The following is a 111,902-nucleotide window of genomic DNA, read 5'->3' as shown; positions in this document are numbered from 1 at the left end:
GGCTGATCCTTGACATGATCTCCTCGAATGCTTTCGGCCTGGAAGGGTTTGATGTCGTCGAAAGCTCGGAGCAGGGGATGCTTGCCGAGGTGGAAAAGCACAACGGCGACGACAAGCCGATCATCTTCCTGGGCTGGGAGCCCCACCCGATGAACGCCAACTACAAGATGACCTATCTTGCGGGCGGCGACGACTGGTTCGGGCCGAACTTCGGCGGCGCCGAAGTCTACACCAATGTGCGCGCGGGCTATGTGGCCGAATGCCCGAACGTCGGAAAGCTGCTTGAGAACCTCGAATTCTCGCTTGCCATGGAAAACGAGATCATGGGGGCGATCCTGAACGAGGGCGAAGAGCCAGGCGACGCCGCGAAGGCATGGCTGGCCGCGAACCAGGACGCGCTGACGCCCTGGCTGGACGGCGTGACCGCCAAGGACGGCGGCGACGCGATGGCGGCCGTGACTTCGGCGATCCAGTAAGACCTGTCGGGCATAAACCCGCATGACCCAGTTGCGGCGGCCGTGGATGTCGCCGCAACCAGAACGCCATGAAAGCGCAATCGGGGGACACCCATGGAATGGCTGACGATGATATGGCTGGGGATCGTCACGGACGAAAAGATCCCCGTCGGCAAGCTGGCCAAGGCTATGTTCGACTGGATGAAGGCCAACCTCAAATGGCTGTTCGACGGGATGTCGGAGGCGATGGAGTGGCTCATCGCCGCGATCCTGTGGTGCCTTGAAGCGCCCCATCCCCTGATCCTGATCGCCCTTGCCGTGGCGCTGACCTGGTATCTTCAGCGGAAGTGGAAGACCTGCGTTCTGGTCGGACTGGGTTTCCTGTTCATCCTTGACCAGGGCTACTGGGACGAGACGATGGAAAGCCTTACGCTGATCCTGTCGTCCTGCGTGGTCTGCATGGGCGTCGGCGTTCCGATCGGAATTGCCGCCGCGCACCGGCCGCGTCTTTACGCGGCGATGCAACCGGTCCTTGACCTGATGCAGACCCTGCCGACCTTCGTCTACCTGATCCCCGCGATCGTGTTCTTCGGACTTGGGATGGTGCCCGGATTGATGGCGACGGTGATCTTCGTGGTGCCCGCGCCGATCCGGCTGACGCATCTGGGCGTTTCCAACACCCCCACCGCCCTGACCGAGGCGCTGACCGCGTTCGGCGCGACCAAGCGCCAGGTCCTGTTCAAGGCCGAACTTCCCTACGCCCTGCCTCAGATCATGGCCGGGCTGAACCAGACCATCATGCTGTCGCTTTCGATGGTGGTGATCGCCGCGCTGGTGGGTGCCGACGGCTTGGGCGTTCCCGTCGTGCGCGCGCTGAACTCGGTCAACACCGCGCTTGGTTTTGAATCCGGCTTCGTCATCGTGGTCGTCGCCATCGTGCTTGACCGCATGCTCCGCAAGGGAGGTTCGAAATGAGCGCGTCACCCGAAATTGCCGTCGAGTTCGACAAGGTCAACATCGTTTTCGGCGATCACCCCGAACGCGCCCTGCCCTTGATGGACCAGGGGCTTTCCCGGTCCGAGATCCAGGAAAAGACAGGTCAGATCCTTGGCGTTCACGACTGTTCCCTTTCCGTCGCCAAGGGCGAGATCCTGGTGCTGATGGGCCTGTCCGGGTCAGGAAAGTCGACGCTTCTGCGCGCGGTGAACGGGCTGAACCCGGTCTGCCGGGGCGCGGTCACGGTCCACGACAATGGCTGGAGCTGCGAAATCGGCAGCGCCGGGGGCGAAGACCTTCTGAGGGTTCGGCGGGAATGCGTCGCCATGGTATTCCAGCAGTTCGGCCTTCTGCCCTGGCGCAGTGTGCGCGAAAACGTGGGCCTGGGGCTGGAACTGGCCGGCATGGATCCCGCCAAGATCCGCGAAAGGGTCGATGCGCAGCTTGCGCTGGTCGGATTGGCGGAAAGGGCCGACGCCAAGGTCGGAGAGCTGTCGGGAGGGATGCAGCAGCGCGTGGGTCTGGCCCGCGCCTTCGTGACCGAGGCGCCTATCCTTCTGATGGACGAACCCTTCTCGGCCCTGGATCCGCTCATACGCACGCGCTTGCAGGACGAGCTGCTTGAGTTGCAGCAAAAGCTTCAACGCACGATCATCTTCGTGAGCCACGACCTGGACGAGGCGTTCAAGATCGGGAACCGGATCGCGCTGATGGAAGGCGGGCGGATCGTACAATGCGGCACTGCGCGAGAAATCATCGCGAACCCGGTTTCCGACTATGTCGCGGACTTCGTGAACCACATGAACCCCCTGTCGGTCCTGACGGCGCGCGACGCGATCGAAATCACGCCGAACACCATTCCGACCGCCGGCCAGACCGACATCGACACGCCGATCAAGGACGTCATGGCGCAGCTCAAGGATGAGACGCGCGCGCTTGAAGTGCTGGATCGGGGTCAGGTCGTCGGCCAGGTGTCGCGCAGAACGGTCATCGCGCGCCTTCTGGACCCGCGCGGATAGCTGGGGCCTGGGAACGGCATCGCGTCGTCAGATCTTGGCCGCTTCGGGCGCGGGGGTCGTGACCCGGCGCCTGAGCTGCGCTTCGCGCAACGTCATGTAGCTGATCGCCGCGATGATCATGCCGCCCCCGGCCAGAACGTAGGGATCCACCGGCTCTCCGAAGACAAGCGCCCCTAGCAGCGTCGCCCAGACCAGTTGCAGGAAGGTGACCGGCTGCGTCACGGTCAGCGGCGCCGCGGCGAAGGCGCGCATCATCGCGTAGTGGCCAAAGGTCGCGAAGGCCGCGACGATCGCCAGCCAGAAGGTCTGCTCTGCCGTCGGCGGGACCCAGACCGCCGCGGCGAAGGGCGCAAGCCCGACGGTGACCGTCAGCGACAGGAACGCCACCAGCGTCACCGGCCGCACCATCCCCGAAAGCCGCTTGGCGATCAGATAGGACAACCCGAAGAACAGGGCCGCGCCAAGCTGCGCGAAATGGCCCGGCAGGATCTCCCTCATGCCGGGGCGAAGTACGATGACCGCACCGACAAGCGCCACACCGATCGCCGTCATCCGCCTGAGCGCGATCTGTTCGCCCAGGAACAGCGCCGCTCCCGCCGTGACGACGATCGGGTTCAGGTAGCCGATCGCCGTGACCTCGGCCAAGGGAATGCGCGCCATGGCGAAGAACCACAGCATCACCGCCATCGTGTGCAATGCCCCCCGCCCCAGCACCAGCGGAATGGCGGCACGCGGCAACCCCGCTCGGAAGCCCAGCACCAGCGACGGCCCGAGGAACAGCAGGCCGAAGGCAAAGCGGATGAACGCGCTTTCCGCGGCAGGCAGGTCCGTGCCCAGATGCCGGACAGTCGCGTTCACCGCCACGAAACTGAGCCCGGTCACGAGCATCCAGGCGATCCCGCTCAAGGGGTTATTGTCGGGCTGTGGCAGCATGGCGCGAGATGACAGCAAAAGCGTCGACGCCGCAAGTCATCCGGTTGCAAGGCTCCATGCGATCGACCACATGACCAGCGCGATCGCAAGGTCCAGCACCCGCCATGCCGCTGGCCGCGCGAAGACCGGCTGCAAAAGGCGCGCGCCATAAGCCAGGGTGAAGAAGAATGCAAACGAGGCCGAGCCTGCGCCAAGCCCGAATGCGGCCGTTCGGCCCGGATACTGCGCCGAGATCGACCCGACCAACACCACCGTATCCAGCCAGACATGCGGGTTGAGCCAGGTCATCGCACCAACCATCAGCAGGGTAGGCCATAGCTTGGCATAGGCCCTGCCGCCTGCGCGCAAGACAGCGCCCCCTTGCAGCGCCTGCCAGGCGCAGCGGGCGCCATAGACCATGAGGAATGCCACGCCGCCCCAGAGCAGAACCGGACCAAGCCACGGCAAGGCGCGGCTTGCAATCGCGAAGCCCGAAACGCCCAGCGCGATCAGGACTGCGTCGGACACCGAGCAGAACAGGGCGACCGCGAAGACATGCGTTCCCTCAAGCCCCTGCCGCAGGACGAACGCATTCTGCGCCCCAATCGCAAGGATCAGTCCAAGTCCAAGCTGAAATCCTGAAACATAGGCCGTGTGCATCGTCCGCTCCTTCGACGCCTTGCCCCTAGCGCAAGCACGGAATTAATTACAGTTCATGATTCTTAACTTTGTTAAGGCTTGCTAATGTTCGACCCAGCGCGATTGCAGGCCCTGGCGGCGATTCTGCGCCATGGATCCTTCGAGGCCGCCGCTCAGAAGCTTGGAGTGACGCCTTCGGCGATTTCCCAGCGCATCCGGGCGCTGGAGGATCAGGTGGGCGCACCGCTGATCCAGCGCGGACAGCCTTGCCAGGCAACCCCGGCGGGCGCGCGACTGGCGCGCCATGCAGAAGACATGCGACTTCTTGAACGTTCGGTGGCGCAGGATATCGGGACGCCGCCGCCCGATGCCCGCCCGGTGGTGCGCCTGGCGGTGAACGCGGACAGCCTGGCAACATGGTTCGTGCCGGCACTTCGTGCCTTGCCCGACGTGCTTTTCGACCTGGTCGTCGAAGATGAGGACCATTCCGGCGACTGGCTGCGTCGCGGTCAGGTGCAGGCCGCCGTCACCAGCCATGGCACACCGATCGCCGGGTGCGACGCCTATCCGCTGGGCAGCCTGCGGTTCGTGGCGGCGGCAAGCCCCGAATTCGCCCGGCATTGGTTTGCCAGCGGCGTGAACGAGGAAACCCTGTCCCGCGCCCCCACGCTGACATTCAACCACAAGGACCGCCTTCAGGCAGAGTGGGCCTGCGCGCAGGCGGGCCGAAGGATCGAGCCGCCCACCCATTACCTGCCATTGACGCAAGGCTTCGTGGACGCGGCGCTGGCCGGTCTGGGATGGGCGCTGCATCCGGTGTCACTTGTTCGCGGCCATCTCGCTACGGGGCGTCTGGTGCCGCTCGTACCGGACGCGCCGCTTGACAGGGCGCTGACCTGGCAGGTGGGGCGCCTGACCGCTGGTGCGCTGGCGCCGCTGACGCAGGCGGTGCGAAAGGCTGCCGCCGCGACGCTTCAGGCCCCGAAATGAAACGGAGCCGTCACCGGCCCCGCAAGATCACGCCAGCTGTGCGACCACTTCGTCAGGTACATCGAAGTTGTGCGTGACAGTCTGCACGTCGTCGTCCTCTTCCAGCATGTCCACAAGACGCATGAGCTTCTGCGCGGTCTCGAGGTCGACCACGGTGCGGCTTTGCGGTTTCCAGATCAGCTTGGACTCGGTCGATTCGCCCAGGATTTCCTCAAGCTTGTCGGACACGTTCGAAAGGTCCTCGACCTTGCAGTAGATCCAGTGCCCGTCCTCGTCGGATTCGACGTCATCCGCGCCCGCATCAAGCGCGGCCATCATCACCGTATCGGCGTCACCCGCCGACGCGGGGTAGGAGATTTCGCCAACGCGGTCGAAGCTGTGGCTGACCGAGCCGGTCTGGCCAAGGTTGCCGCCGCACTTGGTGAAGTAGCTGCGAACGTTCGACGCGGTGCGGTTCAAGTTGTCTGTCATCGCCTCGACGATGATCGCGATCCCGTTGACGCCATACCCTTCGTAACGGATCTCGGTATAGTCCTCGGCGTCGCCGCCCAACGATTTCTTGATGGCGCGCTCGATCACGTCCTTGGGGCAGGACACGGCCTTGGCCGCCTTGACCGCCAGACGCAGACGCGGGTTCTTGTCGGGGTCCGGGTCGCCCATCTTCGCGGCGACGGTGATTTCCTTCGCCAGTTTCGAAAACAGTTTCGAACGTGCCGCATCCTGCCGCCCCTTGCGGTGCTGGATGTTGGCCCATTTTGAATGGCCAGCCATGACCTTCTCCGTCGGAATTTCTCGCGCGTCTCTATATGTCAGGCGCAAGGGGGGCCGCAACCCCGCTGCGCATGGTGGTTCTGCGGGGTTGCCCGCGCGGCCAAGCAAGGCTTGAATGGCCAAACGGAGGGCGCCCCATGTCGCGAGATCAGATCATCCTGTTCACTCTCTTCGCGCTGGTGTTCATCGCGCTTATCTCGGGGCGTTGGAGATATGACGCGGTCGCCTTCACCGCGCTGCTGGCGGGGGTCCTTCTGGGCGTCGTTCCGGCCGCCTCGGCGTTCGAGGGTTTCGGCCACCCCGCGACCCTGGTGGTCGCGCTTGTCCTGGTGGTCTCGGCAGGGCTGACGCGGGCGGGGGTCGTCCTTATGATCACCCGTCGCTTCATCAAGCCGGGGCGCGGGATGGGCGGCCATATCGTCATGATGGGCGCGATCGGAGGAGTGCTTTCCGCCTTCATGAACAACGTGGCGGCGCTGGCGATCCTGATGCCCGTCGACGTGTCCACCGCGCGGCAGCAGGGGCGCGCGCCGGGGCGCACGCTGATGCCGCTGTCCTTTGCGACGATCCTTGGCGGCATGGTCACGCTGATCGGCACGCCGCCCAACATCATCATCGCGGCAATCCGCCAGGATTCACTTGGCCAACCCTTTTCCATGTTCGATTTCGCGCCGGTCGGCGGTGTCGTGGCGCTGACCGGCCTGATCTTTGTCGCGCTGATCGGCTGGCGGCTGATCCCACAGCGCGAAGAGCAGGAGGCGCGGGCCGAAGTGGCCGCATTCGTCGCGGAGCTTGTCATCTCGGAAAGCTCGTCGATTGCGGGCAAGCCGATAAGCGCGTTCCTGGAAGAGGCGGATCGCGCCGGCGCATTCCTGGTGGCGGTCACCCGTGATGGCCGCACCCGGCAGACCCTTTCCAAGGACCTTGAAATGCAGCCCGGCGACGTCTTGCGCCTGGAAGCCGGGTCCGAAGCGCTGGATGCATTGCGGGCGGGGCTTGATCTCGATTTCGCGGATCAGCGTCGCAAGCACTACCTCGAAGCGGAAAAGGCGGGGCTTGTCCTGGTTCAGGCGGCGGTCCCCGCAGGAGCCCGGATCGTCGGCAAAAGCGCCGAATCGGTCGGGCTGATCTGGCGCCGCGGAACGGTGCTGATGGGCATTTCCCGACAGGGCCGCGTGGTCACAGGCCCATTGCGCAAGGCCGTGATCCACACCGGCGACGTGTTGCTTTTGCTGGCCCCGAACGACAGCGCCGCGCGCGTGATCAATTGGCTGGGGTGCCTGCCGATGGCAGAAGGGAACCTGCCCCTGACACGGCGCGACCACACCGCCGGCGCGATCACGATTTTCGTGCTTGCCGTCATCGCGGCCAGTTTCGGCCTGGTCGATCTTCCCGTTGCGCTCGGATGTGTGGTGGCGGGCTATGTCGGCTATCGGATCCTGCCGTTGGCCGAGGTCTATGACCAGATCGAGTGGCCGGTGATCGTGCTTCTGGGCTCGATGATACCCCTTGGCGCCGCGCTGGAAACCTCTGGCGGAACCAGCCTGATCGCCTCGGGCATCCTGACGCTTAGTGCTGGCGCGCCCGCATGGGTCGCGGTCGGGCTGTTGATGGTGGTCACCATGTCGCTGTCGGACGTCCTGAACAACACCGCCACCGCAATCGTCGCGGCACCGGTGGGGATCGCGATGGCCGACGCCTTAGGGGCATCGCCCGATCCGTTCCTGATGGCCGTCGCCGTCGCGGCTTCCTGCGCCTTCCTCACCCCGATCGGGCACAAGAACAACATGCTGATCCTGGGACCGGGCCAGTACCGTTTCGGGGACTACTGGCGCATGGGGCTGCCGCTGGAGGCGCTGGTCATCGCGACCGGCTTGCCCGCCATCCTTTTCTTCTGGCCCCTCTGATCAAGACTAGAAGTCGTAAAGCAGCGGCACGACGATCGTGCAGACCAGCGCCGAAATGATGTTCATCGGCAACCCGAACCGGACGAAGTCGGTAAAGCGGTAGCCGCCCGGACCGTAGACAAGCGTGTTCGTCTGATAGCCGATCGGCGTGGCGAAGGCCGCCGAGGCGCCAATCATCACGGTCACGATCAGCGGCCGCGGGTCGATTCCCATCGACTGCGCCAGCCCGATCACGACCGGCGTGACGATCACCGCGACTGCGTTGTTCGACACGATCTCGGTCAGGAAGGAGGTTCCTGCATAGACGCAGAACACCAGCATGTAGGGCGGCAGGTCCTGCAGCGCGGGCGAGGCCCAGGCCACGACCATGTCCACCGCGCCGGAATGTTCAAGCCCCGCGCCGACGCCCAGCATCCCGAACAGAAGCCCCATGAGCTGTCCGTCAACGGACGAAAATGCCTCTTCGGCATCGATGCAGCCGGTCAGAAGCACCACGGCCACGCCGACGAAGGCCAGAAGCTGAATCGGCGCGATTTCCAGTGCGGCCAGCAACACGACCCCGGCCAGGACCCCGATGACGATCGGGGCGTGTCCGCGACGGTAGGCGCGCTGCGTCGGGCGGCCGACGTCCACCAGTTCCATGTCAGAGGCCAGGCGCCCGATATCCTCGGACGCGCCTTCCAGCAGCAGCGTGTCCCCAACCTGAACGATGAGGTCATCCAGCTGCCGGCCGATGTTCTGGTTCCGCCTGTGCACAGCCAGGGGATAGACCCCGTAGCGGCGGCGCAGGCGCATCGATCCCAGCGACCGGCCGACCATATGGCAACCCTGGGTGATCAGCACCTCGACGGTTTCGGTCTGCACCGAGGACAGCTTGTCGACCATGCGGACCTGCTTGTTCGACTGCATCCCTAGGATTTCCGACATCGGCGTGCGCAGAACGACGCGATCGCCCGCCTGCAACTGGACCGAGGCCAGATCCCGCCGCAGCGAAACGTCGCCGCGCAGGACATCGACCACGCGGACACTGCCTCGCTTGAAGATATCGACCTCGTCCAGTGTCTTTCCCAAAAGCTCGGAATCCTCGGGGACCGCGACCTCGGTAAAGAACTTCATCTTCGACCGGTCGGCCAGCAGCGCCGACATCGAATCGCGCGTGGGCAGCAGCCGGCGGGAAAAGAGCCCGATGTAGGTCAGCCCCACCAGCGCCACGCAGATGCCGAGAGGCGTAATGTCGAAGATCCCGAAGGGTTCCAGCCCCCTGACCCGCGCCACGCCATCGACGACAAGGTTGGTCGAGGTGCCGATCATGGTGAGCGTGCCGCCAAGGATCGTCATGTAGCTGAGCGGGATCAGCATCTTGGATGGCGCGACCGACAGCTTCTTGGACAGGGTGATGAAGATCGGGATCATCACGACCACCAGCGGCGTGTTGTTCACGAAGGCCGACAGGCCGGTCACCAGAAGCCCGACCCCCACAAGCGTGCGGACCGGATGCTTTTCGACATTCTGCGCGGCCACCGTGCTGAGCGTTTCCAGCGCGCCGGTCCTGACCAGCGCGCCGACGATGATGAACATGGCCGCGATCGTCCAGGGCGCATTGTTCGACAGGACCGCCGCGACATCGTTGTGGGGAAGAATGCCAAGCACCAGCATCACCGCCGCGCCGCCGATCGCCACGACCTCGACCGGGTAGGTTTCCCGCACGAACATGACAAGCATCGTGGCCAGGATGCCAAGCGAAATGAACGCCTCGGCGGTTTGCGATAGGTCGAGGTCGAACATCATGTCTCCCGGTCGTATGGCATGAGCCATACAGAAACGCGGGGCCCAATCAAGCGCGACGCGTCCAAATCTCAGGGCCTGGCTTCTTCAAGACGCCCGCCAAGCCGGATCATGCGGATTTTTCGGGCAAGTCCGCTGCGATCGTCGGTTTCGACGTAGACACCCGACAGCGTCGCTTCGCCGTTCGCGGGGCTGAAGCGTTCCTTCACCATGCCCGTGACGAAGCGGCGCATGGGTTCCAGCTTCTCCATCCCGATGACCGAGTTGTAGTCCCCGCACATGCCTGCGTCGCTGAGGTAGCCGGTGCCGCCAAGCAGCACCTGCGCGTCGCCCGTCGGAACGTGGGTATGCGTGCCGACGACAAGGCTGGCCCTTCCGTCGCACCAATGCCCCATGCCCATCTTCTCGCTCGTCGCTTCGGCGTGGAAGTCAAGGATGGAGGCCTGCACCGCGCCGCCCAGCGTGTGCGCCCGCAAGAGCGAATCCACGGCTGAAAACGGATCGTCGAAAGGCCGCTTCATGAAGACCTGCCCCAGCGCCTGGGCGACCAGCACCTTTTGCCCGCCAGCGGCGGTGAAGACGCGCGCGCCCTTGCCCGGCGCGGTCTTGGCATAGTTCAGCGGTCGCAGGATGCGCGGTTCGGTTTCGATGAAGGACAGCATGTCCTTCTGGTCGAAGGCATGATCGCCAAGCGTCACGCAATCGGCGCCTGCAGCAAGCAGCGCCTTGGCGTGTTCAGGCGAAAGCCCCGCCCCCGAGGTCGCGTTTTCACCGTTGACCACGACGAAATCGAGGCCCCATTCATCCCGCAGCGCCTTCAGCCGCGCGGACACCGCAGCACGGCCCGAGCGGCCCACCACATCGCCAAGAAAAAGCAGTTTCATGCCCACTGCCTAAGGCCAGCGCGACGGAAGGGCAAGCGCGCACCTGATCCCGCAAGCCAAGAGATCAGCGCGAAGGAACGAAAACCTCGGACTCGGTCACGATCAGATCAAGCGGCTGGTCGGTGGCTTCGATCGGAACCTCGTCAACCTCCTGCGCCGCGAAGGCGAAACCGATCGCCGTGACCGGCCCCTTGGCGCGCAGCCCTTCCAGAGTCCGATCATAGAAGCCCCCGCCGTATCCCAGGCGGAATCCGCGCCGATCAAAGGACAGGAGCGGAACGATCAGGACCTCTGGCTCGACCCAGTCGCCCGTCTCGGGGATGAAGGCGCCGAACTCACCGGCGACCATGTTCGCGTGCGGATGCCACTGGCGGAACTTCAGGGGCCGACCGGCGCCCAGAATCACCGGCACACCCACGGGACCGCGATGCGCCGCCATGGAGGGCATGCAGTCGATTTCGGTCCGCATCGGCATGTAACCCGCCAGGGTCTTGCCGACATGTTCGGCAAGCACGCCGGTCAGCCGGTCTCCGTCGTCGGGCGACCGCGCAGCGAAGGCCGCCTTGCGGCGCGCAAAGGCTTCTGCCCGCGCCTCGCGCTTGATTTCAGTCAAAGTCACAGTAGCACCACCGCCGCCAGTCCGAGGAAGGCAAAGAACCCCACCACATCGGTCACCGTCGTCACGAAGGCGCCGGAGGCGAGCGCGGGGTCCACACCGATCTTCTCCAAGGTGACCGGAACCAGGATTCCGGCTAGCCCGGCAACGACCAAATTGACGACCATTGCGGCGGCCAGCACCGCGCCGATCCCGGCCGAGCCGAACCAGAACCAGCCAACAGCGCCCATCGCCGCCGCGAAGACGACGCCGTTGACCGCGCCGACCATCGCCTCGCGCCGGACGATCCGCCAAACGTTGGACCCGGTCAGGTCGCGCGTCGCGATCGCCCTCACCGCGACGGTCAGCGACTGGGTGCCGGCATTTCCGCCCATCGACGCGACGATCGGCATCAGTACGGCCAGCGCCACGATGCTGGCGATCACACCCTCGAACTGCGCGATGACGATCGAAGCGAGGATCGCGGTGATCAGGTTGACGCCGAGCCAGGGCAGGCGTTGCTTGGTCGTCTCGAAAACGCTGTCCGACAGCGAGCCTTCGCCGACACCGGCCAGGCGCAGGATGTCCTCCTCGTGTTCCTCGTCCAGGACCGCCATCGCGTCGTCGATGGTGATGACGCCGACAAGGCGCCCGTCGCCATCCACGACCGGGGCGGAGATCAGGTGGTACTGGTTGAAGGCATAGGCGACGTCGCCCTCCTCTTCCAGCACGTCCATGGTGCGGAAGCTGTCTTCCGCAAGCTCGAGCAGAGGCGTCGCGCGTTTCGAGGACAGGAGCTTGCCAAGCGTGACGTAACCCACCGGGTGCCAGCGCGGATCGATCAGGATGACGTGGTAGAACTGGTCGGGAAGTTCCTCGGCGTTGCGCAGGAAATCGATGGCGTCTCCGACCGTCCAGTGTTCCGGCGCGGTCACGACCTCGCGCTGCATCAGGCGGCCCGCGGAATATTCCGGATAGGTCAGCGACTGTTCGACGGCGGCGCGGTCGCTTTCCTCAAGCGCGCCCAGGATGCGTTCCTGCTGCGGCTCTTCCAGGTCTTCCAGAAGGTCGACGACGTCATCCGAGTCGAGTTCCCGGACAGCTTCGGTCAGGACCTCGGCCGGAAGCGCCTCGATCACTTCCTCTCGAATCGACTCGCTGAGTTCCGACAGGATCTCGCCGTCGATCCCCCGCGACCAAAGCGACAGCAGCGCGGCGCGTTCGTGGTACCCGATCTGTTCGAAAAGGTCGGCGATGTCGGCCGCATGAAGCGGCTCCATCAACGCGTCGATCCGGGCGGCGTCGCCGGCCTCTACCGCGTCAAGGATCGCGCTGACGACCTTGTAGTCCAGCGCATACTCATCCTCGTCGCGGTCAAGCTCGGTTTCTTGCGCGTCCGTCATTCAACTCCCCTCGCGATTAGCGCGACATTATCGGAAGCACTTTCAAAGAAACAGGGGCAAAGGGCGGATTTCCCCGCATCCCGCCAAGGCTTAGACTGCGCCTGCGACAGATCGATGACATCGGCGACATGACGGGGGAACAGGCGCGACATGGCGGACCTACTTCTTGGCCAGACCCTTCGCTTCGAGGGGAGCCCGACACTCGAGGGGCCGGGGGCGGCCCGGCATTCCGCGCGCGGCGGCGTGCTGATCGAGGATGGACGCATCGCGGCAGTCGGCGAGGCCGACGATCTGCGCCTCGCCCATCCCGGGGCACGCGTGACCGACTACGGCGACGCGCTTATCTCGGCGGGCTTCATCGACGCCCACGCGCATTATCCGCAGACTGCAATGATCGCGAGCTGGGGCAAGCGGTTGATCGACTGGCTGAACAGCTACACCTTCCCCGAGGAGATGCGGTTTTCCGATCCGGACTACGCGGCAGAAATCGCCCGGACCTATTTCGACCTGACCATCTCGAACGGCACCACCACCGTCTGTTCCTACTGCACGATCCATCCCGCAAGTGTAGACGCCTTCTTTTCCGAGGCGCGGCAGCGCGGGGTTCGCGCCTATGCCGGCAAGACCTGCATGGACCGCAACGCCCCAGAGGGCCTGCGCGACACCGCCCGATCGGCCTATGACGACAGCAAGCGGTTGCGCGACCGCTGGCATGGGACGGATCGCCTGAGCTACGTCATCACCCCGCGCTTCTCCCCCACCTCGACCGAAGAGCAGCTTGAGGCCCTGGGCGCGCTCTGGGCGGAAAGCCCCGGGCTCCTGATGCAGACGCACCTGTCGGAACAGACGGACGAGGTTGCATGGGTCCGCTCGCTCTTCCCGTCCCTTCGCGACTATCTGGATACTTATGAACGCTTCGGACTGCTGGGTTCCGGCGGCCTCTACGGCCACGCGATCTATCTTGAGCCACGCGAACATGCACGGCTGAAGGAGGTGGACGCAAGCCTGATCCACTGCCCCACGTCCAACACCTTCATCGGTTCGGGCCTGTTCGACATGGACGGAATGACGCGCGCGGACTACCGCGTCGGGCTTGCGACCGACACCGGCGGCGGCTCCAGCTTTTCCATGCTGCGCACCATGGCCGCCGCCTACGAGATCGCGCAGCTGCGCCACCGCGCGCTGCATCCGTCCGAGCTCTGGTGGCTGGCGACGCAAGGATCGGCACGCGCGCTGCATGCCGAGGACCGCATCGGCAACCTCGCCCTCGGCCTGGAAGCCGATATCGTCGTGATCGATCTTGCTTCGACCCCGTCCATCGCGCAGCGCTCCGCCCGTGCCAGCGACATTTGGGAGGCGCTTTTTCCAACGATCATGATGGGCGACGACCGCGCGACCAAGGCCGTCTGGATCGGCGGCAAGCCGGTCTGAAGCCGCGGAGCGCCTCGGTCCGATCCTGGATCGCCCAGGATCGCCGCGATGGAATAGCGTTTCAGCTGTCCCATCCCGCCTCAGCCCACTTCTTCTTTTCTCAAGTATCCTCGGGGGGCGCGGGGGGCAGACAGCCCCCCCCCCTAGCCTGCCAGCCGCGCGGCCATGCGGTTCTGGAGCTCGATCACCCGTGGCAGATCGATTGTCGTGACCTGGCCGTCGCGCACGACCTCTCGCCCTTCGACGAACAGATCACGCACGCGGGTCGGTCCGCAAAGAACCAGCGCCGCGACGGGATCCCAGGACCCCGCGGCCTCGATCCCGGTCATGTCCCAGATGGCGATGTCCGCGCGCTTGCCTTCCTCAAGCGCGCCGCAGTCGGCCCGGCCAAGCACCTGCGCCCCGCCGAGGGTCGCGATCTCAAGCGTTTCTCGCGCACTCATCGCGTCCGCGCCACGCGCCACACGCTGAAGCAGCAGAGCCTGGCGCGCCTCGGCAATCAGGTTGCCCGCGTCGTTCGAGGCCGAGCCGTCCACGCCAAGTCCGACCTTGACGCCCCGGTCACGCATCGCCCGGACCGGTGCAATCCCCGATCCCAGGCGGCAGTTCGAACAGGGACAATGCGCGACGCCCGTGCCGCTGCGCGCAAAAAGGTCGATCTCCTGACCGTCGAGCTTGACGCAATGCGCGTGCCAGACATCGTCGCCGGTCCAGCCCAAGTCCTCGGCATACTGGCCGGGACGGCAGCCGAACTGCGCGAGCGAATAGGCTATATCCTCGTCGTTTTCCGCCAGGTGGGTGTGCAGCATCACCCCCTTGTCGCGTGCCAGAACCGCCGCATCGCGCATCAGGTTGCGGCTGACCGAAAAGGGCGAACATGGCGCCAGGCCCACGCGCACCATCGCGCCGTCGGCAGGATCGTGGAACGCGTCCACGACCCGCTCCATGTCCTTCAGGATCGCCTGTTCCTGCTCAACCAGCGCGTCCGGGGGCAGGCCGCCCGCGCTTTCCCCGATCGACATGGCGCCGCGCGTCGGATGGAAGCGCATCCCGATTTCCCGGGCCGCGTCTATCGTGTCCTCAAGCCGTGCCCCGTTCGGGTACAGATAAAGGTGATCCGAGGTCAGCGTGCATCCCGACAGCGCCAATTCGGCCAGACCGGCCAGTGCCGAGACGCGCATCTCTTCGGGGCCGAATTTCGACCAGATCGGGTAAAGCGTCTTGAGCCAGCCGAACAGCAAGGCATCCTGTCCGCCCGGCACGGCGCGGGTAAGCGTCTGGTAAAGATGGTGATGGGTGTTCACCAGGCCCGGCGTGACCACGGCCCCCCGCGCCTCGATCACCTGTCCTGTCGTGGTCAGGCCCTGCCCCACGGCTGCGATCACGCCATTTCGGACCAGCACATCGCCACCCGCTATTTCGCGACGCGTGGCGTCCATCGTGACCACGGCATCTGCGTTTCGGATCAGGAATTCTGACATGCGTTCCCCCTTGCCTCCCCTTCGGCGGATCGGGAACGGCCGGGCGACAGAAGGGGCAAGGGCTCGTCCCGGCGCGGCCAGACTAGTTCATCGCGCCGCGGGCGGCTATCCCGCAACGGCGCAAATACTTTCACCCAACTCAAGAAGATCAGCCGCCAAGCAGGCACAATGCCTCGGCATGGACGTCGGCGTTCGCGGCGGCGATGACCTGCCCGCCGGCGTGCGCGGACCCGCCCTGCCAGTTGGTGACGATCCCGCCGGCGGCTTCGATGACCGCGATCGGCGCCTGGATGTCATAGGCGGAAAGCCCCGCCTCGATCACCAGGTCGATCTGCCCTGCCGCAAGCAGGGCGTAGGCGTAGCAGTCCATGCCGTAGCGGGTCAGGCGCGACCGTGCCGCGACCCGGCGGAAGGCTTCGCCCTCAAGCGCGGTGCCGACCTCCGGGAAGGTGGTGAAAAGCACCGACTCGGCCAGGGGGCGCGCGGACCGGCACTGCAGGGCGCTTCGCCCCATGGGGCCCGCAACTTCGGCCAGGCCCAGGCCGCCGATGAACCGTTCCCCGATGTAGGGCTGGTCGATCACGCCCAGGATCGGCCCCGAAGCATCCGAGACCGCAATGAGGACGCCCCAGGTCGGTGTTCCGGACATGTAGGCACGGGTTCCGTCGATCGGATCAAGCACCCATGTCAGCCCCGATGTGCCCGCCGTGCGCCCGAACTCTTCGCCGAATATGGCGTCATCCTGCCGCATCTCGGCCAGGACCGCGCGCATCGCAAGTTCCGCCGCGCGGTCGGCCTGGGTCACCGGGTCGAAGCCTGACGCGCCCTTGCTTTCGATGGACAAGACCGGAGAGCGGAAATGTGTCAGCGTCTCTGCGCGCGCGACATCGGCCAGGCGATGCGCGACCGCGATCAGCGACAGGCGAACGTCGTCTGACAGGGACAGGGATTTCATGCGAACCTCGGCGTTGGCTGCGCCGGGCGTAGCCACCCCGCCGGGCAAGGTCAATGGGCCTAGGCGGCGTCCGAAAGGGCCTTGGCCAGATCGAACAGCCTGCGGCGCTGCGTTTCCGGTATGGCGTAATAGGACCGCACCAACAGCAGCGCCTCCTTGTCCGCCAGAATGTCGCCCTCAACGTCTTCCGCGGGCGCCACCTTGGAATCGAGTCCCTCGAAGAAGAAGCCGATCGGAACTGAAAGCGCCTCTGCGATATCCCAAAGACGGGATGCCGAAATGCGGTTCATGCCCGTTTCGTACTTCTGGATCTGCTGAAACTTGATGCCGACCTTTTCCGCAAGCTGCTGCTGCGTCATGCCAACCATCCAGCGGCGGTGCCGCACACGCTTTCCGACATGAATGTCAACGGGATGTTTCATCGTTATCTCCGTTCCCCCCACCTTGCACCGCATCAGACGGCATGCACATCACACAGAAACCAGAAAGTCGTTCGCCCGGAATTGGTTGGCAGCACGCGTGCCGGACAGGCCCGCTCTCTCCGCTGATTTTCAAAAGAAGTTTTCGGCTGCGCCAGGTCACGCGCAAAGCCAGCCGGGCTATCCAGAAACGAAATTAACCTACCAACATTTCCCGCGGAGGGAGAATAGCATTTTTCATCGCTGAAGGCAACGATCCGAACTGCAATGCCGTTTCCTTCAAAGGGTCGTCTCTTGCCTCGCTCCGATCCGCACGGCTAAGGTCCGCCAAACCCCGGAGACGACATGAAAAGTTTTCAGATCACCGCATTCGGCGCCGCCCCTGCACTCGTGGAGGCACCCGTTCCGGAACCCGGCAAGGGAGAGATTCGGATCAAGGTCGCGGCCTGCGGCCTCAACTTCGCCGACCTGCTCATGTCGGAGGGAACCTACCAGGACAGCCCCGCCCCCCCTTTCGCCTTGGGAATGGAGCTTTCCGGAACCGTCGACAAGTCGGGTCCTGACACCGTCGGCCCTTCGGCCGGTACGCGCGTCGCCGCCTTTTCCGGCTCTGGCGGGCTGGCCGAATATGTCTGCGTGCCGGTGTCATCATGCGTGACGCTGCCCGATGACCTGTCCTTCGAACACGCGGCGGGCTTTCTGGTCGCCTATGGCACCAGCCACCTCGCGCTCAGCCACCGGGCGCAGCTTTCCAATGGCGAAACCCTGCTTGTCCTGGGGGCCGCCGGAGGCGTCGGGCTGACCGCGGTCGAGATCGGAAAGCTGATGGGCGCGCGCGTCATCGCGGTGGCCCGCGGCGCGGAGAAGCTTGCGGTCGCTCGGGCCGCCGGCGCCGATCACCTGATAGATGCCGAGGCGGACCTCCGGGCCGAGGTCAAGGCGCTTGGCGGCGCCGATGTCGTGTATGATGCGGTCGGTGGCGACCTGTTTCAGGCGGCGATGCGCGCCACGCGGCCGGACGGGCGGCTGTTGGCGATCGGATTCGCGTCGGGCAAGGTTCCGCAGGTGGCAGCCAACCACCTGTTGGTCAAGAACCTTTCGGTGATCGGTTTCTACTGGGGCGGCTACCTGAAGTTTCGCCCTGACCTTCTGACCGCGTCGCTGGCGACGCTGCTAGACTGGTACGCGCAGGGCAAGCTTCACCCGCATGTCAGCCACGTTCTTCCGCTGGACCGGGCGGCTGAGGGTCTGGCGCTGTTGCGCGACCGGCGCTCGACCGGGAAGGTCGTCATTCAGATCACGCAGCAGTAGGCCAGGCGCAACTCGTCCTTCAGTGCCTCGATCACCGGCCCCTTCTGGGCGCGGGCGTCATAAAGACCGATGCGGACCGCGCCAAGCGATGGAAGCCCGTTGGCCTCTCCGACGTCGATGGTGCCTACGGGCAAGGCGCCGCGCATCCGCACCGACACGGCCAGGTCCGCTGCGACCATCGCCATGACAGCCTCGTTCGAACGGCCGCTGAAGCCCATCTCCCATGGGATGTCGGCTGCATCCAGCGCAGACTGTGCCAGCGTGCGGAAGCGGCAGATCTCTTCGAAACCCAGCCGCAGCGGCCGCTTCTGGGCGGCGACGCCGCCCTCGACACCGATCCAGACCAGATCCCGCGCCGCAAGCTCCTCGGCATCGGATCCGATCGCCTCTTCGGTGGTCAGCATCAGATCCAGTTCCCCCCGCGCGAAGGACTCGTGCATCAGATTGGTGAAGGAGGACAGAAGGTTGATCCGCACGCGCGGGTAGAGCGCCGCAAACCGGCCAAGGATGCGCGGGATCGCAGGATAGACGATGTCGTGCGGCACGCCGAGTCGAACTTCGCCCGCAAAGACATCGTCCGTAAGGCGGCTCAATGCCTCGTCGTTGAGCTCCAGCATCCGTTTGGCATAGCCCAGAAGCTGCTCGCCCTCGGGCGTCAGCGTCAGCTTGCGAGCGGCCCTGACGAAGAAGTCCCGCCCCATCGCCTGCTCCAGCCGCTTGATCTGCATCGAGACGGCGGATTGCGTCAGGTTCAACAGGCCCGCCGCGCGTGTAACGCCGCCGGTTTCGGCCACCGTGGCGAAGGCCCTGAGAGCTGTGAGATCAAGATTTCTAGGCATATCACGATCCGTGATGGATAAGGCAACCAACATTCATTTCCAATATCAATCACAATCAGGCATCAATATCAACATAGATCATCAATCAGATCGCAAATATCACGAAAGGGAATGAAGCTATGGACCGCTGCATCGACCACCCCGCCCGCGCCCGCCGCCGCTTCCGGTTTTTCCGCCGCCTGGGCCTGATGCTTGCCTTCGACCGCGACCGGCGCGCACTGTCGCGGCTTGAACCGAGGCTTTTAAGGGATATCGGCCTGACCGCTGATCAGGTCCGCGCCGAACTGGAGAAGCCCGTCTGGGACGTGCCGAAAAACTGGCTCAGGTAATTGCAGAACTGCGGTCGGAAAATCTTGAAATTAGCCCGCTGCTTCCCGATATTTTCCAGCAAGGTGCGGCCCCGCACGGGCCAACACCAAAGGAAACGCAGCAGGAGGCTTTGATGGCTCAATACGAAACGATCCGCGCAGGCCGGGCTGGCGCCCGTACGCTCGCGATCGATGAAGGGCTTCGCGCCCATATGAACAAGGTCTACGGCCTTATGTCCGTAGGCATGGTGCTGACCGCCGCCGCGGCCTGGGCCATCGGCGGTCTGACCGTGACCACCGACCCCACCAACGCGGTGGCGCAGATCGGGGCATCCCGTTATCTGACCGAACTCGGCGCGATGCTGTACACCTCGCCGCTCAAGTGGCTCGTGATGTTCCTGCCGCTGATCATGGTGTTTGCCTTCGGTGCGATGATCAACCGCATCTCGTCGGCGGGCGCGCAGCTGTTCTTCTACACCTTCGCCGCAGCCATGGGCGTCTCGATCAGCTGGATCTTTGCCGTCTACACAGGATTCTCGATCGTCCAGACCTTCCTCGTGACCGCCATCGCCTTCGCGGGGCTGTCGCTTTGGGGCTACACGACGAAGAAGGACATCTCGGGTTGGGGATCGTTCCTGATCATGGGCGTGATCGGCCTGATCGTCGCCTCGATCGTGAACATCTTCCTTGCCTCGACGGCGATGCAGTTCGCGATCTCGGCCATCGGCCTTCTGATCTTCGCGGGCCTGACCGCCTACGACACCCAAAGGATCAAGAACACCTACCTGGAGCACGCCCACCACGGCGATGCGGAATGGCTGGCGAAGTCCGCGATCATGGGGGCGCTGAACCTCTACCTCGACTTCATCAACATGTTCATGTTCCTGCTGCAGTTCCTCGGCAACCGCGAGTGATCTGAACGGGCGGACGAAACAACGAAGGGCCGGGGTTTCCCGGCCCTTTTCTTTTGCGGTGACAGGCTTCGGTCCCGCGCCCCGTGAAGTGAGGCCAAAGAAAAAGCCGCGCTTTTGGCGCGGCCTTGCTGTCCCATCGGATCGGCAGATCTTACTTGATCTTGCCTTCCTTGTATTCGACATGCTCACGCTTGACCGGGTCGTACTTACGCACGACCATCTTTTCGGTCATGGTGCGGGCATTCTTCTTGGTCACATAGAAGTGCCCGGTGCCCGCCGTCGAGTTCAGACGGATCTTGATCGTCGTCGGCTTCGCCATTGTCGTTCTCCTGCTTCGGACATCGCCCGAACGGCGCAGCCCGCAAATCTCTTGAAGCCCGCCTTTTACGGATGGCAGCGGCAGAGTCAACAGACAAAGCGCGGGAAAGGCGACGCTTTGAAGGCTTCCGTGGCCGCGCTCCTTAACCGAAGGGCAGAAATGCGCGGAGAACCTGTAAGCCGGATTCTGTCCAAGGGGCGAACCCCTCTGGATGACCATTCCTCTCGGCCCGCCGTTACCGGCGCGCTCAAGCTGCCAACCCGGGCCTCTCGGGCTGAAGCGTCCCTGCGGGCGGTCTCCGTTGCCGGACCGGCCCCCGCGCGAGGCCCCTATTTGGCATTGCTCCCGGTGGGGCTTGCCGTGCCGTCCCTGTTGCCAGGTCCGCGGTGGGCTCTTACCCCACCGTTTCACCCTTACCCGCGCGGACGCGGGCGGTCTGTTCTCTGTGGCGCTTTCCCTCGGGTTTCCCCGGCCGGGCGTTACCCGGCACCGTTGCCTCATGGAGTCCGGACTTTCCTCGTGGGGCTTGCGCCCCCCGCGGTCATCCAGTTCTCCGCGCAGGGATCAGTTAGGCCTGCCGGCCCGCGCCGTCAACGGGAAAGCGGGCCGCGAGATCGGCCATCTGCGCGCGATCCTCACTCGTCTCGGGGCCTGCCGCCCAGGGACGGAACCGCAGGCGAAAGGACGTCAGGATCGCCTGCCCCTCCGCGTCCGGGTAGCCGAAGGCGCGGGCCGAGGTCATGAACTCGGGGGAATCATTCGCTGCGTTTACGCGCGCATCGGGCCAGACGGACAGCCCCTGTCGCGCCAGCCTGCGCCAATCGAAACGTGCGCCGGGGTCCCCCTTGCGCTCGGGCGCCATGTCGGAATGCCCGATCACGCGTTCTGGCGGGATCCCCCAGCGTTCCATGATCCCGGCCAGAAGACACTCCAATGCCGTCATTTGCGGTTCGGGGAACGGCGCGTCGCCGGGATTGGCAAGCTCGATTCCAATCGAGCGGGAATTGACATCCGTCACCGCGCCCCAGCCCCCTGCGCCGGCGTGCCAGGCGCGGCTGTCCTCATCCACCAACTGCTCGACGGTGCCGTCAGCGCCGATCAGCCAGTGCGCGGACACCTCTGTCGACGGATCGCACAGGCGGTCGCGCGCCTCTTCGAGCGTGGCCATGGCGGTGTAGTGCAGGACAATCAGGTCAGGCTTGGCGCCACCGCGGCGTTCGCCGAAGTTCGGAGAGGCAAGCCCAGCCACCGTCAGCCGCGCACCTTCTGGAACGGCGTCGGATCCCAGGTGCAGGCGAACCCGTCGCCATCGGGATCCAGGTTCTTGCGATCGCGATCCGGCCCGCCAGCCTTGAGAAACGCGATCTGCGCATCCTCGGGCGACTGGTAGCGGGCACAGGCGCGCTCATGGTTCGAAAGCGCCAGCCCGCCGCGCTTGTAATAGGTCTGGCCAAGGCGGTTCGGGGCGTTAAGCGCATAGGAAATCAGGTTGGGCGCCGAGGTTTCGGTACGCTCGGGCAGCGCAGTCGGGGCGATCTGCTGATACTGCGCGCGGTTCTGAGCGATCCGTTCCTTGTCGCTTTCGATCGTCTCGCGCGAGGAGACGGCAGAAAAGTCCTGCTCGTCCGAAATGCCGACGTGGGCGGCCTCCGGCTCGGTCGCAGCGGCAACGGCGGCGTCGGTCGCGCTGGCACCGGGGGCAAGGCCGGCCTGATAGTTGCGCTGGTAATCCGCATAGCTGCCGCGCCCGGTCGCATCCGGCGAAGCGCAGGCGCCAAGCAGAGACAAGGCGACGATGGCGATGGGTAGACGCATTCTGTTCCCCGAGATGCTGGTTTGCAGCGCGATTACCACCATTTACGCGGCTTGGAAACAAAGCCTGCGGCCTGCTCCAGCGCATAGGCGTGATTCAGCAGATCGCCTTCTTCCCAAGGGCGACCGATCAGCTGAAGGCCCAGCGGCAGCCCCTGCGCGTTCAGCCCGACCGGCACCGCCACGCCCGGCAGGCCTGCCAGGTTCAGGGTCACGGTGAACACGTCATTCAGGTACATGGCCACCGGATCGCTCTCGGCGACCTCGCCCAAGCCGAACGCCGCCGACGGCGAAATCGGCGCCAGGATCGCGTCGATGCCCTCGGCAAACACGTTCTCGAAGTCGCGCTTGATCAGCGCGCGGACCTTGCGGGCACGGTTGTAGTAGGCATCGTAGAACCCGGCAGACAGGACGTAGGTGCCGATCATGACCCTGCGCTGAACTTCGTAGCCGAAGCCCTCGGCGCGGGTCTTTTCGTACATCTCGGTGATGCCGTCGCCCTGACCGAGCTTTGCCCGGTGGCCATAGCGCACCCCGTCGTATCGGGCGAGGTTCGACGAAGCCTCGGCCGGCGCCACCACGTAATAGGCCGGCAGCGCGTATTTCGTATGGGGGAGCGAGATGTCGACGATCTGCGCGCCCGCGTCCTTGAGCATCGCCGTACCCTGATCCCAGATCGCGGCGATTTCCGAGGGCAGCCCCTCGATCCGATATTCGCGGGGAATGCCGATCTTCTTGCCCCGGATGTCACCGGTCAGCATCGCCTCGAAATCCGGAACGGGAATGTCGGCGCTGGTCGAATCTTTCGGATCGTGGCCCGCCATGGCGCCCAGCATGATCGCGGCGTCCCGGACCGATTTCGTCATCGGCCCCGCCTGGTCAAGCGAGGAGGCATAGGCGATCACGCCCCAGCGCGAGCAGCGCCCATAGGTCGGCTTGATGCCGACGGTGCCCGTAAAGGCAGCCGGCTGGCGGATCGAGCCGCCGGTGTCCGTGCCGGTCGCGGCCAGGCACAGATCCGCTGCGACCGCCGCCGCCGACCCGCCGGAGGATCCGCCCGGCGTCAGCGGGGTTTCGTCGCCCTCGCGCCGCCAGGGGTTCACCGCGCGCCCGTAGCAGGAGTGTTCGTTGGACGAGCCCATGGCGAATTCGTCCATGTTCAGCTTGCCCAGCATCACGGAACCTGCATCCGCCAGGTTCTGGGTGACGGTGGATTCATACTCGGGCCGGAATCCGCTGAGCACGTTCGACGCAGCCTGCGACAGCACGCCCTTGGTGCAATAGACGTCCTTGATCCCTACGGGAATGCCGCACATCGAGGGCGCATCACCCGACTGGATGCGCGCATCCGCCGCCCGCGCGCGCTCCAGCGCGATGTCAGGGGTCTTGTGGACGAAGGCGTTGAGCGGGTCAGAGGCGTCGATCGCGGTCAGGCAGGCCATCGTCAGGTCGACGGCGGTCGTCTCGCCCTTGCGCAGCAGGTCGCGGGCCTCGGCAATCGTCAGTTCGTTCAGCATCGTCATTCCACCACCTTCGGCACCGCAAAGAAGCCTTCGCGCGCATCGGGCGCGTTCGACAGGATCCGATCGGGAATACCCCCTTCGGTCACGACATCCTGTCGCCGCTTCAGGCGCATCGGCGTGACCGAGGTCATGGGCTCCACGCCCTCCACGTCAACCTCGTTCAACTGCTCCATGAAGTTCAGAACCGCGCTCAGCTCACCGGCGAGCGCAGGCAGATCCTCTTCCTTCACGGCGATCCGCGCCAGATGCGCTACCTTCCGCGCGGTGTCGATGTCGATGGACATGGGGGCACCTCTTTTCCTGCGTCCTGCCCCGCCCCTTTAGCCGCGCTCCCTTCGCGCTGCAAGCGACGCGCCACAATAGTGGGGTCCGATGCCCGCCACAGGCGTGCCGGCCGTGCCTTTCCAATCAAGTCGATTGCGGTACCATTCGGAATGGGAAAGCGAGCCCAAGGAGGGGATCTTGGTGTGAGAGGCAGACTGGAAGGAATACAGGCCCTTCGCGGCATCGCGGCGCTGCTGGTCGCAGGCTTCCACCTCGCCGTCGCCTCTCGGGACCAAGGATTCGATCCGGGACTGTTCACAGCCTTTTTCCACGGCGAAATCGGTGTCGATATATTCTTTGTTATCAGTGGCTTCATTATCTATCACGCCGCTGCGCCCAAGGCCGGACAGGGGGCAAGGAAATTCCTCCTGGCGCGATTCTGGCGGATCTTTCCGCCCTATTGGGCCATTCTGAGCCTCTACATCGCCGCGCGTGTCGTATTGGCTCTGGGCTCGGGCGACTTAGGCCGAATCCCGGAGGGGCAACAGGTCGTCATCTCCGCGCTCTTGTTGCCGCTTCCGGGGCAAATCGTTCCGATTGCGTGGACATTGTCGATCGAGATCGTCTTCTATGCGATATTCGCCGCGACATTCTTCAAGTTCGGCCCCCGGGCCCTCGTTGGGTCCTTGCTTGTCTGGGTCGGGGCCAGCCAGTTCTACACCCATAGCGCGACCGAACCGCAGCAATGGCTCAATCTTGTATTGTATTCCGGAAATGCCGAGTTCCTTTACGGCGTTGCGATCGCCATTGCCCATCGTCGAGGGCGACTACCACTTGCAGGCCCGGCGCTGGCGCTCGGACTGGCGTTGTGTATCGCGGTGCTGGCTGGCTGGCTGCCTTTCAGTTTCCCCTCTCGGGAAATCGCCGCGGGACTCCCCTCTGCACTTCTGGTGTATGGGGCAGTCGGGGTTCGCTTGAGGACCCCAAGGGCATTCCAGGTTCTCGGTGACGCATCCTACCTTCTCTACCTCGTCCACATCCTTGTCTACTCAGTCACCAGCAGGGTCTTCGAGGCGATCCTTGGCACCTACGCTTACACTTCACCCGCGATCATGCTGGCGATGCTTGCGGTCGCGGTGGCGGTTTCGATCGCGCTCAACCAGTTCGGAGAAATGCCTTACCAGCGATGGTACAAGCGCCGGTCCGCAGCCGCGCGCGGCGATATCACGGCCCAAATCTGAGCCAGCGGCCCTCGCGGAACGTTGCGCAGTGGGCCCGGCGCCCCTAGCCTTGAACCAGGCCGCAGGCAAAGGAGGAGTGAATGAAGATCACATGGCTGGGCCATTCCGGCTTCCGCATCGAGATCGAGGACGCCGTCATCCTTGTCGACCCCTGGCTGACTGGCAACCCAATGTTCCCCGCCGACAAGCGCGCAGAAGCGATCACCGGCGCAACGCATGTGCTGATCACGCACGGCCACGGCGATCACACCGGCGATGCCGTTTCCATCGCGCAGGAACTTTCGATCCCGGTCGTCGGCATCTACGACCTGATGAACTGGTGGGAAGGCAAGCACGGCATTTCCACCATAGGCTACAACAAGGGCGGGACAGCAGACCTGAACGGCGCCAACGTGACCATGGTCAACGCCTGCCATTCCTCATCCATCGGCGGCGAGGAGGGACCGATCTACGCGGGCCACGAATCCGGCTACATGATCGCGGGTGAGGGCCACACCATCTACGTTTCCGGTGACACCGACATAATGGCCGACATGGGCTGGATGGGCGAATACTACCGCCCAGACATCGGCATTCTGTGCGCCGGCGGGTTCTACACGATGGACATGAAGGCCGCCGCCTTCGCTGCCAAGAGGTTCTTCGACTTCAAGACTGTGATCCCCTGCCACTACCGCACCTTCCCCGCGCTTGAGCAAAGCGCGGAGACGCTGGCGGCAGGGCTTCCGGGGGTCGATGTGATCGAGCCCGACGTTCTGGTGCCGATCACGCTGTGACCGAAGCCCGTGGCGGGGGGCCCTTCCCAGCCGACCCCTTGCGGATCACAGCCGAAGGTCCCAAGGCCGCGGCCTTGGCGGATCCCAGTTCAGACCCACGTCGCGGCGCAGCCAGGCCGGAAGATGGTCGGCATCGACCTGGGGCGGCCGGCGCATTCGGCGCAACAGAGCCACGGCAAGCGCCAAAATGACCCGAACGGGTCCGTGCAGGTCGACCAGCGCGCCCAGATCGGCAGCTGGAAAGTGGTGTTCATCGGCTTTCAATTCCATGCTCACAATCGTCTCCTGGGCCGACGCCGCAATGGCGGACGGCCCCATGGTTGGGGGGATAAGGACCGGGGACAGACGCAGGGCCGAGGCCCGTAGCGTGTCGTCCGGCTGCTAGGTTCGGGTTTTGGAAAGACCGGCCATCAAGGACCGGCAGGATTGGGGGTCAGCGCAACGCGCGGATGCCCAGAGCGCCGGACAGGCGAAGATTTCCCGCTCGCTGGCGCAAGGCATAGCCGTATACAGTCATGATGCGCCCTCCTGTCTCGGGGTTGCGGGATGCAGGCACATTAGCCGGTCGCGCGCCGCTACAAAGCGCGCAATTGTACCGATGGCAGATTCCGGATTGTATGTGCCGCCTGCGACACAATGGCGCAGTCAGGCGGCAGAGCCCCATTCCAGCCAACGCAGATCCTGTTCGGGCAGAAGCTCCCTCACGCGCCGGTCGTAGCAGGCGACCTGATCCGGCGTGAGATGCCGTTCCCACTTGTTGCTCGTCCCGCTCGCAAAGAACGATGCGGGGTCGTCCAGCACCGAGCCCTTTTCGCGGACGGTCTCGCGCGCGTTGCGCTTCATCGTGTCGAAGCGCGCCCCCTCCACCACCGCATCGATGAAGCTTTCGGGATGCTCGCAGCCGATGATCCCGGCCAGCCGCTGGACCTGCCCCCTCAGATCCCGCTGAAGGTCGGCGTAGTGCACAAGATGAACGTTGGGCAGATGCGCCCACCGCCGGAAGGACTGGTAATGATAGGTGATGGAATCAAGCGTCATGTCGTCGTTGCCGCCATCCTTCGACCTGTCGTCCAGATACATCCGGAAGCCTTCCGCAACATCGTCGGGAAAGCGGTCGTTCATCAGATCGACGTTCATCGACAGCGCGAAGCGCCGCATCGAGAAGTGCACGTCCAGCGGATGCCGGTAGACCGCGAAATAGGTGCAGGACGGGTCATAGGGAATGCCGTCGAAGGGCGTATGCGACTTGATGCATCGCCGGTGCGGTTGAGCCGCCAGCATTGCCGCGCGCTCGTCGACATCGCGAAATCCGCAATCAAGCCATAGCGAAACCTCGTCCAGCACCTTGTCCATGCCGATGCTGCCATGGATCAGCATCAGCAGGATGGCCTGGGTCCAGGTGGTGCCGCACTTGGGCGGGGTCACCACGAACACGTCGTCCGGCCGAAGCTGGAACCGATCCCAGATCGTCGAGTCCGTCAGCCGGCCGCCGTAGATCCTGGATCTTTCGGGCAACGCTTGGGGCATGGTTCCCTCCGTTCGTCAGCTGCGGTCAAGCCTGGCCATCTCGGCGTTCGGCGAAGAAATCCCGCAAAAGGCGCGACGCCTCGGTCGCGCCGATGCCATCGTAGACCTCTGGGGCGTGGTGGCATTGCGGATGGGCGAAGACCCGCGCCCCATGCGCGACGCCGCCTGACTTCGGATCGTCCGCCCCGTAATAGACCCGGGCAATCCGCGCGAAGGAAATCGCGGCAGCGCACATCGGGCAGGGTTCGAGCGTGACATAAAGGTCGTGCCCCGACAGCCGCTCTGAGCCAGCCGCAGCGCAGGCGGCGCGAAGGACCAGGATCTCCGCATGCGCAGTGGGATCGCAAAGCTCGCGCGTGCGGTTGCCAGCCGCGGCGACGACCCGCCCGTTGGGCGCGACCACGACCGCACCGACCGGCACCTCTCCGCGAAGCCCCGCCGCCCGCGCCTGCTCCAGCGCCCGCTCCATATGGGTACGAAATCCGACCATGGGATCGTCATGCCGCGTGAAGGGCCATATGTGCAACTGCTTTCAGTTTGACCGAATCAGCGGTAAGGGGTGCCTTTCGATTCCTCCACCCGTCTACCCCCCGTGCCGAAAGGGCCAGCCGATGACCGAAGACGCGAAACAGGGCGAACGCATCGCCAAGGTAATGGCCCGGTCCGGTGTCGCCTCGCGCCGGGATGCGGAACGGATGATCCTGGAAGGCCGGGTCAAGGTGAACGGCAAGCCGGTGACAAGCCCCGCGCTGGACGTTCTGGCCAGCGACAAGGTGACGCTCGACGGCCAGCCCATCGACGCGCCCCAACCCGCGCGCGTCTGGCTTTACTACAAGCCACTGGGTCTCGTGACCTCGGAAAAGGACGAAAAGGGCCGCCAGACGGTTTTCGACACCCTGCCCGACGGCTTGCCCCGGGTTATGAGTGTCGGCCGGCTCGACCTGAACTCCGAAGGACTTCTGCTTCTGACCAACGACGGCGAACTCAAGCGCAGGCTCGAGCTGCCTTCGACCGGCTGGCTGCGAAAGTACCGCGTGCGCGTCAACGGCCGGCCGAACGACATGACCTTCGATCCCCTGCGCCGCGGCGTGACCATCGAGGGGGAGGAGTTCCTGCCCATGGAGATCACGCTGGACAAGCAGCAGGGCGCGAACGCCTGGCTGACCGTCGGTCTGCGCGAAGGCAAGAACCGCGAAATCCGCCGTGCCATGACCGAGGTCAACCTGATCGTGAACCGGCTGATACGCGTCAGCTACGGCCCGTTCCGCCTGAACCAGATGAAGCCGGGCGAGGTCATCGAAGTGAAGCGCAAGGTGCTGCGCGAGCAGCTTGGGTCGTTGTTCGACGGGCTCGCGGGCACGGATGGCGGCGATGGCTCGGGAGAGCGGACACAGGGCGGACGCGCCGGCGCGAGACGTGGCCCCGCGCCTGAACGGCGCGGCGATGATCGGACTTCGTCCGCTCGGGGCAAGTCCTTCGCTCGCAGCGCCGGACCGCGCGACGGTGACAGCGGCCGTTCGTTCGCAGACCGGCCCGACCGCAAGCCCCGCACGCCCCGCGCCGAGGGTGACGCCCCGCGCAAGCCCCGCTTCGACAAGGGCAGCGCCCCGCGCAACGACGGCGACCGCGAAAACCGCCCGTACCGGGCCAAGGAACCGCGCGACGGTGACAGCGGCCGTTCGTTCGCAGACCGGCCCGACCGCAAGCCCCGCACGCCCCGCGCCGAGGGTGACGCTCCGCGCAAGCCCCGCTTCGACAAGGGCAGCGCCCCGCGCAACGACGGCGACCGCGAAAACCGCCCGTACCGGGCCAAGGGGCCGCGCGACGGCGACACGGGCCAGTCCGGCTGGAAGCCGCGCGCCGATCGTCAGGGCGGGTCCGAGGGTCGCTCTGACCAGTCGCGCCCATGGCAAAGGTCCGGCGGGTCCGAGGGAGCGTCCGGCAAACCGAAGTGGGAAGGAAAGCCCGGCGGCGACTCCGCACGCGGTCCGCGCAAGCCCTGGTCCGACGCCCCTCGTGACCGGGAGCCGCGCCCCGACTACAAGAAGCCGCGCTCTGACCGGGCAGAGAGCGCACCCAAGCCGCGCCAACCGCGCGGCAGCACTCCGCGGCGAGGCCCGAAGAAGGACGACTGAGCCCGGACGCCGCGCGCCCAAAGCTTTGGGCTTGGCCGAAAGCAGCCCGCGTGGCACTGTGGGCCAAAAAACGGGGTTTGGATTGGCCGGATCAATCGGGCAGACAAAGGCGCGCGGCGCTTGGCTTGCCGCGACGCTGATGACGGCGCTGACCGTCGCCGGCTGCGATTTGGCCGGCGCCCCGCTGGGCGTAGCCAATCCGACATCGGTGGACACTCCGCCTCCGGAACCCCAGGTGACCCCCTTGTCGGAGGACAGCCTGGCCGCCCGCGCCTACTACCAGCGGATAGAAACCGCGGCACTTGCGCGCGGGCAACTCAGGACCGACGGCGGCGGGACGGACACCCCCTTCGATGCCGACGACCTGGCACGGAACTTCGAGCGCATCGCATTCTTTGATGAGTTCCAGCGCGAAAACGGCAAGCTGGTTCCGCGCCCTCGGGAAAGTACCCTGCACCGGTGGCAGAGCTCCGTCAGGGTCGAGGTCGAATTCGGTGGCTCCATTCCCGCCGAACAACGTGCGATGGACCGGGCAAGCATCGCCGGGTACCTTTCACGGCTAAGCGATCTGACCGGCCTGCCGATCCGAATGACCGGCTTTGCCCCGAACTTCACCGTGCTGGTCCTGAACGAGGATGAACGGCGCCAGGCCGGCCAACACCTGCTGGAGATCGCGCCCAGGATGGCCCCCGAGGCGGCAGCATCGGCGGTGGACATGAGCCCGGACACCTACTGCACGGTCTTCAGCTTTTCGCCCTCGGGAAACAGCACCTACATCCGCGCGCTTGCCGTGATCCGCGGCGAGCTGCCCGACCTGCTGCGGCTGTCGTGCTTCCACGAAGAGATCGCCCAGGGGCTTGGCCTGATCAACGACAGTCCCAAGGCACGTCCCTCGATCTTCAACGACAACGATGAATTTGCCACGCTCACGCGGCAGGACGAACTCATGCTGAAGATCCTTTACGACAACCGCCTGCAACCGGGCATGACGCTGGCTGAGGCGTCGCCCACGATCAACCAGATCGCTGCCGAACTCGTGGGTGGCGAGGTCATCGCCGCCCTGCCCTGACGCCTATCCGCGCCCGATCGGAATCTTGCGGGCGCCTGCGCCGGCTTCCGTGTCGCGCTTGGGCACGAGAACCGTCAGGACACCGTCCTTCAGATGCGCTTCGATCCTTGACCCGTCGGCATCGGCCGGCAGGCGAAAGCTCCTGCTGAAACTGCCGAACTGACGTTCGTTGAAATACCACGTTTCGCCCTTTTCCTCGCGCGAGGTCCGCTTTTCACCCCGCACCGTGACCATGCCCTGGTCGGCGGTCACTTCGATATCCTCCTCGGCCACGCCCGGAAGCTCGATGGCAATGCGGTAGGTGTTGTCGTCGGACGAGGCTTCGGAGGCAGGCGCAAGCCAATCGGCCACACGCGCGCCAAGGCTGCGCAGAGGCTCGTAGACGGACGGCGAGAATGAACCGGCAAGTGATTTCTCGACCATGGCAGGCTCCTTTCCGTTCGGTCGCAATCAGGTCCTTCTACGGCAGAGCCGCGATGACGCCATGATGCGCATCAAATAACATTGATGATAGCGCAACCACCCGGTAGGAAGTACGCCATCAATGGGAGGTCCGGATGATCCTGTGCTGCGGAGAGGCGCTGATAGACATGCTGCCGCGCGAAAGCCGCGAGGGCGAGCGCGCGTTCGCGCCCCATCCCGGAGGCGCGGTCTTCAACACCGCTATCGCGCTCGGGCGTCTGGGCACGCCCGCAGGCTTCTTCGCCGGTCTCTCGACGGATCTTTTCGGCGACATGCTGTCAGACGCACTGAGCCTTTCAAACGTGGGCTTCGATCTTTGTCCACGCTCCGGCCAGCCCACGACACTTGCGTTTGTCCAGCTTCATGACGGGCAGGCAAGTTACGCCTTCTACGACGAAGCCACCGCCGGGCGCATGCTGTCGCCCCAGTCGCTGCCAGAGATTCCCTCGGGCGTCTCTACCCTGTTTTTTGGCGGGATCAGCCTGGTTTCGGAACCCTGTGGTTCTGCCTATGAAGCGCTCATGCTGCGCGAGGCACCCGCGCGCGTGACCATGATCGACCCCAACATACGCCCCGGCTTCATCATGGATCAGGGCCTTTATCGCGCCCGGATCGAACGCATGCTGGCAGCAGCGGACATCGTCAAGGTTTCGGACGAGGATCTGCGCTGGATCTTCGGCCCTGGCGACATTGCCTCGCTGGCCGGACGGTTGCTGTCGCTTGGCCCCAAGGTCGTCTTCGTGACCGAAGGGGCAATGGGCGCCCACGCCTTCACGACGCGGGACACGCGCTTCCGCCCCGCGCGCAGGGTCGCGGTCGCGGACACCGTGGGCGCGGGCGACACGTTCAACGCGGGGGTGCTGGCGGCCCTGCACGAAGCCGGCGCCCTTTCTCGGGACAGGCTGGCCGCGCCCGAACCGGCGTTGCTTGACGCCGCGCTCGATCTTGGTATCGCTGCGGCGGCCGTAACCGTTTCGCGCGCGGGCGCGAACCCTCCATGGCGGAAGGAGATCGACTGATGCGCGCACTTGTCCAGCGGGTGTCCCGCGCCCGGGTCACCGTTGCGGGCCGCACGACCGGCGAGATCGGGGCGGGCCTGATGATCCTCATCTGCGCCATGCAGGGCGACACGGAAGCCGAGGCCGACCGCCTGGCGCAGAAGATCAGCAAGCTGCGGATCTTCAAGGACGATGCCGACAAGATGAACCTCTCGCTGTCCGATGCCGGCGGCAGCGCGCTGGTCGTCAGCCAGTTCACCCTGGCCGCCGATACCTCTCGCGGAAACCGTCCCGGCTTTTCGACAGCGGCGCCCCCGGACGAGGGCGAACGGCTTTACAACTATTTCTCCGATCGCCTGAGGGCACTTGGTATCACGGTTGCGAATGGCGAATTCGGAGCGGACATGGACGTCGAACTGGTCAACCAGGGTCCGGTCACGATCTGGCTGGATACTGCCGCCTAGACCTGCGCGTCTAGCAACCATCGGCCACGTCAAGCACCCAGTACGGACGACCGTCCTTGCCGCCAGGCGCCAGCCCAAGACCGGCGACCCGCGCATTGGGCAGAAGCAGGATCTTGCGGTGCGGCGGCGACTGCATCCATGACGCCACGACCTCTCCGGCGTTGCGCTGGCCCATTGCGATCGCCTCGCCTGTCAGGCGCGCGTTGCAGCCGTCCTTCTTCATGCGGCGTTTCGGCCCGCCGTTGCCGTCATGCGTGAGCTTGCCCCGCGCCGCCATGTCACATGCTTGCCCCTGCGCCGCCTTATCGATCCGCGCGTCGCGTTCAAGCGGCTTCCGCCCTTCGGACTTGCGATGCGCGTTGACGGCATCAAGGACCGCGCGCAGTTCCGACCGGGCGGCGCCGGTCGGTTCGCACTGCGCGGCAAAGGCCGAACCGGGCGGGAACAGGACGGTGGCTAGAACCAGGGCAAGGCGTTTCATCTTGTTTCCGGCATCAGGACTGGCCCGGTAAGCTAGGCCGGATGGCCCCGGCGCTCAACCCTGCGGGGTCATGGACTGGCGCTGCCTGGCACGTTCCAGCCCAAGCTGGCGTTCGCGCCAGATGATCAGTATGCCCGCCGCCACGACGATCGCCGCGCCTGCCAGCACGACAAGTGTCGGCACCTCGGAGAAGACAAAGTATCCGACGATCAGTGCCAGCACCATCGAGGCGTATTCGAACGGCGCGATCACCGACGCGGGCGCATGGCGATAGGACGAGGTCAAGAGCACCTGCCCTACCCCACCCAGCAGCCCCGCCAGGATCAGGATCGCCGCCGTGCCACCGGTGGGGACGACCCATCCGAACGGCAGAGTCACAAGCGAAATCACCGTGGCCGTTAGGGAGAAATAGAAAACGATCGCCGTGACCTTTTCACCCACCACCAGCTTTCGGATGAAGACCTGCGCCAGCGCCGAAAACACGGCGCTGGTCAGGACAAGCATCGCGCCGAACGCCTCGCCATTGTCGATCGCGCTGTCCGACACCCCCGATAGTCGCGGCGACAGGATGATCAGCACCCCGACAAGCCCCATCGCCACGGTCGCGATGCGAAAGATCCGCACCTCTTCGCCCAGGAACATGGCGGCGAATATGACGGTAAGAAGCGGCGCGGCGTAGCCAAGCGCCGTGACCTCGGGCAAGGGCAAAAGCGCGAGCGCGGCAAAGCCAAGGCCCATCGCCATCGTCCCGCACAGCCCGCGCCAGACATGGCCCAGGGGATTGGCTGTATGCAAACCCTCGCGCAGTTGGCCTCGCCACATCAGCCAGACAATGATCACGGGGATCGCGAAGGCCGAGCGGAAGAACACGACCTCGCCCGCCGGCACGGCCCCCTCGGTCGACTTGATGAGCGAGGCCATCGCCATGAAGACGGCGACGGAACAGACCTTGAGCGATATGCCGAAAAGCGGGTTCATGCGGGACCTTTGCCGCATGCAGATCCCATGCCACGGCGGAAGGCAAGGGATTATTCTCCAAGCGGCATTGGGTCCTTCTCTGGTATCAATTGCCCATCATCCGCGTGAGCGCAGCAAGGACGCCTCCGGCGCGACTGCCTGTGCGCTTCCTACTCCGGCCGGACCCGCGCCGCGGTCTTGTTGGCGAAGGCTTCCAGCCGTCCGCGAGAATCGGGCTGGGTGTTGACGATGCCGGCCACGACGGCCTCGGCATAGGCGGCGTCGAGGGCGGACATGTTCTGCATGTGGCTGATGGCCGAACAGATGGCGAAGTTCGTCAGCGGCGGGTTCTGCGCCGCCGCGCGGGCAAGCTCCATCGCCTTGGCCTCGGAATCCTCGACCAGGTACTGGCAGAGGCCCACCGACATCGCCTCTTCGCCCTTGTAGACGCGGCCCGTGAGCATCATGTCGATCATCCGCGCCTTGCCGACAAGATCGGCGACCCGGATCGTCGCGCCGCCCCCTGTGAACAGGCCCCTCTGGCCCTCGGGCAGGGCGAAATAGGTCGAGGTATCGGCCACACGGACATGCGCGGACGAGGCCAGTTCCAGCCCGCCGCCGACGACCGCGCCCTTCAGCGCCGCGATGATCGGAACGCCGCCGTATTCCATCTTGTTGAACGCCTCGTGCCAGCGCATGCAGATGTGCATGAATTCGGCCGGGCTGCGGTCCTCGCGGTGGTGCTCGACCAGATCGAGCCCGGCACAGAAATGCGTGCCCTCGGCGCGCAGGACGACGGCCCGCACCTTGGTGCGCGGCAAGAGCGTGAACAGCGCGACCAGTTCTTCCACCGTTTCGGCATTCAGCGCGTTGCGCTTCTCCGGCCGGTTCAGGCTGACCCGTGCGATCCCGTCGCCGTCCGCCTCGACAGACAGGTTCTTCAGTCCCAGGTCATCGATCGCTTGCATCGCATCCTCCGCTTCAGTGCGCGCGCAAACTGCCAGAAGGCGGCCACGCGGATCAATGATGTCCGCGCCCTGACGCTGCGTCAAATCGGGTGTCGCCCTGTGGCGCGGAACCGTTGCCGCGTTTTGACCCGATTGTTAGCTTGCGTCTGGATTCGCCCCAGACAGGGAATACCATGGCCCGAGACCCGCGCTTCGACACCCTGTTCACGCCGGTCAGGATCGGCCCCGTCACCGCGCCCAACCGCTTCTGGCAGGTGCCGCACTGCACCGGGATGGGATATGCGCTGCCTGCGACTTTGGCCGCGATGCGCGGCGTCAAGGCCGAGGGCGGCTGGGGCGTGGTGAACAGCGAATACTGTTCCATCCACCCGACCTCGGACGATACGCCCGCGCCCTACGCCTCGCTCTGGGACGACGGCGACATCCGGAACATGGCGGCCATGGCAGAGTCGGTCCACCGTCATGGCGCGTTGGCAGGGGTGGAACTCTGGCACGGCGGCTGGCGGTCCGGCAACGTGCTGAGCCGAGAGGCGCCGCTTGGCCCCGAAAGCATGATGGCCGAAAACGTGCCATGGCAAAGCCGGCGTATGGACCGCGCCGACATCGGGGCGCTGCGCGACTGGCACAGGGCCGCGGCGCTGCGGGCCAGGGATGCCGATTTCGACGTCGTCTATGTCTATGCCGCGCATACCTACCTGCTGACGCAGTTCCTGGACCCATCAACCAACCCGCGTGGCGACGACTACGGCGGCACCTTCGCAGCCCGTTCCCGGCTGGTGCGAGAACTTGTCGAGGACACGAGGGAAGCCGTGGGGCAGCGCTGCGCCATCGCCATCCGCATCGAGGTGACGGACGAAGACGGAACCGGCGCCGAGGAACGGGCAGCCTTTCTTGCCAGCCTCGCGCCGCTGGTCGACGTCTTTGACGTAACCATTCCCGACTACGGGATCGAGATGGGACCATCGCGCTACGTCAAGGAGGCGGCGCTTGAGCATCACGTGGCGCATGTCCGCGCAACGACGGGCAAGCCTGTCGTCAGCGTCGGGCGGTTCACCAGCCCGGAAACGATGTTGCGCCAGATCCGGCGCGGCATCATGGACTTCATCGGTGCGGCGCGCCCCTCGATCGCCGATCCCTTCTTGCCAGTGAAGATCCGGGAAGGGCGGCCTGAAGATATCCGCGAATGCATCGGCTGCAACATCTGTTATGCGCATGATGGGCTGGGCGCGCCGATCCGCTGCACGCAGAACCCGACGATGGGGGAGGAGTGGCGCCGAGGCTGGCACCCCGAACGCGCCCCGGCCATCGTCGGCCAAGCCGACCCCGTGCTGGTGATCGGCGCAGGACCTGCCGGGCTTGAGGCCGCGATGACGCTCGGACGGCGCGGAGTGCCGGTCATGCTGGCCGAAGCCAGCCGCGAGCCGGGCGGCCGCGTGACCATGGAAAGCCGCCTGCCGGGCCTGACAGAATGGGCAAGGGTCCGAGACTGGCGCGTGGACCAGATCCGACGCCTCAGGAATGTCGAGCTTTTCCTGTCCTCAGCGATGACCAGGGATGCGGTGCTTGAAACCGGCGCGCGCCACGTTCTGGTCGCGACCGGCAGCCGGTGGAGAGTCGACGGGCGGGGCCGCAGCAATCCCCGCGGCGCGCCCAGTTTCGCCGACGCGCGGACGATGACGCCCGAGGCGATCCTGTCCGGCGCACGGCCCGGCGGACCCGTCGTGATCTTTGACGACGAAGGGTATCATCTGGCCGCGGGCCTGGCCGATCTGCTTGCGGCCGATGGCGCCGACGTGACCTACGTCACATCAGAGGGCAAGGTCGCCGCGTGGTCGGCCCACACGGTCGAACAAGCGCGCCTTCAGGCGCGACTGATCGAGCGCGGGGTTCGCATCCTGACAGGCACCGTCGTGACGGGCCTTTTGCCCGGCAGCGCGTCGCTGTCCTGCGTCTACACCGGCCGCGCCTTCGCCATACCCTGTGCGGGCTTCGTCCCCGTGACATCGCGCGAACCCCACGACGGTCTCTGGACTGCATTGCAGGATGCCGGGCTTTCCTCGCTTGAGCGCATCGGCGACGCCCGCGCGCCCGGACTTATCGCCCATGCGGTCCACGACGGCCATCGCTTCGCGCGTGCCCACCTTGCCGCGACCGATGAGCTGACAGTGCATCGGGAACGGGTCGTCCTGAGGGCGACCTAGGGGCGGCTGGCAAGAACCTGCCGCGACGCTGGTGAAGATCCGCCCGGAATTTCTGTGACGCGTTGCAAGGAAACTTGCCGCGACGGCATTGGTCGCTACGCTCGAAACTCATGGACACAGCGTTCCTGCAGACGCAGTGTACGCCTATCGGAGGAGGACACCATGAACGAACTGACCACCACGCGGCGCAAGTTCTGCGTCGGCGCGGCCGCTGCGCTTTCAGCCGCATCGTTGCCCATGGCGGCGCGGGCCGACGAATTCATCAACATCCTGACCGGCGGGACCTCCGGGGTCTATTACCCCCTTGGCGTTGCGCTGTCGAAGCTCTACGGCGAGAATATCGAAGGCGCGCGCACGCAGGTGCAGTCCACCAAGGCCAGTGTCGAGAACCTGAACCTTCTGCAGCAATCCAAGGGCGAGCTTGCGCTTGCGCTTGGCGACAGCGTCAAGCACGCGTGGGACGGCAACGCCGACGTCGGCTTCGCGCAACCGCTGGATCGCATTCGCGGCGTTGCCGCGGCCTATCCGAACTATATCCAGATCGCGGCATCCGCCGACAGCGGGATCAAGACGCTTGCCGACATCAAGGGCAAGAGCATGTCGGTCGGCGCGCCGAAGTCGGGGACCGAACTGAACGCCCGCGCGATCTTCGCCGCCGCGGGCATGAGCTACGACGACATGGCCAAGACCGAATACCTGCCTTTCGCCGAGTCGGTCGAGCTGATGAAGAACCGCCAGCTTGACGGAACGCTGCAGTCCGCGGGCCTGGGCGTCGCGTCGCTGAAGGATCTCTCGACCTCGATGCCGACCACCATCGTCGCGATCCCGGCAGAGATCGCAGATGTCCTGGGCGCCCCGTACGAGGCCGCGACCATTCCCGCCGGGACCTACGAGGGCCAGACCGAAGACATCCCGACGCTTGCGGTGCGCAACTTCTTCGTCACCCACGAAGGCGTGTCCGAAGAAACGGTCTACATGATGACCAAGCTCATGTTCGAAAACCTGCCCGAGCTTGTCGCAGCCCACAAGGCGGCTGGCGGCATCTCGCTGGAGGGGGCAACCTCGGGCATGCCGATCCCGCTCCATCCCGGGGCGGAACGCTACTACAAGGAAGCCGGCCTGATTTAAGACAGGCATCACTTCGGGCGGGCGCGCCGGCCGGCGCGTCCGCCGCTTTCGGTTTCGGGGAGGACGCCGGATGCAGAAAGAGCCAGACGCGCGCGAAGCGGCGCTTGACAGCGCCATGCACGATCCGCTTGCGGCGGGCTTCCCCAAGGGATCTCAGGGAAGGCTGCTTTTCTGGATCGCCGTCGCCTTTTCCGTCTTTCAGATCGCGACCGCCGCGCATTTCATCGACATGCCAAGCCAGGTGACGCGGGCCATCCACGTCGGCTTCCTGGGGCTTCTGGCGTTTCCGCTGATCACCCTCGTCCGCAAGCGCGGCCCCGTGCTGACCACGATCGCCTGGGTTGCGGCCATGGGTGCGGTATTCGTCGCGGGCTACCAGTGGTGGGAATACGTCCCGCTGCTCATGCGCGCGGGCGATCCCCTTGGCCGCGACATCGTCGTTGGGGTCCTGGCGCTGATGCTTGTCTTCGCCGCCGCGTGGATCCTGATGGGACCTGCGCTGCCGATCATCGCTGGCGCCTTCCTTGCCTACTGCCTGTTCGGCCAGCACCTGCCCTCGCCGCTGAACCACCGCGGCTACGACTTTGCGCAGATCGTCGACCACATGGCCTATGGGACCGAGGGGATCTATGGGATCCCCGTCTATGTCTCCTCGACCTACATCTTCCTGTTCATCCTGTTCGGCGCGTTTCTGGAAAAGGCGGGGATGATCAAGCTGTTCACTGATGTCTCGATGGGGCTTGTCGGCCACAAGATCGGCGGACCGGCCAAGGTCGCGGTGCTGTCCTCGGGGCTGATGGGCACGATCTCGGGTTCTGGCGTCGCCAACGTGGTCACCACCGGTCAATTCACGATCCCGCTGATGAAGCGGTTCGGCTACCGGTCCGCCTTCGCGGGGGGCGTCGAAAGCACGGCCTCGATGGGCGGACAGCTGATGCCGCCGGTCATGGGCGCGGTCGCCTTCATCATGGCGGAGACCCTGGGTGTCGATTATGTCGAGGTCGTCACGGCCGCCGTCATCCCGGCGATCCTCTATTTCGGCTCGGCGTTCTGGATGGTTCACCTTGAGGCGGGGCGCGCCGGCCTCACGGGCCTGTCGCGCGCGGACCTGCCCTCGCCCCTGCGCGCGGTCAAGGAGGGCTGGCACCTTCTGTTCCCCCTCGCAGCACTCGTCTACCTGCTTTTTTCCGGCTACACGCCGCTTTTCGCGGGCACCACGGGACTCGCGCTGACGCTGGTGCTGATCCTTGGCGCATCCGCCGCGCTTGGGTTGCCACAGGGCTGGCTGCGCATCGTCTTCTGGATCGGCCTCGGGCTTCTGGCTGCATCGTCGCTCCAATACGGGATCGGTATCGCCGCTCTTGCGGTCGCGGGTCTGGTGGCGTGGAACGCCTTTTCGAAAGGCGGCCGGGAAACGCTGATCCTGTGCCGCGACAGCCTGGCCGACGGCGCACGCACCGCGATCCCGGTCGGCGTCGCCTGCGCGCTGGTCGGTGTGATCATCGGCACCATGACGCTGACCGGCGCCGCGAACACCTTCGGCCAGTTCATCGTCAGCGTTGGGGACAAGTCGCTGTTCCTGTCGCTGGTGCTGACCATGCTCACCTGCATCGTGCTTGGAATGGGCATCCCGACGATCCCGAACTACATCATCACTTCGTCGATCGCCGGGCCCGCGCTGCTGGGACTGGGCGTGCCGCTGATTGTCAGCCACATGTTCGTCTTCTACTTCGGCATCCTTGCCGACCTGACACCGCCCGTGGCGCTGGCCTGCTTCGCGGCCGCGCCGATCGCCAAGGAAAACGGCCTGAAGATCTCGCTCAACGCGATCAAGATCGCGGCGGCGGGCTTCGTCATTCCCTTCATGGCCGTCTACACGCCGGCGCTGATGCTGCAACCCGGCGGCGCGCTGGCCGAGGCGGTGGGTTTCGCGCCCGCCGTCGCCTATGTCGTGGCAAAGGCCGTGATCTCGATCGGCCTCTGGGGCGCGGCGGTGATCGGCTGGCTGGGCCGCCCGCTTGCGCCGTGGGAACGCGCGCTGGCTATGGTCGCGGCCTTCACGCTGATCGCGGCCCTGCCCCTGACGGACGAAATCGGCCTTGCGCTTTTCGTGCTTTTTGTGGCCCGCATGTGGCTGTCCCGACGCAAGGAACAGTCGGCATGAGCACCTGCCTGGCGGTCGGCGCGCTTTTGCTGTCGCTGCCATCGCCGGTCTTTTCGCTGGAATGGACACATTCGGTCGAAAAGACGCTTTGGCGGGAGGAGTGGCGGATCACCGAGGGCGCATTTCATCTGGACAAAGCCATGGTGAAAGGTTCCGGCGCCGGGATGGAGCCGGGGGACGGCGCGGTTCTGCAGGACGGCTGGTGGGTCTGGACGCCGGACCTTCCGCCTCAGCAGGAGCTCGCTCTGGCGGCTTCGGGCGCCACGGGTGCGGGCTGGCGGCTTTGTTCAGGGGGCGACTGCCACGAACTTGGTGGCACGCCAGGAACGGCCCTGCTGCTTGCGCCTTGCGCCGGGTCCTGAACCGTTTCTTCTTGTTGCAAGACGCGGGGATCTGGGTCCTTCTGCATGGATGAACACCGCACCACAGCGACCAGGCCCGCGCCGCCGGCAGGCCCACCCGACATGACCGGCTTGCGTGCGCTTGCGTTGCTTGCCGCGGTCGGATTTGCCGCTGCCCTGATCGTCTACGCCATGGCCGAGCGCGTGCTGCTGGCCGATCTGGACGCGCAGCTTGACCGATCCCTCATTCTGTCATCGCGCGCGGTCGAGACCGAGATCGAACGGCTCCGGTCGTTGCCCGACGTCGCGGCGCAGGATGCACGGATCCAGGCCGCGGTCGAAGCACCGGGCGACGCCGGGACCATCGACACCGCCAACCGGTACCTGGAAACGATCGCCCGGCATACAGGCGCGGATCAGCTTTACCTCATGGACGACCGGGGGCTCACGATCGCCGCGTCGAACTGGAACAGCGCCGAAAGCTTCGTTGGCCAGCGCTATGACTTCCGTCCCTATTTCAAGCTTGCCCTCGCCCTGGGCCGGGGAACCTACTACGGCATCGGCGCGACCACCCGCCGGGCTGGGTATTTCCAGTCCCTGCGCGTCGACGCACCGACGGGTGCCACGGGTGTACTGGTGGTGAAGATCGAGCTTCAGGCGCTTGAGGACACCTGGCGAAGCGCCGAACTTGCGACCGCCGTGGCAGACCGCGACGGGGTGATCTTCCTGTCCGGGATCGATGATTGGCTTTACCGCCCCCTGTCGCCGCTGCCGGCCGAGGCGCTTCAATCCCTGAAGACGGCGCGGACATACGATGGCGTCGACCTGGAAGCGGCTGGCGCGCTCCTGTCCGCCGGTGTCATTCACGATGCGCTTGGCGCCCCGATGCGGCTGCGCAGCGCGCCCATGTCGCGCGAAGGCTGGACGCTGCTGGCCGCGGCCCCGCTTGCGCCCGTGCACGCCTCGGCCCGGCTATGGGCCGCGGCCGCGGCCCTTGTCGCTGCGCTTCTGACCGGGACGGTCAAGATCTGGCGCCAGCGGCACGAGCTGACGCAGTTGCGGCTGCGGCAATCGGCGATGCTTGAGGCGCAGGTGGCCGAACGCACCGCGGATCTGGGCCGCGAGGTCGAGGCCCGAAAGCGTACCGAAGCGGACCTGCGCGCCGCGCAGGACAGTCTGATCCAGTCCGCGAAGATGGCGGCGCTTGGCCGCATGTCGGCTGCGATCGTCCATGAGGTAAGCCAGCCCCTTGCCGCGCTGGAGGCGACGCTGGCCGCGGCAGGGATGACCCTGCCACCCGAGGATACGCGCACCGGCCCGCGCATCGAGACCGCCCGTGGACTGATCCGCAGGATGCAGCGCACGGTGAAGAACCTGAAATCCTTCAGCCGCCGCGCGCCCTCGACGACCGAAATCGCCGACCTGCGCCAGATCGCGGCAAACGCCATCGAGATCGTGGCACCGCGCGCGCGCACGCTTGGCGTCACCCCCGAGATCACGGGCGCCGACGGACCGGTCGAGGCGCGCGTCGGTCCCGTGCGGATGGAACAGGTCTGCGTCAACCTGCTTCTGAATGCGCTTGACGCTGTGGCGGATGGCGGCGGCAGCGTAGAGGTGCGGCTTGGCCCCGGCCCGTCACTGTCGGTCGTCGACACGGGACACGGCATCCACGAGGACCGCATGTCCCAGGTGTGGGAGCCGTTCTATTCGACCAAGACAGGCGGAGAGGGGCTGGGGCTTGGCCTCTCGATCTCCCGCTCGATCATCGAGGAGTTCGGAGGCAGGATGGAGATACGCTCGCACCCCGGCCGCGGAACCGAGGTGACCGTCCGCCTGCCACCGATGAACGCCAGCGGAACGGAGGCGGCGGAATGACGGGCAAACGGGCGCTTGTTCACGTGGTTGACGACGACACCGATCACCTGTCCGCGCTTGCCGACCTGGTCGGGGCGGCTGGCCATGACGCCATCGGGCTGTCATCGGGGAAGGAAGCCTTGGCCGCCGCGGACCAGGCCGCGCCCGATGCCGTTATCACCGACCTCAGGATGCCCGGACTTGACGGCATGGCGCTGATGGCGGCCCTGCGCGCGCGGGGTCACACCATGCCCGTGATCATGCTGACCGGCCACGGCGACGTGCAACACGCCGTTCGCGCCATGCGGGCCGGGGCCGAGGACTTTTTGGAAAAGCCCTACGATGCGGCGCATCTGCTTGCCGTGCTGGCACGCGCATTGGAAACCGGCGCGGCACGGCGCGAACTGCTTCGGCTTCAGACGCTTGTCCAGGCGCGTGAAGCCGATACGATCCTGGGCGAAAGCGCCGCGATGGACGCGCTTCGCAAACGCATCGCCGCGCTGGCGCCGCTTGACGTCGATGTGGTGATCACCGGCGAAACCGGAACCGGCAAGGAACTTGTCGCCCGCGCGGTTCACGCCCAGGGTCCGCGCTCTGACGGGCCCTATGTGGCGGTAAACTGCGCCGCCCTGCCCGACGCCCTGTTCGAGATCGAGATGTTCGGCCATGCCGCCGGGGCCTTTCCGGGCGCGGTGGCGGACAAGATCGGCAAGCTAGAGGCCGCAAGCGGCGGTACGCTCGTGCTGGACGAGATCGAGGCGATGCCCGCGCCGCACCAGTCGAAGCTCTTGCGTGCGCTGCAGGAACGGCAGGTCGAGCGTCTGGGCGAAAACCGGCTTCGGCCGCTGGATCTGCGCGTCGTCACCACATCGAAAAGCGATCTGCCCACGATGGTGCGCAACGGCGGGTTCCGGTCGGACCTTTACTGGCGGCTCGCGGGGGCCGACATCGCCACCGAGCCGCTTCGCGCGATGGGTCAGGACATCATACTGATATTCACGCATTACGCCCGGCTTGCGGCGCGCCGCTACGGGCGCGGGCTTCAGGATCTGGGCTTCGCGGAACGGCGCGCCCTGCTGGGTCATTCCTGGCCGGGAAACGTGCGGGAACTGAAGGCCGCGGCAGAGGCGTTCGCGTTGGGGATCGGGCGCGCGATCCCGGTCGGCGCGGATGCGGCGCCGCTTGCGCCGGGGACGCTGGCCGAACGCGTGGCCGGATTCGAGGCGCGAGAGATCCGCGCCGCGCTCGAACGCTTCAGGGGCAACACCGAACTGGCGGCACGGGCGCTTGGACTGCCCCGCCGCACGCTGAACGACAAGATGAACCGTTTCGGGCTTCGGAACTGACGGCCGCCGCGCACTGGCAATCTTGCTAGCGCGGCAGCTCAAGCCCCTGCATCGCGCGGCCCAGGTCGGTTTTGCAACGGGCGATGATGAAATCGGTGAAGGCGCGTATCTTGGGATCGCGCAGCCGGCGGTGCTGCGTCAGGCAGCTCATTTGCACCGGCAAGGGCGGGGTCGCCTGCGCCACCGGAACCAGATGACCCAGCCGCAGATGTTCCGCCACCTCGAATATCGGCTTGAGGATGATCCCGCGGCCGTCCAGCGCCCAGCCGGTCAGAACGTCGCCGTCATCTGTCTCGAACGGGCCGGCGACGTCGTAGCGGCGTGGCCCTTCGGGCGTGACCAATGTCCACTGGAATTCGCGCGCGCCGGGGAAGCGCAGGTTGAGACAGGCGTGGCCGTCACGGATAAGAGCATCGCCATCCGCAGGACTGCCGCGCCGCGCGACGTAAGAGGGAGACGCGCACAGGATGCGCGGACAGTCGGCTACCAGGCGCATCTTGAGCGTGCTGTCCTCAAGCATGCCAAGGTGAAAGGCCATGTCCAGCCCTTCGCTCACGATGTCGATCGTCCGGTCCGACAGCCGCAGCCGCACGTCGATCTGGGGGTATTCGTCCTTGAAGGCGGGAACATGCGGTGCGATGAACCGGCGGCCGACGCCAAGGGGGGCCGCGACAAAGATCGTGCCGCGCAGATTCTGGGTCGAGGTCATGACCGCCGCCTCGGCCTCGTCGATCGCATCGAGGACCTTGCGCGCGCCCTCGTAGAACATGCGGCCGTTTTCGGTCGGCTTCAGCCGGCGGGTCGTGCGGTTGAACAGCCGGATTCCAAGGTGTTTTTCCAGATCCGCGATCCGGGCCGAGGCCACGGCGGGCGATGTGCGCTGATCGCGTGCCGCCGCGCTCATGTTGCCCAGTTCGTAGACCCGCACGAACATCTTGAGGTTGTTGACATAGGACATCCCGGCCCTCCCGCCGCATTCTTTGCGTATCATTGAAAGTTCTGCGGCATTCAAAGGATTATCAGGAAGATCTCTTTGGGTATAGCTTAAAGCGAAACGCCGCGGAGGGACCTGGCATGTACGACTTCATCGTCTTGGGTGAATGGCTCGAATTCGCCGTGCGCTGGCTGCACGTCATCACCGCGATCGCCTGGATCGGATCAAGCTTCTACTTCATCGCGCTTGACCTGGGTCTGCACCGGGACCGCAACCTGGCCACCGGCGCAGATGGCGAGGAATGGCAGGTGCACGGCGGAGGTTTCTACCACATCCAGAAATACCTGGTCGCGCCCGAAAAGATGCCCGCGGACCTGATCTGGTTCAAATGGGAAAGCTACGCGACCTGGCTGTCGGGCTTCGCGCTGCTCTGCCTTGTCTACTACCTGGGCGCAGACCTGTACCTGGTCGATCCCAATGTCCTGGACATCCCGGTCTGGCAGGCGGTCGGCATATCGCTAGCCTCGCTTGCGGCGGGCTGGCTGCTTTATGACCAGCTCTGCAAGTCGCGACTGGGAGAAAACCCGACGGCGCTGATGGTGCTGCTGTACCTGATCCTCGTCGCGCTGGCCTGGTTCTATACGCAGGTCTTCACCGGGCGCGCAGCGCTGCTGCATCTGGGGGCGATCACCGCGACGATCATGTCGGCCAACGTCTTCATGGTCATCATCCCCAACCAGAAGATCGTGGTCGCTGACCTGATCGAGGGCCGCACCCCCGACCCGAAGTACGGCAAGATCGCCAAGCTGCGCTCGACCCACAACAACTACCTGACGCTGCCGGTCATCTTCATGATGCTTTCGAACCACTATCCGCTGGCCTTCGCCACGGATTACAACTGGATCATCGCCAGCCTTGTCTTCCTGATGGGCGTCACGATCCGGCACTGGTTCAACACGCGCCACGCCCGCAAGGGCAGCCCGACCTGGACCTGGGCGGCAACGGTCGTGCTGTTCCTGATCGTTGCCTGGCTCTCCACGGCGCCCATGTTCCGCGCCGAGGACAGCGAACAGGTGCAACTGACCCCTGTTGCGCAGAAGTTCGCACAGGCCGAGGACTTTGAGGAGGTGTCGGACATCGTCCTTGGGCGCTGCTCGATGTGCCACGCGGCCGAGCCTGTCTATGACGGGGTCCATTGGGCTCCCAAAGGCGTCATCCTGGAAACCCCGGCGCAGATCGCGAACTGGGCGCGGCAAATCTATGTGCAGGCCGGTCTCAGCCATGCCATGCCGCCGGCCAACGTATCCTACATCGAACCCGAGGAACGCGCGAAGATCGTTGCCTGGTATCGTGGCGTGGCGGGATAGTGCCGCGTGCGATGACCACCTCCAAACGGAAAGGGCCGGAGGTTTCCCTCCGGCCCTTTGCCTTGGATCGGTAGCGATCAGAACGCCGACAGGACCGTCGACGACAGGACCGCATGGGTCGGGTTCATGACAGAATCCGCCACGCTGTTCAGCGGAACCTTGTTCGCTTTCGCGCCGAACGGGATCGTGAAGCCGATGCGAACCGAGTCGATCGACCCGTCCGAACCGCCCAGATCAAGGTTCGTGCGCGCGAGTTCCAGCGACGCGATGCCACCGAACGACGACATTGCGGACAGATCGTAGCTGACGCCCAGCCCGAACGTGGTGATGTCCAGATCCGCGAGATCGACGGAGGTGCGGCTCACGCCGCCGAAGGCGGTCCACTGATCGTTGATCGAATAGCTTCCGGCCAGTCCGACCATGTCCAGATCGACCGACTCGCCACCCGCCGAGATCCGAGTGCGCATGATGTTGCCGCCGATCGAAAGCTGATCGTTGGCCTCGTAGCCCATCGTCAGGCCGTAGTCCTTGAAGTCCAGCCCCAGATCGGGGTCGGTGCTCTTGCGGCCGTAGAAACCGCCGACTTCAAGACCGTGGGTCTCGTAGCTCGCGCTGACGCCGTAGGAGCGGGCCGAGATGCTGAGCGGCGTGTCGTCGATGCCGATCTCTGCATCTTCCCAGTAGGCGCCGACCCCGAAGCCGTTTCCAAAGCCGTAGCCAAGGTCAAGGCCGATCGCATCGCCGGTGATGTCGAAGGGGACCCCGTCGATCGAGGTGTCGACACGGTCATAACGGGCCCCGAAGGTGAGGCCATTGGCGAATCCGACTTCGACCCGTCCGTCGATCGTTGTCGTGTTCAGGTCGGCGTTCACGTCCGAAATGTCAGAGTCGGCGTAGCCGAGGGTGAAGGCCCCCGAAATGTCCTGCGCAAGCGCGACACCGGGAAGCGCCGCGATCAACGCCGCGGTCACAGACGTCACAATCTTCATTTTCCTGCCTCAAAGTTGTTTGTTGGCCTGCGGATCCATGCCCGCCGCACGTCCTCTCCGATCACGCTGGTGGCGTCGGATTTGACTGGTGGCAAGAGTAGACCAACCGGTCGGCAGCAACAATCCGCCGATAGCCCAGTCCGTTAACCATTTGGTCTTGTTGCCTTGAAACAACAGGCTTCCTGCGTCCGGCCAGGACAGGTTTCTCCCGCTGCAACACGTCCGCTGCGGGCAGGTCGCGTCAGACCGTGCCCCGCCTCAGATAGGGGAACCAGTCTTCCCTGAGGCGCTCTCCGGGTTGCATGCCGTGGCCCGGAAATGGCGGCGACGTTCGCCCCGGCCGTTCGACGTAATGCGCGTCGCGCCCGACCAGCCGCAGTGAAAACGCCCGCCGCCGCGTCGTCGAATTGTTGCCGCGCGCGCCGTGAAGCGTCTGATAGTCGAAGGCCACCGCGTCGCCCGGCTCCATGGACCATTCGCGGACATTCAGGCCCTCGGCATCGGGGTCAGGCACGGGCATGTAGGCATCGGGGTCGGGATAGAAGTCGGTCTCGGCAAGCCAGCGTTTCGGCAAGACCTCCTTCGCCCACCGGTGCGATCCCGCGACACAGCGCAGCGTCGCGTCCGTGACAGGGTCAAGCGGCGACCAGAAACTGATCGTCTGGCTTCCCTTCACGAAGTAATAAGGCCCGTCCTGATGCCAGGGCGTCGGCTTCGAGGTTCCGGGCTCCTTCACCAGGACGTGGTCGTGAAACACCTGCACGATGTCAGACCGCATCAGGCGTGCCGCGACCTCTGCCACGTCGGACCCTTCGATCACCTCGCGGAACTCGGGAATACGGGTCCAGTTGCAGTAGTCGTCGAAAAAGCGCCCGCCCTCGCCCGGCTTCAGATTTTCCGCGGCATGGGGGCCGGGTTCGGCCAGGTTCCGTTCGATCCCCGCGCGGATCACATCGACCCAGTCCTTCCAGAGTCCCTTGATCAACACGACACCATCGCGCTGGAATGTCTCGACCATGTCGTCCGTAACCGGTGTCATCAATGTTCTCCTGCCTTCGCGCGCAAAAGCTGCGCCATCCGAATAAGTGATCTCAGTAGCGGGTCGTCATGCGGTAGCCCTTGGCAAAGCAAAGCCGCACTTGGGTGATGGGCTGGCCTTGCCACCATGTCGCCCGCTCGGCGGTGAATGTCGGTTCGCCTGGCTCCATCCCAAGGACGACCGCGACATCGGCGGGGGCGGCGCTTGCCAGGAAACTGATCTCGACCTCGGAATAGGGCACAGCCTCGACCAGCCATTCGTTCGGTCCCTGCGTCGAGAAATCCGCTGCCTCGGCCTGCGGGAGCGCGGCAAGATTGATCCAGCGATCCTCGTGCTGATAGGGCGCGCCGTCGGCTGAATGCAGGCAGACCAGATGCAGCGCGGGCGCGCCCGGCGTGAGACCGAGCCGGGCGCAAAGCCATGCCGGGGCGGGCAGGACCTCGCGAGAAAGCAGCGCGTAGCGATAGTTTGCGCCCGCGGATTCGATCTCAGCCCGCACCAGGGGTATCTCGAACCTCGCCTGCCGGATCGGCGTGATGCGCACCCGCGTACCTGCCTTGCGCTTGCGATCCAGAAGCCCCTCTTCGGTCAGCTCCCGCATGGCGCGGTTCACGGTGGCGCGCGCGCAGCCGAATTCCTCGGCCAGTTCGATTTCGCCGGGGACCAGTTCTCCCGGCCCCCAGATCCGCCTTTCGATGCGGCGGCGGATCTCGGCCTTCACGTCACGGAAGGAGATCTTGTCTGCCGCGGCGGCATCATTGGGCGGATCATCGGACATCGCGGGTCTGCATTCTGGTGTTTTGCCTGACGTTATGTTCCATTTGTATAGGTCTTTACCCGATTGGTGCGCAAATGCGGATATTTTCCCCCGATGATTTCGACACGCAGCCGTGGAAGAACGGCGGCGGCGTCACGCACGAAATCGCGCGCGAAGACCAGGGCGGGGCACTTCTGTGGCGCCTGTCCATCGCCGAGGTGAAGACCGACGGCCCCTTTTCCTTCTTCCCCGGCCTCGCGCGTGTCCTGACAGTGATCGAGGGCGCGGGCCTCTACCTGGAAACGCCCGAGGGCCGGATCGAGGCGCTGCCCCTGACGCCGGTCGCCTTTTCCGGTGACACAGCCGTCACGTCGCGGATGATCGACGGGCCGGTTCGCGATTTCAACGTGATCTACGACCCCGCGTGGCTGTCGGTGCATGTGGACCGGCCGCCCGCAGGCCGGTCCGACTACCCGTTGGCCCAGGGGCAGTTCCACGCCTGCCTCGCGCTCGCGGCGGGGGTATCGGTCGAGGGCGTGACGCTTCCGGTCGGCGGCGTGGCGCATTTCGAGACAGGCCACGTCGATTGCCCCGCAGGCTTCGCTGCCCTGATGGTCCGCTTCTCGCCGCGTTAGCGCGCTCACGCCCATCCGGCCGTCAGCCCGATGCGACAAGTTCGGCCACGGCACGGCGGTAGCGTTCGGCCACGCGGTCGCGTGCGATGTGGCGGCCTGCACGCACCTGATGACGCCCCGCCGCCCATACATCGGTCACGACCCCGTCCGGCGCCGCGAAGCAGAGCCCGTCCAGCAGGTTCGGTTCGGACAGCGCGCACAGGCTGGGATGGGTGCTGTCCATGGCAACCAGGTCCGCAAGCCGCCCCGTGGCGATCCGCCCACCGTCGCGGCCCAGGGCCTGCGCCGAACCGACGGCGGAACCTTCGTAAAGGAACGCGCCCACCGACCCCTCGCCCGGCACCAGCACGTTGCGCGCAAGGTCCCGCAGGCGTTGCGAATATTCCAGCGTCCTGAGTTCCTCGGTCAAGGAGATCCGCACGTTCGAATCCGATCCGACGCCGAAGGCGCCCCGCGCCGCGATCCAGCCCGGGCCGTTGAACGGGCCATCCCCCAGGTTGGCCTCGGTGATCGGGCACAGGCCCGCCACGGCGCCGCTGCGCGCCAGCGCCGCGGTTTCGGCCGCTGTCATGTGGGTCGCGTGGATGGCGCACCAGGCCCCGTCAACCGGGGCGTTCGCCAGAAGCCACTCGACCGGCCGCGCACCCAGCCACGCGGATATGTCGGCGACCTCCTTGGGTTGCTCGGCGATGTGGATGTGGATAGGGGCGCCTTTCGCCAGCGGAAGCGCGCGCGCCAGATCCTCGGGACAGGTCGCGCGCAGCGAATGGGGCGCGATGCCCACCACGGTGTCGGCCGGCAGATCGCGCGCCGCCTGACGCGCACCATCCAGCAGCCGGGAAAAGCCGTCCACGTCGTTTCCGAACCGAAGCTGCCCCCCGGCCAGTGGCGCCGTACCGGCCCCGCCGTAGCTGTAAAGCACGGGAAGATGCGTCAGGCCGATGCCCGTCTCTGCCGCCGCCGCCATGATCCGCGCCGACAGTTCCGCCGCATCGTCATACCTCACCCCGCCCGGCTGGTGGTGGACATAGTGGAACTCTCCGACCGAAGCATAGCCGGCCTCAAGCATCTCCACCTGCACCTGCGCGGCAATGGCCTCAACCTGCTCCGGCGTCAGCCGGTCAAGGAAACGGTACATGAGGTCGCGCCAGGTCCAGAAGCTTTCCCGCCCCGCCGCGCGGTATTCGGTCATGCCCGCCATCGCCCTCTGGAACGCGTGGGAATGAAGGTTGCCGAGCGCCGGCAGCAAGGTGTCCACACGCTCGTCCCCGGGCGCCGCGTCGACCTCCGTTTCGATGGCAGCGATGCGGCCTTGCCGGACCACCACCCGAACATTGGCCGCCCAGCCCAGGGGCAGCAGCGCCCGTTTCGCGAAGATCATCGCTTGCTCCATTATGTCTAGACATATATCGTATAGCCGCATACAAGCCGACTCGGCAACCCGATTTCGAAAGTGACCATGCGCCAGCAAAGCAGCCTGATCGTGAACTGCCGCGTCGCGACGCTGACCGGGCCTGACTACGGCCTGCTCGACGATGCGGCGATCGCGGTGACCGCAGACGGGATCCTGTGGACAGGCCCCAGGACGGACATTCCTGCGGCCGTCGCGGCCTTTCCGCGCCATGACCTTGGCGGGCGACTTGTCACACCCGCGCTGATCGACTGCCACACGCACATCGTGCACGGTGGAAACCGTGCCGGCGAATTCGAGATGCGGTTGAAAGGTGCCAGCTACGAAGAGGTCGCCCGCGCGGGCGGCGGCATCGTTTCGACCGTGCGCGCGACGCGTGAAGCGACCGAGGAGGACCTGGTCGCGTCGGCGCTCCCCCGGGTCGATGCGCTGATCGCCGAAGGCGTATCGGTCATCGAGATCAAGTCGGGATACGGGCTTGACCTGGAAACCGAACTCAGGATGCTGCGTGCCGCACGGCGGATCGGCGGTCTTCGTCCGGTCACGGTGCGCACCACGTTCCTTGGCGCGCACGCGACGCCCGCGGACCACAAGGGGCGCGAGGACGCCTATATCGACGATGTCTGCATCCCCGCGCTGCGTGCGGCACACGAACAGGGGCTGGTGGATGCCGTCGATGGCTTTTGCGAAGGCATCGCGTTCGACACCGTCCAGATTGCCCGGGTCTTCGACGTGGCCCTCGAACTCGGCCTGCCGTTGAAGCTGCACGCGGAACAGCTTTCGAACCTTGGCGGCGCGGCACTTGCCGCCCGCTATGGGGCGCTTTCGGCAGATCATCTGGAATACCTGGACGAAGACGGCGTCAAGGCGATGGCCGATGCCGGCACCGTCGCGGTAATCCTGCCCGGCGCGTACTATACGTTGCGCGAAACCAAGGCGCCGCCGATCGACCTGTTTCGCGCCCGTGGCGTGCCGATGGCAGTGGCGACCGACATGAACCCCGGATCCTCGCCCATGTGCTCGATCCTTCTGGCGATGAACATGGCCTGCACGCTGTTCCGCATGACGCCGGAGGAAGCGCTGCTGGGCACGACCCGCTACGCCGCCCGCGCACTGGGTCTTGCCGATCGGGGCACCATCACGCCGGGCAGCCGTGCGGACCTTGCCGTCTGGAACGTCGACCACCCGGCCGAACTGGCCTATCGCATCGGCTTCAATCCCCTTCACCAACGCATCATCGGAGGCCGCATTTGAGCGTTCTCACCCTGACCCCCGGCACAGTCACCCTGGGCGACCTTGCCCGTGTCTACTTCGAGGAGCTGCCCGTGCAGCTTGACCCGTCGGCCAAGGCGGATGTCGACAGGGCCGCTTCGGCAATCGCCGCCGCCGCCGCGGGCGAAGCGCCCGTTTACGGCGTCAACACCGGTTTCGGCAAGCTGGCCAGCATGCGGATCGCCCCAAAGGACACCGCGACCTTGCAGCGCAATCTGATCCTCAGCCACTGCTGTGGCGTGGGTGAACCGATCGGGCGCGCCCACACGCGGCTGATGATGGCGCTGAAACTTCTGTCCCTGGGACGAGGGGCGTCCGGTGTTCGCTGGGAACTGATCGAACTGCTCGAGGCGATGCTTGAACGCGGCGTGACCCCGGTCATTCCCGCGCAGGGCTCGGTCGGTGCTTCGGGCGACCTTGCGCCGCTGGCGCACATGACCGCCGTGCTGATCGGCGAGGGCGAGGCGGATTACGAAGGCCACGTCATGCCGGGGGCCAAGGCGCTTCAGGCGGTGGGTCTGACGCCCATCCCGCTTGGCCCGAAAGAGGGCCTCGCCTTCATCAACGGCACGCAGTTTTCGACGGCCTTCGCGCTTGCCGGCCTGTTCGAGGCATGGCGCGCCGCACAGGGGGCTCTTGTCGTCTCGGCCATGTCCACCGACGCGATCATGGGGTCCACGGCGCCCCTTCAACCCGAAATCCACACCCTGCGCGGCCATGCCGGTCAGATCGAGGCCGCAGCCACCCTGCGCGCGCTTCTTGACGGGTCGGAGATCCGCGAAAGCCACCGCGAAGGCGACAGCCGCGTGCAGGACCCCTACTGCATCCGCTGCCAGCCGCAGGTCACCGGCGCCGCGATGGATGTCCTTCGCATGGCCGCCCGAACGCTTGAGGTCGAGGCCAATGCCGCGACCGACAACCCGCTGGTCCTGACCGGCGCCGGACAGATCGTTTCGGGCGGCAACTTCCACGCCGAACCCGTGGGCTTCGCCGCCGACATGATCGCCCTTGCCGTCAGCGAGATCGGCGCGATCGCGCAGCGCCGCGTCGCGCTGATGGTCGACCCGACGCTGTCCTTCGACCTGCCGCCGTTCCTGACGCCCGATCCCGGCCTGAACTCCGGCCTGATGATCGCCGAGGTCACGACCGCCGCGCTGATGAGCGAAAACAAGCACCTGGCCACACCCTGCGTCACGGATTCCACCCCGACCTCGGCCAACCAGGAGGATCACGTCTCGATGGCCGCGCACGGGGCGCGGCGGCTGATGCGGATGGTCGCGAACCTGGACCGCATCCTTGGCGTCGAACTTCTGTGCGCGGCGCAGGGGATCGAATTCCGCGCCCCGCTTGGCACATCAGCGCCTCTGAGCCGCGCGCTTGCCCGGCTGCGGCAGGACGTGGCGACACTTGGCGAAGACCGCTACCTCGCGCCTGACATCGAAGCGGCAAGCCGGCTTGTCGCGACCGGGGATATCGCGATGGCCGCCGGCGTGGCACTGCCGGAGTTGTGGTCATGAAGCCCTTTACGGTAAGCCGGGGCGACAGCCCGGTCATCCTCGGGATGCCGCATGGCGGCACGTGGCTGCCCGATGACCTGATGGCGCGGCTCAATCCCACCGGCCGGGCGCTGGCCGACACCGACTGGCACATCGCGGCACTTTACGAAGGGCTCCTGCCCGGCGCGACTGTCGTCGCCTCGACCGTCCACCGCTACGCGATCGACGCCAACCGCGACCCGGCGGGTGTCTCGCTTTACCCCGGGCAGAACACCACGACGCTCTGCCCCCTGACCGATTTCGACGGGAACCCGATCTGGCAGCCGGGGCAGGAACCGTCCGAGGACGAAATCCTTGCGCGCTGCGACGCCTATCACGCGCCCTATCACGCCGCGCTGAGCGCAGAGGTCGAACGCGTGAAGGCCCGTCACGGCGCTGCCGTCGTCTATGACTGCCACTCGATCCGGTCGCGCATCCCGTTTCTGTTCGACGGGCTGCTGCCGGTGTTTTCCATCGGCACGAACGACGGAGAGTCCTGCGCCAAGACCATCGAGAACGCGGTCCGGACTCGTTGCGACGAGGCCAAGGGCCTCGACAGCGTCCTGAATGGCCGCTTCAAGGGCGGATGGACCACGCGCCACTACGGACAGCCCCGACAAAGCGTCCACGCAATCCAGATGGAGCTTGCCCAGCGCGCCTATCTGTCCGCCGAGCACGCGCCCTGGGCCTACGATGCGGCGCGCGCCGAACCCCTCCGCGCCGTGCTTGGCGCAATCCTCACCGAAATCGATACGCTCGCCCGCTCGGGCGCCCTTTCCTGATGGAGGCACACATGCGCGACCTCGACCGCAAGAACACCCGCGACGTCTTCCCGCCCACCGGAACCACGCTGAACGCGAAAAGCTGGCAAACCGAGGCCCCCCTGCGGATGCTGATGAACAATCTGCATCCCGACGTGGCCGAGAACCCGCACGAACTGGTCGTTTACGGCGGCATCGGCCGCGCGGCGCGAACCTGGACCGACTTCGACCGAATCGTAGCGACGCTGAAGGACCTTGAGGGCGATGAAACGCTTGTCGTGCAATCGGGCCGCCCGGTCGCGGTGGTGAAGACCCATGCCGATGCGCCGCGCGTCCTGATCGCCAACTCGAACCTGGTTCCGCACTGGGCGACGTGGGACCACTTCAACGAACTCGATAAGAAGGGGCTGATGATGTACGGCCAGATGACCGCTGGGTCCTGGATCTACATCGGCACGCAGGGCATCGTGCAGGGCACCTATGAAACCTTCGCCGAAGCGGGCCGCCAGCATTACGGCGGCGACCTGAAGGGCAAATGGATCCTGACCGGCGGGCTTGGCGGCATGGGTGGGGCGCAGCCACTGGCCGCCGTCTTCGCGGGCGCCTGCTGTCTGGCCGTCGAATGCGATGAGACCCGGATCGACTTCCGCATCCGCACGAAATACCTCGACGCCAAGGCCCGCACGCTGGATGAGGCTCTGGCGCTGATCGCCGACTGGACCGCGAAGGGCGAGGCGAAGTCCGTGGGGCTCCTGGGCAACGCGGCAGAGGTCTTCCCCGAGCTTGTCCGCCGGATGAAGGCCGGCGGCCCGCGCCCTGACATCGTCACCGACCAGACCTCGGCCCACGACCCCCTGCATGGCTACCTGCCCCTGGGCTGGAGCGTCGCGGAATGGCGCGCGAAACAGGAAACCGAACCCAAGGCGGTGGAAAAGGCCGCCCGCGCCTCGATGAAGGTTCATGTCGAGGCGATGGTGGATTTCTGGAATGCCGGCGTCCCCACGCTGGATTACGGCAACAACATCCGCCAGGTCGCGAAAGAGGAGGGCTTCGAGAACGCCTTCGCCTTCCCCGGGTTCGTCCCCGCCTACATCCGGCCGCTGTTCTGCAAGGGAATCGGCCCCTTCCGCTGGTGCGCGCTGTCGGGCGACCCCGAGGACATCCGCAAGACCGATGCGGCCATGAAGCGGCTTTTCCCCGAAAACCATCACCTGCACCGCTGGCTGGACATGGCGGGTGAACGCATCGCCTTCCAGGGCCTGCCCGCGCGCATCTGCTGGATCGGGCTTGGCGACCGGCATCGCGCCGGGCTGATGTTCAACGAGATGGTTGCGAGCGGAGAGCTCAAGGCCCCCGTCGTCATCGGCCGCGACCACCTGGACTCGGGTTCCGTCGCAAGCCCCAACCGCGAGACGGAAGCGATGAAGGACGGCTCGGACGCGGTTTCGGACTGGCCGCTGCTGAATGCGCTGGTCAACACCGCCAGCGGCGCGACCTGGGTTTCGCTGCACCACGGCGGCGGCGTCGGTATGGGCTTCTCGCAACATTCCGGTGTCGTGATCGTCGCCGACGGCACGCCAGAGGCCGCCAAGCGCCTTGAGCGCGTACTATGGAACGACCCGGCCTCGGGCGTCTGGCGTCATGCGGACGCGGGCTATGACATCGCAGTCCAGCACGCCAAGGACATGGGACTTCGCCTGCCCTCGATCCTGGGGAACTGAACCTCTCAAGCGACCAAACGAACCCTCCTGCACCAGTACTGGCCCGGCCCCGAAAAGGCGCGGCGCATCTTGCCCGGCTTGCCGCCGTACGCCTGCCGTGCAAGATCAAGACCCATGTGGCTCTACCGTTTGATCCTTGCGCTTTTCGGCCCGCCCGCACTGTTGCTGCGTGCGGGGCGCCTCGCTTTGACCGGACGCGCCGAACCCCGCGGGTTGGCCGAACGCCTTGCGCTGTCCCCGCCGCGGCCCAATGGTCCCGTGCTCTGGCTTCACGCGGCCTCGAACGGTGAACTTGCTTCGGCCAAGGCGACGATCCTTGCCATCCTCAGCCGTCATCCCGGCCTTTCGCTCGTCGTGACCACGAACACCGCGACGGGCCGGACACTTGCCGAAAGCTGGCGATTGCCGGGACTTGTCGGTCGGCTTGCGCCGGTGGACACCTGGGGCGCAACCCGCCGCTTCCTGCAGGCCGTCCGCCCCGCCGCGCTGATCGTGATCGAGAACGAGCTTTGGCCAGAAAGGTTGGTCCAGACCGCGGCGCGCGGCATACCCGTATTCGTTCTGGGCGCGCGCATGTCGGCCGGAAGCGAGCGCGCCTGGGCCCGCTTTCCCGGCATCGCGCGCCGCATCACGGATGCCATCGCATGGCTTTCGGCGCAGGACCGGGACAGCGCCCGCCGTTTCGAGAGCCTTGGCCTGAACAAGGACCGGCTTGGACCCGTTCTCAATCTGAAGGCAGCCTTTGTGCCGGACGACGCCCCGGCCGCGCTGCCCTTCCCGCGTGCGACGACGCTTCTGGCCGCCTCGACCCACCCCGGCGAGGAAGAGGTGATACTGACCGCGTTCGCAAGCGCGCAGGCCAGCAATCCCGGCCTGCGCCTGATCCTTGCCCCCCGCCACCCACGTCGCAGCGCCGAAGTCGTGCGGCTGATCGCTGACACGGGGCTTTCCTTCGCCGTCCGCTCGAAGGGCCAGGAGCCAACCGCACAGACGCTGATCTATCTTGCAGACACGATGGGCGAAATGGACAGGTGGTACGCTGGCGCGGGCATGACCTTTGTCGCGGGATCGCTGACGGATCGGGGCGGTCACACACCCTATGAGCCCGCGGCCCATGGGTCCGCCATCCTGCACGGCCCTGACGTCACGAATTCCGCCCCCGCCTATGCCGCGTTGCAGGCCGCCGGCGCCTCGGTCCAGGTGGAGACCGCCCGTGACCTTGCCGCGGCGATCATCCGGCTGGCGGATGCCTCGATACAAAAGGAAATGGCGGAAAAGGCGCGCGATGCCCTGTCGGCGGCGGATCCTGCCTCCATGCGCCCCTTCCTTGCCGCGCTTGAAACCGCCCTTTCAGGAAAGCCCGCCGCCGATGTTCACCCTGCCCGAGCTTGAGACAGCCGCCCGCCTGGTCCACCGCCACATGGAGCCCACTGCGCAATACGCCTGGCCCACGCTATCGGACCGGATCGGGGCCGAGGTCTGGGTCAAGCACGAAAACCACGGGCCGACGGGCGCCTTCAAGGTGCGCGGCGGGATCACCTTAATGGACTGGCTCGCGCGCGAACACCCCGGCTACGGTGGCATCATCACCGCCACGCGGGGCAACCACGGCCAATCGCAAGCCCGCGCGGCGACGGCCTTGGGGCTGCGCGCGGTGGTATACGTGCCGCGCGGCAACTCTGTCGAAAAGAACGCCGCCATGCGGGCCTTCGGGGCGGAGTTGCGCGAACACGGCGACGACTTCGACGAAGCCAGGACAGAGGCGATGCGCGTCGCGGGCGAAGAGGGGCTTTATCCAGTGCCGCCGTTTCACCGCGAACTTGTCCGCGGCGTCGCAAGCTATGCGCTGGAATTCTTCCGCGCCGCGCCACGGCTGCACACGGTCTATGTTCCCATTGGCTGCGGCTCGGGGATCTGCGGCGTGATCGCGGCGCGTGATGCGATGCGCCTGCCCACCCGCGTCGTGGGCGTGGTGTCTGCAAATGCCCAGACGGCAAAGCTTTCCGCCGAGGCGGGCCGACCCATACCGACCGACAGCGCGCGGACCTTCGCGGACGGCATGGCCGTGCGCGTCCCGGTGGCGGAAGCGCTTGCCGTCTATGGCCCCGGCGCGGCCCGCGTCATCGCCGTGACAGAAAATCAGATCGCAGAGGCGATACGTGTCTATTTCACGGACACCCACAACCTGGCCGAGGGCGCAGGGGCTGCGGCTTTGGCCGCGTTGATGACCGAAAAGGACCAGATGAACGGGCGCCGCGTTGGCGTGATCCTGTCGGGCGGAAACATCGACACGGGCCCGTTCCGCACGGTCCTATCCGGCGCCGCGCCACCACCATGATGGTGGAAAATCCCTGCGTAACATGCTAGATAGAAGAAAACGTCACCTAAGGCAGCGACAGGAACGGCAGGACAACAACGAAAGGCCGGGCGGAAAAACGCCCGGGATCGCGCAGTGAAGAAACTCGACAACACCAGCCCCGGCGCCCAGGAGGCGCTGACACAATATGCCGCGCTTTGCCACCGCAAAAGCGCGAAGGGCAAGCTTGAGGTTCTTCTGATCACCAGCCGCGACACCGGCCGCTGGGTCATTCCCAAGGGCTGGCCGATGAAGGGCAAGACCGGTTCGCAATGCGCGCTGCGCGAAGCCTACGAGGAAGCGGGAGTCGAGGGCGTTCTGGGCAACCGCTGCATCGGCATCTACTCCTACGACAAGGTGCTGAACGACGGCAAGAAGCAGCCCTGCATCGTCGCGGTCTACCCTGTCAGGGTCCAGCGCCTGAAGGATGATTTTCCCGAGAAGGGCCAGCGTGTGCGCAAGTGGTTCAATCCCAAGAAGGCCGCCGCGCAAGTGGCCGAGCCCGAGTTGTCGCAACTGCTTGCCAACTTCGACCCCGACCGTCAGGCTGAGGAAATCAGTTGAATTCCTGCGCGGAGTTCATAATTGAACTCAGACGACCAACCCGAACGACATCATGATCCGTTATTCGCTGACATGCGACCACGACCACAGCTTCGAAAGCTGGTTCAAGTCGGCCGAAGCCTTTGAAACGCTTCGGGCTGCGGGCCACGTCGCCTGCGCGATCTGCGGCTCTACCACAGTGTCGAAGAACCTGATGGCCCCTGCGGTGCGCCCAGCCGGAAAGGCAAAGGACCGCCCCCTGGCCACGCAGAAGTCGGAACTTCAGCAGGCGATCGAGGCCATGCGCCGCCAGGTCGAGGAAAACTCGGAATACGTCGGGCTGAACTTCGCGTCGGAAGCGCGACGCATTCACGAAGGTGAGGCGCCGGGCCGGTCAATCTACGGCGAAGCCAAGATCGAAGAGGCCAAGAAGTTGCTGGAGGAAGGCGTTCCCGTGGCACCCCTGCCCTTCATGCCGGTGCGCAAGACCAACTGAAGACGAAGAAGGGGCACGGCATGGACGTCTTGATCACCGGCGCAAACCGCGGGATTGGCGCTGCCCTGCATCAGGCATTTCAGGCATGCGGCGACACGGTTCACGGCACATCTCGCGCCGCTGCGAATGAAGCAGGCTTGTTCCAGCTTGATGTCACCAACTCAGAATCCGTGGCCGGGCTGGGCGCCGCATGGAAAGACAGGCCCCTGGACCTGCTGGTCTGCAACGCCGGGATCTACATCGACAAGGGACAGGACCTTGGATCGGGCTACCCTGCCGATGCCTGGGCCGATACCTTCGCGGTGAACGTGACCGGCGTGTTCCTCACGATCCAATCGCTTTTGCCGGCGCTCAGGTCGGCGCGCGGGAAGGTGGCCATCCTGTCCTCGCGGATGGGATCGGACACGCTGGCGCCGGGGGGCAGCTATATCTACCGCGCCTCGAAGGCGGCCGTCCTGAACCTTGGGCGCAACCTTGCCGCCGATCTGCGCGGTGATGGCATCGCGGTCGGCATCTATCACCCCGGCTGGGTGAAGACCGCGATGGGTGGGCCTGGCGCCGACGTCGCGCCCGAAACATCGGCCCGCGACCTTGTCGCCCGCTTCGACGAGCTGAGCCTGGAAACCACTGGCTGCTACCTGAACCACGACGGCGCGACCATCCCGTTCTAGGCCCCGGTGCCGGCGGTCCGCAATGACACAGTTGGCGACGGCCTCCGTTGAACGCCCTTGCCCTTGCGCACGTGCGCGCCTATGAAACGCGCGGTTTGACTCGGGGCGCCTTGGCGCGCGCAGCTTGGGGGGGCTAGGATGCCGCTTCTCGTGATGAAATTCGGCGGCACCTCGGTGGCCGATCTCGACCGCATCGCCAATGCCGCCGAGAAGGTCAAGCGTGAGGTGGAGCGCGGCTATGACGTGATCGTCATCGTCTCGGCCATGTCGGGCAAGACCAACGAACTGGTGGGTTGGGTGGAACAGACATCCCACCTTTACGACGCCCGCGAATATGACGCGGTTGTTGCCAGCGGGGAAAACGTGACCGCCGGGCTGATGGCGCTGCGCCTGCAGGAAATGGGCGTTCCCGCCCGCTCCTGGCAGGGCTGGCAGGTGCCGATCAACACGACCTCGGCCCATTCGGCGGCGCGCTTCGTGTCGATCCCGCGGGAAAATCTAGACGCGAAGTTCGCCGAAGGCTTCAAGGTCGCGGTTGTCGCCGGTTTCCAGGGGGTCTCGGAAGAAGGACGGATCACCACGCTGGGCCGGGGCGGGTCCGATACGACCGCGGTGGCGTTCGCGGCCGCCTTCGACGCGGAACGCTGCGACATCTACACCGACGTGGACGGCGTTTACACGACCGATCCGCGGATCTGCGGCAAGGCGCGCAAGCTTGACCGCATCGCGTTCGAAGAGATGCTTGAACTGGCCTCACTGGGCGCCAAGGTCCTTCAAACGCGCTCGGTCGAACTTGCCATGCGCTACAAGGTGAAGCTGCGCGTTCTGTCCAGCTTCGAAGACACAGACGAAAACTCCGGAACCCTGGTCTGCGACGAGGAGGATATCATGGAATCGAAGGCCGTCTCGGGCGTCGCCTACAGCCGCGACGAAGCGAAGATCACCCTTGTTACAGTCGAGGACCGGCCGGGCATCGCCGCCGCGATCTTCGGCCCGCTCGCCGAAGCCGGGGTCAACGTGGACATGATCGTCCAGAACATCTCGGAAAAGAACTACGAGGGCCACACGATGGCCGTCACCGACATGACCTTCTCGTGCCCCACCAACCAGGTGGCGCGCGCGAAGAAGGCACTTGAGGAGGCGCGCGCCGCCAAAACGATCAGCTACGATGACCTGGTCGTGGATACCGAGGTTGCCAAGGTATCCGTCGTGGGCATCGGCATGCGGTCGCAGTCCGGCGTCGCCGCCAGGATGTTCGCGGCCCTGGCCGCCGAAAACGTGAACATCAAGGTGATCGCGACGTCCGAGATCAAGGTCTCGGTCCTGATCGATCGCAAGTACATGGAACTGGCCGTTCAGGCGCTGCACGACGCGTTCGCGCTCGACGTGGCCTGACCCGACACCCCCGCCGCCAGCTTTGGAAGGCCCGCCCCTAGGGGCGGGCTTTATCGCTCCCGACGTTCAGCCAGAGCCAGCGAAGGCTTGCTGGGCCCAGTGCCGCCGCGGGTCAGTGCAGAGCGCGCCCGCGCAGATGCCGGAAGGCGTCCCTCAGCGCGGCGGGCGGCGTAAGATGCGCGTCGGACAAGGCTGCATCCAAAGCGCCTTCGACGTCACGGATCAGGCTCATCACCGTCTCGTCCGAAGCCGGGGTATCCATTCCGAACTCGGACATGTCACACTCGGCCGCGACCAGTGGCCGCGCAGGCGATGCCTGCAGCATGTCCAGCAGCTTTGGCTCATCAAGTCCCTGCGCCTCCGCCCAGTCAAGAGCGAGTCGCGTCATCGCCGAGCCGGAGGCAGACAGGAAATCACGCAGCACCTTGGCCGAGGTTCCGGCGCCCAAGCTTCCCATCCGTTCGACTTTCTGGCCCAGAGCCGCCAGAACCGGCTTCGCGCCCTCCACCGCCTCGACCGCGCCACCGACAAGGAAGGTCAGCCGGCCTTCGGCGGCTTGGCGGAAGCTTCCAAGCGCCGGGGCGTCGATCACCGCTATGCGATGCGGGATGCGGTGGCGCAGCGCGCGAATGTAGCGAGGCGTCAGCGTCGCGCAGATGATCAACGTCTCAAGCGCGGGCGCACGCGTGACCAGCGCATCCGTGTCGAACAGAAGCGCTTCGGTTTCGGCAACGTCTGCCGCCATGACGATCAGCGTGCCAAGGCCCTTGGCGAATTCTGTCGCATCCTGCGCTGTCTGCCCGCCGCCGGACGCAAACCCCGTGGCCTCGAACCTCGCATCGCGCAGCAGACGCAGCGCCGGAACCGCTAGGCGGCTGGACCCGGCAACACCAACCTTTCCGGTCAATGCACGATCCTTTCGTCGCGGACGAACATGTTGGCCCAGGCGCGATCGATCAGCTGCGGGGTCATCTGGTAGGGAATGCCCTCGAAGTTGCAGATCGCGATGATCTGGTCGATCAGGAAAACCGGCTGATAGTTCGCATAGATGTTGTCGATCGTGGGATACTTGCTCTTGAGCAGGTGGATCAGCGATGCCTCGTCCAGTGGCACCTTCTTCTTCTTCGCCACCATCGCGAATATCTTGAGATACATCTCCTGGTCGGGCCCGTCGATCTTGATCTTGAAGAAGATCCGGCGCAGCGCCGCCTTGTCGAAGATTTCGTTCGGATGGAAGTTGGTCGAGAACACGACGAGCGTATCGAAGGGAACCTCGAATTTCTCGCCCGACTGAAGCGCCAGGATATCGCGGTGCTCTTCAAGTGGCACGATCCAGCGGTTGACGATCTTTTGGGGGGGTTCCTGCTGACGTCCAAGGTCGTCGATGATGAAGACGCCGCCGGTCGCCTTCATCTGCAGCGATGCCGTATAGGTCCGGGCCGTCGGATTGTAGGTCAGGTCCAGCATGTCGAGCGATAGTTCGCCGCCGGTGATCACGGTTGGGCGGTCGCAGAGGACATAGCGGTTGTCGAACCGGTTCGACGCGCGCCGCAGGGCCGTCGGATCATCCTGCTGTTCCTGCGCTGCCGAGTGCACGATCGGGTCATAGACCGTGATCACCTGGCCCGCGTATTCGACCGCACGCGGAACATAGATCTTGTCGCCCAAGGCATCGCGGATCCCGTTTGCGATCGAGGACTTCCCGTTGCCCGGCGGGCCGTACATCAGGATCGAGCGGCCTGCACTGACCGCGGGCCCCAGATGGTCCAGAAGAGCGTCCGGAAGGATCAGGTGCCCCATGGCGCCCGTAAGCTGCTGCCGCGTCATCTGGATATTGCGGATCGATTGCTTCTTGACCTGGTCGCGATAGATCTCAAGCGGAACGGGCATGGCGCCGTAGTATTCGGACTGCGCCAGCGCATCCAGCGCCCGCGCCTTTCCGGTGTCGGTCAGCTGAAAGCCCATCTCGTTGCCCGAGTTGGCGTGCAGGGTCCCCATCGCCTCGACCAGGCGTTGGGACCGCGACAGGTCGATCAGTTCCTGCACGATCGGTACGGGGATGCAGAGCGCGCGGGACAATTCCGTCGCCCGATCCAGATTCATGCGGAACATCGTCTTGAGGAAGATGTCGCGCATCATCACCGTGTTCAGCCCAACTTCCGCCAAATTCCGCGGAGAAGCTGGCGCAATCACGTTGGGTACCTGCATGTTCATCGGCTTGACCCCCTTACCGATCCAGTTCAGGGCGGATATTTCCGCAGTGCCGATCAGATAGTTCGGCAGGAGTCCTCATCAGGATTCCCTTGTGCATCCTGCGAAGCTATTGTGGCTAAAAAATGGAAATTGAGGCGGGATTCAGGGACATGAACAGAACGCAATTGTGGCGGCTGTCGGGATTTTCCGTTGCTTTGATCGCAATTGTTGCGGCGCTGACGCTTTTCAAGGGCGGCCTTTACCTTGCCATGCACGAAGGCGACGCCATTCATCTGGCCGATATCGTGCTGCGAATGGCGGCAGGAGAGTGGCCGCATCTGGACTTCATGACGCCGCTGGGCGTGCTGTCGGCTGCGCCGATCGCGCTTTTCGTCAAGCTGGGCTTCGGGATCGGCCACGCATTTCTGCTGGCGCAGATCCTTGTCGCGGTTCTCATCGCCCCCGCGGCAATCCGGGTCGCCGCAACGCGCCTGGACGGCCTCCTGGCCTACGCCTTCGTGGGCTATGTGCTGGTGCTGTGCATTGCGTTGGTGCATGGGGGCGACACGACCACGGTCTCCCTTTCGATGCACTACAACCGCTGGTCCTGGGCTATCGCCTATGTCGTGCTTCTGCAGGTCCTGATTGCGCCCCGCGACACCCCGGCACAGGTGCAGGACGGCATCGTCCTGGGCCTGGGCCTTGCCGCTCTTGCCTTGATCAAGATGACCTATTTTGTCGCCTTCGCCCCGGTCGTCCTGGTCGGACTGATCACGCGCAAGTGGTGGCGCACGCTTCTGGTCGCTGTGCTGGCAGGGCTGTTGGTGATGGCGGTGGTGACGCTTGTGGCAGGGCCGCGGTTCTGGCTTGCCTATCTGGCGGACCTTCTCACGGTAGCAACCTCGACCGTTCGGGAACGTCCAGGGGACGAACTTTCGGACATTCTTGGCGGTTCGGCGTACCTCGCGGGGAACCTGGCCCTCATCGGAACGGTCATCATCGCACGCAAGGCCGGGCACTTGACCGAGGGGCTGCTGCTTTTGCTGCTCTACATCCCCTTTGCCTATGTCGTGTATCAGAACTTCGGGAACGACCCACAATGGATCGTGCTGGTTCTGATCTGCCTTGTTGCACTGTGGCGCGAAGACGAGGGGACACGTAGCCTGGGCCTGCGGCCATCGCAATGGACCCTGATCGCGGCAGGGGTTTTTGTCGGCGCCGGCTATGCCTCGGTCCAGAACCTGTTGATCAGCCCCGTCAAGCATCTGAACCTGCAGCTTGCGGACATGCGCCCACTGCTGGGCGGCGCGGGGCCCACGTCCGACCTGTTCGCCAACCGTTCCCGCATGGTGCGGACACGGGCAATCGTGGCTCTGGACGGGCCCGAGTGGCAGGTTGCCTCGCTTGCCGCCGATGAGGAGGATGGTTCCGAAAACCGGACCGTCCTTCCGGACGGAGAGATCCTGCCAGACTGCACGCTGCAAGGCGGGTTCACGACATGGCTGGCCGCGGCGGCAGACGATCTGGAACGGAACGGCTATGCCGGCAAGGCCGTCATGGCTGCGGACATTCTGTCAAGCTTCTGGACCTATGGGGACCTGGCAAGGGTGGAAAGAGCCGCGCCATGGTACTACGGGCGCCTTTCCGGACTTGCACAATCAGACTATCTGCTGATCCCGCTATGCCCGATCTCGGGCAAGGCCAGAAAGAACTTCCTGGAGGAGATGGAGCGGAAAGGCTGGACCATGACCGAGGTGCACCGGACCCCGCTTTACATCCTCATGGACATCAGCGCGAGCGTGAGCGAGGGGAACGCCAGCGACGCCAGATAAGCCATGAGCGTCGCGGCCAGTGCGACGCCCATTGGGAATTCCTTGCGCGTCCAGGATGCCCAGTCGGGCGCCAGCGAACGAATTGCCGATACCCTGCGCACCAGGCGATGGGCGACGAAGGCCGCCAGAAGACAGGCTGCCAGCAGAAAGATCACGATCGACACGTGACCCTGGGCGAAAAAGGGCGCGGCTGCGGCCGCGAACTTCACGTCACCCTCGCCGACGCGGGCTACGACATGCAAGACCACGCCGATGGCCAGCACAACGACAAGATTGACCCAGCGCCAGAGCCAGACCTCGGTCGGCAACACGATGAAACCCGCCACCGCAAAGACCACCACCGTAGCCAGAACCGCAAGGTTCGGGATCCGCATGGATCTCAGGTCGGACAGCATCACCCAAATGGCGATTGGCAGCATCAGCACAAAGAAGACCAGATGCACCTGGTTTGCGTTCAGATCCAGCATGGCTGCCCCTTGTTAGGTGTTGAGTGCTTCAAGCGCGCGCACGGCTTCTTCGAAATGCTGCGGATGGGTTTCGATCGCGTCTTCCAAAAGTCCGCGCCCGATCACGACGTCGCCCTGTTTGATCGCCGACAGCGCGATCGTGTATAGCAGCTGCGCGCGTTCCACCTGGGTCATCGAAATGATCGGCAGGTCGTATTTGCGTTGCGCCGCGCGGGCCAGAACCAGGTTGTTCTTGGCAACGAACATGTTGCGGTCATAGGTCAACGCCTGACCGAACAGCTTTTCCGCGCCCGGATAGTCGCCGCGCGTCAGCTTTGAATAGCCCCAGTTGTTCAGGACGCCCGCCGGACGCGTGGTCATGCCGGCAGCGGTGTCGTAGAAGCTGTCCGCCTTGTCCCATCTCTTGTTCGCGTCGGCGATCATCGCCTCAAGCCGGTAGCGGTCGAAGGTTTCGTAGGTCGGCGGGACGGCATTGAGCTCTACCTCCGCGCGCTTCCATTCGTTGGACCGGATAAGGGCATCGGCCAAAAGCACCCGGTCCTCGCTTGTGCCGCCCGGACCCTGGATGATCTCGCCCAGAACCTTGGTCGCCTCCACCGGCTTGTTGGCCCGGATCAGCGACTTTGCCAGACCCCGCTTGAGGTCGACACGGTTGGGTTTTTCCCGCACCGCGCGCTGAAAATACGCCACCGCTTCCTGCGGGTCGGCCGAGGTGAGCATGACGTCATTGAGGTTGCTTTCATCAATGACGTTTATGCTGTTCAGGGCATCCTGAACGTCCTCGTCTTTCTGCTGGTTACACGCCGACAGGCCAAGCGCGCCTGCGACGACAAGTATCAAATGAACCGACTGGCGCATGTTCTGCGTCCCTTGCTGCTCTGGCCTCACTTCACCGTGAGCAGAAGGTAAACACCGCCCCCACGCCGCACGAGTGAGAATTCTTCTTCTTTGTGCTCGGAACCATAGTCGGGATCGTCTCGCATGGCGAGGGCGCGGCGCAGATTTTCGCGTATGGCGTCCGTTCGGCCACTGTCCAGCGCAAAGGCCGTCTGGAACGTCTGGCTTGCCTCGGCGACTTCGCCCTTTTCCATCAGGACGACCCCCAGGTTGTTCCAGGCTGGCACAAAGCTTTCGTCAAGATCGATCGCGTTGCGAAGATTGCGTTCTGCCTGCCCCAGTCGTCCCAGATGCAGGTTCGCCGAACCGATCGCGGAATAGACGTCCACCGTGGCCCCGCGTTCGGAAGCGGCACGATAATAGGCCTTCAAAGCCAACTCGTACTCACCTGCCGCCATAAGACGGTGGCCGACAATCAACCCGTCGACCGATTCCTCGGCCGATGCGTCGAGCGACGGCGCGAAGGGCGAGTCCGACTTCCGGAACGGATCGCCGGACATCTGACAGGCGGCGAGGGCGAAAGTTGCAGCAGCAAGGGCCGTGGTGTGGCGCAGCATGAACCTAGATCTTGAAGTTGGCGAACGCCTCCAACATAGCGTAGACGGACGGGCCGACAATGACGATCAGCAGCGGAGGCACGGTAAACATCATCGTGCCAAGCGTGATCTTCGTCGGAAGCTTGTTCGCAGCCTCTTCGGCGCGCATCACCCGCTTGTCCCGCATTTCCGACGCGTAGACCCGCAGGGCTTCTGCGATCGACGTCCCGAAGGTCTGCGACTGGATCATCACCGTGACAAAGGACGACACGTCCTGAACGCCTGCGCGCTCGGCAAAGGCGCGCAAAACCGATGTCTTTTCCTTGCCGGCCTTCACCTCGGCGGAAACAGTGCTGAGTTCCTCGGCAAGTGCGGGGTAGCCGACCGCGATCTCGCGCGCGACCCGGACGATCCCCTGGTCCAGCGACTGGCCGGCTTCAACACAGACCAGAAGCATGTCGAGCGCATCTGGAAACCCGTCCTGAATTTCCTGCTGGCGCATCTGCAAGCGACGCTCAATCCAATAGCGCGGCAGGAAGTAGCCGACGATGCCGGGGCCGACCCCGAAAAGCGCCAGCGTCGTTGTGCTGATCTCTCCGGTCGTGGACTTGTAGAGCACGAAGCCTGCGCCCAGCAGAAGGAAGGTCACGCCAAGTACAAACTGAATCGCGTGGAAGGTTCTGACGGCGTGCTTGCCACGATATCCCGCGCGCATGAGCTTGAGGCGCGCTGATGTCATTTCCTCTTCGGTCTGCGGCTCAAGGAAGGCGGCGAACTTGTCCAGCTTTTCGCCGCGCCCCCCCATGCGCAGGGGCTTGGCCTGGCCCTTGCCGGCAGCGCTGTTGCCGGCCCGCTGGGCGTCGCGCAGCTTGCTCAGCGGATCGATGCGGCGTTTCAGCAGCGTCGGCAGGGTCACGATGATCAGCAGGGCGCCCAGGAAGCCCACCGCGGCTAGCGGCCCGAGCGGCCCAAGTTTCTCGAGCAGAATCGCGTTGATCGTGTTGATAATTTCCATGTCTTTGCCTCAGACCTTGATGTTGGTCATGATGCGCATGAACACCAGATTCAGCGCCAGCATGAAGGCCACGACCAGTGCCGCGTAGATGAAGTAAGGGCTGTCCTTCACCTTGTCGAAATAGTCCGGCTTCGCGACCTGGATCGCGACAAGGGCAAGCAGCGGGAAGGCCGACAGGAAGTTGCCGGACCACTTGGCCTCCGCCGTGATCGCCTTGACGCGACGGAAAAGCCGGAACCGGGCGCGCACCACCTTGGCCAGACCATCGAGAATTTCCGCAAGGTTGCCGCCCGACTGCTGCTGGATCGTCACCGCAACGGCAAGGAAGCGCAGGTCCTGCATGTCCATGCGTTCGGCAAGGTCCTTGAGCGATTCCGAAACCTCGCGGCCATAGGCGCTTTCGTCCGCGATCATGCCGAACTCGCTTCCCAGCGGGTCGGCGACTTCCTTGGCGACAATCTGGATCGCCGAGGAGAACGGGTGCCCGACCCGCAGGCTGCGGACCATCAGTTCAATTGCTTCGGGCAGCTGCTCCTCGATCTTTGCAAGCCGCTTCTTGGCCTTGCCGCTGACCCAGATGTAGACGGCGCCGACGCCCATCGTGATGCCAAGGGCGATCTGCACCGGCGTCGATGCCTGGGTGCCTATTTTCAATCCCATGAAGGCCACGACGGAAAGCAGTGCCATCACAAGCACAAGCGCCTTCGGCGAAAAGGCGATATTCGCCTTCTGCGCCTTCGAGGCGAGGATGGAATATAGCGGGATGCCCTTCGATTTCAGGTGCTGGCTGGCCTCCTTGCGGAGCTGTTCCAGAACCTGTTCGCGCTGGCCGCCCTTTTCCAGAAGCGCGAGGCGCCGGTTCACCTTGTTGTTCAACGAAATCGACTTGCCGAAGAACAGCAGGTACAGGCCCTCGACCAGCAGCAGGACCGCCAGGAAGATCAGGCCGTAGATGATTGGGGTGGGGCTGAGGATCATGCGCCTTACTCCGCAGCGATGGGATCGTAGATCGAGGCTGGAAGGTCATAGCCCCATTGACGGAAGCGGTCCGAGAAGTGCGAGCGCACGCCCGTCGCGGTGAAGCGGCCGATGATCTTGCCCTCGGGCGTAATCCCCAGACGTTCGTAGCGGAAGATTTCCTGCATCGAGATGACGTCGCCTTCCATGCCGGTGATTTCGGTGATCGACACCATCCGACGGGAGCCGTCCTGAAGACGCGAAGCCTGCACGATCAGGTTCACGGCGCTCGCGATCTGGCTGCGGATGGCCTTGATGGGCATTTCGATCCCGGCCATCGCGACCATGTTTTCCAGACGGCTGATGCCGTCACGCGCCGAGTTGGCGTGGATCGTGGTCATGGAGCCGTCGTGGCCGGTGTTCATGGCCTGAAGCATGTCGATCACCTCTTCGCCGCGGGTTTCGCCGACGATGATGCGATCGGGACGCATCCGAAGCGCGTTGCGCAGACAGTCTCGCTGCGTGACCGCGCCCTTGCCCTCGACGTTCGGGGGACGGCTTTCCATGCGCCCCACATGCGTCTGCTGAAGCTGAAGTTCTGCCGTGTCCTCGATGGTCAGGATGCGTTCGTTGTTGTCGATGAAGGACGACAAGGCGTTCAGCGTCGTCGTCTTACCGGAGCCCGTGCCGCCCGAGACGATGACGTTCAGCCGCGTCGCGACCGCCGCCTGAAGATAGGCGGCCATTTCCTCTGTGAAGGCGCCAAACTTCACCAGGTCGTCGATGGCAAGCTTGTCCTTCTTGAACTTCCGGATCGAGACCAGCGACCCGTCGACCGCGATCGGCGGCACCATGCAGTTGAAGCGCGAACCGTCCGCCAGACGGGCGTCGCAATAGGGGTTCGATTCATCGACCCGCCGGCCAACCGCCGACACGATCTTGTCGATGATGCGCAGAAGGTGGCGCTCATCCTTGAAGGTGATGTCGGTCAGCTCAAGCTTGCCGGACCGTTCGATGAAGATCTGCTGGGGGCCGTTGACCAGGATGTCGTTGACCGTGTCGTCCTTGAGCAGCGGCTCCAGCGGGCCAAGGCCCATCACCTCGTCATAAAGCTCCTGGTGGAGCATTGAACGTTCGTCCTTGTTCAGGACGACGCTCAGTTCTTCCAGCGCCTCAGCAGAGATCGAGGCGATTTCCTGCTTCAGGTCGCTTTCCGTCGCATGTTCAAGGGCCGAGAGGTTCAGGTTGTCCAAGAGCCGCTTGTGCAGTTCGACCTTCAGCTCGCCCATACGTTCCTTGCGCTTGCGCTCCTTGTCGGTCACGCTTGGATGCGCCGGCACCAGATGCCCGACGTTCGAGCGGCGGATGGGCTGCGTTTTCGCCTCGCCTGCCTTGTCCGCAGGCGCTTGAGCGGCTTCCGGTTTCGGTTGGGCGACTGGTGCGGATTTCTTGTAACGAGAAAACATTCAGACCCCCGGATATCAGGAAGAAGCCACTTCGGTCTTCTGCTGCGAATTGACGAGTGAAACCGCGAGCTTCGCGATTTCCTTGCGAAGCGGGTTCTTGCTTGCGTTTTCGGCCAGCGGCAGGCCCTGGTCGTTGGCTTGGGTGATTGCCTTGCCGCCGTCGGGAAGGTGGATCTCGATCGCGATGTCCAGGCTTTCGGCCAGACGCTTGGCGCGGCCCTTCCCGGTCAGGTCGGTGAAGCTCGGCGCACGGTTCAGCACGTAGCGAAGCTTCTCGAACGGCAGATCCTCAGACTTGAGCGCCCGGATCAGGCGCAGCGTGTTCTGGGCAGAGCGCATGTCCAGCTCGAGAATGCCGAAGTACACCTTTGACTGATGCAGCACCGCCTCGGTCCACTGGACCACCGTCTTGGGCATGTCGACCACGACGAAATCGAAATGCGAGCGCGCCAGATCGAGAATTCGGTTGATGTCCTCGGACTGGACGATGTCGAGTGGAAGCATGTCGGCCGGTGCGGTCAGCACGTGCATGCGGTCATTGAACGTCAGCATGCTCTGGATGAAGGTATCCCGATCCAGTTTCGCAGTTTCGGATAGCATCTCGTACACCGCTTCGCGGCGCGGCAGGTCCAGGTAAGTCGACACGGAGCCATACTGGAAATCCAGGTCCAGCAAGCAGACCTTGGGCGGATTCTTCTTGTTTGAGATCGCCAGTTCCCAAGCGAGGTTGACGGCAAAGGTGGTCCCCCCGACACCGCCCGCAAGCCCGTGAACGGGCAGGATCATGCCATCTCGGTCGCCCTTACCGCGCGCGTCGGGCGCGGCGTCCTGAACCTGCGCGGCGACGGGCGCGCGGCGGATGCGCTCAATCGCCTCATGCAGCGCGTTCTCGGGCAGCGGATAGGGGACGAAGTCGTCGGCGCCAAGCTTGAGCAACTGATGGAGGGCGATCGGGCTGACTTCCTCGGCGATCAGGATCACCCTGATGTTCTTCGCCTTGGCTGCGGCAATGACGTCGCCGACGCGGGACATACCGCTTTCGTCCTGGCCGTCCACGGCGACCGCGATGAACTGGAGCGCATCGGCTTCGGGCTGCGACAGAAAGGCGATAGCGTCATCGAAGCCGAGGTCACCCCAGCTGTCGCCCAACTCGGTTTCCATGTCCTCGATCAGAAGATCGAATGCGCTGACGTCACGCGACACCGTGCAAGCGATGATCGGTGCGGGGTCCGTCTGCAAAGCCGCTGCGTTGGCCATGGTCCTACATTCCCTCTTACCAGGTCGGCTCCGTGCGGCCGATCCGTTACCGTTTCGTTGAAGCCGCAGGTTCGTCCAGCCAGCCCTACGCGACTCTTCGCGCTTGTTCCCGACTTTGAAAAATCAGTGAGAAAGTTGGCAAGAATGGGGCCGAAATATCGAATTAATGCGGTGCTTGGAGACGATAGAAAAAAAAGGCGGCCTTTGTTGCCAAAGACCGCCCTTTAAACAGAAACAATTTGACGTGCGTCAGTTGCCGCCGCTGTCACCGCCAGCGCCAGGCGCCGCGTCGGCCTGCTGATGAGGCGGAGTCGCGCTCGTGACATACTCGCGGAAGATCACCTGCGCGTACTTGCCGTTCAGCAGAAGCGGGTTCGTGGCGACGAAGCCAGAAACCTCGGTGACCGTCCGGCGGTTGCGGCGCTCTTCGGACTGAACGTAGACCAAGGGCTGCGTTTCGCCATAGGATACGACCGCCTCAAGACGCGAACGCGAGATGCCCTGCCCGATAAGGAAGTTCACCACTGTCTGGGCACGGCGCAGGCCAAGGGCCTTGTTGTAGGCGTTTGATCCCACGAGGTCCGTATGGCCGTACACCCGGAAGCGGATCTCGGGGAACTGCTTGATCCAGTTCGCCTGCTGCACCAGAGCCGCCCTGGCGCTGGCATCAAGGGTCGAACTGTCGAACGCGAAGTTCACCGTGTTCGGCACGTCAGCCGCAAACTTGCGCGTCATGTTGATCAACTGATTGACCGCGCCGGTCTGAATCGCCGTGTTGTTGCGGGTTGCGTTTCCGAAGTCGCTGGTTTCCACCTCGCGTCCGGCTTCGCCGTAGAACGCACGGGCCGCATTGGTTTCAGGCGAGCAGGCCGCGATGGCCAGAATGCCTGCGGAGAGGAGCAAGAATTTTACATTACCGCGCATTGTCTTACTCCATCACATAGCCATAGGCACCGGAGAAGTCCTGGCGTGCGACTTCCGCGGCTCCGCCAGTCACCTTCGTCCCATCCGAGGCCGTCTGCCCCAGGAGGAACAGCTGCGCCTCTGAGGGCGGCTTCACCCGGTCTGTCGGCAACGCCAGGGCCTCGCCCCGGATCGGGGACACGAGGTGTGCGGTGACGATCACGACAAGCTCTGTCTGATTGCGCTGATACTCCGCACTGCGGAACAGCGCGCCGAGGATCGGGATGTCACCCAGCCAAGGCACCTGACCGTTGTTGTCGCGGAAGTCGTCCTGCAGAAGGCCCGCGATCGCGAAGCTGTCGCCATCGTGCATTTCCACCGTGGTTTCCGCTTCGCGGCGACGGAAGGCCAAGGCACCGCTTGCAGCCTCGATTTCCGAATCGATCCCCGAAACCGCGGTGTTCAGCGCAAGGTTGATCACGTCGCCATCGACCACGCGCGGCGTGAATGCCAGTTCGACCCCGAAAGGCTTGTACTGGATCGTGACGCTCGTACCCGATTCGTCAGTTTCGCGCACGGGGATCGGGTATTCACCACCGGCAAGGAACTTCGCCTCTTGCCCGGAAAGCGCCGTCAGGTTCGGCTCTGCCAGGGTGCGGATCAGGCCCTTGCCCTCAAGCGCTTCGAGGGTCGCGGCCATCTGGACGCTTCCGGCCGAGAATCGGACACCGATGGTTCCGAACTGGTCCGTGATCGGAGCGCCGCCGCCGATCACGCTGTTGAGCGAATTAAGGTTGTTGGCGCCGCCGCGTGCGTCGGTTCCGATGAAACCGAACGATCCGCTCAAGCTCTTGCTGACGGACCGCTGCATTTCCGCGAAGCGAACGTGCAGCATCACCTGCTGGGTGCCGCCAACGCTCATGAGGTTGGAAACACGGCCCGGTGCATAACGGTCCGCAAGATCAAGCGCCCGATCAAGTTTTGCGATCGACGAAACCACGCCCGAAAGCACGACGCCGTCGTTCGCGGTCCGAACCTCGATCTTCTCGTTCGGAAGGATCTGCTGCAGCCGCTCCTTGAACTCGGCGACGTCAAGCGAGACCTGAACGTCAACGTTCGCGATCAGCTGGCCGTCGGGCCCCAGAAGGGTCATCGTCGTCCGCCCCGGCGCCTTGCCGAGCACGTAGATGGTCCGGTCCGAGAGCGTCGAGATGTCGGCGATCCCCGGGTTTGCAATCGACAGTTCCGCGAAAGGCCGGTCGGCTTCGACGACGACTGCCCTGTTCATCGGAACTGTAAGTGGTGCTGCTGTTGTGCCCTCCAGGACCTTCAAGGTCTCGGAGTAGGCTCCAGGCGCGATCACGACAGCGAGCGATGCGCCCACTACCCCCGCCCGTATGATTGTCTTGACGATCATGTTTTCATGCCTCTCGATCGCGTCCGCATTTTTTTGTTCGGGTCTTCTGCCCATTGGTCGAAGAATGCGTGAAACCTGCTTTTATTGCAATAATCAACGGTTTGGGAAGCTATGCTTGTGTGGGTATATCGCAACACCGCGACACTGCTTGCGTTAAAGGGCCCGCTGGCCACTCGATCTAGTGTCCAGCGGGCCGGGTCTGCGCCGTCGCCTAGTTGGTGCAGGGGATAACGGTCTCGACGATTTCACCGCCCTTGTTGGTCCGGATGGTGCAGATCTTTTCCTTTTCAACCTCGACCACTTCCTGCTTCTTGATGCCCAGAAGCGTGTCGCGGTTGATTTCGACGCCATCATCGGCCGCCACGGCCTCGACGCCGCTTCCACCAACCAGTGACAGGCTGAGCTTGCCCGTCTGCTGGGCAAGGGCCAGCGAGGCGACGCGCTGCCTGGTCCCCTCAATCGTCACGGTGCGCGCGATGATGGTTTCCTCGGTGCGGTCCGCATCGGCGCTTTGGTTGATCGCGATCAGGCGGACGTTGCTGTCGATCAACTTTGTGGTCTCGCTGTCGCCCAGGTTCCCGGTCCAGTAGACGTCAACAAAGTTGCCCGGGCGCAAGAAGCCCGCAACGCCGGTCGAAACGTCAACGTTGATCGAAAACGCGCTCATGCCCGGCGACAGGTTCGACATGATGCCGGCATCAACGCCGGGGTCCGTGATCTTCGAGGCCAACAACGGCTCGAACGGCTCGTAACTGCGCAACGCCGAGCGCGGGCGGGTTTCCGTATCGGTGAACACCGGCTTCTTCTCGGCCGCCTCTTCCAGAGAAGTTGTGACGAAGGAAAAGGCGCCCTCGGGAACCTTGCCGTCTTCCCATTTGATGACCTGAAGGTCATCGCGCGTGAACCGCTCGCCATAGTCCAGGTGGCGCTTGACCACGACGACGTCGACCAGCTTGGTCGCGCGAGCCTGGGCTGCCAGCAGATAATCCCGCTCTCGCTGGTTCTTCTCGATAAGCCCCTGCGCCATGTAAACGGCGAACCCTGCCAGGCCGAGCCCGACGATCAAGACCAGGCCGAATACCAACCGCATGATAGTTCCTTTCCTCGAAACATTCCGCGCCGAAGTCGGGTGCAGAGCACCTCCGACGCTTTCGGGGCAAATATCCCCATAGATTCAGGCAAAATCGTGGTGAGGTAGCGCCCAACCGGTGGAATTTTTCCAGATTGGAAACGGGAGCGCCGCCAGAACGGACAATGCCCGGGCAGCTCTTGGGCTGTCCGGGCATTCAAGCCTTGCGCTCGGCGATCAGTTCAGGGTGATGCCGGAAAGGTAATTCTCGATCTCGTTGGTCGCCTTCAGCGCGCCGTTGGTATAGAGCGATAGCGACCAGACGCCCAGGACCACGACGAGCGACGTCAGCACCACCCAGTCCACCGTAACCGCGCCGGCGTCCGCCGCCGCAAACTTCTTTACGTTCTTGAGCAATTTCATCTCTTTACTCTCCGATCCGCGACAGCGCTTCGGACGATTGTTCGCGATAGCGCAGCTAATGGGATTTGCATCCAGAACAATGGCAATTCTTGGGCGATGCCTTGGTAAAGTGCGACAATTTCGGGAAATCTTGCCTATGCCGCCAGGCAACGTCACTTAGGAAAAGGCCGCGCCCGGTGGGGCGCGGCCTGAATTTTCTGTCGCTGGATCCGATTACTGGATCGTGATCGCCGACAGGTAGGTTTCGATTTCGCCAGAGGCGGCGCCGACGCCGCGGGTGACGAATTGCAGAGCCAGGATGCCGAGGATAACGACGGCCGCGGTCAGCACGACCCAGTCAACCGTCACGGCGCCGTCTTCGGACTGCCAGAATTTCTTCGCGAGTTTGAACAGCTTCATGTCACTTCTCCAGGTTTCGCTCTCTTCACCATCCGCTGCGTATTCCCGGGTGGCTGCGCCTGAAGCCCGATTGCGATGCGGTGTAAGTGCATATCGCCCTTGAACCATGGCAAGAATTAGGCGGCTCCGGTACATTTTCGCGCTCATTAACAGGCAAATAGCTGGCAATCGCGATTAGAGATGAGTCTTTGTTTCCTTTTTCCGCAAACAGCGCGGAAAATTCGATGTTGCCGAAAGGACGACGATCGGCACCTTCTGCTGCGGCCGACGTTCCGATACTGGCAATGAACGCCACTTTCTGGGACAGTGCCGGAAAAAGAGATCGAGGCGGAACCAAGCAGATGAAAGGCAAACTCCTTTCGGCAATTGCCATTGCGCTGCTGTGCGCAGTCAGGGGCGCCGAGGCCGAAGAGCCAGCCGACACATCCGTCGGATATGAACAGTTCACGTTCAAGAGAATCGGCGCGCCGACGAACGCTGCCCGAAAGCGAATCACCATCCAGATCGACCCTGATGAACAGGCGCGCCGCCTGGCAGGGGTGCTGCCGCCGCCCGAAAACCCGATTCCGCGAGGCGGCACGGCACCGGGCCTGATCCCGGTTCCCCCTGGCCGCAGCGGAGGGGGCGACTACGCCTGGTACTGGGATGTTGTTTCACCTGCGATCGGGGAGTCGCCGGGGCGATTTTCGCAGGCGCTCCTCGCGTTGACGCAGGGTCCGGAAGGTGCTCAGGTCGGTGCGCCAAGATTGCAGCATCTGCAGGATATCGCCCTGTTGCACGGACGCGAGATCATGCGCGCGACGATCGGAACCCGTGTTTCGCCGGCGCTGGCGCTTGCGGTGATATCGGTCGAGAGCGCCGGGCGAAGCGACGCCGTATCGCATGCCGGCGCCGCCGGGCTGATGCAGCTCATTCCCGCCACCGCCGAAAGGTTCGGAGTGGCCGACCGGATGGATCCGGCCGACAATATCAAGGGCGGCGTTGCCTATCTGGATTGGCTGATGGGCGAATTCGGCAGCGACCCCCTGATGGTGCTTGCAGCCTACAACTCGGGCGAAAATGCCGTGCGCGGCGCGGGCGGCGTGCCGCCCTATGCGGAAACGCGCAACTATGTTCCGAAAGTCCTGGCTGCCTGGATGGTGGCGCGCGGGCTGTGCGTCACACCTCCGGAGCTGGTCTCCGATGGCTGCGTGTTCGCCGCGAACGGATGAGGACGCAATCATGACGATCGAAAAGCCGCTGGTTCTGGACGTGGACGGCACGTTCCTGCGAACCGACATGCTGTACGAAAATTTCTGGGCGGGACTCGGCGCCGCGCCCGTTAAGACCCTGGTCGCCTGCGTGCGGCACATCCGCAACCCGGCCATGCTCAAAGCCGAACTCGCCCGGATCGCTCCCATCAGAACGGACCTTCTGCCGGTGAACCCGGAAATCGCGGAACTGGCTCTCCAGTGCCGCCTGGGCGGGCGCGAAGTCGTTCTGGCCTCGGCCAGCGACAACACGCAGGTTGCGCGCCTGTCGGCCGACTACGGCCTGTCTGAGCACGTTTTTGCTTCGGACGGGGTTTCGAACCTCAAGGGCGGGGCAAAGGCGCAGGCGCTGGTCGAGGCTTACGGCGAAGGCGGCTTCGATTACGCGGGCAACAGCTCGGTCGACATGCCGATCTGGGAAAAGGCGGAAAACGCGCTTGTGGTCGGGCATGTCCCGTCGGCCCGCGCGCTGGCGGCGGACGGCCGCAATGTGGTGGAGTTTCCGGGCGGATGGGAATTGCGCGCCCTGTTCAAGGCGATGCGCCCCCATCAGTGGGTGAAGAACGTTCTTCTGCTGCTGCCGTTGCTTGCCTCCCACCGGTTCGAGATGGCGACGCTGGTGCCGATCCTGTGGGGCATGGCGGCCTTTTCGTTGGCGGCCTCGGCGATCTACATCTGCAACGATCTTCTCGACCTTGAGGCCGATCGCCTGCATCCAACCAAGTGCCGCCGCCCCTTCGCAAGCGGCGAGGTGCCGATATCGGTGGGCATGGTCGCGATGGCTGCGCTGTCGGCGGGCGCGCTGCTCATCGCCATTGGCCTGTCAGCGGGCTTCCTGCTGGTCACACTGCTATACATGGCGCTTTCGCTCGCCTACTCGCTCAAGCTGAAGCGGATGCGGTGGGTGGATGTCACGATGCTGGCTGCCCTGTACACCATACGCGTCGTCGCCGGCGCCTCGGCGGCAGCGGTCGAGGTTTCGATCTACATGCTGATCTTTATCTTCCCGATCTTCCTTACCCTGGGCTGCGTGAAGCGGATCACCGAGCTTTCAAAGGCCAACGGTGACGAACGACTGCCCGGACGCGGCTACGGGCGCGGTGAACTGGCGGATCTGCGCAACGTCGCGGGCATAGGGATCGTCGGAGCGCTGGTGATATTCCTGCTATACTCCGTGTCCGATCAGGGACTGTCGCTATACCCCACGACCTGGCTTCTTTGGCTGGCGATGGTCCCGATGGCGGTATGGATGGTGCGCATGGTCAATCTGGCCTGGCACGGCCGCCAGGACTACGATCCGATCGTCTTTGCCCTCAGGGACCCGCTGGGACTTGGCCTGTTGATGCTGATCCTCAGCCTTATGTTCTGGGCCGCCGGGCTCTGGCAACAGTGGTTCGGCTGACCCTCAGATCTTCATCTTCTTGAAGATCGGTTCCGGAATGTGGCGGATGATCAGCATGATCAGCGCCCAGAAGAAGGGCGTATAGATCACGTTCCGGCGCTTGCGGGCCGCCTTCACAAGATCCGCCGCGACCTGTTCAGGGGAAGCGACAAGGAACATCCCAGGCAGGCCCCAGGTCATCGCCGTGTCCACGAAGCCGGGCTTGACCGTCACGACATGCCCACCCGCGCGGGTGAGCCGGTTCCTGAGGCCCGACAGATACGTGTGAAAGCCCGCTTTGGCCGCGCCGTAGACGTAGTTTCCAAGCCGCCCACGGTCGCCGGCGACCGATCCCACGCCGATGATCGTGCCCATTCCGCGCTCCTCGAGCACGGGGGCAAGCAGGTGCAGGAACCGGGCGGGGCCGGAAAAGCAATCAGTCACGGTTCCGTCGATCAGCGACGGGTCCGCGTCGATGTCCGACTGTGCCGGCATCGAGCCGACAAAGACAGCGGCGTTGATCTCTCCATCCTCGGACCGCGCGCGCTCGACAATCGCGGGAAATCCTTCCGGGTCGCGGGCATCGAAGATCACCACTTCGGCCATCCTCGCGCCGCGCAGCGAACAATCTCCGGCCAGGGCCTGCAGGTCGTCACGGTCGCGGCCAGCCAGCAGAACCCCCGCGCCGTCGGCGGAAACCTGTCGCGCGAAGGCGCGCGCCATGGACGAGGTCGCGCCAAGAATGATCCAGGTCCGGTTCATGCCGCCCCCCTCAGTTGCAGCCGGCGAACGATATCGGTGGCAAGCGCGCGCTCTGGGTCGGCCAAGGCGGCCGCCGCGCGCCAGGCGTCCAGTTCGGGATACATCGCCGCGACATCCTTGGCGCTTGCAAGGCTGTCCTTGGCGAAATAGATGCGACCGCCTGCCCCCTTGGTCCGGTCGATCAGTCGCACGATCAAATCCCTTGCCTCTGCACGGTTGGGGAAATCCACCGCCAGCGTGTATCCCTCCATCGGGAACGACAGATGGCCTGCCCGCCCCTCCCCCATGCGCTTGAGCACGGCAAGCGGCGAAGCCAGCCCGGAGCCTGCGATCGACTCGAGCATCCCGCGCAACTCCTTCACGGCTGCAAGCGGCACGACACATTGGAACTGATGAAATCCCGCACGTCCGTAAAGCCGGTTCCAGTCGTGGATCTTGTCGAGAGGGAAGAAGAAATCGCCGATGGGCTTGACGACGGTGCGCCCGGATTCGGGAACGCGCCGCCAGTAAAGCTGGTTGAATGCGCGCACCACGGGCGCGGAAAGCGCGAAACGCGGCGCGTCGAAGGGCACCTTGCGGTACTTCGCCCGTTTTGGAACAAGTCCCGATCCCGTTTCGCCCTCTTCCAGGATGCCGCGCCCAAGCGCCGTTCCGGTCGCGGTCGCGTCGATCCAGCCGACCGTGTAGGTCGCGCGCGACGCGTCAAGCGTGGCGATGTGCTCGTCCCAGTCAGCAATACGCCGCTCGGTGACGATCATGACGTCGCCCTTGACCGGCATCAGGCGCAGCCTGGCCGACAGGATAACGCCCGTCTGCCCCAGCCCACCCGCCGTCGCACGGAACAGATCCGGCGTGCCCTCTGGCGTCACCTCGACGACACCCGTGGCCGTGCGCAGCCGCATCGAGAGGACATGCTGGCAGAAGCTGCCGCCGTGATGGTGGTTCTTGCCGTGAACGTCTTGGGCGATGCAGCCCCCGATCGTGGCAAAGCCCGTGCCCGGCATGACCGGAGGCAGCCATCCACGAGGCGCGAATACCTCGGCCACCTGTCCCACCTGCACACCGGCCTCGACCTCCAGCTCTCCGGTCGCGGCATCGAAGGCGATCATGCGGTCGAGCCGCGTCATCTCGATCGCCCGCCCGTCGGAATTCAGCGCTGCATCGCCATAGCTCCGGCGCATGCCCATCGCCGGAACCAATCCGTCAGCCAGAAGGGCGTCAAGCGCGCGGCTCCGTTCGGGCCGTGCGACGTCGCACCGCGCGGTCAGGGCGCGGCCCCATCCGGCGAAGTCAGCGGTTTTCCAGAGCATCGCGCCCCCTTGTCGAAAACTTCTCTGCCAGCGGAAAAGCCGCGATGCCAAGTGCCAGCGCGAACCACAGCGTCGTGACCCGGATCACGGCCGTGGCGGGGACTGAAACCTCCATCGGCACGCCTTCAAGGGTCAGAAGCGCGATCATGGCCGCCTCGGCCCCACCGACGCCGCCCGGCGTGCCGGTCAATCCGCCCGCAAGCGTCGCGAAAACGAAGATGCCCACGGCCTTCCACAAGTCGATCCCGGCCCCCATCCACCCCAGCAGCAGGTGAAAGGCAAACCCTTCGGCGAACCAGCCCGCGAAGCCAAGCGCGAAGGCCGCGGCAAGAACCGAGGGATGGCTGAACAGATGCATCGACCGCGCAGCAATCCGGGCCCGCGCGAAAAGGCGCGGCAAGCGGCCAGTCAGGCGATACCCCAACGACACCACGGCGACGATCAGGCTGGGGCGCGTGGCGGCATAGGCCACGACAAGGGCCACGACTGCGACCGCGAAGCCGCCACCCATTCCGCCCGCGGCCAGCGAAACCGCAAGCGCAAGGATCAGAGCCATCACCGCCAGGTCGGACGCGCGATCGACCAGCGCCAGCGGGGCGGTGCGCTCGACCGCCCATCCCGTTTCACGGCTCAGCCATCGCATCCGCACCAGTTCACCCACCCGCCCCGGCGTCACGCTCATGGCGAAGCCGCCCAGGTAGTGGCGCAGGGACTGCGCAGGCGAAAGCGGCAGTCCAAGTCTACGCGCGAAGACGTGCCAGCGCAGCGAGCGCATCAGATAGTTCACGAGCGACAAGGCAAGCAGAAGCGCGATCTGGGCGCCGGTCAGCCGAGCGATCTGCGCCGCCGTCTCTTTCCACCCGGTTGCAGCGGCCAAGCCCGCGACGCCCGCCAGGAACAGCACAAGCAGCAGCCCGACGATCAGCAATTCGGGTCCCCGGCGCCGGCTGGGCACCTTTCTGATCTTGGAGCAAGTCGGATCGCTGGTCATCATTGCCGCCGATCTAGCAACGGATTTAGGCGGGATTGTGGTGTTGTTTCAGAAAACGCCACAGTGAGGCGAATTAAAAGGGCCGAGCGGTTCCGCAGCGGCCCTTTTGGCGCCCTTTAGCCGACGATCGCGGCCTCGGTCGCGGCACGCAGTTCGCTTTCGGACACGCCGGGCGCCAGTTCCACGATGTGAAGCCCCTTGTGACCGACATCGAGAACGCCGAGGTTGGTGATGATCCGGTCGACCACGCCCTTGCCGGTCAGCGGAAGGGTGCATTCGCGCAGCACCTTCGATTCCCCGTGCTTGGAGGTGTGGTCCATGACCACGACCACGCGACCGACGCCCGCGACCAGGTCCATCGCGCCCCCCATGCCCTTCACGAGCTTGCCGGGGATCATCCAGTTCGCGAGATCACCGTTTTCAGCCACCTCCATCGCGCCCAGGATCGCCATCGCGATCTTGCCGCCACGGATCATCGCGAAGCTGGTCGCACTGTCGAAATAGGCCGTCTGCGGCAGTTCGGTGATCGTCTGCTTGCCCGCGTTGATCAGGTCGGGGTCTTCCTCGCCTTCATACGGGAAGGGGCCCATGCCCAGCATCCCGTTTTCCGACTGCAGCGTCACATGCACACCCTCGGGGATGTAGTTCGCGACCAGCGTCGGGATGCCGATGCCCAGGTTCACATACATCCCGTCGCGCAGTTCCTGCGCCGCGCGGGCGGCCATCTGGTTGCGGTCCCAGCCCTTCACGTCCCCGGCCATTACGCGTTCTCCCGCTTGCGCACGGTGCGCTGTTCGATCCGTTTCTCGTGCGTCCCCGCGATGATCCGGTGGACGTAGATCCCCGGCAGGTGGATCGTGTCGGGATCGAGGCTGCCCAGCGGCACCACTTCCTCGACCTCGACCACGCAGGTCCGGCCGCAGGTCGCTGCTGGCACGTTGAAGTTGCGCGCGGTCTTGCGGAACACGAGGTTGCCCGAGGGGTCAGCCTTCCACGCCTTCACGATCGACAGGTCCGCCACGATCCCGCGTTCGAGGATATAGGTCTTGCCGTCGAAATCGTGATGTTCCTTGCCCTCGGCGATGACGGTGCCGACGCCGGTCGCGGTGTAGAAACCGGGGATCCCCGCGCCGCCGGCCCGCATCCGCTCGGCAAGCGTTCCCTGCGGGTTGAATTCCAGCTCCAGTTCTCCGCTCAGGTACTGGCGCATGAACTCGGCGTTTTCGCCGACGTAGGAAGAGATCATCTTCTTTACCTGCCGCGTTTGCAGCAGAACGCCAAGTCCGAAGCCGTCAACGCCCGCGTTGTTGGACGCAACCGTCAGGTCCTTGGTCCCCGCGTCGCGGATCGCTGCGATCAAAAGCTCTGGAATGCCGCACAGGCCGAACCCTCCGGCCGCGACCAGCATACCGTCGAAGAGGAGCCCGTCGAGCGCCTCGCCCGCCGAGCCGTAAACCTTGTTCATGGATCTCTCCCAGAAAATTCCACGCAGATTTGTGGCGTGGTGGGGCGGCGCTGTCAATCGCTGCGGCGCAGCAGCCTGTCAGTCGCTTTTCGCCTTCGCCTTCGCCGGGGATTTTGCAGCCTTGGGTTTCGCGGCCTTTGCAGCCTTGGACTTGGCGGATTTTGCGGCCTTGGGCGCGGTTTTCGCCGCCCTGCCCTTGCCACCCTTCGCCGCCTTCTCGGAGATCAGCGCCAGCGCCTCGTCAAGCGTCACCGACTCCGGCGCAAGGTCCTTGGGCAGGGTCGCGTTGATCTTGGCCCATTTGACATAGGGTCCATAGCGCCCCGCCATCACCTGCACGGGACCGCCGTCGGGATGCTCTCCGAGCTCGCGCAGAGGAGCGGCCGCGGCGGCGCCGCGCCCGCCCCTTGCCGCCTTCTGCGCCAGCACCTCGACCGCGCGATTCATACCGATCGTGAAGACCTCTTCCACATCGGGCAGGTTCGCGTAGGTCGAGTTGTGCTTCACGTAGGGGCCATAGCGGCCGATCCCCGCCTCGACCAGCGCGCCATCGTCGGGGTGGGACCCGATGGGACGCGGCAAGTCCAGCAGCATCAGCGCGCGCTCAAGCGTCAGGCCGTCGGCGCCCCACCCCTTGGGCAGGCTGGCCCTGTCAGGCTTGGGATTGTCCTCGGTTGCCTCGCCGCGCTGGACATAGGGTCCGAAGCGCCCCGCGCGCACCGTGATCGGATTGCCATCGGCATCCTCGCCCAGCGGCTTGCCGTCGGGGGTCACGGCCTCTTCGCCATTCGGCGCGGACAGGGGGCGCGTGTAACGGCAGTTGGGGTAATTCGAACAGCCGATGAATGCCCCGCCCGATCGCGCTGTCTTGAGGTTCAGCCGCCCTTCACCGCAGGTCGGACAGATACGCGGGTCAGAGCCGTCGGCGCGCGGCGGATAAAGGTGCGGCGCAAGGAAATCGTCGATCCTTTCCAGAACCTCGCTGATCCTGAGTTCCGAGGTTTCCGCGATGGCCGCCGTGAAGTCGCGCCAGAAACGCGCCAGAACGTCCTTGTAGTCCCGGTCGCCGGCCGAAATCTCGTCCAGCTCGTTCTCGAGATCGGCGGTGAAATCGTATTCGACATAGCGGCGGAAGTAGTTCGTCAGGAACGCTGTGACCAGCCGCCCCTTGTCCTCCGGGACAAGCCGGCCCTTGTCCTTGCGCACGTAGTCCCTGTCCTGGATCGTCGTTACGATCGAAGCGTAGGTCGATGGCCGGCCGATCCCCAACTCTTCCATCCGCTTGACCAACGTCGCCTCGGTATAGCGGGGGGGTGGCTGGGTAAAATGCTGCTCGGACGCCACGGCGCGCTTGTCGGCCGCCTCGCCGCGCATGATCTGCGGAAGGCGCGCGCCGTCCTCGTCGCCGTCGTCGTCGCGCCCTTCGTCGTAGACCTTGAGGAAGCCGTCAAAAAGCACGACCTGCCCCGTCGCGCGCAACTCGACCTCTCCGTCGGAGCTGCCGATATCGACCGTGGTGCGTTCCAGCCTCGCGGCGGCCATCTGGCTTGCAATGGTGCGCTTCCAGATCAGGTCGTAAAGCTTCTTCTGCTCCCCTTCGGCCTTCAGCTTGTCCGGCGACAGCATCATGTCGGTGGGCCGAATGCATTCGTGCGCTTCCTGCGCGTTCTTGGCCTTGTTCTTGTACATGCGGGGGCTTTCGGGGACATAGTCCGCACCGAACCGCGCCTTGATCGCATCGCGCGCCGCCATGACCGCCTCGGGCGCCATGTCGATCCCGTCGGTCCGCATGTAGGTGATGTAGCCCGCCTCGTACAACCGTTGCGCCGCGGACATGCAGGCCTTGGCCCCCATGCCAAGCTTGCGGCTGGCTTCCTGTTGCAGTGTCGAAGTCATGAAGGGCGGATAGGGATTGCGCGCCGCCGGCTTCGCCTCGACTGATTTCACCATCAGATCCCGCGACCGGATCGCCTGAACTGCCAGTTCGGCCGCCGTTTCGTTCGCCAGATCGAAGCGGTCCAGCTTCTTGCCGCCCAGCACGGTCAGACGCGCCTGGTATTCCTGGCCCCGCGGTGTCGCAAGCGTTGCGGTCACGCTCCAGTATTCACGCGCCCTGAACGCTTCGATCTCAAGTTCGCGCTCTACGATCAGGCGCAGGCAGACCGACTGGACGCGACCCGCGGATTTCGCCCCGGGCAGCTTGCGCCAAAGTACGGGCGACAGGTTGAAGCCCACGAGGTAGTCCAGCGCGCGGCGCGCCAGGTAAGCCTCGACAAGTTCCATGTCGACGTCGCGCGGATGAGCCATCGCCTCGCTCACCGCAGTCTTGGTGATCGCGTTGAAGGTCACGCGGCGGACGGTCTTGCCCTTCTTGAGGCTCGACGCCAGCGCTTCCTGCAGGTGCCAGGAAATGGCCTCCCCTTCCCTGTCGGGGTCGGTGGCGAGGATCAGAGTGTCGTCGGATTTCAGCGCGTCGGCGATTGCGCGAACATGCTTGCGGCTGTCCGGCGAAACCTCCCATTTCATTTCGAATCCCGCTTCGGGTTCGACTGAACCGTCCTTGGCGGGCAGATCGCGGACATGACCGTAGGATGCCAGAACCGTATAGTCCGAGCCCAGATATTTGTTGATTGTCTTGGCCTTGGCTGGGGATTCGACGACCACGACGGCCATGACTGCCTCACTCGCATGCTTCTTTGACTTGGGCGCGGAACATGGGGGGCAGGGACAGGGAATGTCAATGACCGCGCCACAAACCGCCCGTCACAAAGGGTTTGCGCCTGATTTCCTGCAAGATGCCTGCCATGCATTTGGCCAAATGGAATGCGAGTAGGGTTTCCTTTCTGGCCGCAATGCGGAGCCCGGCGTCACGCCCGCATCAGCAACCCGCCGGGGGCGCGCTGTATCTGCCCCTCCATTTCCAGAAGCACAAGTTCGGGCGCGACCTCCGCCGCGGACAATGCCAGATCGCGGATCAGCTGATCCTCGGACAACGGACTTGGACCCAGATGATGCAGAATGCGGCCGTGCAGCGGGTTCCTTTCCGCACGATCCGCCGCCGAACCCGAAGCCGGTGCCGGATCGCGAACCGGACGTGGGTGGTCATTCCTGGCCGGGCGCCGCCGGTCCGGCGCATCATTCGTCCGCGCGGTTTCGGCAAGCGAGCCAATCGCCGCAAGCACATCTTCGGGCCCCCGCACCAGCGTGGCGCCATCGCGGATAAGCATGTTGCATCCGGCCGCCCGACCGTCGAACGGGTGGCCCGGTACGGCAAGCACCTCTCGCCCCAGATCCAGCGCCATGCGCGCGGTGATCAGGCTGCCGGATTGGGCAGCCGCCTCCACGACGACAACGGCGCGCGCCATTCCGGCAATGATACGATTGCGCATTGGAAAATGCCGAACCATGGGCTCAAGTCCGGGGGGTTGTTCGGATATCCGCAGCCCTTTCGAGGCGATTTCCGCCGCAAGTGCCGCATTTTCGGCCGGGTAGACATGATCGACGCCACCCGCCATGACCGCCACGGTGCCCGTCGCAAGGGATGACCGATGGGCCTCGGCGTCGATACCGCGCGCAAGTCCGGAGACCACAACGTATCCCGCTTGCCCAAGACCTTGCGCCAGGCGGCGCGCCATTCGCATTCCAAGGGAGGACGCGCCTCGCGCGCCGACGATCGCGATCATTGGACGGTTCAGAATCGCGACGTCGCCCATGTGCCAGACGACGGGCGGCGCATCCGAAGTTTCGGCCAAGGCGGCAGGATAAGACGGTTCCCCCATGCACAAGAGCTGCGCGCCCGCCAGGCGCCCGGTCTTCAACTCCTTGATCGCGACCGCTTCCGGACAGGGGTCGTAGTTCCGGACTCCGGCTGCGCGCGCCAGGTCCGGCAAGGCGGCAAGCGCTTCTTGCGCCGTCCCATGCTCTGCCAGAAGTCGGTAAAAGGTCGCCACACCGACCCGATGAGAGCGAATGAGACGCAGCCACGACAGTCTGTCGTCTTCCGTGGTGGGTGGGGTGAAGGGGGTGGGGTAAGAAAACAAACCTTGTCCTTCGTGCCTGCGCCTCACTCGCAAGGCCGAAGATCACCCGGCAAGGTTAATCAAAGATTACGAATCGCGGGGCCAAGACCCTCGGTTCCAAAATATTTCGACGCAGTTGGTGCTTGTGCGCGCTTTACTGAAAGACTTGGGGCCGGGGCTGGCCGGAGGTACAAAAAACCTGACACTGAATAACATTCCTCCGGCGACGCAGCCGTGCGCCAAGGGCGTTTTAGACCGCAAGGTCAATTTATCCGCAAGGCAGGAAAACCTTACCTTACGTCAGGCAGCCGATCCGCCGACAGTCAGCCCGCCGATCAGCAGGGTCGGCTGACCGACGCCCACAGGCACCCACTGCCCGGCCTTTCCGCAATTGCCGACGCCGGGATCAAGCTTCATGTCGTTTCCGATCGCGCGGATGTTCTTCATCGCCGTCGCACCGTCACCGATCAGCGTGGCGCCCTTGACCGGATCGCCCACGACGCCGTTCTTCACGCGATAGGCCTCCGTGCAGGAAAAGACGAACTTGCCGTTGGTGATGTCGACCTGTCCGCCGCCGAATCCGACGGCGTAGATCCCGTCCCTGACCTCGGCCACGATCGCGCCGGGATCTGCCGTGCCGCCCAGCATGTAGGTGTTCGTCATCCGGGGCATCGGAATATGCGCGAAACTTTCGCGACGCCCGTTTCCGGTCGCCGCCACACCCATCAGGCGCGCATTCTGCCGGTCCTGCATGTAGCCGACCAGTATACCGTCCTCGATCAGCACGTTTCGCCCCGAAGGCGTGCCTTCGTCATCAATCGTGATCGAGCCGCGCCGGTCGGGAATGGTGCCGTCGTCCAGGACGGTGACGCCGGGGGCTGCGACTCTTTGCCCCATCAGGCCCGCGAAGGCAGAGGTCCCCTTGCGGTTGAAGTCCCCCTCGAGGCCGTGCCCGACGGCCTCGTGCAACAGGACACCGGGCCAGCCGGCGCCCAGGGCGACATCCAGCACCCCCGCCGGCGCGGGCACGGCTCTGAGGTTGACAAGTGCGATGCGCAGCGCCTCTCGCGCGACGGATTGCCAGTGATCGGGCACCATCAGCGCCGCAAGCCCCGCACGGCCGCCGCCGCCGTGCCCGCCGCTTTCGCGCCGCCCGTTTTCCTCGACGATGACCGATATGTTGAGCCGGCTCATCGGGCGAATGTCCGAAACAAGCCTGCCTTCTGGCCGCAGTATGAAAACCTCTTGCAGCGATGCCGCGATCGTGGCCGACACCTGCACGACACGAGGATCCAACGCGCGGGCGAAGGCGTCGATTTCCCGAAGGGTTTCAACCTTGATCCCGAAGGTGGCGTCGGCCATCGGATCGGCCTCGGTGTAAAGCTTGCGGTTGGTTCCCGGTGGGGGGGCGGCCAGGGCGCCCCCACCCGCGCCCACGGCAAGCCGCGCGGTTTCGGCCGCACGGCGAAGCGACTGTTCCGAAATCTCGGTCGAATGGGCATAGCCCGCGACGTCGCCGTTGACCGCGCGAAGCCCGAATCCTTCCGACGCGTCGTAGCTTGCATTCCTCAGGCGTCCGTCGTCGAAAACCAGCGCTTCCGACCGGCGGCGCTCAAGAAACAGCTCCCCGTCTTCGGCTCCTGCGACCGTGTCGCGCAGAATCGCAAGCGCCCTGCCCTCATCCAGATGGGTCTCGAACGGAGAAAACCGGGTATCGTTCATGGCAGATCGCTTTCCTGTCCTTGATATCGATCAAAAGCGACGCCGTGCCGCGTTGGTTTCGCTTGTCGCCTTGCTTCTAATATGATTTTAGAGTTCGCAGATACAACCGGCCCTTGCCAGGGAAAGGGCAGGGCCGGGAAGCGGCATAAAAAGCCGCGGCAGGAACGGGAAAACGACATGCGCTTTGCGACAAAACTTTCCGGCCTCGGGGCCGCCATCACCGCAACCCTCGTCGCCGGATCGGCGCTTGCCCAAGATGGAATAACGGGCCTTGAAAGCGTCGGCAAACCCCATGCTGGCGGGATTGGCTTCCAACCCGCGGCGACGGAACTCGCCCGCGACCAGCAGTGGCTGGACGGAATGCTGCTGTACCTTTGCATCGCGGTCAGCGCGTTGGTCATGGCCCTTCTGCTGATCGCCATCCTGCGCTTCAACAGCCGCGCCAACCCGAAGCCGGCGAAGTTCAGCCACAACACCCCGCTCGAGATCGCCTGGACGCTTGTGCCGGTGCTGATCCTCGTGGTGCTCGGCGCGAACTCGCTTCCGATCCTGTTCAAGCAGCAGCAGATCCCGCACGGTGACGTCGTGATCAAGGCGACCGGCAACCAGTGGTTCTGGTCCTACGAATACCCGGACGAGGAAATCTCGTTCGACAGCTTCATGCTGGCGCGGGAAGACCTGGCGGCAAACGGCTACAGCGACGACGAATACCTTCTTGCGACGGACACCGCCGTTGTCGTTCCGGTCGGCAAGACCGTCGTCGTGAACGTCACGGCCGCAGACGTGATCCATTCCTGGGCGGTTCCCGCGTTCGCCGTGAAGCAGGACGGGGTTCCGGGACGCATCGCCCAGCTCTGGTTCAAGGCAGAGCGTGAAGGCGTGTTCTTCGGCCAGTGCTCCGAGCTTTGCGGCAAGGACCACGCCTATATGCCGATCACCGTGAAGGTTGTCAGCGAAGAGGCATATGCGGGCTGGCTTGCCCGGACCAAGACTGCCGCCCTTGGCACCGCTGCGCCTGTCAAGGTGGCATCGTCCGAGTAAGGACTTGCGGCTGGACGCGCCCCCATGGGTGCGTCCGACCACAGGGGGGAAGCGATGAGCGATCTGAGCGCCTATGAACACACGCAAGAGGCGGGGTTTGGCGATTACGTCCAACTCCTGAAGCCGCGCGTGATGTCCCTGGTTGTTTTTACGGCGATGGTCGGCCTGATCGTGGCGCCCGTCGGCGTCCACCCCTTCGTTGCCTTCACCTCGATTCTTTTCATCGCCCTGGGCGGCGGCGCATCGGGTGCCCTGAACATGTGGTATGACGCGGACATCGACCGCGTGATGCGCCGCACCCGTGGTCGCCCGATCCCGGCGGGCCGGATCGGCGAAGGCGAGGCGCTGGCCTTCGGCCTTGCGCTTTCGTTGATTTCGGTCCTGATGCTGGGACTTGCCGCAAACTGGTTCGCAGGCGCGTTTCTGGCCTTCACCATCTTCTTCTACGCCGTCGTCTACACGATGTGGCTGAAGCGCTCTACCCCGCAGAACATCGTCATCGGCGGCGCCGCTGGTGCCTTCCCTCCGATGATCGGATGGGCCGTCGCCACGGGTGGCATCTCGGTCGAATCCGTCCTGATGTTCCTTGTCATCTTCATGTGGACGCCGCCGCATTTCTGGGCGCTCGCGCTCTTCATGAAGGACGACTATTCGAATGCCGGCGTGCCGATGCTGACCGTTACGCACGGACGTCCGGCAACCCGCAAGCACATCTTCGTCTACACGCTGCTTCTGGCACCCTGTGCCGTGGCGCTGGCCCTGTCGTCAATTGGCGGGCCGGTGACCTTGGCGGCCGCGATCGTGCTGAACGCCCTGTTCATTCTTGGTGCGGTCCGCATTCTTCGTCGAAACGAGGACACTGCGGAAGCCGACGGTTACCGGGCCGAGAAGAGCTTCTTCAAGCTGTCGCTTGCATACCTGTTCCTGCACTTCGGCGCGCTTCTGATCGAGGCGAGCCTTGCGCCAATCGGGCTTGGAGGGTGGTAATGGCGATCCACGCCGATCACGAACTTCACCGCCGCCGCTTCGGCCGCAACCTGGGTCTTGGCCTGGTTCTGGGCGCGTTCGTCATCCTGGTGTTCGGCCTGACGATCGTCAAGGTTTCGCGCCAGGACGAGCACGGCAATCCTCCCGGAATGGAGGCAAGCCAGTGAAGCGGCTCGAGGGGAACAACCGGACGGCGGCCATGCTCGTCGGGGTGATCCTGACGATGGGTGCGCTCGCCTGGGCCGCCGTTCCTTTTTACACCTGGTTCTGCCAGGTGACCGGCTATGGCGGAACGCCCAGCATTCGCGAAGCTGGCGCCGACACCGTTCTGGACGAAACCGTGACCGTGCGCTTCGACGCGAACACGGCACCGGGAATGGGATGGGAATTCCGCCCGCTTCAGAATGAGATGACAGTAAAGATCGGCGAAACCGGCATGGCGTTCTACGAGGCCTACAATCCGACCGATCATCCGATCGCGGGTCAGGCCACCTACAACGTCGCGCCCGACCTTGCCGGATACTACTTTTCCAAGATCCAGTGCTTCTGCTTCACCGAGCAGGTGCTGCAACCCGGTGAGCGTGTGGAGATGCCGGTCATCTTCTTCGTCGACCCGGACCTGGTGGAAGACAGCGACGCGAACCACATTCGCGACATAACCCTGTCGTACACGTTCTTTGAAATCGACCTGCCCCAGGCTCAGGCGGCTCTTCCGCCCGCCGAAGGGCCAAACTATAACTGAGGCCAAATCAGGGAAACCGACATGGCGCACGCGAAAAACCACGACTACCATATCCTGCAACCGTCTCTTCTGCCGTTCCTCGGCGCGGTGGGCGGCTTCATCATGCTTTTCGGCGCCGTCATGTGGATGCATGCCGTCACGCCGTTCATCTTCCTGATCGGCTTCGCGCTGGTGGCCTACGTCATGTACGCCTGGTGGGCCAACGTGGTTCACGAAGCGCAGACGGGCGACCACACGCCGGTCGTGCGGATCGGCCTGCGCTATGGCTTCATCCTGTTCATCATGTCCGAGGTCATGTTCTTCTCGGCATGGTTCTGGACCTTCTTCAAGCACGCGCTTTACCCGATGGGCCCTGAAAGCCCCGCGGTCGACGGCGTCTGGCCGCCGGTGGGAATCGAGACCTTCGACCCCTGGCACCTGCCGCTGATCAATACGCTGATCCTGCTGTGCTCGGGCGCCGCGGCCACCTGGGCGCACCATGCGATCGCGCACGAAAACAACCGCAAGGACATGATCAACGGCCTTGCTCTGGCAGTTTTCCTTGGCGTCTGCTTCACCTTCCTGCAGGCCTACGAGTACAGCCACGCCGCCTTCGGCTTCGCGGGCAACATCTACGGCGCCTCGTTCTTCATGGCGACGGGCTTCCACGGCGCGCACGTGATCATCGGCACCGTGTTCCTTCTTGTCTGCATGATCCGGGCAATGAAGGGCCACTTCACCCCCGATCACCATGTCGGCTTCGAGGCCGCCGCCTGGTACTGGCATTTCGTCGACGTGGTGTGGCTGTTCCTGTTCGCCGCGATCTATGTCTGGGGCCAGTAAGCGCTGAACCCGCAGTGGAACTGACAAGCGCGGGGGAAACCCCGCGCTTTCTTTTTGAGGTGACGATGCGCCGCGTTCTTTTTCCCTTGGCTCTCGGTCTTTGCGGGATCGCGATCCTGATGTCTCTGGGCTTCTGGCAGCTTCGGCGCCTGGAGTGGAAAGAGACGATGCTGGATCAGATCGCCGCAAGGATCGACGGCACGCCCGTGGATGTTTTCGCCCTTGGCAGCCCCGACCCGGAAACGCAGATCTACCTGCCCGTCACGGCCTCCGGTCGCACCACCGGGCAGGAAATCCTGGTGCTGTCGGGCCAAAAGCACGTCGGCGCCGGATATGAGGTGATCGCCGTCCTGGAAACCGACGGCGGTCGCCGTATACTGATCGACAGGGGCTTCCTTTCCGAAGACGCGCGCGACGCGGCACGGCCGCCGGTGGCGCTGACCGTCACCGGGAACCTGCACTGGCCCAATGAATCCGACGCCTACACCCCGCCACCCGATGCCACGACAGGACTCTGGTTCGCCCGAGACGTCAAGGCGATGGCCGAAAGCCTTGAAACCGACCCGCTGATGGTCGTGATCCGGACGGCGGAGGGTGACGCACAGGGTATCGTGCCCCGGCCGGTCGACACCTCCGGCATTCCGAACGATCACATGAACTATGCAATCACCTGGTTTTCGCTGGCAGCCGTCTGGGCGGGGATGACACTTTACCTGCTCTGGCGTATCAGGCGGAGAACGATCTGAGGACGGAAGAATGCGCTACGTTTCCACGAGGGGCCAGGCCCCGATCCTGAGCTTTGGCGAAGCGATGCTGACGGGCCTGGCCCGTGATGGCGGGCTCTACGTCCCCGAAACCATCCCGACGCTGGGCAAGGAAGAAATCGCCGCGCTTGCCGGTCTGTCTTACGAGGAAGCCGCCTTCCGCATCATGCGTCCCTTCGTTGGTGACGCGTTTTCTGACGATGAGTTCCGTTCGGCCATCGCCAAGGCCTATGCGGGTTTCGGCCACGCCGCCCGCGCGCCGCTGGTGCAGCTGGCCCCGAACCACTTCCTGCTTGAGCTGTTCCACGGGCCGACACTGGCCTTCAAGGACTTCGCAATGCAGCTGATCGGCCAGCTGTTCCAGATCGCGCTTCAGCGGGATGGTCGGCGGGTGACAATCGTGGGCGCGACGTCGGGCGATACCGGCTCGGCGGCGATCGAGGCATTCCGCGGCCTCGAAAATGTCGACGTCTTCATCCTCTTCCCCCATGGCCGGGTCTCCGAGGTCCAGCGCCGACAGATGACGACGCCTTCCGAGGCGAACGTGCACGCGCTGGCGCTCGACGGCACGTTCGACGACTGCCAGGCGCGGCTCAAGGACATGTTCAACCATTTCGAGTTCCGCGATGCCGTCGGCCTTGCCGGCGTCAACTCGATCAACTGGGCGCGGGTGCTGGCGCAGGTTGTCTACTACTTCACCTCTGCCGTTTCGCTGGGCGCACCGCACCGTGAAGTCAGCTTCACAGTGCCCACCGGCAACTTCGGCGACATCTTCGCGGGCTACATCGCCAAGCGCATGGGACTGCCGATCGACAAGCTGGTGATCGCCACCAACCAGAACGACATCCTGCACCGCTGCATGACCACCGGGCGCTATGAGATGGGCGGCGTCAAACCCTCGATCTCGCCCTCGATGGATATCGAGATCTCTTCGAACTTCGAACGAGCGCTGTTCGATGCCTACGGTCGTGACGGTGGCGCGGTCGCACAGCTGATGGACGAAATGAAGACCACGGGCGGTTTCGCGATCAGCCAGGGCGCGATGGAATGGCTGCGCGACACCTTCGCCTCCGGCCGCGTGTCCGAAGAGGAAACCCTCGAGACGATCGCCGATGAGCGCACCGTGTCGGGCGAGCTTCTCTGCCCGCACTCGGCGGTCGGCGTGAAGGTCGCGCAGGATCATCTGGGTGCGGTTCCGATGATCACGCTGGCGACGGCTCATCCCGCCAAGTTCCCTGATGCGGTCGAAGCTGCGACCGGCATCCGCCCCGGCCTGCCGCCGCGCATGGCCGATCTGTTCGACCGGGCCGAACGCGTGACCCGCGTGCCCAACGACCTTTCCGCCCTTGAAGCCCTCGTCCACGAAAGGCGCGCCCGTTGAACACGAACCTGACAACACTGCCGAACGGTCTTCGGATCGTCACGGAAAGGATGCCGGCACTGGGGTCGGCGGCCATCGGACTATGGATCAACGCAGGCGGGCGCCACGAACATGCCGATCAGAACGGCATCGCGCATTTTCTTGAGCACATGGCCTTCAAGGGCACGAAGCGGCGCACTGCCCTTCGCATCGCCGAGGAAATCGAGGATGTCGGCGGCTACATCAACGCCTATACCTCGCGCGAGATGACGGCCTACTATGCCCGCGTTCTGGAAGCGGACGTGCCGCTGGCCCTCGACGTGATCACGGACATCGTGCTCAATCCGCTGTTCGAGGAGAAGGAGATCGAGGTCGAGCGCCACGTCATCCTGCAAGAGATCGGGCAGGCGCTCGACACGCCGGACGACATCATCTTTGATTGGCTGCAAGAGGCGGCCTTCCCCGACCAGGCCCTGGGACGCACGATCCTGGGCCCGGAGGAACGCGTATCCTCGTTCAACCGCAGCGATCTGCGCCGCTTCGTCGCCGAACACTACGGGCCCGACCGGATGATCCTGGCCGCAGCGGGCGCGGTCGACCACGATCAGATCGTCCGGATCGCCGAAACCACCTTCGGGCACCTCAAGCGCGTGGGCGACAGGGCGCCAGAACCGGGGCGCTGGCAGGGAGCGGAACGTCGCGAGGAAAAGGAGCTTGAGCAGGTCCACTTCGCGATGGGCTTTGCCGGACCCGGCTATCGTCACCCCGACCTTTACACCGCGCAAATCTATTCGACCGCGATGGGCGGGGGCATGTCATCGCGCCTGTTCCAGAAGATCCGGGAAGAGCGCGGCTTGTGCTATTCGATCTATGCCCAGGCGGGCAGCTATGACGAAACCGGCATGATCACGGTCTATGCCGGAACCTCCGCCGAGGAGATCGGAGAGCTGTGCAACCTGACCATGGACGAACTGAAGCGTGCCGCCGACGACATGACCGAGGCCGAGGTCGCCCGCGCCCGCGCGCAACTCAAGGCGGGCCTGGTCATGGGGCTGGAAAGCCCGACGTCGCGCGCTGAACGCCTTGCCCGCTACACCTCGATCTGGGGCCGCGTTCCGCGCCTTGAGGAAACCGTCGAAAAGATCGAGGCGGTGACCACCGCCAACGTGCGCGATTTCTCGGGCCGCATGGTCGAGGGCGCGGCGGCGCTGGCGCTATATGGTCCCGTGACGGAAGCACCGCGGCTGGAATTGCTGCGCGAAAGGCTTGCCGCCTGATGCTGGCGCGGCGTCGGAAGGTTCGGATCGAGACGGAGCGGATGACGCTTCGTCTGCCGGCCCACTCCGACTATCGCGCCTGGGCCGCGCTCAGAAGCGAAAGCCGCGACTTTCTGACCCCATGGGAGCCGACTTGGGCGTCTGACCACCTGACGCGACGCGCCTTCACCAACCGAGTCTACTGGGCCGCCCGCGCCACAACGGGCGGGACCGCCCTTCCCGTCTTCCTGATCCGGCGCGAAGACCAGGCGCTGCTTGGCGCCCTGACGCTCGACAACATCCGTCGCGGACCGGCGCAGGCGGGCACGATGGGATACTGGGTCGGCGCCCCCCATGCCCGGCAGGGCTACATGCGCGAAGCAATCCGCGCGATGGTTCACTACGCCTTCACCGAGCTGGACCTGAGCCGGATCGAAGCGGCCTGCCTGCCGGAAAATGCCGCATCCCGCGGCGTGCTCGAAAAGTCGGGATTCAAATATGAAGGCGTTGCGCAAAGCTACCTTCAGATCAACGGCCGCTGGCGCAACCACGTCCTCTACGCCAACCTCAGGGCCGACCGGCGCGGGCGCACCGAGATCGGCTAGCCGCGCTTTGCGCTCGCCCGCCGGATTTAGACTTGCCGAGGTCTCTGCGCCATGCATCATCCTTCACCATGCTGAACCCTGCCGACGATGCCTTTGCCCGGACGCTTTCCGACGCCCTGCCCGAAGGCACGGTCGCGCGCGCGGCTGACCGCTACCTGGAAGAGCCGCGCGGCAAGGGGATCACTCCGGCGGCTCTGCTGGCCCGCCCGCGTTCGACCGCAGAGGTGGCGCGCATCGTGCACGCCTGCGCGGCGGCGCGGGTCGGCATCGTTCCCTGGGGCGGCGGCACCGGCCTTGTCATGGGGCAGGTCAAGCCCCTGGGTCCCGCACCGCTGATCCTTTCGCTGGACCGCATGACCCGTGTTCAGGCTGTTCATCCGCGGGAAAACGTGATCGTCGTGGATGCCGGAGCGGCCTTGGCCGATGTCCGCGCCGCAGCCGAGGGCGCCGATCGGCTGTTCCCCCTGTCGCTTGCCTCGGAGGGCACGGCCAGCATCGGCGGCAATCTTGCGACCAACGCAGGCGGGGTCAACGTCCTGCGCTACGGCAATGCACGCGATCTGTGCCTGGGACTTGAGGCGGTTCTGCCTGACGGCTCGGTGTTGAACGGGTTGACGCGCCTGCGAAAGGACAACACGGGCTACGACCTGCGCAACCTGCTGATCGGCTCCGAAGGCACGCTGGGCGTGATCACTGCCGCCGCGCTGAAACTCTTTCCCCGGCCTTCGGGCGTCGGAACCGCGTTCTTCACGGTGCCTGGCCCCGGCGCCGCGCTTGAGCTTCTGGCGCGGGCGCAGGCCATGACCTTCGGCGGCGTGACCAGTTTCGAGCTGATCCATCGGCAGGGGCTACTGTTCCTGGACGAGTGTTTGCCCGATCTGCGGCAACCGTTCGAGGTCCGCCCGGAATGGATGGCCCTGGTCGAAATCGGGTTGCCCGAGGGTCTGTCACCTGAACGGATCATGGCGGACCTCTTCGAGCAAGCGCACGCAGCGGGGCTGGTGGGCGATGGAGTCATCGCCGGCTCGCTGGCGCAGCGGCAGGCTTTCTGGGCGCTGAGAGAGGCACTGCCAGAGGGCAACCGCCGCATCGGCGCCGTTTCATCGCATGATATTTCCCTGCCGCTTTCGGAGATCGAAGGGTTCCTGGCCGAGGCGCCTGCGCGCATCGCCTCAATCGGAGATCTGCGCATCAACTGCTTCGGCCACCTGGGCGACGGTAATCTGCATTACAATGTCTTTCCGCCAAGGGGCCAGCGGGCCGCCGATCTGAGGCATCTGGCGCCCCTGATCATGGACTGCGTCCACGCGATGGTCACCGCCCGTGGCGGATCGATCAGCGCCGAACACGGCATCGGACGGCTGAAGGTCGAAGAGCTTGAACGATACGGCAATGCGACAAAGCTTGCGGCGATGCGGTCGATCAAGGCCGCACTGGACCCCGTGGGCATCATGAATCCCGGCGCGGTGCTGCGGATGGGGTAAACGCCCCGCCGGTGGAGATCCCGGCGGGGCTGGATACATGCCCGGTCCTTGAAAACCGAACACCGGAGAGCGTTACCGGCAGCGCCATCCTTAACCAGAGCTGACCAACAAGTCGTTAATGGCGAACGGAAAACTTCGCGTCACGCCCCTTCGAACTCGCACAGCACATGGACGTTCATGCCGAGCTTCTCAAGCAGCGCCCGCCCGCCAAGCTCGGGCAGATCGATCACGAAAGCGCAGCCCATGACCTCGGCTCCAAGCCGCTCGCACAGCCTAATGCCCGCCTCGCAAGTGCCCCCCGTGGCAAGCAGGTCGTCGACGATCAGCACCCGTTCCCCCGGCAGAAGCGCGTCTTCGTGAATCTCCATCACGGCCTCGCCGTATTCCAACTTGTAGGCCTGGCTGACCGTCGCGCCCGGCAGCTTGCCCTTCTTGCGGATCGGCACGAAGCCCTTGCTTAGCTGGTGCGCGATGGCGCCGCCCAGGATGAAGCCGCGCGCCTCAAGCCCCACGACCTTGTCGATCCGTTCGCCCGCGTACGGATGCAGAAGTTGGTCGATGGCCATCCGGAACCCGCGCGCATCGGCGAAAAGCGTGGTCACGTCGCGAAACATGATCCCTTCGTGCGGGAAATCGGCGATGGTGCGGATGTAGTCCTTGACGGTCTTTTTCATGCGGCCTCCGGGATCCAAACGTTCCTGTCGTAGCATGCCGGAAAGCCTCGGCGAAGCGCATAGGCAACGCCTATCGACACCCCAGCACCCGTCCCGCCACAGCGTCCAGTTTCGCGACGAGAGCGGGGTCGCGCCTTTCGGGGGCGGTCATCAGCGCGAACTCAAGCGCGCGGTCGCAGCCGCAGGGACAAACCTCGGGGCGATCGCCGAAAAGCGCCGGAAGCCGTGCGACAAGTGCGCGGGCGTTGGCAGAGTTCAGCGTCAGTGTGCGGATCACGGCGGCCACGTCCACGGCATCGTGGCCGGGGTGCCAGCAATCGTAGTCCGTGACCATCGCGACCGAGGCATAGCAAAGCTCCGCCTCGCGGGCGAGTTTGGCCTCGGGCATTCCCGTCATGCCAATGATGTCGGCGCCCCAGTGTTCGCGATACATCCGGCTTTCGGCCAGGGTGGAAAACTGCGGCCCCTCCATCGCAAGGTAGGTGCCGCCGCGATGGACAGTGACGCCCGCCATTTCCGCCGCCTGCACCGCCGCATCGGAAAGCCGCGCGCATGTCGGATGGGCCAGGCTGACATGCGCAACGCAACCCGAGCCGAAAAAGGACTTGGCCCGCGCGAAGGTGCGGTCGATGTACTGGTCCACGATCACGAAGTCGCCCGGCGCCATGTCCTCGCGGAACGATCCACAGGCCGACACGGCAACAACGTCGGTCACGCCGAGCCGTTTCAAGGCGTCGATGTTGGCGCGGAAGGGAACCTCGGATGGCGCAAGGACATGGCCGCGCCCGTGCCGAGGAAGGAAAGCCATCGCGATCCCGTCAAGCCGCCCCGTCAGGATCTCGTCCGAGGGCCAGCCCCAGGGCGTCTCGACCTGGCGCCATTCGGCATCGGCCAGCCCCTCGATCTGATAGACGCCGGAGCCTCCAATGACCCCGATCCTGGGATGTGCCATCCATTCCCTCCTTGGTTGCGACGCCCACGCTAAGCGCATCCGAGAGGAGACAAAAGGAGGAAATCCGGCCCGGTTTGCGAGGAAATCGGGTCATCCTATGCGCACCGTCATGCAAGGATTGCCGTGCGGCGTGTAAGGTTCGCAAAACGCTCCGACGGCTAAGAGGTGACCATGAGGCCAGTCGGCAGTCGAACCTGGGCGGTTGCCTGGCTTTCGCTGGGGCTGTTTTCGGTGTGCCCGCGTGAAGCCGCAGCGGTGGAGTTGACCTGCGCCGACCCCGCGCTCAGCGCCACTGCCCGAGACGCCGCGCTGGCCGCCAAGGCCTGCACGGCCGGCGCCCTGGCGAAACGGTCGTTGACGGCCTGCGGGCTGGTTCAGACAAGGCCGATCCGCATTGCGGTGGTCGAACAGGCGATGCACCCCGGCTTCGGCGCCTGCCTCGCGATTTACGATGTTCGGGCGGGTTGCCTGGAAATCACCGAACCCGACCGGATCGCACCGATGCTGGCGGGCAAGGACGCCCGCGCCGATCTGCCCGCCGAAGAGGTCTTCGGCGCGCTGATCGCGCATGAGCTGGCCCATGCGCTGGTGGCGCAATCCGCGCCGGGCATCCGGATCGGCCCCGCCGAGCAGGAATTCGTCGCGAATGTCTTCGAGATGATGTCGTTCCTGCCCCGATCGCGGGAGCTGTTGCTAAGCGCGCATCCGGTCGATCCCCCTGGTTCGCTCAGTGTGGTTCATGCCAACGTTTACGTCCTTGCACCACGCGCCTTCGTCAACAACGCCTGGCGCGTCTTCGAGGCCGAGGGCAATGGCTGTGCGCTCGTCCAAAGAATCATTGCCGGGGAGTACCGCTTCCCAGAGCGTTGACCCTGAGCCAGATTTCGCCCCGCCCGATCTAGGCCGAGGTGTCGATCACCTCGAAGTCGTGACTCATCTCGGCTGTCTTGGACATCATGGCAGAGGCGGAGCAGTACTTTTCGACGGAAAGATCGATCGCGCGCTCGACCTTCTTGGGGTCGAGGCCCCGGCCTTTCACGACGAAATGCATGTGAATGCGCGTGAAGACCTTGGGCTCGGTTTCGGCGCGATCGGCGTCCAGTTCGACCACCACGTCCTCGACGCGCTGGCGGCCCTTCTCAAGGATCGAGACCACGTCATAGGCCGCGCAGCCGCCAGTGCCGATAAGGACAAGCTCCATCGGACTGGGACCGGGTTTCGGGCCGTCATTGTGGCCCGTGCCGAAGGCGATCTTGTGGCCGGTGGTGGCTTCGCCGACGAAGGTGCGGGCCTCGGCCCATTTGACGCGCGCTTTCATGTTCATTCTCCGAATTCGGGACCGGGCGAGATCATAGGGGGGCGCGCGACAGGCGCAAGGCCACTACTTCTGCCCCGGGCGCAGCATCTCGAAAACCTCGGTCACGACGGAATAATCCCGGTATCCAAGGCGCGCGAGCGGCTGGAACCGGGTGACGTCGAAGCGCCCATCCACAAGGCAGTCGTCGCGCAAATGAATGCCCGTCACCTCTCCGATCGTCAGGAAGTTGGCGCTGCCCAGCAAGGGGACGATCTGATGGACGCGGCACTCCAGCGTTGCGGGTGCGTCCCCAACGCGGGGGCAATCGATGGTTTCGCATTCCGCCTTCGCGATCCCGGCCAGCATGAACTCGTCCGTCTGCGGCGGGTAACTGCCCGAGGAGACATTCATCTGGTCCCGCATCGCGTATTCAACGATGTTGACTGCGAAGACCCCGGTTTCGCGTAGGTTGGAAAGCGAATCCTTTTCCTCGGTCGAGGAAAAAACGACCTGCGGTGGGGTATAGGCCACGCCATTGAAAAAGGAATAAGGGGCGATGTTGTCACCCTGACTGCCGCGGGTCGATATCCAACCGATGGGCCGGGGCGTGATGATCGCGTTGAACGGGTTGTGGGGAAGGCCGTGGCCATCCTCGGGTCGGTAGAACATGCACCAAACTCCTTAGCGGGTTTGCCCCTGACCTAGGGCCATGCTAGGCGCGATTCCAGAAGATTCGACGGAAAGGCAACGACCCCGTGTACAGGTTGGAGGAAGAGACGGAAGCCGACTGGTGGGAGGTGGAGGCGCTTTATGACCTTTGCTTCGCTCCGGGTCGGACGGCGCTTTCCTCTTACCGGCTCAGGGACGGAGTGGCCAAGGTCAAGGACCTCTGCCACGTCCTGCGCGATCACGACGGGGTGCTGGCGGCCGTCATCCGATACTGGCCGGTCCTGGTCGCAGGCCGCCGGGTGCTGCTGTTGGGGCCCGTCGCCGTTCATCCGACACGGCAGGGCGAGGGGCTTGGCGCGCTTTTGATCAACGAAAGCCTGGCCGAGGCGCGCAGGCTGGGCTGGGAACGCGTTCTCTTGGTGGGGGACGCGCCTTATTACCGGCGCTTCGGTTTCGAGAAGCTTGAAGGCGTGGAAATGCCGCCGCCCACCAACCCCGACCGGGTGCTGGGGCTGGAGCTGCAGCCCCGCGCGTGGGCAGGCGTTCGGGGCAAGGTCGAGAGGTGCGAGCGGTAGGCCACGGCTGTCTTTCCCCCTCGCGCCAAGATTGAACCGGCGGCGGAAATGCCCAAATCTGAAGCTGGCCCCGACATGTGAGGCGCGAGATGACAGATGACACCCCATTGACCAGCCCCCGGCTGCCCATGGACGCAGAGGCGGAAATCGAGGCGCTGGTGAAACGCGCCGCCAAGGCGCATGGCCCGGTCATCAAGGCTTTGAACTCTGTTGGCGGGTCGCTGGAATCGCAGGCTGGCGCACTGCCTGACACGTTTCGGCGCGCGCTTGACGCGGGTGTGGTGGGGCTTCTGGAAAACGCCTACAGGGCGGCGGGCGCGGTCGGCGCGATCCCCAAGCTGCCCGAGGCGCGCGACTGGACCCACCGGGTTGCTGCAGCCGCCGGAGGGGCACTGGGCGGCCTGGGCGGGCTCGGTTCCGCGATGGTGGAGCTGCCGGCAACGATCACGCTGATTTTTAGCGCGATGCAGCGCGCGGCGGCGCGTGAGGGGTTCGATCCCGCTTCGGCCGAGGTTCGAATGCTGTGCCTTGACATCTTCGGCTCTGGTGGGCCGGGACGCGCCGACGACGGGGTGAACACCGCGTTCCTGGGCACGCGGCTCAGCGTGAACGGCGTCACGCTGCAAACCCTGATCCAGAGGATCGCACCCGGCGTGGCCGCCATCCTCGGGCGCAAGCTCGCCGGGCAGGCGGTTCCAGTCCTCGGCGCGGCAGCGGGCGCCGGCATCAACTACGCCTACATGTCCTATTACGAGGAAATGGCGCGCGTGCGCTTCGCGCTCAAGCGGCTGGCGGACACCCATGGCGAGGACGAGGTGCTGACCGCCTGGCGGTCGCGCGCGCTGCCTTTGGCAAAGCGCTGAGGCACCCAGGGGCGGCCCGTTCCCACGCCCCTTGCGGGATCAGATATCCTGCGACGACAGCCAGGACATGACCGGGCCGCGCAGGTTTACCGCCCCCGCGGCGCGGGCCTCGTCCATCGCCGCGCGCAGTTCCTTAAGATTTATCTTTCGGATCAGGTGCTTGACCGGGCCGATCGAGGCGGGTCGCATCGACAGCGTCCTGATCCCCATCGCGGCCAGGCAGGCGGCCTCGATTGGTCGGCCCGCATCCTCGCCGCAGAACGACAGCTGTGTGCCACCCTCGGCGCAGCGGGCGACGATCTGTTCGATGAAGCTCATGTAGCTGGTGTTCAGCATGTCATAGCGGCGCCGCACCGTTTCGTTTTCGCGATCGGCGGCGAAGAAGAACTGCTTCAGGTCATTGCCGCCAATCGAGATGAAGTCCGTCATCTCGAAGAATTCCTTTGGCGCGAAAGCAAGCGAGGGCGTTTCAAGCATGGCGCCAATCTCGACCCTTTCAGGGAGGGCATGGCCAAGGTGCCGCTCCCGCTCGATCTCATCCAGAAGATGGCGCCGCGCGGCTCGGAATTCGTCAAACTCGGCGACGAAGGGGAACATCACCGTCAATGGCCGCCCGTTCGCGGCACGGATCAGCGCTTGAAGCTGCATCCGCATGATGCCGGGCTTGTCCAGCCCGACGCGGATGGCACGCCATCCCATCGCGGGGTTCGGTTCCTCGACCCGCTTCATGTAGGGCAGAACCTTGTCCGACCCGATGTCGAGTGTTCGGAAGACGACGCGCTTGCCCCGCGCGGCTTCCATGACGCGGGCGTAGATGGCGACAAGCTCTGCCCGCTTCGGAACATGGGCGCGGATCAGGAACTGCAATTCGGTCCGGAACAGCCCCACGCCTTCGGCGCCCGACCCCGCCAGCGACGGCAGATCGGCGATCAGGCCCGCGTTCATATGCATCTGGATGCGCGTGCCGCAAAGCCCCGTTGCCGGCAGATCGCGCAAGGACGCGTAGCGGCTTTGGGCGGCTGCCTGCATCGCGATCTTGTCGCGGAAGGCGCTGGCCACGGTTTCCTCCGGGCGAAGGTGAACGACCCCCTGGTCTCCGTCGACCAGGATGCGGTCGCCGTTCAGCGCCTCGGTCGTGATCCTTTCGGCATGGATAACCAGCGGAATTGCCAGCGCACGCGCCACGATCGAAGCATGCGACCCGACGGAGCCTTCCTCAAGCACGACGCCCTTCAGCTTGCGGCCGTAGTCCAGAAGCTCGGCCGGCCCGATGTTGCGTGCGACCAGGATCGGGTTCGGCGGCATTTCCGCCCCGGTGTCCGATCCCTGCCCCGTGAGGATGCGCAAAAGCCGGTTTGATAGGTCGTCAAGGTCATGCAGCCGATCGCGCAGATAGGGATCAGGCACGGATTCAAGCCGGGCGCGGGCGGCCGATTGTTCCTTTTCCACGGCGGCCTCGGCCGAAAGGCCGCGCGCGATATCCTCTTCCATCCGCCGCAGCCAGCCGCGCGAATTCGCGAACATCCGATAGGCTTCAAGGATGTCCTTCTGCTCCTTGTCGACACCATCATTGGTGGTCAGCATCGCATCAACCGACAGGCGCAGCGCTGCAACCGCTTCATTCAGGCGGGCCTGTTCCTTCTTGGGGTCGTCCGCGACCGGGTTGGTGATGACGACGCGGGGTTCGTGCAGCCAGACCTGGCCCTCGGCACTGCCCTCCTGTCCGGTGGCCCCACGGAACAGGACCGGTTGCTTGTGCAACGCGGCAAGCGCCTCGCCCTCGCCGACAAAGGCGCCCAGTTCGGTCATCTCGGCCAACACCATGGCCACGACTTCAAGCGCGTAGACCTCATCATCCGAAAAGGCCCGAGCTTCCTTCGACTGCACGACAAGAACGCCCAGCTTTTCTCCCAGCCGCTGGATCGGCACGCCGAGGAACGAGGAATAGATCTCCTCTCCGGTTTCCGGCATGTAGCGGAAGCCCTTTTCGGCGGGCGCATTGGCGGTATTGATCGGGCTGGAGGCCTTGGCGACACGTCCAACCAGACCCTCGCCCAGCCGCATCCGGGTCTTGTGGACGGATTCCGCCTTCAGGCCCTCGGTCGCACAAAGTTCAAGCGTTTCGTCGTCGCGGAAAAGGTAGATCGAGCAGACCTCGCTTCTCATCGAATCCGCGATCAGATGGGTGATGCGGTCAAGCCGTTCCTGCCCCGCGCCCGCTTCGGCCAGGGTATCGCGCAAACGCCTGAGAAGCTTGCGGCTTTCGCTTTCGGTCCGCTCCACCATGTCCGTCCCGGTCCCTCTTACCCCTTCTATAGGCGATGCCGCGGGGAATGGGGAGTGGGAAAGGGGCGGCCGGTCGCCGGGGCAAACAAATTGGCTTGGAGGCAAGCAGCCGCCGCCACAGTGCCTGTTCCTTGGGCGGTTGCGGATTCCGAAATGCCTTCGCCAACGCCGAAAGGCTGTCGTGGCGTTCGCCCTCGCCCGCGCGATGGTGCCGGCTTTCCCTTGCCGCGGCGTACGATTAAATTCGCCCGCATGCGCGCCCTGCCCGCCAATTTTGCCCAATGGTTCTCTGGCCGTGGATGGCACATCCATCCGCACCAGCAGGCCATGATGGACCGCGCCGAAGCGCCGGCGCTTCTGCTTGTCGCGCCGACGGGCGGGGGAAAGACGCTTGCGGGGTTCCTGCCGACGCTGGCCGAGCTTGCCGATGGTCGCCACCGGGGGCTGCACACGCTCTACATCTCGCCACTCAAGGCGCTTGCCGCCGACATCCGCCGCAACCTGACTACGCCCGTCACCGAGATGGACCTGCCGATCCGGATCGAAGATCGCACCGGGGACACAAGCCATTCCCGGCGCCAGAGACAGCGCGCGGACCCGCCGCATATCCTGCTGACCACGCCGGAAAGCCTTGCGCTGCTGCTGAGCTACGAAGACGCGCCGCGCATCTTCGCCGGATTGCAGCGCGTGATTGTCGACGAGATTCACGCCCTGGCGGAATCCCGGCGCGGCGACCAGTTGATGCTGTGCCTGTCGCGGCTTTCAAGCCTGGTTCCCGGCCTGCGCCGCGTCGGCCTTTCCGCCACGGTCGAAGACCCAAAGGCGATCGCGCGCTTCCTGTCGCGCCATCCGGACCCGTGCGAAGTCCTGTACGCCGATTCCGGCCCGGACCCCGATATCGCGATGCTTGCGACGGACGAGCCCCCGCCCTGGGCCGGCGGCGGCGGCCGCTACGCGATCCCCGCGATCCTCGACCAGGTCCGCCGCCACCGCACGACGCTGATCTTCCACAACACCCGGGCGCAGGCCGAGATATTCTTCCATCATCTCTGGCTGGCGAACGAAGACGCGCTGCCGATCGGCATTCACCACGGATCGCTATCGCGCGAGGCGCGGGAACGGGTAGAGGCCGCGATGGTCAGCGGCGATCTGCGCGCCATCGTCTGCACCGGCTCGCTTGATCTGGGCATAGACTGGGGCGACGTCGATCTCGTGATCCAGGTCGGCGCGCCCAAGAACGTCAAGCGTCTGGTGCAAAGGATCGGGCGCGCCAACCACCGCTACAACGCGCCGTCAAAGGCGCTGCTTGTCCCCGCCAACCGCTTCGAGGTCGTCGAATGCCAGGCCGCGCTTCAGGCCGTGCGCGACCGCGACCTTGATGGCGAACCGCGCGGCCCCGGCCCCCGCGATGTGCTTTGCCAGCACATCCTGATCGCTGCCTGCGCAGCCCCTTTCGACGCGGACGACCTCTATGCCGAGGTGACGACCGCGGGCCCCTATTCCACGCTTTCGCGCGCCGATTTCGACGCCTGCCTGGAGTTCTGCGCAACCGGCGGCTACGCGCTCAGGGCCTATGACCGTTGGCAGCGGCTCATGCAGCGCGATGGGCTCTGGTCGCTGCGCGATCCACGGTCTTCGCGTGCGATCCGCATGAACATCGGAACCATCACTGACGCGGAGCTTCTGAAGGTGCGGCTCCGGAACCGCGGGGGCGGCCAGCCGCTGGGCGAGGTAGAAGAGGGGTTCGCCGCGTCCCTGACCCCGGGTGACACTTTCCTCATCGGCGGCCAGATCGTCCGCTACGAAGGCTTGCGCGAACTGACGGTCGAAGTCAGCCGCGACCCGGGGCGCGATCCGAAGGTTGCGGTCTTTTCCGGGTCGAAGTTTTCCACGTCGACCCGTCTGACAGAACGCATCCTCGCGATGCTGCGCGAGCCGTCCTGGCCGGATCTGCCCGCGCACACCGCCGACTGGCTGGCGCTTCAGCGCGAGGTTTCGCGCCTGCCCAGCCGCGACCGGCTTCTTGTCGAAAGCTTCCCGGCCGATGGGCGCGAACACCTGTGCATCTACGGCTTCGCGGGCCGCAACGCTCAGCAGACGCTCGGCCTGCTGCTGACCCATCGGATGGAGAGCCTCGGTCTCAATCCGCTTGGCTTCGTGGCGACCGACTACGCGACGCTGATCTGGGGCCTTGATCCCGTCGCGGATTCGGCCCCGCTTCTGGACCGCGCTTGCTTGGCCGATGAGCTTGAGACATGGCTTCAGGGCAACGCGGTGATGAAGCGCACCTTCCGCAGTGTCGCTCAGATCGCGGGTCTGATCGAACGCAATCATCCCGGACAGCGCAAGTCGGGCCGTCAGGCCACCTTTTCGACGGACATCCTTTACGACACCTTGCGCCGGCACGACCCTGACCACCTGATGCTTCAGATCACGCGCGAAGAGGCGATGCGCGGGCTTGTCGACTTCGCGCGGATCGAGGCCATGCTGGACCGTGTCGAGGGCCGCATAGATCACCTGCGCCTCGATCGCGTCACGCCGCTTTCGGCGCCGCTTTTCCTGGAACACGGCAAGGTTCCGGTCGAAGGCGCTGCACGCGAGCGTCTTATCGCGGAAACCGCGGCCCGATTGATGGCCGAGGCCGGGCTTGCCTGAACCTTGTCTCGGTTTGGACCCGATGGCCGTCCAAATGGCAGGGCGCACCTTCCCCTTCGGCCCGCCCCCGCCTAGGATCGCGCCATGACCGGCCATCCCTTTACCCTATCCGCGACCGCGCTTGTTGCCCTGCCCTCCGGCGCGCTCTGGTGGGCGGCCGAACGCCTTCTGACAGTCTCCGATCTTCACCTTGGCAGGTCGTCGCGGATTGCCCGGCTTGGCGGCACGCTTTTGCCGCCCTACGAAGTGGCGGAAACGCTGGCCAGGCTGGATGCCGACATCGCGCGGATGGACCCGCGCGTGGTCGTTTGCCTTGGCGACAGCTTCGACGACCTGGCCGCCGCCGACCTGGACGACCGCAACCGTCTGTGGCTTTCTCGGCTGATTGCCGGGCGTCGCTGGATCTGGATCGAGGGCAACCATGACCCCGGCCCAGTCGCCATTCCGGGCGAACACCTGCGCGAACTCGCGCTTGGGCCCTTGTCCTTCCGGCACATCGCGCGTTCGGGCGCCTCCGGAGAGATCTCGGGCCACTACCACCCCAAGTTCCGTGTTGCAGGCCCCGCGCGTCCCTGTTTCCTGATCGACACGGAGCGCGTGATCCTGCCGGCCTACGGCGCCTACACGGGGGGGATGGATGCCTTGCGCCCGCCGCTTCGGGATCTCATGGCGCCCGGCGCGATCGCCTGCCTGACTGGCCCCACCCCCTGCGCCCTGCCGCTGAAAGGAAGAAGATGACAGCGCTTTCCCCCGCGATCGACCGCAAGACCCGTGACAGCTTCGCCCGTCAGGCCCTGATGACGACCTTCGGCGCGACGATCGCCGATCTTGCCCCCGGCGCATGCACCCTTTCCGCGCCGATCCTGCCGATCGCGCGCCAACAGCACGGTGTCGGTCACGCCGGGCTGACCTTTGCCTTGGGCGACACGGCCGCAGGCTATGCCGCGCTGACCCTGATGGCCGAAGAGGCCGAGGTCATGACGGTCGAGATGAAGATCAACCTGCTTGCCCCGGCGCAGGGCGACCGGCTGATCGCGGAAGGCCGCGTCATCCGTCCGGGCCGCCGGATCTCGGTCGTCACGGCCGAGGTCTTTGCCGAGGCCGCAGGCGACCGCGCTTTGGTCGCGATCCTTCAGGGGACGATGGTTCCGGTCACCGCACGCAGCAGAACGTAGGATTTGACAGGCGTCCGGCCCAGCCCCATTATTCGTATACAAATGAAAATGGGGAGTCCTGCATTGACCCTCATACGGCCCGGAACCGTTGCAGAAGCGCTTGCGGCGCTGGCGCGAACGCCGATGCCGCTGATCGCGGGCGGCACCGATTTCTACCCTTCGCGACAGGGCCGACCGCTGCCCGATAACGCGCTGGATCTAACCGGCATTGCCGGGCTGCGCGGGATTGGCCATGACGGCGACGGCTGGAGGATTGGCGCGGCGACGACCTGGACCGATATCGCGATGGCGGATCTGCCGCCCGCCTTTGACGCCCTTCGCGCCGCAGCACGAGAGGTCGGCTCGGTCCAGATCCAGAATGCTGGCACAATCGCGGGAAATCTGTGCAATGCGTCTCCCGCCGCCGATGGCGTCCCCCCGCTTCTTGCGCTGGACGCAGTGGTTGAATGCGTCTCGGCCGCAGGCATCCGACGGCTCGCGCTGGCCGATTTCTTGCTTGGGCCGCGCAAGACGGCGCTTGGCCCGGCAGAGATCGTGACGGCCTTGCTGTTTTCAGATCCGCCTGCAACCGAACGCGCCACTTTCCTTAAACTGGGCAGCCGCCGCTATCTGGTGATTTCCATCGCCATGGTCGCGGCGAATGTCAGCACGGATGCCGAAGGCCGCGTCCAAACCGCCAGGATCGCCGTCGGCGCCTGTTCGCCGGTTGCCCGCCGCCTTCCTGCGGTCGAGGCGGCACTGCTTGGCCGCGACCTGCACAAGGGGCCCGACTCGTTCGAAATCACGCCCGAAATGCTGTCCCCCCTTTCCCCCATCGACGATGTGCGCGCGCCTGCACGCTACCGCATGGAAGCGGTGAACGAGATGATCGTTCGCGCGCTAGGAAAGATCATGGAGAGCCCGCATGGCTAGCATCGCCTTCACGCTGAACGGTCGGAAGGTGGCTGCGGAAGTCCCGGGTGTTGAGCGCCTGTCGCGCATGCTGCGCGAAAGCTGCGGGTCGCGGGACGTCAAGGTTGGGTGTGACGCGGGCGATTGCGGCGCCTGCACCGTCCTGGTCGATGGTGCCCCCGTCTGCGCCTGCCTGACGCCCGCGGCAACGGTCGAGGGGCGGCGAGTGGAAACCCAGACGGGCCTTGTGGCGACCGATCAACTGACCCGCCGGCTTGCCGACGCCTTCCTTGCGCACGGCGCGGCACAGTGCGGCATCTGCACGCCGGGAATGATGGTGACCGCGACCGCCCTTCTGCGGGGCACACCGACACCGAACGAACGGCAGGTCATGGACACGCTTGGCGGCGTCCTTTGCCGCTGCACCGGCTATCGCAAGATCATCGATGCGGTCGTCGCGGCGGGCCTGCCGATCGATGCCCGGACCGACGCAAGCGGCGCAGTGGGCACCGCCCTGCCCCGGCTCGACGGCGCCGACAAGGTGACGGGGCGTGAAGCGTTCGGCGACGACATCGCCCCCGCCGATACGCTGGAGCTGCGCGTGATACGGTCGCCATTTGCACGGGCACACTTCAGCTTCGGCGATCTCGACGCCTTTGTCGCCAACTCCCCCGGCATCGCAACTGTCCTGACGGCAAGGGACGTTCCCGGCCGGAATGCTTTCGGCGTGATCCCCGGATTTGAGGATCAGCCCGTGTTCGCAGCGACCGAGGCCCTGTTTCGCGGCGATGCCGTGGCCGCGGTCGTAGGCACGCCAAGTGCGATCGCGGCCTTCGACCCCGCTCGGTTCCCCGTGACCTGGGAAGAACTTTCGCCCGCGTTGACCCCCGCCGAGGCCAAGTCGTCAGGCGCAGCCCTTCTGCATTCGAACCGGCCGGGCAACCTGATGACCGGCGGGCGCGTGTTCTGCGGAGACCCCGATGCGGCGCTGGAGCGCGCCGATGTGGTGGTGGAGGGGCGCTTTATGACCGGGTTCGTAGAGCACGCCTATATCGAGCCCGAAGCCGGTTACGCCATCGCCCGCGACGGACGGGTCGAAGTGCACGCCTGCACCCAGGCGCCGGTAATGGATCAGGAAGGGCTCGCGTCG

110 protein-coding genes and 1 other RNA gene (2 of these 111 only partly in view) are annotated in these 111,902 nt (G+C 64.8%); 54 read left to right on the top strand and 57 right to left on the bottom strand.

Going from position 1 to position 111,902, the window contains the following annotated elements; translation table 11 throughout:
* The 3 genes from choX to choV all read left to right on the top strand — a co-directional run.
* A protein-coding gene (gene choX, locus OEW28_RS05700) for a choline ABC transporter substrate-binding protein (RefSeq protein ID WP_263733736.1) crosses the window boundary here: on the top strand, window positions 1-476 show its 3' portion. The gene continues 448 nt to the left of window position 1, outside the view; the window shows 476 of its 924 coding nt (coding positions 449-924); the start codon falls outside the window, past its left edge; its stop codon occupies window positions 474-476.
* A gap of 108 nt (window positions 477-584) precedes the next feature.
* Complete coding sequence (gene choW, locus OEW28_RS05695) at window positions 585-1,430, top strand: choline ABC transporter permease subunit (protein WP_263734381.1); 846 nt, start codon at window positions 585-587, stop codon at window positions 1,428-1,430.
* On the top strand, window positions 1,427-2,470 hold the full coding sequence (choV, locus tag OEW28_RS05690) for a choline ABC transporter ATP-binding protein (protein WP_263733735.1): 1,044 nt from the start codon (window positions 1,427-1,429) through the stop codon (window positions 2,468-2,470). The genes choW and choV overlap by 4 nt, the downstream gene beginning before the upstream one ends.
* A 27-nt stretch (window positions 2,471-2,497) precedes the next feature.
* Here choV and OEW28_RS05685 read toward each other — a convergent pair whose 3' ends face one another.
* On the bottom strand, window positions 2,498-3,403 hold the full coding sequence (locus tag OEW28_RS05685; protein ID WP_263733734.1) for a DMT family transporter: 906 nt from the start codon (window positions 3,401-3,403) through the stop codon (window positions 2,498-2,500).
* Between the two features lie 36 nt (window positions 3,404-3,439).
* Window positions 3,440-4,042, bottom strand: coding sequence for a LysE/ArgO family amino acid transporter (locus tag OEW28_RS05680; RefSeq protein WP_263733733.1), 603 nt, complete (start codon window positions 4,040-4,042; stop codon window positions 3,440-3,442).
* Window positions 4,043-4,126: 84 nt separating this feature from the next.
* Here OEW28_RS05680 and OEW28_RS05675 point away from each other — a divergent pair, with 84 nt between their 5' ends.
* On the top strand, window positions 4,127-5,011 hold the full coding sequence (locus OEW28_RS05675; RefSeq protein WP_263733732.1) for a LysR family transcriptional regulator ArgP: 885 nt from the start codon (window positions 4,127-4,129) through the stop codon (window positions 5,009-5,011).
* A 27-nt stretch (window positions 5,012-5,038) separates the two neighbouring features.
* Here OEW28_RS05675 and OEW28_RS05670 read toward each other — a convergent pair whose 3' ends face one another.
* Window positions 5,039-5,782 carry a YebC/PmpR family DNA-binding transcriptional regulator gene (locus tag OEW28_RS05670; RefSeq protein WP_263733731.1) on the bottom strand — a complete coding sequence of 248 codons (744 nt, stop codon included), beginning with the start codon at window positions 5,780-5,782 and terminating at the stop codon, window positions 5,039-5,041.
* 137 nt (window positions 5,783-5,919) lie between these two features.
* Between OEW28_RS05670 and OEW28_RS05665 the strand changes: the two genes are divergently transcribed.
* Complete coding sequence (locus OEW28_RS05665) at window positions 5,920-7,689, top strand: SLC13 family permease (protein ID WP_263733730.1); 1,770 nt, start codon at window positions 5,920-5,922, stop codon at window positions 7,687-7,689.
* A gap of 6 nt (window positions 7,690-7,695) precedes the next feature.
* On the opposite strand, the gene OEW28_RS05660 is transcribed toward OEW28_RS05665, so the two are convergent.
* From OEW28_RS05660 to mgtE, 4 genes are all read right to left on the bottom strand, one after another.
* Complete coding sequence (locus tag OEW28_RS05660) at window positions 7,696-9,474, bottom strand: SLC13 family permease (protein ID WP_263733729.1); 1,779 nt, start codon at window positions 9,472-9,474, stop codon at window positions 7,696-7,698.
* A 71-nt stretch (window positions 9,475-9,545) separates the two neighbouring features.
* Complete coding sequence (locus tag OEW28_RS05655; protein WP_263733728.1) at window positions 9,546-10,358, bottom strand: TIGR00282 family metallophosphoesterase; 813 nt, start codon at window positions 10,356-10,358, stop codon at window positions 9,546-9,548.
* A gap of 64 nt (window positions 10,359-10,422) precedes the next feature.
* On the bottom strand, window positions 10,423-10,977 hold the full coding sequence (locus tag OEW28_RS05650) for a 5-formyltetrahydrofolate cyclo-ligase (protein ID WP_263733727.1): 555 nt from the start codon (window positions 10,975-10,977) through the stop codon (window positions 10,423-10,425).
* Window positions 10,974-12,356, bottom strand: coding sequence for a magnesium transporter (gene mgtE / locus OEW28_RS05645; protein ID WP_263733726.1), 1,383 nt, complete (start codon window positions 12,354-12,356; stop codon window positions 10,974-10,976). The genes OEW28_RS05650 and mgtE overlap by 4 nt, the downstream gene beginning before the upstream one ends.
* Window positions 12,357-12,506: 150 nt before the next feature.
* Here mgtE and guaD point away from each other — a divergent pair, with 150 nt between their 5' ends.
* A complete protein-coding gene (guaD, locus tag OEW28_RS05640; protein WP_263733725.1) occupies window positions 12,507-13,787 on the top strand; it encodes a guanine deaminase in 1,281 nt (426 codons plus the stop codon).
* A 143-nt stretch (window positions 13,788-13,930) separates the two neighbouring features.
* On the opposite strand, the gene OEW28_RS05635 is transcribed toward guaD, so the two are convergent.
* The 3 genes from OEW28_RS05635 to OEW28_RS05625 form a co-directional block, all read right to left on the bottom strand.
* Window positions 13,931-15,268: an 8-oxoguanine deaminase gene (locus OEW28_RS05635; RefSeq protein WP_263733724.1), complete on the bottom strand. Its 1,338-nt coding sequence runs from the start codon at window positions 15,266-15,268 to the stop codon at window positions 13,931-13,933.
* Between the two features lie 148 nt (window positions 15,269-15,416).
* Entirely contained in the window at window positions 15,417-16,223 is an 807-nt protein-coding gene (locus tag OEW28_RS05630) for an inositol monophosphatase family protein (protein WP_263733723.1), read from the bottom strand.
* A gap of 59 nt (window positions 16,224-16,282) precedes the next feature.
* Complete coding sequence (locus OEW28_RS05625) at window positions 16,283-16,645, bottom strand: helix-turn-helix domain-containing protein (RefSeq protein WP_263733722.1); 363 nt, start codon at window positions 16,643-16,645, stop codon at window positions 16,283-16,285.
* A gap of 342 nt (window positions 16,646-16,987) precedes the next feature.
* Here OEW28_RS05625 and OEW28_RS05620 point away from each other — a divergent pair, with 342 nt between their 5' ends.
* Window positions 16,988-17,953: an NADPH:quinone oxidoreductase family protein gene (locus OEW28_RS05620; RefSeq protein WP_263733721.1), complete on the top strand. Its 966-nt coding sequence runs from the start codon at window positions 16,988-16,990 to the stop codon at window positions 17,951-17,953.
* Here the strand turns inward: OEW28_RS05620 and OEW28_RS05615 are convergent.
* The gene (locus tag OEW28_RS05615; protein ID WP_263733720.1) at window positions 17,935-18,792 is read right to left on the bottom strand and encodes a LysR family transcriptional regulator; all 858 of its coding nucleotides are present in this window, start codon (window positions 18,790-18,792) and stop codon (window positions 17,935-17,937) included. The two genes, OEW28_RS05620 and OEW28_RS05615, sit on opposite strands and share 19 nt — an antisense overlap.
* A gap of 119 nt (window positions 18,793-18,911) precedes the next feature.
* Between OEW28_RS05615 and OEW28_RS05610 the strand changes: the two genes are divergently transcribed.
* Both OEW28_RS05610 and OEW28_RS05605 read left to right on the top strand, forming a co-directional pair.
* A complete protein-coding gene (locus OEW28_RS05610; RefSeq protein WP_263733719.1) occupies window positions 18,912-19,121 on the top strand; it encodes a DUF1127 domain-containing protein in 210 nt (69 codons plus the stop codon).
* Between the two features lie 113 nt (window positions 19,122-19,234).
* A complete protein-coding gene (locus OEW28_RS05605) occupies window positions 19,235-20,014 on the top strand; it encodes a Bax inhibitor-1/YccA family protein (RefSeq protein ID WP_263733718.1) in 780 nt (259 codons plus the stop codon).
* Between the two features lie 151 nt (window positions 20,015-20,165).
* Here OEW28_RS05605 and rpmG read toward each other — a convergent pair whose 3' ends face one another.
* From rpmG to gatC, 6 genes are all read right to left on the bottom strand, one after another.
* Window positions 20,166-20,333, bottom strand: coding sequence for a 50S ribosomal protein L33 (gene rpmG, locus OEW28_RS05600; RefSeq protein ID WP_017928995.1), 168 nt, complete (start codon window positions 20,331-20,333; stop codon window positions 20,166-20,168).
* Window positions 20,334-20,492: 159 nt separating this feature from the next.
* Window positions 20,493-20,890, bottom strand: an RNA gene (gene rnpB, locus OEW28_RS05595) — RNase P RNA component class A.
* Window positions 20,891-20,901: 11 nt separating this feature from the next.
* Entirely contained in the window at window positions 20,902-21,582 is a 681-nt protein-coding gene (locus OEW28_RS05590) for an N-acetylmuramoyl-L-alanine amidase (RefSeq protein WP_263733717.1), read from the bottom strand.
* Window positions 21,583-21,584: 2 nt separating this feature from the next.
* Complete coding sequence (locus tag OEW28_RS05585) at window positions 21,585-22,148, bottom strand: hypothetical protein (protein ID WP_263733716.1); 564 nt, start codon at window positions 22,146-22,148, stop codon at window positions 21,585-21,587.
* 32 nt (window positions 22,149-22,180) lie between these two features.
* Window positions 22,181-23,668: an Asp-tRNA(Asn)/Glu-tRNA(Gln) amidotransferase subunit GatA gene (gene gatA, locus OEW28_RS05580; protein ID WP_263733715.1), complete on the bottom strand. Its 1,488-nt coding sequence runs from the start codon at window positions 23,666-23,668 to the stop codon at window positions 22,181-22,183.
* On the bottom strand, window positions 23,665-23,952 hold the full coding sequence (gatC, locus tag OEW28_RS05575; RefSeq protein WP_263733714.1) for an Asp-tRNA(Asn)/Glu-tRNA(Gln) amidotransferase subunit GatC: 288 nt from the start codon (window positions 23,950-23,952) through the stop codon (window positions 23,665-23,667). Before gatC ends, gatA begins: the two co-directional genes overlap by 4 nt.
* A gap of 150 nt (window positions 23,953-24,102) precedes the next feature.
* On the opposite strand from gatC, the gene OEW28_RS05570 reads away from it, so the two are divergent.
* Together OEW28_RS05570 and OEW28_RS05565 are read left to right on the top strand one after the other, a co-directional pair.
* A complete protein-coding gene (locus tag OEW28_RS05570; RefSeq protein ID WP_263733713.1) occupies window positions 24,103-25,173 on the top strand; it encodes an acyltransferase family protein in 1,071 nt (356 codons plus the stop codon).
* A gap of 80 nt (window positions 25,174-25,253) precedes the next feature.
* The gene (locus tag OEW28_RS05565) at window positions 25,254-25,946 is read left to right on the top strand and encodes a metal-dependent hydrolase (protein WP_263733712.1); all 693 of its coding nucleotides are present in this window, start codon (window positions 25,254-25,256) and stop codon (window positions 25,944-25,946) included.
* A gap of 45 nt (window positions 25,947-25,991) precedes the next feature.
* On the opposite strand, the gene OEW28_RS05560 is transcribed toward OEW28_RS05565, so the two are convergent.
* The 3 genes from OEW28_RS05560 to OEW28_RS05550 form a co-directional block, all read right to left on the bottom strand.
* A complete protein-coding gene (locus OEW28_RS05560; protein WP_263733711.1) occupies window positions 25,992-26,216 on the bottom strand; it encodes a hypothetical protein in 225 nt (74 codons plus the stop codon).
* Between the two features lie 375 nt (window positions 26,217-26,591).
* Window positions 26,592-27,473 carry a sulfotransferase domain-containing protein gene (locus OEW28_RS05555; RefSeq protein WP_263733710.1) on the bottom strand — a complete coding sequence of 294 codons (882 nt, stop codon included), beginning with the start codon at window positions 27,471-27,473 and terminating at the stop codon, window positions 26,592-26,594.
* Window positions 27,474-27,498: 25 nt separating this feature from the next.
* On the bottom strand, window positions 27,499-27,963 hold the full coding sequence (locus OEW28_RS05550; RefSeq protein ID WP_263733709.1) for a nucleoside deaminase: 465 nt from the start codon (window positions 27,961-27,963) through the stop codon (window positions 27,499-27,501).
* 121 nt (window positions 27,964-28,084) lie between these two features.
* Between OEW28_RS05550 and OEW28_RS05545 the strand changes: the two genes are divergently transcribed.
* Entirely contained in the window at window positions 28,085-29,608 is a 1,524-nt protein-coding gene (locus OEW28_RS05545; protein WP_263733708.1) for a pseudouridine synthase, read from the top strand.
* Between the two features lie 139 nt (window positions 29,609-29,747).
* The gene (locus OEW28_RS05540; protein ID WP_263733707.1) at window positions 29,748-30,677 is read left to right on the top strand and encodes a DUF2927 domain-containing protein; all 930 of its coding nucleotides are present in this window, start codon (window positions 29,748-29,750) and stop codon (window positions 30,675-30,677) included.
* Between the two features lie 3 nt (window positions 30,678-30,680).
* On the opposite strand, the gene OEW28_RS05535 is transcribed toward OEW28_RS05540, so the two are convergent.
* Complete coding sequence (locus OEW28_RS05535) at window positions 30,681-31,100, bottom strand: Hsp20/alpha crystallin family protein (protein ID WP_263733706.1); 420 nt, start codon at window positions 31,098-31,100, stop codon at window positions 30,681-30,683.
* Between the two features lie 134 nt (window positions 31,101-31,234).
* On the opposite strand from OEW28_RS05535, the gene OEW28_RS05530 reads away from it, so the two are divergent.
* Both OEW28_RS05530 and dtd read left to right on the top strand, forming a co-directional pair.
* Window positions 31,235-32,158 carry a carbohydrate kinase family protein gene (locus OEW28_RS05530; protein WP_263733705.1) on the top strand — a complete coding sequence of 308 codons (924 nt, stop codon included), beginning with the start codon at window positions 31,235-31,237 and terminating at the stop codon, window positions 32,156-32,158.
* Window positions 32,158-32,601, top strand: coding sequence for a D-aminoacyl-tRNA deacylase (gene dtd / locus OEW28_RS05525; protein ID WP_263733704.1), 444 nt, complete (start codon window positions 32,158-32,160; stop codon window positions 32,599-32,601). Before OEW28_RS05530 ends, dtd begins: the two co-directional genes overlap by 1 nt.
* Before the next feature lie 10 nt (window positions 32,602-32,611).
* On the opposite strand, the gene OEW28_RS05520 is transcribed toward dtd, so the two are convergent.
* The 3 genes from OEW28_RS05520 to OEW28_RS05510 form a co-directional block, all read right to left on the bottom strand.
* Window positions 32,612-33,082 carry a CAP domain-containing protein gene (locus OEW28_RS05520; RefSeq protein ID WP_263733703.1) on the bottom strand — a complete coding sequence of 157 codons (471 nt, stop codon included), beginning with the start codon at window positions 33,080-33,082 and terminating at the stop codon, window positions 32,612-32,614.
* Window positions 33,083-33,136: 54 nt separating this feature from the next.
* Complete coding sequence (locus OEW28_RS05515) at window positions 33,137-34,060, bottom strand: DMT family transporter (RefSeq protein WP_263733702.1); 924 nt, start codon at window positions 34,058-34,060, stop codon at window positions 33,137-33,139.
* Window positions 34,061-34,209: 149 nt separating this feature from the next.
* Window positions 34,210-35,007 carry a crotonase/enoyl-CoA hydratase family protein gene (locus tag OEW28_RS05510; RefSeq protein WP_263733701.1) on the bottom strand — a complete coding sequence of 266 codons (798 nt, stop codon included), beginning with the start codon at window positions 35,005-35,007 and terminating at the stop codon, window positions 34,210-34,212.
* Window positions 35,008-35,180: 173 nt separating this feature from the next.
* On the opposite strand from OEW28_RS05510, the gene OEW28_RS05505 reads away from it, so the two are divergent.
* From OEW28_RS05505 to OEW28_RS05480, 6 genes are all read left to right on the top strand, one after another.
* A complete protein-coding gene (locus OEW28_RS05505; protein ID WP_263733700.1) occupies window positions 35,181-37,208 on the top strand; it encodes an oxidoreductase in 2,028 nt (675 codons plus the stop codon).
* Between the two features lie 162 nt (window positions 37,209-37,370).
* A complete protein-coding gene (locus OEW28_RS05500) occupies window positions 37,371-38,336 on the top strand; it encodes a TAXI family TRAP transporter solute-binding subunit (protein ID WP_263733699.1) in 966 nt (321 codons plus the stop codon).
* 70 nt (window positions 38,337-38,406) lie between these two features.
* Window positions 38,407-40,500, top strand: coding sequence for a TRAP transporter permease (locus tag OEW28_RS05495; protein ID WP_412174776.1), 2,094 nt, complete (start codon window positions 38,407-38,409; stop codon window positions 40,498-40,500).
* Window positions 40,497-40,862 (top strand): DUF1850 domain-containing protein, encoded by a 366-nt coding sequence (locus OEW28_RS05490; protein WP_263733698.1) that lies wholly within the window; start codon window positions 40,497-40,499, stop codon window positions 40,860-40,862. Before OEW28_RS05495 ends, OEW28_RS05490 begins: the two co-directional genes overlap by 4 nt.
* 102 nt (window positions 40,863-40,964) lie before the next feature.
* Window positions 40,965-42,716 carry a sensor histidine kinase gene (locus tag OEW28_RS05485; RefSeq protein ID WP_263733697.1) on the top strand — a complete coding sequence of 584 codons (1,752 nt, stop codon included), beginning with the start codon at window positions 40,965-40,967 and terminating at the stop codon, window positions 42,714-42,716.
* Window positions 42,713-44,041, top strand: coding sequence for a sigma-54-dependent transcriptional regulator (locus OEW28_RS05480; RefSeq protein WP_263733696.1), 1,329 nt, complete (start codon window positions 42,713-42,715; stop codon window positions 44,039-44,041). Before OEW28_RS05485 ends, OEW28_RS05480 begins: the two co-directional genes overlap by 4 nt.
* A 25-nt stretch (window positions 44,042-44,066) precedes the next feature.
* Here the strand turns inward: OEW28_RS05480 and OEW28_RS05475 are convergent, their stop codons facing one another.
* Window positions 44,067-44,999 carry a LysR family transcriptional regulator gene (locus OEW28_RS05475; RefSeq protein WP_263733695.1) on the bottom strand — a complete coding sequence of 311 codons (933 nt, stop codon included), beginning with the start codon at window positions 44,997-44,999 and terminating at the stop codon, window positions 44,067-44,069.
* 116 nt (window positions 45,000-45,115) lie between these two features.
* Between OEW28_RS05475 and OEW28_RS05470 the strand changes: the two genes are divergently transcribed.
* Window positions 45,116-46,342 (top strand): urate hydroxylase PuuD, encoded by a 1,227-nt coding sequence (locus OEW28_RS05470; protein ID WP_263733694.1) that lies wholly within the window; start codon window positions 45,116-45,118, stop codon window positions 46,340-46,342.
* Window positions 46,343-46,419: 77 nt separating this feature from the next.
* Here the strand turns inward: OEW28_RS05470 and OEW28_RS05465 are convergent, their stop codons facing one another.
* The 3 genes from OEW28_RS05465 to OEW28_RS05455 form a co-directional block, all read right to left on the bottom strand.
* Complete coding sequence (locus tag OEW28_RS05465; protein WP_263733693.1) at window positions 46,420-47,331, bottom strand: porin; 912 nt, start codon at window positions 47,329-47,331, stop codon at window positions 46,420-46,422.
* A gap of 241 nt (window positions 47,332-47,572) precedes the next feature.
* Window positions 47,573-48,370: a phytanoyl-CoA dioxygenase family protein gene (locus tag OEW28_RS05460; RefSeq protein ID WP_263733692.1), complete on the bottom strand. Its 798-nt coding sequence runs from the start codon at window positions 48,368-48,370 to the stop codon at window positions 47,573-47,575.
* Window positions 48,371-48,422: 52 nt separating this feature from the next.
* On the bottom strand, window positions 48,423-49,148 hold the full coding sequence (locus OEW28_RS05455; RefSeq protein ID WP_263733691.1) for a GntR family transcriptional regulator: 726 nt from the start codon (window positions 49,146-49,148) through the stop codon (window positions 48,423-48,425).
* A 74-nt stretch (window positions 49,149-49,222) separates the two neighbouring features.
* Here OEW28_RS05455 and OEW28_RS05450 point away from each other — a divergent pair, with 74 nt between their 5' ends.
* On the top strand, window positions 49,223-49,762 hold the full coding sequence (locus OEW28_RS05450) for a HutD/Ves family protein (protein WP_263733690.1): 540 nt from the start codon (window positions 49,223-49,225) through the stop codon (window positions 49,760-49,762).
* Window positions 49,763-49,784: 22 nt separating this feature from the next.
* Here OEW28_RS05450 and OEW28_RS05445 read toward each other — a convergent pair whose 3' ends face one another.
* Window positions 49,785-51,143 carry a formimidoylglutamate deiminase gene (locus tag OEW28_RS05445; protein WP_263733689.1) on the bottom strand — a complete coding sequence of 453 codons (1,359 nt, stop codon included), beginning with the start codon at window positions 51,141-51,143 and terminating at the stop codon, window positions 49,785-49,787.
* 78 nt (window positions 51,144-51,221) lie between these two features.
* Between OEW28_RS05445 and hutI the strand changes: the two genes are divergently transcribed.
* The 10 genes from hutI (at window position 51,222) to OEW28_RS05395 (ending at window position 61,923) form a co-directional block, all read left to right on the top strand.
* Window positions 51,222-52,427, top strand: a complete 1,206-nt coding sequence (hutI, locus tag OEW28_RS05440; RefSeq protein WP_263733688.1) for an imidazolonepropionase — start codon at window positions 51,222-51,224, stop codon at window positions 52,425-52,427.
* A complete protein-coding gene (gene hutH / locus OEW28_RS05435) occupies window positions 52,424-53,962 on the top strand; it encodes a histidine ammonia-lyase (RefSeq protein ID WP_263733687.1) in 1,539 nt (512 codons plus the stop codon). The genes hutI and hutH overlap by 4 nt, the downstream gene beginning before the upstream one ends.
* Entirely contained in the window at window positions 53,959-54,762 is an 804-nt protein-coding gene (hutG, locus tag OEW28_RS05430; protein WP_263733686.1) for an N-formylglutamate deformylase, read from the top strand. The genes hutH and hutG overlap by 4 nt, the downstream gene beginning before the upstream one ends.
* Window positions 54,763-54,773: 11 nt before the next feature.
* Window positions 54,774-56,462 (top strand): urocanate hydratase, encoded by a 1,689-nt coding sequence (gene hutU / locus OEW28_RS05425; protein WP_263733685.1) that lies wholly within the window; start codon window positions 54,774-54,776, stop codon window positions 56,460-56,462.
* 114 nt (window positions 56,463-56,576) lie between these two features.
* Complete coding sequence (locus OEW28_RS05420; RefSeq protein WP_263733684.1) at window positions 56,577-57,854, top strand: 3-deoxy-D-manno-octulosonic acid transferase; 1,278 nt, start codon at window positions 56,577-56,579, stop codon at window positions 57,852-57,854.
* Entirely contained in the window at window positions 57,832-58,800 is a 969-nt protein-coding gene (locus OEW28_RS05415; RefSeq protein ID WP_263733683.1) for a threonine dehydratase, read from the top strand. Before OEW28_RS05420 ends, OEW28_RS05415 begins: the two co-directional genes overlap by 23 nt.
* A 114-nt stretch (window positions 58,801-58,914) precedes the next feature.
* Window positions 58,915-59,382, top strand: a complete 468-nt coding sequence (locus OEW28_RS05410; protein WP_263733682.1) for an NUDIX hydrolase — start codon at window positions 58,915-58,917, stop codon at window positions 59,380-59,382.
* 52 nt (window positions 59,383-59,434) lie between these two features.
* A complete protein-coding gene (locus tag OEW28_RS05405) occupies window positions 59,435-59,857 on the top strand; it encodes a DUF1178 family protein (protein WP_263733681.1) in 423 nt (140 codons plus the stop codon).
* A gap of 20 nt (window positions 59,858-59,877) precedes the next feature.
* Window positions 59,878-60,528 (top strand): SDR family oxidoreductase, encoded by a 651-nt coding sequence (locus OEW28_RS05400; protein WP_263733680.1) that lies wholly within the window; start codon window positions 59,878-59,880, stop codon window positions 60,526-60,528.
* A 138-nt stretch (window positions 60,529-60,666) separates the two neighbouring features.
* Window positions 60,667-61,923, top strand: a complete 1,257-nt coding sequence (locus OEW28_RS05395; RefSeq protein WP_263733679.1) for an aspartate kinase — start codon at window positions 60,667-60,669, stop codon at window positions 61,921-61,923.
* 112 nt (window positions 61,924-62,035) lie between these two features.
* On the opposite strand, the gene OEW28_RS05390 is transcribed toward OEW28_RS05395, so the two are convergent.
* Together OEW28_RS05390 and OEW28_RS05385 are read right to left on the bottom strand one after the other, a co-directional pair.
* A complete protein-coding gene (locus tag OEW28_RS05390) occupies window positions 62,036-62,830 on the bottom strand; it encodes an NAD(P)-binding domain-containing protein (protein ID WP_263733678.1) in 795 nt (264 codons plus the stop codon).
* Window positions 62,827-64,137, bottom strand: a complete 1,311-nt coding sequence (locus tag OEW28_RS05385) for an ATPase (RefSeq protein WP_263733677.1) — start codon at window positions 64,135-64,137, stop codon at window positions 62,827-62,829. Before OEW28_RS05385 ends, OEW28_RS05390 begins: the two co-directional genes overlap by 4 nt.
* 149 nt (window positions 64,138-64,286) lie before the next feature.
* Between OEW28_RS05385 and OEW28_RS05380 the strand changes: the two genes are divergently transcribed.
* Window positions 64,287-65,948: a hypothetical protein gene (locus OEW28_RS05380; RefSeq protein ID WP_263733676.1), complete on the top strand. Its 1,662-nt coding sequence runs from the start codon at window positions 64,287-64,289 to the stop codon at window positions 65,946-65,948.
* Here OEW28_RS05380 and OEW28_RS05375 read toward each other — a convergent pair.
* From OEW28_RS05375 to OEW28_RS05315, 13 genes are all read right to left on the bottom strand, one after another.
* Window positions 65,888-66,415 carry a prepilin peptidase gene (locus tag OEW28_RS05375; protein WP_263733675.1) on the bottom strand — a complete coding sequence of 176 codons (528 nt, stop codon included), beginning with the start codon at window positions 66,413-66,415 and terminating at the stop codon, window positions 65,888-65,890. The two genes, OEW28_RS05380 and OEW28_RS05375, sit on opposite strands and share 61 nt — an antisense overlap.
* A 12-nt stretch (window positions 66,416-66,427) precedes the next feature.
* Complete coding sequence (locus OEW28_RS05370) at window positions 66,428-67,273, bottom strand: tetratricopeptide repeat protein (protein ID WP_263733674.1); 846 nt, start codon at window positions 67,271-67,273, stop codon at window positions 66,428-66,430.
* A gap of 26 nt (window positions 67,274-67,299) precedes the next feature.
* Window positions 67,300-67,812, bottom strand: a complete 513-nt coding sequence (locus OEW28_RS05365) for a tetratricopeptide repeat protein (protein ID WP_263733673.1) — start codon at window positions 67,810-67,812, stop codon at window positions 67,300-67,302.
* Between the two features lie 61 nt (window positions 67,813-67,873).
* Window positions 67,874-68,863 carry a type II secretion system F family protein gene (locus OEW28_RS05360; protein ID WP_263733672.1) on the bottom strand — a complete coding sequence of 330 codons (990 nt, stop codon included), beginning with the start codon at window positions 68,861-68,863 and terminating at the stop codon, window positions 67,874-67,876.
* A gap of 9 nt (window positions 68,864-68,872) precedes the next feature.
* Window positions 68,873-69,841 carry a type II secretion system F family protein gene (locus OEW28_RS05355; RefSeq protein ID WP_263733671.1) on the bottom strand — a complete coding sequence of 323 codons (969 nt, stop codon included), beginning with the start codon at window positions 69,839-69,841 and terminating at the stop codon, window positions 68,873-68,875.
* A gap of 5 nt (window positions 69,842-69,846) precedes the next feature.
* Window positions 69,847-71,286, bottom strand: a complete 1,440-nt coding sequence (locus tag OEW28_RS05350; RefSeq protein ID WP_263733670.1) for a CpaF family protein — start codon at window positions 71,284-71,286, stop codon at window positions 69,847-69,849.
* Window positions 71,287-71,301: 15 nt separating this feature from the next.
* On the bottom strand, window positions 71,302-72,543 hold the full coding sequence (locus OEW28_RS05345) for an AAA family ATPase (protein WP_263733669.1): 1,242 nt from the start codon (window positions 72,541-72,543) through the stop codon (window positions 71,302-71,304).
* A gap of 249 nt (window positions 72,544-72,792) precedes the next feature.
* Window positions 72,793-73,467, bottom strand: a complete 675-nt coding sequence (locus OEW28_RS05340; protein ID WP_263733668.1) for an OmpA family protein — start codon at window positions 73,465-73,467, stop codon at window positions 72,793-72,795.
* Window positions 73,468-73,471: 4 nt separating this feature from the next.
* Window positions 73,472-74,863 carry a type II and III secretion system protein family protein gene (locus tag OEW28_RS05335; protein WP_263734379.1) on the bottom strand — a complete coding sequence of 464 codons (1,392 nt, stop codon included), beginning with the start codon at window positions 74,861-74,863 and terminating at the stop codon, window positions 73,472-73,474.
* A gap of 211 nt (window positions 74,864-75,074) precedes the next feature.
* Window positions 75,075-75,953, bottom strand: a complete 879-nt coding sequence (gene cpaB / locus OEW28_RS05330) for a Flp pilus assembly protein CpaB (protein WP_263733667.1) — start codon at window positions 75,951-75,953, stop codon at window positions 75,075-75,077.
* A gap of 216 nt (window positions 75,954-76,169) precedes the next feature.
* Complete coding sequence (locus OEW28_RS05325; protein WP_263733666.1) at window positions 76,170-76,355, bottom strand: hypothetical protein; 186 nt, start codon at window positions 76,353-76,355, stop codon at window positions 76,170-76,172.
* A 213-nt stretch (window positions 76,356-76,568) separates the two neighbouring features.
* Complete coding sequence (locus OEW28_RS05320) at window positions 76,569-76,754, bottom strand: pilus assembly protein (RefSeq protein ID WP_263733665.1); 186 nt, start codon at window positions 76,752-76,754, stop codon at window positions 76,569-76,571.
* A 25-nt stretch (window positions 76,755-76,779) separates the two neighbouring features.
* Window positions 76,780-77,049 carry a hypothetical protein gene (locus OEW28_RS05315; RefSeq protein ID WP_263733664.1) on the bottom strand — a complete coding sequence of 90 codons (270 nt, stop codon included), beginning with the start codon at window positions 77,047-77,049 and terminating at the stop codon, window positions 76,780-76,782.
* A gap of 46 nt (window positions 77,050-77,095) precedes the next feature.
* Between OEW28_RS05315 and OEW28_RS05310 the strand changes: the two genes are divergently transcribed.
* Window positions 77,096-77,965, top strand: coding sequence for a lytic transglycosylase domain-containing protein (locus tag OEW28_RS05310; RefSeq protein ID WP_263733663.1), 870 nt, complete (start codon window positions 77,096-77,098; stop codon window positions 77,963-77,965).
* A gap of 10 nt (window positions 77,966-77,975) precedes the next feature.
* A complete protein-coding gene (locus OEW28_RS05305; protein ID WP_263733662.1) occupies window positions 77,976-79,406 on the top strand; it encodes a UbiA family prenyltransferase in 1,431 nt (476 codons plus the stop codon).
* 3 nt (window positions 79,407-79,409) lie between these two features.
* Here the strand turns inward: OEW28_RS05305 and OEW28_RS05300 are convergent, their stop codons facing one another.
* The 8 genes from OEW28_RS05300 to tldD form a co-directional block, all read right to left on the bottom strand.
* Window positions 79,410-80,147: an SDR family NAD(P)-dependent oxidoreductase gene (locus tag OEW28_RS05300; RefSeq protein WP_263733661.1), complete on the bottom strand. Its 738-nt coding sequence runs from the start codon at window positions 80,145-80,147 to the stop codon at window positions 79,410-79,412.
* Window positions 80,144-81,457, bottom strand: a complete 1,314-nt coding sequence (locus tag OEW28_RS05295) for an FAD-binding oxidoreductase (RefSeq protein ID WP_263733660.1) — start codon at window positions 81,455-81,457, stop codon at window positions 80,144-80,146. Before OEW28_RS05295 ends, OEW28_RS05300 begins: the two co-directional genes overlap by 4 nt.
* Window positions 81,438-82,448 (bottom strand): lysylphosphatidylglycerol synthase transmembrane domain-containing protein, encoded by a 1,011-nt coding sequence (locus OEW28_RS05290; protein WP_263733659.1) that lies wholly within the window; start codon window positions 82,446-82,448, stop codon window positions 81,438-81,440. The genes OEW28_RS05295 and OEW28_RS05290 overlap by 20 nt, the downstream gene beginning before the upstream one ends.
* 116 nt (window positions 82,449-82,564) lie before the next feature.
* On the bottom strand, window positions 82,565-83,209 hold the full coding sequence (locus OEW28_RS05285; protein WP_263733658.1) for a 3-oxoacid CoA-transferase subunit B: 645 nt from the start codon (window positions 83,207-83,209) through the stop codon (window positions 82,565-82,567).
* The gene (locus OEW28_RS05280; protein WP_263733657.1) at window positions 83,209-83,913 is read right to left on the bottom strand and encodes a CoA transferase subunit A; all 705 of its coding nucleotides are present in this window, start codon (window positions 83,911-83,913) and stop codon (window positions 83,209-83,211) included. Before OEW28_RS05280 ends, OEW28_RS05285 begins: the two co-directional genes overlap by 1 nt.
* Window positions 83,914-83,991: 78 nt before the next feature.
* Window positions 83,992-86,586 (bottom strand): type I DNA topoisomerase, encoded by a 2,595-nt coding sequence (topA, locus tag OEW28_RS05275; RefSeq protein WP_263733656.1) that lies wholly within the window; start codon window positions 86,584-86,586, stop codon window positions 83,992-83,994.
* Between the two features lie 194 nt (window positions 86,587-86,780).
* Window positions 86,781-87,953, bottom strand: coding sequence for a DNA-processing protein DprA (dprA, locus tag OEW28_RS05270; protein WP_263733655.1), 1,173 nt, complete (start codon window positions 87,951-87,953; stop codon window positions 86,781-86,783).
* Window positions 87,954-88,232: 279 nt separating this feature from the next.
* A complete protein-coding gene (gene tldD / locus OEW28_RS05265) occupies window positions 88,233-89,654 on the bottom strand; it encodes a metalloprotease TldD (RefSeq protein ID WP_263733654.1) in 1,422 nt (473 codons plus the stop codon).
* A gap of 177 nt (window positions 89,655-89,831) precedes the next feature.
* Between tldD and coxB the strand changes: the two genes are divergently transcribed.
* From coxB to OEW28_RS05215, 10 genes are all read left to right on the top strand, one after another.
* A complete protein-coding gene (gene coxB / locus OEW28_RS05260) occupies window positions 89,832-90,695 on the top strand; it encodes a cytochrome c oxidase subunit II (protein WP_263733653.1) in 864 nt (287 codons plus the stop codon).
* A 54-nt stretch (window positions 90,696-90,749) separates the two neighbouring features.
* The gene (gene cyoE, locus OEW28_RS05255; protein ID WP_263733652.1) at window positions 90,750-91,682 is read left to right on the top strand and encodes a heme o synthase; all 933 of its coding nucleotides are present in this window, start codon (window positions 90,750-90,752) and stop codon (window positions 91,680-91,682) included.
* Window positions 91,682-91,849: a hypothetical protein gene (locus OEW28_RS05250; protein ID WP_263733651.1), complete on the top strand. Its 168-nt coding sequence runs from the start codon at window positions 91,682-91,684 to the stop codon at window positions 91,847-91,849. The genes cyoE and OEW28_RS05250 overlap by 1 nt, the downstream gene beginning before the upstream one ends.
* Window positions 91,846-92,424 carry a cytochrome c oxidase assembly protein gene (locus tag OEW28_RS05245; RefSeq protein WP_263733650.1) on the top strand — a complete coding sequence of 193 codons (579 nt, stop codon included), beginning with the start codon at window positions 91,846-91,848 and terminating at the stop codon, window positions 92,422-92,424. Before OEW28_RS05250 ends, OEW28_RS05245 begins: the two co-directional genes overlap by 4 nt.
* A gap of 21 nt (window positions 92,425-92,445) precedes the next feature.
* Window positions 92,446-93,246, top strand: coding sequence for a cytochrome c oxidase subunit 3 (locus OEW28_RS05240; RefSeq protein WP_263733649.1), 801 nt, complete (start codon window positions 92,446-92,448; stop codon window positions 93,244-93,246).
* A 65-nt stretch (window positions 93,247-93,311) separates the two neighbouring features.
* Entirely contained in the window at window positions 93,312-93,992 is a 681-nt protein-coding gene (locus tag OEW28_RS05235; RefSeq protein WP_263733648.1) for an SURF1 family protein, read from the top strand.
* Window positions 93,993-94,002: 10 nt separating this feature from the next.
* Entirely contained in the window at window positions 94,003-95,391 is a 1,389-nt protein-coding gene (gene thrC / locus OEW28_RS05230; RefSeq protein ID WP_263733647.1) for a threonine synthase, read from the top strand.
* On the top strand, window positions 95,388-96,647 hold the full coding sequence (locus tag OEW28_RS05225) for a M16 family metallopeptidase (RefSeq protein ID WP_263733646.1): 1,260 nt from the start codon (window positions 95,388-95,390) through the stop codon (window positions 96,645-96,647). Before thrC ends, OEW28_RS05225 begins: the two co-directional genes overlap by 4 nt.
* Window positions 96,647-97,231: a GNAT family N-acetyltransferase gene (locus tag OEW28_RS05220; RefSeq protein ID WP_263733645.1), complete on the top strand. Its 585-nt coding sequence runs from the start codon at window positions 96,647-96,649 to the stop codon at window positions 97,229-97,231. The genes OEW28_RS05225 and OEW28_RS05220 overlap by 1 nt, the downstream gene beginning before the upstream one ends.
* A 68-nt stretch (window positions 97,232-97,299) precedes the next feature.
* Entirely contained in the window at window positions 97,300-98,715 is a 1,416-nt protein-coding gene (locus tag OEW28_RS05215; protein ID WP_263733644.1) for an FAD-binding oxidoreductase, read from the top strand.
* Window positions 98,716-98,855: 140 nt separating this feature from the next.
* On the opposite strand, the gene OEW28_RS05210 is transcribed toward OEW28_RS05215, so the two are convergent.
* Both OEW28_RS05210 and OEW28_RS05205 read right to left on the bottom strand, forming a co-directional pair.
* Window positions 98,856-99,389 (bottom strand): adenine phosphoribosyltransferase, encoded by a 534-nt coding sequence (locus tag OEW28_RS05210; protein WP_263733643.1) that lies wholly within the window; start codon window positions 99,387-99,389, stop codon window positions 98,856-98,858.
* Between the two features lie 70 nt (window positions 99,390-99,459).
* Window positions 99,460-100,341 (bottom strand): S-methyl-5'-thioadenosine phosphorylase, encoded by an 882-nt coding sequence (locus tag OEW28_RS05205; RefSeq protein ID WP_263733642.1) that lies wholly within the window; start codon window positions 100,339-100,341, stop codon window positions 99,460-99,462.
* A 171-nt stretch (window positions 100,342-100,512) separates the two neighbouring features.
* Between OEW28_RS05205 and OEW28_RS05200 the strand changes: the two genes are divergently transcribed.
* Complete coding sequence (locus OEW28_RS05200) at window positions 100,513-101,211, top strand: hypothetical protein (RefSeq protein WP_263733641.1); 699 nt, start codon at window positions 100,513-100,515, stop codon at window positions 101,209-101,211.
* A gap of 28 nt (window positions 101,212-101,239) precedes the next feature.
* On the opposite strand, the gene OEW28_RS05195 is transcribed toward OEW28_RS05200, so the two are convergent.
* Entirely contained in the window at window positions 101,240-101,659 is a 420-nt protein-coding gene (locus OEW28_RS05195) for an OsmC family protein (protein WP_263733640.1), read from the bottom strand.
* Window positions 101,660-101,722: 63 nt separating this feature from the next.
* Entirely contained in the window at window positions 101,723-102,307 is a 585-nt protein-coding gene (locus tag OEW28_RS05190) for a flavin reductase family protein (RefSeq protein WP_263733639.1), read from the bottom strand.
* An 86-nt stretch (window positions 102,308-102,393) separates the two neighbouring features.
* Between OEW28_RS05190 and OEW28_RS05185 the strand changes: the two genes are divergently transcribed.
* The gene (locus OEW28_RS05185; protein WP_263733638.1) at window positions 102,394-102,882 is read left to right on the top strand and encodes a GNAT family N-acetyltransferase; all 489 of its coding nucleotides are present in this window, start codon (window positions 102,394-102,396) and stop codon (window positions 102,880-102,882) included.
* Between the two features lie 89 nt (window positions 102,883-102,971).
* Window positions 102,972-103,745 (top strand): EcsC family protein, encoded by a 774-nt coding sequence (locus OEW28_RS05180; protein ID WP_263733637.1) that lies wholly within the window; start codon window positions 102,972-102,974, stop codon window positions 103,743-103,745.
* Window positions 103,746-103,784: 39 nt separating this feature from the next.
* Here OEW28_RS05180 and ptsP read toward each other — a convergent pair whose 3' ends face one another.
* Window positions 103,785-106,031 carry a phosphoenolpyruvate--protein phosphotransferase gene (gene ptsP, locus OEW28_RS05175; RefSeq protein ID WP_263733636.1) on the bottom strand — a complete coding sequence of 749 codons (2,247 nt, stop codon included), beginning with the start codon at window positions 106,029-106,031 and terminating at the stop codon, window positions 103,785-103,787.
* Window positions 106,032-106,283: 252 nt separating this feature from the next.
* On the opposite strand from ptsP, the gene OEW28_RS05170 reads away from it, so the two are divergent.
* The 5 genes from OEW28_RS05170 to OEW28_RS05150 all read left to right on the top strand — a co-directional run.
* The gene (locus OEW28_RS05170; RefSeq protein WP_263733635.1) at window positions 106,284-108,686 is read left to right on the top strand and encodes a ligase-associated DNA damage response DEXH box helicase; all 2,403 of its coding nucleotides are present in this window, start codon (window positions 106,284-106,286) and stop codon (window positions 108,684-108,686) included.
* Window positions 108,687-108,770: 84 nt separating this feature from the next.
* A complete protein-coding gene (gene pdeM / locus OEW28_RS05165; protein ID WP_263733634.1) occupies window positions 108,771-109,424 on the top strand; it encodes a ligase-associated DNA damage response endonuclease PdeM in 654 nt (217 codons plus the stop codon).
* Window positions 109,421-109,861: a PaaI family thioesterase gene (locus OEW28_RS05160; RefSeq protein ID WP_263733633.1), complete on the top strand. Its 441-nt coding sequence runs from the start codon at window positions 109,421-109,423 to the stop codon at window positions 109,859-109,861. The genes pdeM and OEW28_RS05160 overlap by 4 nt, the downstream gene beginning before the upstream one ends.
* A 63-nt stretch (window positions 109,862-109,924) precedes the next feature.
* Entirely contained in the window at window positions 109,925-110,773 is an 849-nt protein-coding gene (locus OEW28_RS05155) for an FAD binding domain-containing protein (RefSeq protein ID WP_263733632.1), read from the top strand.
* On the top strand, window positions 110,766-111,902 hold the 5' end (the start) of the coding sequence (locus tag OEW28_RS05150) for a molybdopterin-dependent oxidoreductase (RefSeq protein WP_263733631.1). It continues 1,593 nt past the right edge of the window; the window shows 1,137 of its 2,730 coding nt (coding positions 1-1,137); the start codon lies at window positions 110,766-110,768; its stop codon lies off the right edge, out of view. The genes OEW28_RS05155 and OEW28_RS05150 overlap by 8 nt, the downstream gene beginning before the upstream one ends.

It is taken from the genome of Albidovulum marisflavi (genome assembly GCF_025751435.1).
GTDB lineage: Bacteria > Pseudomonadota > Alphaproteobacteria > Rhodobacterales > Rhodobacteraceae > Albidovulum > Albidovulum marisflavi.
This window is presented reverse-complemented; position numbering and strand designations above follow the sequence as displayed.

Excerpts from the sequence above, each read along its gene's own strand:
- choW (WP_263734381.1), top strand. The coding sequence starts at position 585 with ATGATATGGCTGGGGATCGTCACGGACGAAAAGATCCCCGTCGGCAAG.
- choV (WP_263733735.1), top strand. The coding sequence starts at position 1,427 with ATGAGCGCGTCACCCGAAATTGCCGTCGAGTTCGACAAGGTCAACATC.
- OEW28_RS05685 (WP_263733734.1), bottom strand. The coding sequence starts at position 3,403 with ATGCTGCCACAGCCCGACAATAACCCCTTGAGCGGGATCGCCTGGATG.
- OEW28_RS05680 (WP_263733733.1), bottom strand. The coding sequence starts at position 4,042 with ATGCACACGGCCTATGTTTCAGGATTTCAGCTTGGACTTGGACTGATC.
- OEW28_RS05675 (WP_263733732.1), top strand. The coding sequence starts at position 4,127 with ATGTTCGACCCAGCGCGATTGCAGGCCCTGGCGGCGATTCTGCGCCAT.
- OEW28_RS05670 (WP_263733731.1), bottom strand. The coding sequence starts at position 5,782 with ATGGCTGGCCATTCAAAATGGGCCAACATCCAGCACCGCAAGGGGCGG.
- OEW28_RS05665 (WP_263733730.1), top strand. The coding sequence starts at position 5,920 with ATGTCGCGAGATCAGATCATCCTGTTCACTCTCTTCGCGCTGGTGTTC.
- OEW28_RS05660 (WP_263733729.1), bottom strand. The coding sequence starts at position 9,474 with ATGTTCGACCTCGACCTATCGCAAACCGCCGAGGCGTTCATTTCGCTT.
- OEW28_RS05655 (WP_263733728.1), bottom strand. The coding sequence starts at position 10,358 with ATGAAACTGCTTTTTCTTGGCGATGTGGTGGGCCGCTCGGGCCGTGCT.
- mgtE (WP_263733726.1), bottom strand. The coding sequence starts at position 12,356 with ATGACGGACGCGCAAGAAACCGAGCTTGACCGCGACGAGGATGAGTAT.
- guaD (WP_263733725.1), top strand. The coding sequence starts at position 12,507 with ATGGCGGACCTACTTCTTGGCCAGACCCTTCGCTTCGAGGGGAGCCCG.
- OEW28_RS05635 (WP_263733724.1), bottom strand. The coding sequence starts at position 15,268 with ATGTCAGAATTCCTGATCCGAAACGCAGATGCCGTGGTCACGATGGAC.
- OEW28_RS05630 (WP_263733723.1), bottom strand. The coding sequence starts at position 16,223 with ATGAAATCCCTGTCCCTGTCAGACGACGTTCGCCTGTCGCTGATCGCG.
- OEW28_RS05625 (WP_263733722.1), bottom strand. The coding sequence starts at position 16,645 with ATGAAACATCCCGTTGACATTCATGTCGGAAAGCGTGTGCGGCACCGC.
- OEW28_RS05620 (WP_263733721.1), top strand. The coding sequence starts at position 16,988 with ATGAAAAGTTTTCAGATCACCGCATTCGGCGCCGCCCCTGCACTCGTG.
- OEW28_RS05615 (WP_263733720.1), bottom strand. The coding sequence starts at position 18,792 with ATGCCTAGAAATCTTGATCTCACAGCTCTCAGGGCCTTCGCCACGGTG.
- OEW28_RS05610 (WP_263733719.1), top strand. The coding sequence starts at position 18,912 with ATGGACCGCTGCATCGACCACCCCGCCCGCGCCCGCCGCCGCTTCCGG.
- OEW28_RS05605 (WP_263733718.1), top strand. The coding sequence starts at position 19,235 with ATGGCTCAATACGAAACGATCCGCGCAGGCCGGGCTGGCGCCCGTACG.
- rpmG (WP_017928995.1), bottom strand. The coding sequence starts at position 20,333 with ATGGCGAAGCCGACGACGATCAAGATCCGTCTGAACTCGACGGCGGGC.
- OEW28_RS05585 (WP_263733716.1), bottom strand. The coding sequence starts at position 22,148 with ATGCGTCTACCCATCGCCATCGTCGCCTTGTCTCTGCTTGGCGCCTGC.
- gatA (WP_263733715.1), bottom strand. The coding sequence starts at position 23,668 with ATGACGATGCTGAACGAACTGACGATTGCCGAGGCCCGCGACCTGCTG.
- gatC (WP_263733714.1), bottom strand. The coding sequence starts at position 23,952 with ATGTCCATCGACATCGACACCGCGCGGAAGGTAGCGCATCTGGCGCGG.
- OEW28_RS05570 (WP_263733713.1), top strand. The coding sequence starts at position 24,103 with ATGGGAAAGCGAGCCCAAGGAGGGGATCTTGGTGTGAGAGGCAGACTG.
- OEW28_RS05565 (WP_263733712.1), top strand. The coding sequence starts at position 25,254 with ATGAAGATCACATGGCTGGGCCATTCCGGCTTCCGCATCGAGATCGAG.
- OEW28_RS05560 (WP_263733711.1), bottom strand. The coding sequence starts at position 26,216 with ATGGAATTGAAAGCCGATGAACACCACTTTCCAGCTGCCGATCTGGGC.
- OEW28_RS05555 (WP_263733710.1), bottom strand. The coding sequence starts at position 27,473 with ATGCCCCAAGCGTTGCCCGAAAGATCCAGGATCTACGGCGGCCGGCTG.
- OEW28_RS05550 (WP_263733709.1), bottom strand. The coding sequence starts at position 27,963 with ATGGTCGGATTTCGTACCCATATGGAGCGGGCGCTGGAGCAGGCGCGG.
- OEW28_RS05545 (WP_263733708.1), top strand. The coding sequence starts at position 28,085 with ATGACCGAAGACGCGAAACAGGGCGAACGCATCGCCAAGGTAATGGCC.
- OEW28_RS05540 (WP_263733707.1), top strand. The coding sequence starts at position 29,748 with ATGACGGCGCTGACCGTCGCCGGCTGCGATTTGGCCGGCGCCCCGCTG.
- OEW28_RS05535 (WP_263733706.1), bottom strand. The coding sequence starts at position 31,100 with ATGGTCGAGAAATCACTTGCCGGTTCATTCTCGCCGTCCGTCTACGAG.
- OEW28_RS05530 (WP_263733705.1), top strand. The coding sequence starts at position 31,235 with ATGATCCTGTGCTGCGGAGAGGCGCTGATAGACATGCTGCCGCGCGAA.
- dtd (WP_263733704.1), top strand. The coding sequence starts at position 32,158 with ATGCGCGCACTTGTCCAGCGGGTGTCCCGCGCCCGGGTCACCGTTGCG.
- OEW28_RS05520 (WP_263733703.1), bottom strand. The coding sequence starts at position 33,082 with ATGAAACGCCTTGCCCTGGTTCTAGCCACCGTCCTGTTCCCGCCCGGT.
- OEW28_RS05515 (WP_263733702.1), bottom strand. The coding sequence starts at position 34,060 with ATGAACCCGCTTTTCGGCATATCGCTCAAGGTCTGTTCCGTCGCCGTC.
- OEW28_RS05510 (WP_263733701.1), bottom strand. The coding sequence starts at position 35,007 with ATGCAAGCGATCGATGACCTGGGACTGAAGAACCTGTCTGTCGAGGCG.
- OEW28_RS05505 (WP_263733700.1), top strand. The coding sequence starts at position 35,181 with ATGGCCCGAGACCCGCGCTTCGACACCCTGTTCACGCCGGTCAGGATC.
- OEW28_RS05500 (WP_263733699.1), top strand. The coding sequence starts at position 37,371 with ATGAACGAACTGACCACCACGCGGCGCAAGTTCTGCGTCGGCGCGGCC.
- OEW28_RS05495 (WP_412174776.1), top strand. The coding sequence starts at position 38,407 with ATGCAGAAAGAGCCAGACGCGCGCGAAGCGGCGCTTGACAGCGCCATG.
- OEW28_RS05490 (WP_263733698.1), top strand. The coding sequence starts at position 40,497 with ATGAGCACCTGCCTGGCGGTCGGCGCGCTTTTGCTGTCGCTGCCATCG.
- OEW28_RS05485 (WP_263733697.1), top strand. The coding sequence starts at position 40,965 with ATGACCGGCTTGCGTGCGCTTGCGTTGCTTGCCGCGGTCGGATTTGCC.
- OEW28_RS05480 (WP_263733696.1), top strand. The coding sequence starts at position 42,713 with ATGACGGGCAAACGGGCGCTTGTTCACGTGGTTGACGACGACACCGAT.
- OEW28_RS05475 (WP_263733695.1), bottom strand. The coding sequence starts at position 44,999 with ATGTCCTATGTCAACAACCTCAAGATGTTCGTGCGGGTCTACGAACTG.
- OEW28_RS05470 (WP_263733694.1), top strand. The coding sequence starts at position 45,116 with ATGTACGACTTCATCGTCTTGGGTGAATGGCTCGAATTCGCCGTGCGC.
- OEW28_RS05465 (WP_263733693.1), bottom strand. The coding sequence starts at position 47,331 with ATGAAGATTGTGACGTCTGTGACCGCGGCGTTGATCGCGGCGCTTCCC.
- OEW28_RS05460 (WP_263733692.1), bottom strand. The coding sequence starts at position 48,370 with ATGACACCGGTTACGGACGACATGGTCGAGACATTCCAGCGCGATGGT.
- OEW28_RS05455 (WP_263733691.1), bottom strand. The coding sequence starts at position 49,148 with ATGTCCGATGATCCGCCCAATGATGCCGCCGCGGCAGACAAGATCTCC.
- OEW28_RS05450 (WP_263733690.1), top strand. The coding sequence starts at position 49,223 with ATGCGGATATTTTCCCCCGATGATTTCGACACGCAGCCGTGGAAGAAC.
- OEW28_RS05445 (WP_263733689.1), bottom strand. The coding sequence starts at position 51,143 with ATGATCTTCGCGAAACGGGCGCTGCTGCCCCTGGGCTGGGCGGCCAAT.
- hutI (WP_263733688.1), top strand. The coding sequence starts at position 51,222 with ATGCGCCAGCAAAGCAGCCTGATCGTGAACTGCCGCGTCGCGACGCTG.
- hutG (WP_263733686.1), top strand. The coding sequence starts at position 53,959 with ATGAAGCCCTTTACGGTAAGCCGGGGCGACAGCCCGGTCATCCTCGGG.
- hutU (WP_263733685.1), top strand. The coding sequence starts at position 54,774 with ATGCGCGACCTCGACCGCAAGAACACCCGCGACGTCTTCCCGCCCACC.
- OEW28_RS05420 (WP_263733684.1), top strand. The coding sequence starts at position 56,577 with ATGTGGCTCTACCGTTTGATCCTTGCGCTTTTCGGCCCGCCCGCACTG.
- OEW28_RS05415 (WP_263733683.1), top strand. The coding sequence starts at position 57,832 with ATGTTCACCCTGCCCGAGCTTGAGACAGCCGCCCGCCTGGTCCACCGC.
- OEW28_RS05405 (WP_263733681.1), top strand. The coding sequence starts at position 59,435 with ATGATCCGTTATTCGCTGACATGCGACCACGACCACAGCTTCGAAAGC.
- OEW28_RS05400 (WP_263733680.1), top strand. The coding sequence starts at position 59,878 with ATGGACGTCTTGATCACCGGCGCAAACCGCGGGATTGGCGCTGCCCTG.
- OEW28_RS05395 (WP_263733679.1), top strand. The coding sequence starts at position 60,667 with ATGCCGCTTCTCGTGATGAAATTCGGCGGCACCTCGGTGGCCGATCTC.
- OEW28_RS05385 (WP_263733677.1), bottom strand. The coding sequence starts at position 64,137 with ATGAACATGCAGGTACCCAACGTGATTGCGCCAGCTTCTCCGCGGAAT.
- OEW28_RS05380 (WP_263733676.1), top strand. The coding sequence starts at position 64,287 with ATGAACAGAACGCAATTGTGGCGGCTGTCGGGATTTTCCGTTGCTTTG.
- OEW28_RS05375 (WP_263733675.1), bottom strand. The coding sequence starts at position 66,415 with ATGCTGGATCTGAACGCAAACCAGGTGCATCTGGTCTTCTTTGTGCTG.
- OEW28_RS05370 (WP_263733674.1), bottom strand. The coding sequence starts at position 67,273 with ATGCGCCAGTCGGTTCATTTGATACTTGTCGTCGCAGGCGCGCTTGGC.
- OEW28_RS05365 (WP_263733673.1), bottom strand. The coding sequence starts at position 67,812 with ATGTCCGGCGATCCGTTCCGGAAGTCGGACTCGCCCTTCGCGCCGTCG.
- OEW28_RS05360 (WP_263733672.1), bottom strand. The coding sequence starts at position 68,863 with ATGGAAATTATCAACACGATCAACGCGATTCTGCTCGAGAAACTTGGG.
- OEW28_RS05355 (WP_263733671.1), bottom strand. The coding sequence starts at position 69,841 with ATGATCCTCAGCCCCACCCCAATCATCTACGGCCTGATCTTCCTGGCG.
- OEW28_RS05350 (WP_263733670.1), bottom strand. The coding sequence starts at position 71,286 with ATGTTTTCTCGTTACAAGAAATCCGCACCAGTCGCCCAACCGAAACCG.
- OEW28_RS05345 (WP_263733669.1), bottom strand. The coding sequence starts at position 72,543 with ATGGCCAACGCAGCGGCTTTGCAGACGGACCCCGCACCGATCATCGCT.
- OEW28_RS05340 (WP_263733668.1), bottom strand. The coding sequence starts at position 73,467 with ATGCGCGGTAATGTAAAATTCTTGCTCCTCTCCGCAGGCATTCTGGCC.
- OEW28_RS05335 (WP_263734379.1), bottom strand. The coding sequence starts at position 74,863 with ATGATCGTCAAGACAATCATACGGGCGGGGGTAGTGGGCGCATCGCTC.
- cpaB (WP_263733667.1), bottom strand. The coding sequence starts at position 75,953 with ATGCGGTTGGTATTCGGCCTGGTCTTGATCGTCGGGCTCGGCCTGGCA.
- OEW28_RS05325 (WP_263733666.1), bottom strand. The coding sequence starts at position 76,355 with ATGAAATTGCTCAAGAACGTAAAGAAGTTTGCGGCGGCGGACGCCGGC.
- OEW28_RS05320 (WP_263733665.1), bottom strand. The coding sequence starts at position 76,754 with ATGAAGCTGTTCAAACTCGCGAAGAAATTCTGGCAGTCCGAAGACGGC.
- OEW28_RS05310 (WP_263733663.1), top strand. The coding sequence starts at position 77,096 with ATGAAAGGCAAACTCCTTTCGGCAATTGCCATTGCGCTGCTGTGCGCA.
- OEW28_RS05305 (WP_263733662.1), top strand. The coding sequence starts at position 77,976 with ATGACGATCGAAAAGCCGCTGGTTCTGGACGTGGACGGCACGTTCCTG.
- OEW28_RS05300 (WP_263733661.1), bottom strand. The coding sequence starts at position 80,147 with ATGAACCGGACCTGGATCATTCTTGGCGCGACCTCGTCCATGGCGCGC.
- OEW28_RS05295 (WP_263733660.1), bottom strand. The coding sequence starts at position 81,457 with ATGCTCTGGAAAACCGCTGACTTCGCCGGATGGGGCCGCGCCCTGACC.
- OEW28_RS05290 (WP_263733659.1), bottom strand. The coding sequence starts at position 82,448 with ATGACCAGCGATCCGACTTGCTCCAAGATCAGAAAGGTGCCCAGCCGG.
- OEW28_RS05285 (WP_263733658.1), bottom strand. The coding sequence starts at position 83,209 with ATGGCCGGGGACGTGAAGGGCTGGGACCGCAACCAGATGGCCGCCCGC.
- OEW28_RS05280 (WP_263733657.1), bottom strand. The coding sequence starts at position 83,913 with ATGAACAAGGTTTACGGCTCGGCGGGCGAGGCGCTCGACGGGCTCCTC.
- topA (WP_263733656.1), bottom strand. The coding sequence starts at position 86,586 with ATGGCCGTCGTGGTCGTCGAATCCCCAGCCAAGGCCAAGACAATCAAC.
- tldD (WP_263733654.1), bottom strand. The coding sequence starts at position 89,654 with ATGAACGATACCCGGTTTTCTCCGTTCGAGACCCATCTGGATGAGGGC.
- coxB (WP_263733653.1), top strand. The coding sequence starts at position 89,832 with ATGCGCTTTGCGACAAAACTTTCCGGCCTCGGGGCCGCCATCACCGCA.
- cyoE (WP_263733652.1), top strand. The coding sequence starts at position 90,750 with ATGAGCGATCTGAGCGCCTATGAACACACGCAAGAGGCGGGGTTTGGC.
- OEW28_RS05250 (WP_263733651.1), top strand. The coding sequence starts at position 91,682 with ATGGCGATCCACGCCGATCACGAACTTCACCGCCGCCGCTTCGGCCGC.
- OEW28_RS05240 (WP_263733649.1), top strand. The coding sequence starts at position 92,446 with ATGGCGCACGCGAAAAACCACGACTACCATATCCTGCAACCGTCTCTT.
- OEW28_RS05235 (WP_263733648.1), top strand. The coding sequence starts at position 93,312 with ATGCGCCGCGTTCTTTTTCCCTTGGCTCTCGGTCTTTGCGGGATCGCG.
- thrC (WP_263733647.1), top strand. The coding sequence starts at position 94,003 with ATGCGCTACGTTTCCACGAGGGGCCAGGCCCCGATCCTGAGCTTTGGC.
- OEW28_RS05220 (WP_263733645.1), top strand. The coding sequence starts at position 96,647 with ATGCTGGCGCGGCGTCGGAAGGTTCGGATCGAGACGGAGCGGATGACG.
- OEW28_RS05215 (WP_263733644.1), top strand. The coding sequence starts at position 97,300 with ATGCTGAACCCTGCCGACGATGCCTTTGCCCGGACGCTTTCCGACGCC.
- OEW28_RS05210 (WP_263733643.1), bottom strand. The coding sequence starts at position 99,389 with ATGAAAAAGACCGTCAAGGACTACATCCGCACCATCGCCGATTTCCCG.
- OEW28_RS05205 (WP_263733642.1), bottom strand. The coding sequence starts at position 100,341 with ATGGCACATCCCAGGATCGGGGTCATTGGAGGCTCCGGCGTCTATCAG.
- OEW28_RS05200 (WP_263733641.1), top strand. The coding sequence starts at position 100,513 with ATGAGGCCAGTCGGCAGTCGAACCTGGGCGGTTGCCTGGCTTTCGCTG.
- OEW28_RS05195 (WP_263733640.1), bottom strand. The coding sequence starts at position 101,659 with ATGAAAGCGCGCGTCAAATGGGCCGAGGCCCGCACCTTCGTCGGCGAA.
- OEW28_RS05190 (WP_263733639.1), bottom strand. The coding sequence starts at position 102,307 with ATGTTCTACCGACCCGAGGATGGCCACGGCCTTCCCCACAACCCGTTC.
- OEW28_RS05180 (WP_263733637.1), top strand. The coding sequence starts at position 102,972 with ATGACAGATGACACCCCATTGACCAGCCCCCGGCTGCCCATGGACGCA.
- ptsP (WP_263733636.1), bottom strand. The coding sequence starts at position 106,031 with ATGGTGGAGCGGACCGAAAGCGAAAGCCGCAAGCTTCTCAGGCGTTTG.
- OEW28_RS05170 (WP_263733635.1), top strand. The coding sequence starts at position 106,284 with ATGCGCGCCCTGCCCGCCAATTTTGCCCAATGGTTCTCTGGCCGTGGA.
- pdeM (WP_263733634.1), top strand. The coding sequence starts at position 108,771 with ATGACCGGCCATCCCTTTACCCTATCCGCGACCGCGCTTGTTGCCCTG.
- OEW28_RS05160 (WP_263733633.1), top strand. The coding sequence starts at position 109,421 with ATGACAGCGCTTTCCCCCGCGATCGACCGCAAGACCCGTGACAGCTTC.